We start from the raw sequence: 112061 nt of genomic DNA, 5'->3' as shown, positions 1-112061 counted from the left end.
ACGCGGAGCGCTCGGACGCGCTGCGTGCCCGCTACGGCCTGCGGCACGCGGTCGTCGTGGAGTCACCGACCTCCACCGACGAGATCGACGACTCTCCCGACCCCGAGAACCTCGGTGAGGTCGCGGCCGATCTGCTCGGCGAGCTGGTCACCGAGGGCGATGTCCTCGGCCTCGCGTGGGGTCGCTCGACCATTCACATGGCGGCCGCCCTCGACCAGCTGCCGCCGTGCACGGTGGTGCAGCTGACGGGTGTGTACGACGCCGGGACCGCCGAACGCGGCTCCGTCGAGGCCGTGCGGCGTGCCGCGCAGGTCTCCGGCGGCGAGGCCCACCCCATCTACGCGCCGATGCTCCTGCCGGACCCGGCCACGGCCGCCGCGCTGCGGAACCAGACCGGGATCGCGCGGGCGTTTGAGTACTTCGACAAGGTCACCGTCGCCGCGGTGTCCATCGGCTCCTGGGAGCCCGGCATCTCCACCGTCCACGACATGCTCAGCGACGAGGAGCGGGCACATTACGCCTCGCTGGGCGTCGCCGCCGAGATGTCCGCGCACCTCTTCGACGCCGAGGGGCGCAGGGTCGGGCGGGACCTGGGGGAGCGGTGCATCACTGTCGAAGCCGACCGGCTTCGACGGATTCCTGAGGTGGTCGCGATCGCGGGCGGGCAGCGGAAGGCCGCGGCGATCGACGCGGTGCTGCGTTCGGGCCTTGTGACCAGCCTCGTCACGGACACGGCTGCCGCCGATCAGCTGATGGTCATGGGGCATACTCCGCACCCTGCGCTGGATCGGGCGGACCCGGACGGTAGCTGAGTTCCTGCGGGCCGTGGGGGCTGAGCGCGCAGTTCCCCGCGCCCCTTTGGGGCGCTGCAAGTCGAGGGTGGCTATGGGAGCATCTGCCCCATGGTGCTCCGGTTTGTGCCTCGCGTATGGGGTGTGTTGCTGGTCTGCCTCGCTGCTCTCGTCACCGGGTGTTCCTCAGGCAGCGGTGGGGCGGGGGAGTCCTCCGCTTTCAGTCCCGCATGGGCGCCGCGCGGCATGCCCGCCGTCCAGGCCGACCGGCTGCCCGCCGAGGCGAGGCGGACGTTGCGGCTCATCGATGACGGGGGGCCGTTCCCGTACGAGAAGGACGGTTCCGTCTTCGGCAACTTCGAGGGCGAGCTGCCGAAGCAGCGGCGCGGCCACTACCGCGAGTACACCGTCCCCACCCCCGGCGAACGCGACCGGGGCGCACGGCGGATCGTCACCGGGAGCGGCGACGAGACCTACTACACGGACGATCACTACGCGTCCTTCAAGGCGGTACTGAGATGACGCCCGAACCGCTGGCCCGCGAACCCCTGACAGCAGTCCTGGAGGCCGTCCGGGCCGCCGGTCTGAGCGCCGTCTCGCTCGACCTGAGCGGGGTGCGCGACAAGTCGGCCTTCATGGACCGCTGCGCCCGCGTGCTCGACCTGCCCGACTGGTTCGGCCGGAACTGGGATGCCCTCGCCGACTGTCTCACCGACCAGGGGCGTGCACCCGGACGGCTGCTCGTCGTCACCGGCTGGCAGGAGTACGCCGAAGCCGTCCCCCAGGAGTGGATCGTCGCCCAAGAGGTGTTCGCGGATGCCGTGGAGTACGCCCGGGAGCGCGAGGCAGGCCTGGAGATCGTTCTCGCGCTCGGCGCGCGACCCTGAGCGGAGGGTGACCGTCCGCGGCTGCGCTTGGAGGATCCGACCAGGGGTTCCGGGGCCCGACTGGGTGATCATCCCAGGCGGCGCATCGCCCCGGGCATGGGACACTGAAGTACGTGCTTTTCCCTCGGCCTAACTGTCCGGGGGCCACCTCTGATCGACTGGGATGAGCAGCACGTGCGTTTCCTCAATGACATCCAGCCTGCGTACGACCTGACGTACGACGACGTCTTCATGGTGCCGCGGCGTTCCGCCGTCGGATCGCGCCAGGGCGTGGACCTCTCGTCGCCGGACGGCACCGGCACCACGATCCCGCTGGTCGTCGCGAACATGACCGCGATCGCCGGCCGCCGGATGGCCGAGACCGTCGCCCGCCGCGGCGGCCTCGTCGTGATCCCGCAGGACATTCCGATCGAGGTCGTCACCGAGGTCATCTCCTGGGTCAAGACGCGCCACCACGTCCTTGACACCCCGATCGTCCTGGCCCCCACGCAGACCGTCGCCGACGCGCTCGCGCTCCTGTCCAAGCGCGCGCACAACGCGGGCGTCGTCGTGGACGCCGACCAGAAGCCGGTCGGCGTCGTCACCGACACGGACCTGAACGGCGTCGACCGCTTCACCCAGATCTCCGAGGTCATGTCCAAGGACCTCGTGCTGCTCGACGCGGACATCGACCCGCGCGACGCCTTCAACAAGCTGGATCACGCGAACCGCCGCTACGCCCCCGCGGTGGGCAAGGACGGCCGCCTCGCCGGCATCCTCACCCGCACGGGCGCCCTGCGCGCGACGCTCTACTCGCCCGCGCTCGACGCCAATGGCAAGCTGCGCATCGCCGCCGCCGTCGGCATCAACGGCGACGTGGCGGCCAAGGCCAAGCAGCTCCTCGACGCGGGCGCGGACACCCTCGTCGTGGACACCGCGCACGGCCACCAGGAGTCGATGATCGCCGCGGTCAAGGCCGTGCGTGCGCTCGACCCGCAGGTCCCGATCGTCGCGGGCAACATCGTCGCCGCCGAGGGCGTACGTGACCTGATCGAGGCGGGTGCCGACATCATCAAGGTCGGCGTGGGCCCCGGCGCCATGTGCACCACGCGCATGATGACCGGCGTCGGCCGGCCGCAGTTCTCCGCGGTACTCGAATGCGCCGCCGAGGCCGCGAAGTTCGGCAAGCACGTATGGGCCGACGGTGGCGTCCGGCACCCCCGTGACGTCGCCATGGCGCTGGCCGCCGGTGCGTCGAACGTCATGATCGGTTCGTGGTTCGCCGGGACGTACGAGTCCCCGGGCGACCTGCAGCAGGACGCCAACGGCCGTCTCTACAAGGAGTCGTTCGGCATGGCGTCGGCCCGCGCGGTCAAGAACCGCACGAGCGAGGAGTCGGCCTACGACCGCGCCCGCAAGGCACTGTTCGAGGAGGGCATCTCGACCTCGCGGATGTTCCTGGACCCGGAGCGTCCCGGCGTCGAGGACCTGATCGACTCGATCATCGCGGGCGTCCGCTCCTCCTGCACGTACGCCGGTGCGGGCTCCCTGGAGGAGTTCGCGGAGCGGGCCACCGTGGGTGTGCAGAGTGCCGCGGGCTACGCGGAGGGTAAGCCTCTGCACGCCAGCTGGAGCTAGGCGCTGCGCGAAGGGGTGCGGGATTCGACTGCCGGTCCGTCGGGGCTTGTCGCGCAGTTCCCCGCGCCCCTGACGGGGCGCCCCGGCTCAGCCCTGTACCGCTGTCTTGTACGCCTCGATGGCCGGGCGGGGCTCCCTGCCCAGCAAGGCTCGGAGCGTCCCCTGGCCCTCGACTCCTGTGCCGTCCAGGAAGCCGCCCGCTATCGCCGCGTACGTGCTCAGGAGCATCGGTACCTGGAAGGGCAGGGCCTGGTCGGCCGTGGTGATCGCCTCGCGGGTGGCGGCGAGGGTGGCCGGCTCGTACGTCGCGTCCAGTGCCGCTGCCAAGTCGGCCCCGCTCAGGGCTTGTTCGCCTACCAGCTCGTAGGTGAGGCCCGAGTGCGGGGCCGGGTCCGTCGCCACCCGTACCGCGACATCGGCCAGGTCCGCACGTGCCACGGCGGCGAGGCCGCCCGCCCCCAGTGGCGCGGCGATGGTCCCGTCGGGCCCCGGCGCGGCGATGGCCGCGAGGAACTCCGCGTACAGGCCGTTGCGCAGGACCGTCCAGTTCAACGAGGAGTCGCGCAGCCTGCGTTCGGTCCAGCGGTGGGCGAGCGCGTACGTCAGGTGGTCGCCGTCGCCGCTGAGACTGGTGTAGACGAGGTGGCCCACGCCCGCCTTCTCGGCCGCGGAGATCGCCGCCTCGTGGCGGGCGACGACCACGTCGTCCTCGGCGGCGCCCGCGGAGATGACCAGCAGGGTGTCCACGCCGGTGAAATCCAGGGACGACGGATCGTCGAAGTCGACGCGGCGGCCGCCGGGGGCGGGGTTGCGGCTGCCGATGACGACGTCGTCGCGGTCCGCGAGGCGGGCGGTGACGAGCGTGCCGAGGGCGCCCGTGGCGCCGGTGATCATGAGCATGGGAAGGTTCCCCCGTGGTGAGTGGTTGTGCCCGCTGTCCGGGCGGGGCCGGGTGACCGGGCCTGTGACCATGGTGGTTCGCGCGACGCGGGCGCATAAGGAGGCACTTTCATGTCAGCAGGGCACACGGCGGTAACCACCCCGTCAGGCGCACCGGCCCCCGGTGAGCCGGTGATCAGCTGCGAGACCCCGCAGGACGAGTGCGGGGTGCGGGACGTCCTGGACCGGCTCGGCGACAAGTGGTCCGTGTACGTGGTGGTGGAACTCGCCTCGGGTGTCCTGCGGTTCAAGGAGCTGCAGCGCAGGATCCGGGGCGGCATCTCGCAGCGGATGCTCACGCTCACCGTGCGCCGCCTGGAGCGCGACGGTCTGGTCAAGCGCACCGTCTACCCGACGATTCCGCCGCAGGTCGAGTACGAGCTGACCGAGATGGGTCACAGCCTCACCCACCTGGTCAAGGCTCTCGCCGACTGGTCCATCGGCCACCGGCCGGCGATCGCCGCCGCGCGCGAGGCGTATGACGAAGCGGCTCAGGTCCAGGTCCAGGGCGAGGCTCAGGCGTGACCCTGCGGCAGTCCCTTCCGCAGCGCTGACGCCACCGCCTCCGCGAGGATCGCGTGGCCCGTGTCGCCCGGATGTACGCCGTCCACCAGGTGCCCGGAGTCCAGCAGTCCGCCGCCCGGCAGCAGGTCGGCCCCCGCGTCCAGCGCCGCGCGCTCCACGGCGGTCCGCAGGTCCCGCAGGGTGGCGCCGAGCACGTTCGGCACCGCCTCGGCGTCGGGGCGGACCACGGGGGAGACGACCAGGAGGGGAACGTCCGGGTGGCCCCGGCGTACCAGATCCAGGAACGCCCGCGCTGTCTCGTACAGCAGCCTCGCCGAGTGCGGCACCCGCGACCAGCAGTTCGTGCCGAAGGCGAGCGTAATCAAGTCGGCGTCCAGCGAAGCGAGTTGCTCGGCGGAAGCCAGCTCCCCGCGTGATGCTCCGGCGTACCCGAGGTTCACCGTCTCCACGCCGAGGGCGCGTCCCGCTCGCGCGGGCCACGCGAGATGTGGGCGGCTCGTCGACCACCCCTCGACGATCGAGTCGCCGTACACAAGCCAGCGCGGCTGCCTCCGCCGGGGTCGCAGCGTGCCACCTCCGACGGGCCGCAGGCCGGTGAGGGCGGGGCGCAGTCTCTCGGGCAGGTGAAGGGTGAAGTCACCGTCGGGGCGGGGCAGTTCAATGCGAACCGTGCGGGTGCCGGGCGACGCGGGGGTGTCGCGGGCGGGCCCCGGCGCCCTTGCCGGTGCGGCGGCTCGTGCGGGTAAGCCGACGGCCGCCGCATCACCACTGCGCGCCGCGAAAGCACCGCTGCTGCCCGCCGGTCTGCTCGCCGTCGTGCCGATCTCGGCGTTCTCCGCCGGGCCTCCCGCCCTCCTGCGGGCTTCGGCGCCCTCCGTGGGGCTGCTCGCTTCCGCCTGCGTGCCGCTGCCCCCGGTGGCCGAGTCCATGAGCAGCGTGAAGACCGGTGGTGCCGTGCTGTACGCGTCCGTTGGTGAGGGGTGCGATGCGGTGTAGGTAATCTCCACGGCGGTCACCCCGCGTGCCGTGAACTCGAGGCGGACGCCCGCCGGTAGGCCTGCCCGTTCCCAGGTGTCCCGGGGGAGGCGGTCGCGGTCGGACGGGTCGGCGCGTGTCACGCGGCCGTCCTCGGTCCACCAAGGCGCGCCCCGCACGAACTCCCTCATCGTGCGCCCCCGATGGTCGGGTAGGGGAACTTCACGCTGACCCCGCCGTCCACGACGAGCGTCTGCCCGGTGACGTACGAGGAGAGCGGCGAGGCGAAGAAGAGCAGGGCCGACGCGATGTCCGAGGTTTCGGCCACCCGGTCGAGCGGGGCGTTGGCGGCGTTGCGTGCGCGGCCATCCTCGCCGATCAGGCCCGCCACGCGCGGCGTCCACACGACGCCGGGCGCCACCGCGTTCACCCGTACCCCGCGCGGGCCGTACTCCACCGCCGCCGAGCGGACCAGGGAGATCAGGCCCGCCTTGGCCGCCCCGTACGCGGCGTGCAAGGGCGCCGCCGTCAGGCCCGACACCGACGCGACGAAGACGAGCGGGCCGCCGCCCGCGTCGGCGAGCGCCTCGCCGCCGTACTGGACCGTCAGCCAGGCGTGCCGCAGGACGAGGGAGAAGTGCCAGTCCCAGGAGGCGTCGTCCAACTCGTCCAGAGGTGTGTAGCGGGCCATGCCGACGATGTCGACGACACCGCCGAGCGGGCCCAACTCCCGCCGCGCGTAGGCGAAGAGCTCCCGCATCTCCTCGCGCCGGCTCACGTCCGCGACATACGGGACACCGTCTGTCTCGGCGGCGACCGCCTCCGCGCGGCCCTTGTCGACGTCCACGCACAGAATCCGCGCGCCCGCCGCCGTGAGCGCGTGCGCGGTCTGGCGTCCGATGCCGTTGCCCGCGCCGAGGACGACGTAGGCGCGGTCGTCCAGGCGGTGCAGGGTGGCGTAGTCGGGGACGGGGGAGATGTCGAGCGGCTCGCTCACGGTGCCGCCCGCCGGGGCCGGTAGGAGGCCAGTTCCGGGATGACCTCCTTGCCCAGGATCTCGATGGTGCGCAGGATCTCCTGGTGCTCCAGATAGCCCCACTGGACGTAGCAGATGAGCTGGTCGATGCCGAGGTCGGCGTAGCGCTTGGCCTTGCGGACGATCGTCTCCGCGTCGCCGATGAGGATCATGTCGCCGTCGTTGAACTCCTCGACGGGGGCGCTCCCTTCGATGATCGGGGTGAGGAAGGGGAAGGTCCGCTCGCGCTCGTCGGGGGTCAGGTGCGGCAGCTCCCAGTCGAGCGTGAACTGGGCCAGGTTGCGGTACCACCAGGCCACCGAGTCCCAGACCCGCCGCGAGGGGCGGTCCGCCACATGCACCAGCGTGTACGCGCTGACGCGGTCCGTGGTGACGTCCGTGATCGGGGACGGGGCGCGTGCCGCCGCACGGTAGGCGGCGACCTGACGGGCCATCGCCTCCAGCGGCTGCATGATCGAGAAGGAGAGCAGACCGAGGCCCGCCGAGCCCGCCACCTCCGCCGAGCCGGGGGACGTCGCCGCCATCCAGCAGGGTGGGTGCGGGTCCTGGACCGGCTTCGGGGTGACCATCCGCCGGGGGAAGGTGAAGCGCTCCGACTCGTAGGCGAAGTACTCCTCGCGCCACATGCCCGTCACGATCTCGATCGCCTCGCGCCAGTCGGACCGCGACTGCTCCCGGTCGACGCCGAATGCCGTCTGTTCCATGGGAGTTGAGCGGCCCGTGCCCCACTCCACGCGGCCGTCCGACAGTACGTCCACGGCCGCCACCTTCTCCGCGATCCGCTGCGGGGGAGTGAAGCCGAAGGGCGCGAGCGTGACGCCGAAGCCGAGGCGTATCCGCTCGGTGAGCGCCGCGAGATGCCCGAGGAGCACCTCGGGGGCCGGGCAGTGCGAGCGTCCCTCGCGAAAGTGGTGCTCCACCGCCCACACCGTGCGGAAGCCGACCCGGTCCGCGAGCCGGATCTGTTCCACGGCCTCGCGGTAGGCACGCTGCTCGGCGGTGCGCTGGCCGTGCGGATGGGGTCCGTCCCAGGGCTTCGGCACGTCGATCTCGTACAGCACATCGAGGTCCATCGCCTGCTGCCTCCCTCTCGACCGGGGTGCACGATGGGGGAGATCTGACGAAGTGTCAATGACTTCCCCGGCACCCCGGCACGCAACGGACGAAACGGACCGCGCAACGAAGACCCGCGGGACGGGGAAGTACGCAACGATCATGCGGGTCTGCGCAAGGTTGCTGCATTACGTACGTGAAGCTCGCCTCATAGAGTCGTCCGCTGTACGTGGTGTGGCGGGGACCGCCTGCTCGGCGGTCCCCATCCATGCATGGGAGCTGCCGCCGGTCCCGCCCGCCCTGACCGCCTGACCGGCAGCGATGAAGGAGCCATGCGTGCTCGACCAAGGCGCACCCCCGAAGAACCGACCGAGTCCCCAGGGGGTCGCCGGGTTCGGCAGCCGCCTGATGCGGCGCAAGCCGGTGGAACTCCTGGTCGCGGAGGGCGGCCAGGGTGAGGGCGGCTCACTGCGGCGCTCACTCGGCATGTGGCAGCTGACCATGATCAGCATCGGCGCCACCCTCGGCACCGGCATTTTCGTCGTCCTCGGCGAGAGCGTCCCCAAGGCCGGGCCCGCCGTCACCATCTCCTTCGTGATCGCCGGACTCACCGCCCTCTTCTCCGCGCTCTCGTACGCCGAGCTGGCCGGCTCCATACCGGTCGCGGGCTCTTCCTACTCGTACGCGTACGCAACCATGGGCGAACTCGTGGCCTGGGTCTGCGGCTGGTGCCTGGTCCTGGAGTACGGCGTGTCCGTGGCCGCCGTGGCCGTCGGCTGGGGCGAGTACCTCAACGAACTGCTCGACGGCACCATCGGCGTCACCATCCCGGACGCCCTCTCGGCGGCGCCCGGTGAGGTCGACGGGGCCATCATCAACCTGCCCGGCCTCATCGTCGTGCTGCTCGCCATGGTGTTTCTGCTCGGCGGCGCCAAGGAGTCGGCGCGAGCCAACACGATCATGGTCATCGTGAAGATCGCCGCGCTCGTGCTCTTCTGCACCATCGGTTTCATGGGCTTCAAGTCCGGCAACTACTCGGACTTCATGCCGCTCGGCACGGCCGGCGTCAGCGCGGCCGCAGCGAGCCTCTTCTTCTCGTACATCGGCTTCGACGCCGCCTCCACCGCCGGTGAGGAAGCCAAGAACCCGCAGCGCGACCTGCCCCGCGCGATCATGCTGTCGCTGATCATCGTCACGGCCCTCTACGTCCTGGTCGCCGCCGTCGCCGTCGGCGCCTGGAACTGGAAGGACTTCGAGGGCTCCGAGGCCGCGCTCGCCGCGATCATGAACGACGTCAGCGGCCAGAGCTTCTGGGGCACGCTGCTCGCGGCCGGCGCCGTCATCTCCATCGCGTCCGTCGTCCTGACCGTCCTCTACGGCCAGACCCGCGTCCTGTTCGCCATGTCCCGCGACGGCCTGGTCCCGAAGGCCTTCGGCAAGGTCAGCAAGAAGACCGGCACGCCCCGCGTGAACACCGTCATCGTGTCGCTGTTCTGCGCCGCGCTCGCTTCGGTCATCCCGCTCGGCAAGCTCGTCGACGCCACCAGCATCGGCACGCTCTTCGCCTTCGGCCTGGTCAACATCGCCGTCATCGTCCTGCGCCGGACCCGCCCGGACATGCCGCGCACCTTCCGCGTGCCGCTGGGCTGGCTCTTCCCGGTCCTCGGCTTCGGCTTCTGCGCGTACAACATGTTCAGCCTCGACTCCATCACCTGGGTCGTGTTCGGTGTCTGGATGGCCGTCGGCCTCGTGTTCTACTTCCTGTACGGCATGAGCCGCTCCCGATTGGCCTCCGCAGAGAAGTGATCCACCCCCAGTGCGACTGAACGATCTCGACGAACGCATCGTGCACGCCCTCGCCGAGGACGCCCGCCGCTCCTACGCCGACATCGGCCAGCTGGTCGGGCTCTCCGCGCCCGCCGTGAAACGGCGCGTCGACCGGCTGCGCGAGACCGGGGCCATCACGGGATTCACCGTGCGGGTCGACCCGGCGGCGCTCGGCTGGGAGACCGAGGGGTTCATCGAGATCTACTGCCGTCGCAACACCTCGCCGGAGGCGATCCGGCGAGGTCTGGAGAGGTATCCGGAGATCGCGTCCGCGTCCACCGTCACCGGTGACGCGGACGCGGTCGTCCAGGTCTTCGCCGCCGACATGCGGCACTTCGAGCGGGTCCTCGAACGGATCGCGGGGGAGCCGTTCGTGGAGCGGACGAAGTCCGTGCTCGTACTGTCGCCGCTGATGCGGCGGTTCTCTTCCGGGGCGCCTGCGTAGCGCCTTTCCTGCGGGGTGCTACTTCACCGGCCGTGGGCGTCGAAGGTGAGGGTGGCGTTGTCGCCGTGGGGTCGGTGCAGCTCGGCGGTTCCGGTCAGGGCGGCGGTCTCGCGCCCGGGACGCGGGGGTTCCGACGCCGTCGCGGAGCCGGCTACTCCGGCGAGCGCGAGGAGTACGGCTCCTACGGCGACGACGCGGATGAAGGTGGAGCGGCGGTGCATGGGAAGCCCCCGTCTGGCAGTGGTCCGCCCGGTCCGTCCGGGCGTGCTCCACATTCCCGTCGGGCCGACGCCCGGTACATCGTGCGCGAGGGCGTGACCGCCTCCGCCGCGCGGCGGGGTGCGGCCGCTTCCCCAGGGGGAGGCACCGGGCCCGCCCGACCCCCGTACGGGCGGGCCCGGCGCGGTCAGTCGGTCGGGTACGTGGGGTGCCAGGGCTTGACGTCGAAGTCGCCGGTGCCCTTCTTGACCTTCTCGAAGGGAGCCGCGCTCGTGCACTTGGTCAGGTTCTTGGTCCCGTCGGGGCCGCCCACGGCGGCCCAGCTGTAGCCCACGCGGTCGTGCTTGCCCTGGTCGTGGACCGTGAAGCCGACGCGGCCGCCCTTGATGTCCTTCAGGTTGGTGTCCGTGATGATGCCGGTAGCCGTGGCGACCTTGCCGCCCGTGATCAGGCAGTCGATGCGGCCTTTCGCCCAGCCGCCATCGCCGCCCGGCTTGTCCAGGTGCACGAACTCGAAGGTGCCGGTCGCCTTGTCCGGGCGCATGGTGTCGCGCTCGGCCAGGTGCGCGTCGAAGGTGAACGTCACGTCCTCGGTGGTCTCGCGGTACAGCTTCGCGCTGCCGGTGAGCGCGGCGGCCTCGCGGGCAGAGGCGTCCGTGGTGGCCTTGGGTGCCCCACCGTCCGACGCGACGGCGGCTCCCACCACCCCCATGGACAGCAGCAGGGCGGCCCCGACGGCGATCACGCGGCTACGGGTGCCGGTCGGGCGGCTGTCGGTCATCCGGGTGCTTGCGTTGCGGCTCACGGGGAGCCTCCGTCCGAAGTGCCGTTCACCCGGTCCTTCCGGGCGAGATCACGGTCTCGCGGCAGGGGGTGCCGGCACGTCGGGCCACAGTCGGCAATCCGCCTCCGCCGCGCGGCGGGGAACACCCCCGCCCGCCCTGCGCCCGGCGGTGGACACGGCTACGGCTCCGGTCCCACACCGGCACGCAACGAATCGCCGCCGAGAGGTCCGCACGCGCAACAGATCAAGCATCTGCCCGCAACGCTCGCGCCTTGTCCGGACAGGGCCGCCGACCGTACCGTCTAACGGACCCCACCTGCCCCTTCGTACGCCCCGAGGATCCGCCATGCCTGCGCTGCGCACCGCCCTGCTCCAGAGTTCCGGGCAGCTCGGCTCCGTCGCCGAGAACCTCAAGGCGCTCGACGACGCCGCGGGCCGTGCCGCGGCGGCGGGGGCGGGACTCCTTGTCGCGCCCGAGCTGTACCTCACCGGGTACGCGATCGGCGACGACGTGCCGCGCCTCGCGGAGGCCGCCGACGGGGCGTCCGCCGCCGCGATCGCCGAGACCGCCGTACGCCACGGCGTCGCGATCGCCTACGGCTACCCGGAGCGGGACGGGGAGCAGGTCTTCAACTCCGTCCAGCTGATCGGCCCCGACGGCGCCCGCCTGGCGAACTACCGCAAGACCCACCTCTTCGGCTGCTTCGAGCGGGATCACTTCACCCCCGGTGAACAGGACGTCGTACAGGCGGAGTTGGGTGGTCTGCGGATCGGCCTGATGATCTGCTACGACGTGGAGTTCCCGGAGAACGTCCGCGCGCACGCCCTCGCGGGCACCGACCTGCTGCTCGTGCCCACGGCCCAGATGCACCCCTTTCAGTTCGTCGCCGAGTCGGTCGTGCCGGTGCGGGCCTTCGAGAACCAGATGTACGTCGCGTACGTCAACCGGGTCGGCAAGGAAGGGGAGTTCGAGTTCGTCGGGCTCTCCACGCTGGCTGGACCCGATGGTGTAGCCCGCACCCGCGCCGGACGGGAAGAGCAGCTGGTGTTCGCCGACGCCGACCCGGCCTTCCTCGCCGCGTCTCGCGAGGCCAACCCTTACCTGCGCGACCGCCGCCCGGGTCTGTACGCCTCCCTGGTCTGACCTCTGGTCCGGTCCCAGGTCCGGCCCGCCCCGAGCTTCCCTTCTTCTGTTCTGCCGTTCCCGCAAGGAGTCCGTACCTCATGACGTCCACGGTGCCCACCGCCGTCCAGCACACCGACGCCCAGCCGCCGATCACCATGTTCGGTCCGGACTTCCCTTACGCGTACGACGATTTCCTCGCCCACCCGGCGGGCCTCGGCCAGATACCCGCGACCGAGCACGGCACGGAGGTCGCGGTCATCGGCGGCGGCCTGTCCGGCATCGTGGCGGCGTACGAACTGATGAAGATGGGCCTCAAGCCCGTCGTCTACGAGGCCGACCAGATCGGCGGCCGTCTGCGCACCGTCGGCTTCGAGGGCTGTGACGGCGACCTGACCGCCGAGATGGGCGCGATGCGGTTCCCGCCGTCCTCGACGGCGCTCCAGCACTACATCGACCTGGTGGGCCTCAAGACCCAGCCGTTCCCCAACCCGCTCGCCGAGTCGACGCCGTCCACGGTCGTCGACCTCAAGGGTGAGTCGCACTACGCCGAGACCGTCGCCGACCTGCCGCAGGTCTACCGCGACGTGGCGAAGGCGTGGAACGACTGCCTGGAGGAGGGCGCCGACTTCTCCGACATGAACCGCGCCCTGCGCGAGCGCGACGTGCCGAAGATCCGCGAGATCTGGTCCAAGCTCGTCGAGAAGCTCGACAACCAGACCTTCTACGGCTTCCTCTGCGAGTCGGAGGCCTTCAAGTCCTTCCGGCACCGCGAGATCTTCGGTCAGGTCGGCTTCGGCACGGGCGGCTGGGACACCGACTTCCCCAACTCCATCCTGGAGATCCTGCGCGTCGTCTACACCGAGGCCGACGACCACCACCGCGGCATCGTCGGCGGCAGCCAGCAGCTGCCCCTGCGCATGTGGGACCGCGAGCCGCAGAAGATCGTGCACTGGGCGCCCGGCACGTCCCTGAGCTCGCTGCACGAGGGCGGTGTGCCGAAGCCCGCCGTGACCCGGCTCGACCGCACCGCGGGCAACCGCGTCACCGTCACCGACTCCTCGGGCGACATCCGCACCTACCAGGCGGCGATCTTCACCGCCCAGTCCTGGATGCTCCTCAGCAAGATCGCGTGCGACGACACGCTCTTCCCCATCGACCACTGGACGGCGATGGAGCGGACCCACTACATGGAGTCCTCCAAGCTCTTCATCCCCGTCGACCGGCCGTTCTGGCTGGACAAGGACGAGGAGACGGGCCGTGACGTCATGTCGATGACGCTCACCGACCGCATGACGCGCGGGACTTACCTGCTCGACGACGGTCCGGACAAGCCCGCCACCATCTGCCTCTCCTACACCTGGTGCGACGACAGCCTCAAGTGGCTGCCGCTCTCGGCGAACGAGCGCATGGAGGTCATGCTCAAGTCGCTCGGCGAGATCTATCCCAAGGTCGACATCCGCAAGCACATCATCGGCAACCCGGTGACGGTGTCGTGGGAGAACGAGCCGTACTTCATGGGCGCCTTCAAGGCGAACCTGCCGGGTCACTACCGCTACCAGCGGCGCCTGTTCACGCACTTCATGCAGGAGTCTCTGCCCGAGGACAAGCGGGGCATCTTCCTCGCCGGTGACGACATCTCCTGGACGGCCGGGTGGGCCGAGGGCGCGGTGACGACCGCCCTGAACGCCGTGTGGGGCGTCATGCACCACCTGGGCGGTGGCACGGACGCGACGAACCCCGGGCCCGGGGATGTGTACGACGAGCTCGCGCCTGTCGAGCTGCCTGAGGACTGACGGCGCCGTTCCTGAGACAGGCGCCCCTGTGGGGGCGCCTGTCCTATACCCCCGCTGCCCTCGCCGCCTCGTGCACCTCCGCCGCCACGTCCTTCAGTTCCTCCGCGTCCCGTGTGCTGCCCGCGAGTTCGATGAGGATCTCCTCCACCGCGCCCGTGGAGGCGTGTGCCTCGAGGTCCTCGACGATCTGCGCGACGTTCCCCCGGAAGGGGGCGCGTTTCTCGCCCTCGTACGCGGTCGGCGTGTACCGCGCGTTGGCCCGCAGGACGCTCTGGACCGGTTCCGTGCGCCCCCGCTCGGCGGCCAGTTCCTTCAGTGCCTGCGCCTGCTCGGCCAGCTTCTCGGCGCCCACGCCCACCGGCATCCAGCCGTCGGCACGGTCGACGAGCCTGCGCAGGGCGCGCGGGCTGCCCGCGGGCAGCAGGATGGGGATGGGGCGCGCGGGCTTGGGGCCGACCACCGAGGGGGTGATCGTGGTCAGCTCGCCCTCGTACGACACCGGGTCCGGACCCCACACCGCGTGGCAGACGTCGATCAGCTCGTCCAGGACCTTGCCGCGCTTCTCGAAGGGGGCCACCCCCGAAGCCGCGTACTCGTCGTGGGACCAGCCCGTGCCGAGCCCCGCGACGACGCGGCCGCCGCTCGCCGCGTCCAACGTGGCCAGCGAGCGCGCCAGTTGGAACGGCACGTGCAGCGGGGCGACCAGGACGCTGGTGCCCAGGCGGGCCCGCTCGGTGGCGGCGGCGGCCAGGGTCAGCGTGATCAGCGGATCGGGCACCGAGCGGTAGGTGTCGGGCCAGGGCAGTCCCTCGATGCCGTACAGACCCTGGGTCGCGGGCTCGGGGAACAGGACGCGTTCATAGACCCAGAGGCTCTCGTACCCGATCTCCTCGGCGGCGCGGGCGACAGCCGGTACATCCCGTCCGATGCTGTACTGCCGGCCCTGCGGGAGGCTGAGACCGAGTCGTGTGGCCATGCTGGTGCTCCTTCGCATCCGGGGTCACTGCATTCAACGTACAGCTACTGTCGGGGAGTTCCTCGGCGGCGGGCGCACGGCGGCCGGATCAGGCCGGGGCAAGCCGGAGAAGGCCGGATCAGTCCGGCAGGGGAGTGAGCAGCATCCGGCCCACCAGGCCGACCGCTCCGTCCAGCCGCTCCCGGAACTCCTCGGCGACGCCGGGCAGTTCGTGAAGGGCCCGCATCGTCAGTGCCGTCGCCCAGGCGCTGTCCCTGGCCCGCTCCAGGCTCCAGGAACCAAGCAGGTGGGTGAGCGGGTCGGCGATCTGGAAGAGGTCGGGGCCCGGCATCAGATCTTCGCGGATGCTCTCCTCCAGTGAGACGAGGATGTCGCCCACGCGGTCGAATTCGTCCTCCAGGTCCGCCGGTTCGCAGCCGAGCGTACGACAGGTGTCCATGACGGCCAGCGGAAGATCGTGGCCGATGTGCGCGTTGATGCCCGCGAGCGCGAACTGCAGCGGACGTACGCCGGGATGGCGCCGGAACTGGAACAGCGGGCGCCAGCAGGCGGGCGGCCTGCGGTCGGCGGCCACCGCGTCGACCGCCCGCAGATAGCGCTCGGCGAAGAGCACGTCCAGCGTGACCGCGGCCCCGGTGTCCGGAAAACGCCCGGTGCCGAGGTGGCGTCCCACCTCTTCGGTGACCGACAGATAGACCCGGTTGAAGACCCCGACCCCGTCGCCCGAGGGGAAGTCGGCGCCCAGCGCGCGCATCCGCGTCACCACGCCGTCAACCCCGTGTGCTGAGCCTGTGAACTCCGCGAACCGCTCCGACTGCGCCATGGTGGCAGGGTCGCAGCCCTAGGCTGGCCCGAGTGCCACCGCACCGGCGGCTTCCCCAGAACGAGGGAACGGCGGCTGTGTGTGCCCCTGGGGAGGGGAGCCGGCACGCCGCGTCAGGGGGACGCGGGAGAGGGGAGGGACAGCAACACCGTGACAGGTAAACGCGCACGACATCGAGCCGAGCGGACGACCGAACAACGGGTCGAGCGGAGGGCCGGGCGGAGAGGCGCCGCCCGCCGTGGCGTCATGGTCGCCGCGGCCTCGGTCGTGGCCGCCGTCGGCACCGTCACCGGCCTGGTGTCCGCCCTGGACGAAGGCGGCGGCAAGGATCAGGCGCGTCCGAAGGTGACGAAGTCGCCGACGCTGGAACCACTGCCCGCGGTGCCGACGCCGTCCGCCTCGAAGACCTCGGCGAAGCCGTCGCCCGCGAAGTCCTCCGCAGCCCCGAAGCCGAAACCGAACCCCTCGACGCAGCGCCCGAAGAAACCGACCCGCGCCGCGGACCCGGCCGATTCCCTCTACCGCCATGGCGATTCGCAGGTCCTGGACTGGGTCAAGGCCAATCGGAGCGACCCGCGCAGGCCGCTCATCGAGTCGCGGATCGCCGCCCATCCCGCCGCCGTGTGGTTCGCGGAGTACGCGCCGGGGACCATCACCTCACGGGTGCGCGCGGTGACGTCGAACGCCGGGGGCCGGGTGCCCGTCGTCGTGCCGTACGCGATACCGGACCGCGACTGCGGGGGCGCGTCGCAGGGCGGCGCGCCGGACCTCGCGGCGTACGACGCGTGGATCGGGAAGTTCGCCGCGGGCCTCGGCTCCGGCGAGGTCATCGTCATCCTCGAACCGGACGCGATCGCGCTCTCCGAGTGCCTCTCCGCGCAGGAGCGCACCGCCCGCTATGCCTCACTGTCCCGCGCGGGCCGCACCCTGAAGGCCGCCAACCCCAGGGCCAGGGTCTATTACGACGCCGGGCACTCCGGCTGGAACGCCGCGGCCAAGCAGGCCGGACGGCTGCGCGCGGCGGGCGCGGCGTCCCCCGCTTCGTCCGACGGCGTCTTCACCAACGTCTCGAACTTCCACCGCACCGATGCCGAGGCCGCGTACGCACGCAAGGTCCTGTCCGGGCTCGGCGGTCCGGCGGGCCTCGGCGCCGTCATCGACACGAGCCGCAACGGAAACGGCGCCCCGGCGGACGGCGAGTGGTGCGACCCGGACGGGCGCGGGCTCGGGCCGAGCCCGACCCTGCGTACCGGCCAGGCCCGCATCGACGCCTATCTGTGGGTCAAACTGCCGGGCGAGTCCGACGGCTGCAAGGGCGCGCCCGGGACGTTCACGCCCGGCTACGCCTACGACTTGGCGCGCGGCTGAGAGCCCGCTTCCGGGCCTTCCTCGCCCTCGTCGTACGTCGAAGTGCCCGAATCAAGGAGCGGTTCCTGCGTCTTGAGGTGCGGCGGGGCGAAGGCGCGAAGGACGTGGTAGCCGGTGATCACGACGATGGTGCCGAGCGCGATGCCGCTCAGCTCGAAGTTGTCGGTGATCTTCAACGAGACGCCACCGACGCCGATGATGATGCCCGCGGCGGCCGGGACGAGATTCAGCGGATTGCGCAGGTCCACCCCGGCGTTGATCCAGATCTGGGCGCCGAGCAGGCCGATCATGCCGTACAGGATGACGGTGATGCCGCCGAGCACACCGCCCGGGATGGCCGCCACGACCGCGCCGAACTTGGGGCAGAGGCCGAAGAGCAGGGCGAAGCACGCGGCGGCCCAGTACGCGGCCGTGGAGTAGACGCGGGTCGCGGCCATCACGCCGATGTTCTCGGAGTACGTCGTGTTGGGCGGGCCGCCGACCGCCGTGGAGAGCATGGAGGCGGCGCCGTCGGCGGAGATCGCCGTGCCGAGCTTGTCGTCCAGGTTGTCGCCGGTCATCTCGCCGACCGCCTTGACGTGCCCGGCGTTCTCGGCGACCAGCGCGATGACCACGGGCAGCGCGACGAGGATCGCCGACCACTCGAAGCTCGGCGCGTGGAACGTCGGCAGGCCGATCCAGTCGGCGTTGCCGACGGCGGAGAGGTCCAGGCGCCAGTGGTCGACGACCTTGCCCGAGCCGTCCGCCGAGTGGATCTTGCCGAAGACCAGGTCGAGGACCCAGGACAGGACGTACCCGAAGATCAGCCCCAGGAAGATCGCGACGCGTGACCAGAAACCGCGCAGGCACACCACGGCCAAACCGGTGAACAGCATCACCAGGAGCGCCGTCCACTGGTCCTGCGGCCAGTACGTGGACGCCGTGACCGGCGCCAGGTTGAAGCCGATCAGCATGACGACGGCGCCGGTGACGATCGGCGGCATCGCGGCGTGGATGATCCGCGCCCCGAACTTCTGGACGGCGAGGCCCACCAGGAACAGCGCCGCGCCGACCACGAAGACCGCCCCCGTGACGGTCGCGGAGGAGCCGCCCTGCGCGCGGATGACGGCGGCCACGCCCACGAAGGAGAGCGAACAGCCCAGGTAGCTGGGCACCCGGCCGCGCGTGGCGAGCAGGAAGATGACCGTCGCGACGCCCGACATCATGATCGCGAGGTTCGGGTCGAGGCCCATCAGGACGGGCGCCACGAAGGACGCGCCGAACATGGCGACCACGTGCTGGGCGCCGAGCCCGAAGGTGCGCGGCCAAGAGAGCCGCTCGTCGGGACGGACGACTGCTCCGGGCGCGGGGGTGCGCCCGTCGCCGTGCAGTCTCCAGCGCACGCCGAGATCCATGGTTCTGTTCCGCCTTCTGTGCGCCCGACTTGGTCAGGACTCGTCGGCAAGACTGTTGTCAAGACCTGAATGAGTCAGCGCAATGTTAATCCGGCGTAAGGTTCACGGTTTCCCCGCGGGCGCGTCCGCCGGTGCGACCGGAGTGGCCTCGCGGCCGTCCGTGCGGAGCACTCCCGCGAACAAGGCGAGCCCGCAGGCGAGCACGGTCACCAGGCCGAAGGAGACCACCAGGCTCGTCGCGTCGGCGAGCGTGCCGATCGCGGACGGGGCGATCAGGCCCGATGTGTACGTGATGGTGGCGACGCCCGCGATGGCCTGGCTCGGAGCCGGACCGCTGCGTCCGGCCGCGGCGAAGGCGAGCGGCACCACGACGGCGATGCCGAGCCCGAGCAGCGCGAACCCGCCCATGGCGACCGCCGGATGCGGCGCCACCACCACGAGCAGACCGCCGAGCGCCGCGACCACGCCGCCGACGCGCACCGTGCGGACCGCCCCGAACCGGTCCACCACCGCGTCGCCCGCGAGTCGCGCGATCGCCATGGTGAGCGTGAAGCCGGTGGTGGACGCGGCGGCGACACCGGCCGACGAGTCCAGGACGTCCCGGAGGTAGACCGCGGACCAGTCCAGGCTCGCGCCCTCCGCGAAGACCGCGCAGAAGCCGACGGCGCCGATCAGGAGCGCCGACTTGGGCGGCAGCGAGAAGCGCGGCGGTGCCTCGTCCTCGGGCTCCGCCTGCAGGTCGAGCACGCCCTGGCAGGCGACGAGACCGATCGCGGTGAGCGCCGCGGCGGCGAGCGCGTGGTGCAGGCGGGCGTCCGAGCCCAGGTGGGCGGCGACCGTGCCGGCCGCGGAGCCGATCAGGGCGCCGACGCTCCACATGCCGTGCAGGCCCGACATGATCGACTTCTTCATTCGGGTCTCGACCTCGACACCGAGGGCGTTCATCGCCACGTCCGACATGCCCGCCGTCGCGCCGTACACGAACAGGGCGAAGCAGAGCGTCAGGAGGTTCGGCGCGAGCGAGGGCAGGATCAGCGACATCGTCCACAGGGCGAGCAGGCCGCGCAGAGCCGTCCGGGCGCCGAAGCGGTGGCTGACCCAGCCCGCGAGCGGCATCGCCACGGAGGCGCCGATCGCGGGGAAGGCGAGGGCGAGGCCGAGGAGTCCGGCGCTGAGGTCGGCGTGCTCCTGGATCCAGGGCACGCGGGTCGCGAAGGAGCCGGTGACGGCGCCGTGCACACAGAAGACGGCGGCCACGGCGTACCGTGCCCGCTTCAACTGACGTACGTCGTAGGTCACTTCACTCATCGATGCTCTGCCCCTCCCGAGGTGCCACCCCACTACGGCGACGTAAACTATCAGGAACCCTGCCTGATAAATAGCAGCTTTATGGAAGGATCCCCGGCATGCCCGCATCACCGAGCACCGCCCGGGCCATCAACGACCGGCTCGCCCTGGGGCTCCTGCAGCGCGAAGGGCCGCTGACGGCCAACCAGTTGAAGCAGCTGACCGGCCTCTCCCGGCCCTCGGTCGCCGACCTGGTCGAGCGCCTCCAGGGCTCCGGCCTGATCGCGGTCGTGGGGGAGGCGGGTGCCCAGCGCCGGGGGCCCAATGCCCGGCTGTACGGGATCGTCGCCGACCGGGCGCATCTCGCCGCCCTCGATGTACGCACCGACGGCTTGTCCGTCGTGGTCACCGATCTGCTCGGTGCGGTGCTCGCCGAGGCCTCCGCGCCCATCGGCGGCGACACCGGGACCGAGCCCGCCGTGGAGCGGGCCGTCGCCCTCGTGGAACGCACCGCGCGGGACGGCGGGGTCCATCGCCTGCACACCGTGGCGATCGGCGCCCCCGGCCTCATCGATCCCGCCACCGGCGAACTGCGCGACACCACCTCGCTGCCCGCCTGGCATCGCCGCCTCGCCGGAGCCCTCCAGGAGCGGCTCCCGGCCCGCGTGCTCGTGGAGAACGAGACCAACCTCGCCGCCCGCGCCGAACAGCGCGACGGCGCCGCCCACGACCGCGAGACGTTCGTCCTCCTGTGGCTCGGTGAAGGCGTCGGCGCCGCCGTCGTGCTCGACGGGAGCCTGCGCCGCGGGGCGTCCGGCGGCACCGGGGAGATCGGCTTCCTGCCGGTTCCCGGCACGCACGTCCTGCCATCCGCCACCGCCTGCGAGGGCGGCTTTCACTCGCTGGTCTGCGCCGCTGCCCTCCGCGAGCTCGGCGAGGAGCACGGCATGGCGGCCGGGGGCGAGACCGCGGACATGGTGCGCCGCGCCGTGGAATCCGGCCCCGCGGCCTTCCTCGACGCCGCCGCCGACCGTGTCGCCGTGGGCGCCGCCGCCATGGCCGCGATCCTCGATCCCGGCTGCGTCGTGCTCGGCGGCGAGGTCGGCCGCGCGGGCGGCGACGCGCTCGCCGCCCGGGTGGCGGAGCGCCTCGCCGCCATGTCACCCCTGCACACCGAGGTGCGCGCGAGCGCGCTCGGCGGCGCGGCGGTCCTGCGGGGCGCGCTGCTCGCCGCCAGGGACGCCGCGCAGGACGACCTTTTCGGACCCGGGCTCGGCGGCTGAGACCCGACGGAGGGGCCGTCACCGCCGGTCAGAGTCCTGTCACACGCTGCTGTGAGCCAGGCCACAGGGGTTCGCCCGTATGAGCTTCGATCAGGCGTGGCACACTGGCCTCGTACCAAAAGCAGCGCACTCCGGGGTCGGTGTAATTCCGAACCGGCGGTTATAGTCCGCGACCCGGCCGCCTCCAGCGGTCGGTTGACCAGGTGAAATTCCTGGACCGACGGTGAAAGTCCGGATGGGAGGCAGTGCGCGGCGGGCGGGCATTCGTGCACGTCGCCGAGTGGCTTGTTCTTGGGATACCCGTCTCTTCGGGTTTTCCGGGGGAGAAGTCTCGTTTCCGGCGTCGCTCCCGGTGCCGCGGTCCGTACATTCTGTCGTCATCGACAGGCCCCGGAGTCCGTGCCTTATGAGGCAGGAGGACCCGGTGGCCACCGCACCCGCAACAGCAGCGGACGAGCACGAGCTCGCCGCCATGCGCCGTGCCATCTCGCTCGCCGCCCTCGGGCTCGGCTCCACAAGCCCCAATCCGGTCGTCGGATGCGTGATCGTCGACGCCTCCGGAGAGATCGTCGGCGAGGGCCACCACGAGCGCGCCGGCGGGCCGCACGCCGAGGTCCACGCCCTGCGCGCGGCCGGCGAGAAGGCCCGCGGTGCCACCGCCCTGGTCACCCTCGAACCCTGCAACCACACCGGACGCACCGGACCCTGCGCCCAGGCGCTCATCGACGCAGGGATCACCCGCGTCGTCTACGCGGTCGGCGACCCGAACCCCACGGCGACCGGGGGCGCGCAGCGACTGCGTACCGCCGGGGTCGACGTGCGGGCGGGCCTCCTGGAGGACGAGGCCGCCGCGGGCAACGCCGCCTGGCTCACCTCCGTACGCCTAGGCCGCCCCCACGTCACCTGGAAGTACGCGGCGACGCTCGACGGCCGCATCGCCGCCGCCGACGGCAGCAGCCGCTGGATCACCTCCGCCGAGGCCCGCGCCGACGTCCACCGGCTGCGCGCCGAGTGCGACGCGGTGGTCGTCGGCTCCGGCACCCAGCGCGCCGACGACCCGCACCTCGCCGTGCGGGGCATCGAAGGTGCCGTTCAGCCGCTGCGCGTCGTCGTCGACACGAACGGCACCGCGGTGACGCCCGGCGCCCGCGTCCTGGACGACGCGGCGCCCACGCTCGTCGCGGTCGCCGAGAACGTCACCCCGGAAGGCGATGCGGAGACGGTCCGACTGCCGCGCGCGGACGGCGGGTTGGACGTCCCCGCCCTCCTCGACGCGCTGCACGCGCGCGGGGTGCGTTCCGTCCTCCTCGAAGGCGGGCCGACGCTCGCCGGAGCCTTCGTCGCCGCGGGCGCCGTCGACCGCGTCATCGCCTACCTCGCCCCCGTCCTGCTCGGCGCGGGCCCCGCCGCCCTCACCGGCGGCGGAATCACGACCATCACCGACGCGTTGCGGCTCGACGTGAGCGAGACCGTCCGTATCGGCCCCGATCTGCGCGTCACCGCGACCCTCGCAGCGCACGCGACCCCCGTAGCGAAGGAGCACTGAAGTGTTCACCGGAATCGTCGAAGAGCTGGGCGAGATCACCGCCGTCGAGAACCTGGACGACGCGTCCCGCTTCCGCGTCCGTGGCCCCGTCGTCACCGAGGGCGCCAAGCACGGCGACTCCATCGCGGTCAACGGCGTCTGTCTGACGGTCGTGGAGCACGAGGGCGACGAATTCACCGCCGACGTGATGGCCGAGACCCTGAACCGCTCCAGCCTCGGAGCCCTCGCGGCGGGATCGCGGGTCAACCTGGAGCGGCCCACCGCAGTGGGCGACCGCCTCGGCGGCCACATCGTGCAGGGCCACGTCGACGGCACAGGCGAGATCGTCGAGCGCAAGCCCTCCGAGAACTGGGAGATCGTCAAGGTCTCGCTCCCCGCGGACCTCTCCCGGTACGTCGTCGAGAAGGGCTCCATCACCGTCGACGGCGTCAGCCTGACGGTGGTCGACGCCGGGATCGACTACTTCACCATCAGCCTCATCCCCACCACCCTCGCCCTGACCACGCTCGGCATCAAGCAGCCCGGCGATCCGGTCAACCTCGAGGTGGACGTCATCGCCAAGTACGTCGAGCGGATGCTCGGCGACCGCATCGGTGCCGGAACTGCCGCCGACCCCGCTCCCGCTCAGGAGGCCACGAAGTGAACTGGCTCAACTCCGAAGCCTTCACGGCCTTCGGGCAGCACGTGATCTGGTCCGACATGGTGGGCAACACCATCGGCCTGATCGCCCTCGCCCTCGGCTGGCGGCGCTCCATATGGACCTGGCCCGCCCAGTTCCTCTCCGGCGTCGTCCTCGTCGGCGCCTACGCCTCCGCGCAGCTCTCCGGCGGTGTCGGCAAGCAGCTGCTCGTCATCGGCGTGGCCCTGTGGGGCTGGCGGCTGTGGACCAACGGAAAGCAGCAGGCTCAGGACGGCTCCATCGCCGTCCGGTTCGCCACCTGGAAGGAGCGCGGGGTGCTGCTCGGCGGCACCGCCGTCGGCACCCTGGCGGTCGGCGCCCTGTTCTCCGCCGTACCCGACCTGTCCTGGAACCCCTGGCCCGACGCTTACATCTTCGTCGGCACCCTCGCGGCGATGGTCGCCCAGGCCCGCGGCCTGGTCGAGTTCTGGTTCGCCTGGCTCCTGGTCGACGTGGTGGGGGTCCCCCTCGCGTTCAGCAGTGGCCTGGCCTTCTCCGGCCTCGTGTACGTCATCTATCTCGCGCTCGTCCTGTGGGGCATGCGCGACTGGTGGCTGCGGTCGCGCACTGTGTCCTCGCAGGCCTCGCAGCCCAACATGGAAGGAGCCCCGGCATGAGCGCGGCACCTGTTTGGTACAGCACGGGTCACGAAGAAGACGCCTCCGACCTGGCCCTCGATCCCGTCGAGGCGGCCATCCGCGACATCGCCGCCGGGCGGCCCGTCGTGGTCGTCGACGACGAGGACCGGGAGAACGAGGGCGACCTCGTCATCGCGGCCGAGAAGGCCACGCCCGAGATCATCGCCTTCATGATGAGCGAGTGCCGCGGCCTGATCTGCGCGCCCATGGAGGGCGAGGAGCTGGACCGCCTCCAGCTCCCGCAGATGGTCGAGAACAACACCGAGTCGATGCGGACGGCCTTCACCGTCTCCGTCGACGCGAGCGGCGCGCACGGTGTCACCACCGGCATCTCGGCCGCCGACCGCGCCACCACGCTCCAGATGCTCGCCGCGGGCACGTTCGAGCCGGCCGACTTCGTGCGGCCAGGACACATCTTCCCGCTGCGCGCCAAGACCGGCGGCGTCCTGGTCCGCAACGGCCACACCGAGGCCGCGGTCGACCTGGCGCGCCTCGCGGGCCTGCGCCCGGCCGGGGCGATCGTCGAGATCGCGGGCGAGGACGGCACGATGCTCCGCCTGCCGGAGCTGATCCCCTTCGCCCGCAAGCACGGCCTGACGATCATCTCCATCGAGGACCTGATCGCCTACCGCGGCAGCTCCGAGCCGACGGTCCGCCGTGAGGCCGAGGTCCACCTGCCCACCGCCTTCGGCGAGTTCACGGCGTACGGCTACCGCTCCACCGTCGACGGCGTCGAGCACGTCGCCCTCGTCCACGGCGAGGTCGGCGAGGGCGACGACGTCCTGGTCCGCCTGCACTCCGAGTGCCTGACCGGCGACGTCTTCCACTCCCTTCGCTGCGACTGCGGGCCGCAGCTGGAGGCGTCGATGCGGCGCATCACGGAGGAGGGACGCGGCATCGTGGTCTACCTCCGTGGCCACGAGGGGCGCGGCATCGGTCTGCTCTCCAAGCTGCGCGCCTACGAGCTCCAGGAGCGCGGCAGCGACACCCTGGACGCCAACCTGGAACTCGGCCTGCCCGCCGACGCCCGGGACTACGGAGCGGGGGCGCGCATCCTGGACGACCTCGGCGTCCGCAGCGTGCGCCTGATGACGAACAACCCCGACAAGACCGACGCGGTGATCCGGCACGGCCTGAAGGTCACCGGACGCGAGCCCATGGCGGTCACGGCGGGCGAGCACAACCTCCGGTACCTGCGTACCAAGCGGGACCGCATGGGCCACGACCTGCCCTGGCTGGACACCCCTGAGGTGTCCGCCTGCGGCAACCAGTAAGCAACGGCATACGAGAAGCACGGCAAACGAGAACCAGGAGAAGCGCGTGAGCGGCAAGGGTGCACCCGAACTGAGCGTGAAGAACTGCGGAGACCTGCGGGTCGCGGTGATCGCCGCCCAGTGGCACGAGAAGGTCATGGACGGCCTCGTCGACGGCGCCCTGCGCGCCCTGCACGAGCTCGGCATCAGCGAGCCGACCGTCCTGCGCGTACCCGGCAGCTTCGAGCTGCCGGTCGTCGCCAAGGTCCTCGCCGGACGTGGCTACGACGCGATCGTGGCGCTCGGCGTCGTCATCCGCGGCGGAACCCCGCACTTCGAGTACGTGTGCCAGGGCGTCACCCAGGGCCTGACCCAGGTCACCGTGGACACCGGCGTGCCCATCGGCTTCGGCGTCCTGACCACCGACACCGAGGAGCAGGCCCTGGACAGGGCGGGCATCGAGGGCTCCAGCGAGGACAAGGGGCACGAAGCGGTCACCGCCGCCGTCGCCACCGCGACCACGCTGCGTACGATCTCCGAACCCTGGCGGTGAGCAGGGCCGGGGAGCCGCGTAAAGTAAGCGACATCATGTCCAAGAAGACTTTCGAGGAGCTCTTCACCGAGCTCCAGCACAAGGCCGCCACCGGCGACCCCGCCACGTCGCGCACCGCCGAGCTGGTCGACAAGGGCGTCCATGCCATCGGCAAGAAGGTCGTCGAGGAGGCCGCCGAAGTCTGGATGGCCGCCGAGCACGAGGGCAAGGAGGCCGCGGCCGAGGAGATCTCCCAGCTCCTCTACCACGTGCAGGTGATGATGGTCGCCCGCGGCATCTCCCTCGACGACGTGTACGCCCACCTCTGAGCCGTACACACCACTCCGCCCAACTCTCCCGTCACGCAAAGGAATCCGACCTCATGCTGCGCATCGCCGTCCCCAACAAGGGTTCACTGTCCGGACCTGCGTCGGCGATGCTCCATGAGGCCGGATACCAGCAGCGCAAGGAGTCCAAGGAGCTCGTCCTCGTCGACCCCGAGAACGAGGTCGAGTTCTTCTACCTCCGGCCCAAGGACATCGCGATCTATGTCTCGGCCGGCAAGCTCGACATCGGCATCACCGGTCAGGACCTCCTCGTCGACTCCGGCGCGAACGCCGAGACGATCCTGCCCCTCGGCTTCGCACGCTCCACCTTCCGCTTCGCCGCCAAGCCGGGCACCGCGAACACCATCGCGGACCTCGCGGGCAAGACGGTCGCGACCTCGTACGAGGGCATCGTCGCCAAGCACCTCGCGGACAGCGGCATCGACGCCTCCGTCGTCCACCTCGACGGCGCCGTCGAGACCGCCATCGAGCTGGGCGTCGCCCAGGTCATCGCGGACGTCGTCGAGACCGGCACCTCGCTGCGCAACGCGGGCCTGGAGGTGTTCGGCGAGCCGATCATGAAGTCCGAGGCGGTCGTCATCCGGCGCACGGGCGCGGGCACCGACGAGCCCAAGGTGCAGCAGTTCCTGCGCCGCCTCCAGGGCGTCCTGGTCGCCCGGTCGTACGTGATGATGGACTACGACTGCCGTGCCGAGCACCTGGAGCAGGCCGTCGCCCTCACCCCGGGCCTCGAGTCGCCGACCATCTCGCCCCTGCACAACGAGGGCTGGGTCGCCGTCCGCTCCATGGTCCCGGCCAAGGAGGCGCAGCGGATCATGGACGACCTGTACTCCATCGGGGCGCGGGCCATCCTGACCACGGCCATCCACGCCTGCCGCCTCTGAACGGCCAGGAGAACCCGCCTCATGTCCGAGCTTCCCGCGCTCCCCGCCCTGCCCGTGACCTTCCGGCCCGGCCGGACCCGCGCCGTCCTGCTCACCGCGGGCGTCGCCATCCTGGTGGTGCTCACGGTGATCTCCCTGCTCATCCCGGGTCTCAGCCCGGGGGAGCGGCTCAGCTTCATCTTCACCGGTGTGCTGCTCCTCGGTGTCCTGACGCTCCTGAGCAGGCCCAAGGTCGTCGCCGACGAGTCCGGTGTGACCGTCGTCAACATCGCCACCAGCAGGCGCCTCGCCTGGGCCGAGATCGTCCAGGTCAACCTGCGTCCCGGCGACCCGTGGGTGTTCCTCAACCTCAGCGACGGCACCAGCCTCCCCGCCCTGGGCATCCAGCCGGGCATCGCCAAGCAGCGGGCCATCGACGACGCCCGCGCGCTGCGTGCCCTCGCCGACGCCCACAGCCCGCAGGGCTGACGCTTCGGGCCGGGTCTTGATTAATCTGGTGGCGGGGCACGCATGGTGTGCCGCCCCGCCCCTGTCGGGCCCGCCCGGTCCACAGGGGCTCCTGCTACCCGAGGAGTGACTCCCTCCGGCGATGGACGGTTCGTCCTGTAGTACATGCGCCGCCCCCTCCCGTCATACCGGGACTGGACACACCAGGGAGGCGGCGGCATGACAATCTCCCTGCTGCTTCTCGGGGCGGCATTCCTGCTGATTCTCGCCAACGGCTTCTTCGTGGCCGCCGAGTTCGGGCTCGTCACCGTGGAGCGCCCGGACGCCGAGAAGGCCGCAGCCGAAGGTGACCGACGGGCCCGTACGGTCGTCGACGCACTCAAGGAGCTGTCCTTTCAGCTCTCCGGCACCCAGCTCGGCATCACCATCACCTCGCTGGTGGTCGGCATGCTCGCCGAACCGGCGCTCGCGCATCTGCTCGCGGGCCCCTTCACGGCGACCGGCCTCCCGGAAGGCGCCGTACCGGGCGTCTCCGTGGTCGTCGGCATGCTCCTCGCTTCAGCCGTGCAGATGGTGATCGGCGAGCTCGTCCCGAAGAACTGGGCGGTGTCCAAGCCGCTCCAGGTCGCACGATTCGTCGCGGGCCCCCAGCACGTGTTCGCACGTGCCTTCCGGCCCGTGATCTCCCTCCTGAACGCCACGGCCAACCGTCTCGTACGACTCTTCGGCGTCGAGCCGGCCGAGGAGCTCGCCTCGGCCCGCACCCCCGGTGAGCTGGTCTCGCTCGCCCGCCACTCGGCGCAGGCCGGCACCCTCGAACAGGACACGGCGGACCTGTTCGTGCGCACGCTCTCCCTGGGCGAGCTGACCGCGCAGCACGTCATGACCCCGCGCGTGAAGGTCAGCGCGCTGCAGACGTCGGCCACCGCCGAGGACGTGGTGAACCTGACCCGTGCCACCGGGCTCTCGCGCTTTCCCGTGTACCGCGAGCGGATCGACGAGATCGTGGGCATGGTGCACCTCAAGGACGCCCTCGCGGTCCCGGCCCACGAGCGCCTGCGGGCACCCGTCGGCCGCATCGCGCAGTCGCCTCTCCTGGTCCCGGAGACGCTGCCCGTGCAGCAGCTCCTGGAGCGGCTGCGCAGCCAGCAGCCGATCGCCGTCGTCGTCGACGAGTACGGCGGCACGGCGGGCGTGGTCACCCTGGAGGACATCGTCGAGGAGCTCGTCGGCGAGGTCCGCGACGAGCACGACCTGCTCGACCTGCCCGAGATCGCCGCGGTACCCGCCGAGGACGGCCGCCCCGCCTGGGAGGCCGACGGCAGCTGCCGCGTAGACACGCTCCAGCGGATAGGACTCGACGTCCCCGAGGGGCCGTACGAGACCGTGGCGGGGCTCGTCGCCGATCTGCTCGGCCGCATCCCCGCCCCCGGCGACCGGGCCGAACTCCCGGGCTGGCGGCTCGCGGTGCGCCAGGTCGACCACTACCGCGCCGCGCGTGTGCGTCTCGTACGGACCGTGCAGGCCCCGGAAGTCCTGAGCGTGGCGGAGGCCGCCCGATGAGCGTGCTCCAACTTCTGTTCGCCCTCCTCCTCGTCCTCGCCAACGGCTTCTTCGTCGGGGCCGAGTTCGCGCTCGTCTCCGTGCGCCGCAGCCAGATCGAGCCCCTTGGCACGAAGCGGGCGCGCCAGGTCCTCCACGGCCTGGAGAATCTGCCGCAGATGATGGCGGCCGCCCAATTCGGTATCACCGTCTGCTCGTTGACGCTCGGCGCGGTCGCCGAGCCGACCGTGGCGCACCTCCTGGAGCCCGTCTTCGAGGCGGCGCACATCCCCGAAGGGGCGATCCATCCGCTCGGGTACGCCATCGCGCTCGCCGTGGTGGTCTTCCTGCACCTCGTCGTCGGCGAGATGGTCCCGAAGAACCTCGCGATGGCCGCCCCGGAGAAGACGGCGCTCTGGTTCAGCCCCGGTCTGGCCGCCTTCGCCCGCCTGTGCCGTCCGGTCACGGTGGCGCTCGGGGCATGCGCGCGGGTCGTCCTCAAGCTCTTCGGGGTCGAGCCCAAGGACGAGGTCGAGGCCGTCTTCACCAGCGAGCAGCTCAACCGCCTCGTCGGTGACTCGGGCCAGGCGGGACTGCTCGAACCCGAGGAGCAGGAGCGCCTGGAGGACGCCCTGGAGCTGGGCTCGCGCCCGGTGACGGACGTCCTGCTCGACCGGGCGTCGCTGGTGACCGTGGGCGCCGGGGTCACCCCGGCGCAGGTCATCGAACTGACCGGGCGCACCGGCTACTCCCGCTTCCCGGTCTGCGCGGAGAACGGCGCCTTCATGGGCTACCTCCACGTCAAGGACGTACTCGACCTCACGGACGGCGCCGAGACGGACCGCGCCGTGCCGCAGCAGGTCTGGCGCCCGATGACGACGCTGCGGGCCGAGCTCCCCCTGGACGACGCCCTGACGGTGATGCGCCGGGCCGCGACGCACCTGGCGCAGGTCGCCGACGCGTCGGGCAAGGTGCTCGGCCTGGTCGCCCTGGAGGACGTGCTGGAACTCCTGGTCGGCGAGGTCCGCGACCCGGCGCACCGGGTCGCCGTGCCGCGCAAGCCCCGGGAGACCTCTCAGGAGTCGCGGGACGGCGCCCTGGTGTGAGCGTGCGGGGCGGGGGCCTCGGACCGCGGGGGCCTCAGGTCCTCGGCGGGTCCTGCGGCCCCCGTCCCGAAAGCACCTCGCCGTACGCCTGCATCAGGTCGGGCAGCCGCAGGGTCGAGAGATCGTCGCGGCTCGGCTCGCCGGGATAGCCGGAGAGCCGCAGGTCGCGGTAGGCGCAGCTCTTCTCGTAGAGCGTGCGCAGGAAGCGGCCGTTGCCCAGTTCGTCGATCCACGCCTGGTCGACGACGTGCCCGCTGATGGAGCGCAGCTCGTCCAGCGCCTCCTCGTCCCAGACGTCGCCGTTGTCGGCGGCCAGGACCTCACCGATGGAGGTGAGCTCCAGGGGGCGGTACGAGGGAAAGTCCACGCGGGTCGTGAAGCGGGACGAGAGGCCTGGGTTGGCGGCCAGGAGGCGGTCCATGCCCTCGGGATAGCCCGCGAGGATGACGACGAGGTGGTCGCGGTTGTCCTCGGCGCGCTTGAGCAGCACCTGGAGCGCCTCGTCGCCGTACGCGTCGCCCTTGCCGTAGCCCGAGTTGGACAGGGAGTACGCCTCGTCCACGAAGAGGACGCCGCCGATCGCCGAGTCGATCAGTTCGTTGGCCTTCACGGCGGTCTGGCCCAGATACTCGCCGACCAGGTCCGCGCGCTGCGCCTCCACCAGATGGTCGCCGCCGAGCAGGCCGAGCGCGTAGAACGCACGCCCGAGGATGCGGGCCACGGTGGTCTTGCCGGTGCCCGAGGGGCCGGAGAAGACGAAGTGTCGTTTCGGCGGCTGCACGGGAAGGCCCTGCGCGGCCCGCAGGCGCGCCATGTTCAGCTGCGCCGAGAGCGCCTTGACCTGCCGCTTGACCGGTTCGAGGCCGACCATCCCCTCCAGCTCGGCGAGCGCGGCCTCCAGGAGGGCGGGATCGGTGGGGCCGGGCGGCAGTTGCGGCAGCCCCGGCTGGATGGGGATCACGGCCTTCTCGCGCACCGAGTCGGTCTCGGAGGGGCCGCCGGTGGACGGCAGTTCGGGCTCGGTGACCTTCAGATCGCGGCCCTCCGTACCGAAGAGCGGATCGATCCCGTCGGGGCCGTCCATCACGTCCTGCCCGAAGCCGGTCAGGGCGATCGCTGCCAGGTCGGTGACCTCGTCGTATCCGTCGCCCTCGGAGATCGCCGCGAGGCGCGCGGAGGTGTCCATGAAGGAGGGGTCCACCCGGTGCACCGCGCGGTAGAGCGGCAGGGCCGCCGCCGAGCGGCCCGTGCCCTCGTGCGCGCGGGCCAGCCAGTACCGCAGCTCCTTGCGCTGCGGCTGCTCGCTGCGGCACCGCATCAGGGCCGCGGAGAGCAGCGGCTCGGCCTGGCCGTACATCTCAAGGCGTACGCGGGCCATGCCTCCGAAGAGGCCGGCCTCGATGCCCAGCATCGCGTCGTCGATCAGCGAGTCCGTGTGCCGGACCAACTGCTCCCAGTCCTTGACCAGATAGGAGCGGCAGGCGTGCAGGAAACGCACCTGCGGATCCGCGTCCACCGGCGGCAGACCCGCCAACGCCCGGTCGAGCTCCGGGACATGACGCCCGTCCAGCCAGTGCGAGGCGTGCGCGAGCAGCAGGTCACGCGTGCTCTCCAGGACGGGCTGCACCCACCAGCCGAGCCAGTACCAGGAGTTGAGCGTGCGCCCGTGCCGGGTGCGCTGTTCCCCGAACCTGTCCCTGTGCTGGAACATCCTCAGCAGTGCCGTCGTCGTGTCGATGCGCAGCGCGTGCAGTCCGAGCCAGCCGTCGGCCATCCCCGGATCCATCCGCACCGCGGCGCGGAACTCCTCCTCCGCCTGCGGATAGGCGCCCATCGTGTAGGCGTCGACGCCCCTCAGCCAGGCGAGGTCGGCCGGGGCGGGTGATCCCACCGCGTCGAAGTCCATCACGTCCCCCACAAACCGTGCCCCCGTTTGTGTACCGCCGGACCGGTGCCCGTCGGCAAACTTCGCTGAACCGCCGTGCTGCGGACGGACGTTGTACCGGTGCGCAGAGCAGCCGTCCGTAAGTCGCACCGAAAGGCATCGTACCTGCGGAGGAGCACTCGGCCGTAGGGTGCCGCAGCGCGGGATCAGGCAGGCGTAGGTAGGCCTCTTCGTCACCGAGGGTGAGCGAAAGGCGGCTCGCAGCGTCCGGAATGCGAGGATGGAGGGCAGAACGAAGCCCCCGATCACGGGGGAACAACCGGGGGCTTCGCGTCTGCGGGCGACCCCGAAAGGCCGCACATTCAGAACGTAAGTCCTGTAAGGGCCCCCGGTCAAGCCGAGTTGAGGCACTCATGGAAACTGGCGCGAAGTTCTGGGAGCGCTCTTAGCGGGGGTCAGCTGACCGCCTCTGGTCCCTCACCCTGTGTGACGGTTTGGTTGTGCGCAGGCGTCTGATTCGGCCCCTCCGACACCTCATATCCCTCGCGCCACTGTCGCACCAAAGACTGAGCGAAGGGGCGCGAAGGGTCTTCCGCGAAGTGCCGGCGTTCCGCGGGCTCCCACCCGTCCCAGAACTCGCCCTGCACCGACCCGTCCCGGCGTCGCCCCCTGCCCCAGGCCTCATCACGCGGCAGCTCCATCCACAGCAGCCGCGCCAGGAACGGCCGCAGCGCGCGGCGCCCCGCGCCGACCCCCTCGACGAGGACCACGGGCGCGGGCGCGAGGGTGCGGATCTCGGGACCGAAGCGGCGCGCGTGCCAGTCATACGTCTCGTAGCGCGCCGTCTCGCCTCGCGAGAGCGGCAGGAGCACCTGCCGCCGAAGCCGCTCCGTCCAGTCGAACAGCGCGTCGTGGCTCGCGATGTCGTCGAGGCGCAGGACGGGCGCACCGCCCAGGGCGTCGGCGAGGCGGTCGGCGAAGGTGGACTTGCCGGAGCCCGCGTGCCCGTCGACGGCGACGAGACGGACGGGGCCGCAGGAGGGCGGCAGTCGCAGCAGCTCCGCGGCGACGCGTGACAGGGGAGTGGGAGTGGCGTGTGCGGTGGCGTGTGCGGTCATCGTGGGCAAGCGTACGGGTGCGGAATTCGCCGCTCCGCGCGCCGTCGCAGCTCACGCCAGTGGTCGAGGCCAATATTGACGGACGCGGTGGTGGTCGAAGCGCTGGCAGAAGTCGGCTTGAAGCAGCCATAGTTGGCCTACCGCCGTGCATCTGACCTGCCCCTTCCGGACCCGTCCGGAACCCACGTCGACTGGGGGTCCCCGCCATGGACCGAGCTGATGACATGTCCCGCAGAACCGTCCTCACCGCGGCCGCGGCCGTGGCGGCACTGGCCGCCACCGCGAGCCCGGCACTCGCATCGGGCGGCCCGCGCTCCGCGCCGCGCGCGAAGCGGCCCGTGAGCAACCGCTTCTGGGCCTCGCACGCCGACTGGAGCGCCGGCACCGCCGAAGGCACCCGGGCCGTCGCCGGGGCCCGCCCCGGCGTGGAGATCGCCGAGGCCGCCGGCCGCACCGACTACGCCGATCCGCACACCGGCAAGACCGCCACCTGGGAGTACGCCAGGTGGACCTCACCCGTGCACCGGCCCACCGTCCCCGCGACGGAGGTCGTCGCCTCCTGGAACGCCCGCACACCCACCGGGACGTGGCTCCAGGTGGAGCTGCAGGGAACGTACTCGGACAAGGCGAAGACTCCTTGGTACGTCCTCGGCCGCTGGGCCTCGGGCGACGACAAGGAGAAGGACATCCGCCGTACGTCGGTCGACGACCAGAGCGACGGGAAGTCCAGCATCTGGACGGACACCTTCGCCATCGACGACACGACGACCAGCCTGCGCCTCGCCTCGTACAAGCTGCGCCTGACGCTGTACCGCAAGCCGGGCGCCACCGAGACGCCCACCGTGTGGCGGCTCGGCGCCATGGCGTCCGCCGTCCCCGACCGCTTCACGGTCCCGGCGTCGAAGCCGGGGGTCACCAAGGAGCTGAAGGTCCCGCGCTACTCGCAGGAGACCCACGTCGGCCAGTACCCGGAGTACGACAACGGCGGCGAGGCCTGGTGCAGCCCGACCTCCTCGCAGATGATCATAGAGTTCTGGGGCCGCAAGCCGACCGCCGCCGACCTCGCCTGGGTCGACCCGTCCTACGCCGACCCGCAGGTGTGCCACGCGGCCCGCTACACCTTCGACTACCAGTACGCGGGCTGCGGCAACTGGCCCTTCAACGCGGCCTACGCGTCGACGTACAAGGACATGCAGGGCGTCGTCACCCGCCTCGCCTCCCTCACCGAGCTGGAGTCGCTGATCGCGGCCGGCATCCCGGTCATAACGTCACAGTCGTTCCTCAAGGAGGAGCTGACGGGCGCGGGTTACGGCACGGCGGGCCACCTGATGACGGTGATCGGCTTCACGTCGAAGGGCGACGTGATCGCCAACGACCCGGCATCGCCGAGCAATGAGGCGGTACGCCGGGTCTACAAGCGGCGCGAGTGGGAGAACATCTGGCTCCGCACGAAGCGCTACAACGCCACCGGGAAGGTCGTCTCCGGCACGGGGGGCGTCTGCTACGTGTACTTCCCGGTGAAGCTCTCGGCGAAGCAGAGGGCGGCGCTGGCTGAGGTGGGCATTCACTGAGGTACGCACCGAGGCACTGGGGCCCCCTCTCCGCTCGGCGGGGAGGGGGCCTTCGTGTTCCTTCGTGTTCCTTCGTGTTCCTTCGTGTTACTGAGCTGACCCGGGAAGCCGCAGCGTCCGTGCGAAGGTGTCCAGGGGCTCCATGACCGCGGCGATCACTTCCGGATCGTCGTGGTGCCCGCGCAGACAGACGTCGGGGAGGCCGGGCGGGGTGTGCCAGTGGTACGTCACCGAGGTCATCATGATGGTGCTGTCCGCGGGGTAGGAACGAGTGACCCGCACCCCGTCCTCGCCCAGATACGGCGAGGCGAAGGCGACGCTGCCGGACCGCTGCTGCCACTCGGGGATGTCCGGATGCGGCACGGCGGGCGCGGTGAGCCCTTCGCAGGATGCCGCGTCGGGGGCGTCACAGTGGATGCGGGTGGCGTGCATCACCAGCGGCATGGAGGTCAGCGGCACGGGGTGATAGATGAACGCCTCGTCGGCTTGGAGCTTGTCCCGGAGGGTCACGACGGTCTGCTCGTAGAAGCTCTTGTGGAAGCGGCGGAGTTTGCGGGTGAGTTCGGTGCCGTGGACGATGGCCAGACCGGTCAAGTGCGGGTCCAGCCACTCCTTGAACGTCTTCCTGTCCATCTGCAGCCAGAGGTAGCCCCAGAGATCGGGGTTGGCATCCGTGTCGATGTGGAGCTGAGCCCCGAGATCGGTGCTCCAGAGAGTGCCTTCGGACATTGGGCGGTCTCTTTCGTCGGGGGCGCGGGCAGAGGGAGGCCTTTAGGCATAGCTCCAGCGGAAAGTGCCCATGACGGCGTCGAACAGCTCCACGAGGGTGTCGTAGAAAGCGGAGTCCGAGCCGGGCGCGATCAGTGCGCTGAAGGAGAACGTGAGGTACTGGTCGGGGGCGCTGTCCGGGACCGGCACGAAGTATTCGACCCGACGGTGAGCGACGTCGACGCCCTGGGCGGGATCGGCGGGGACGTCTCGCTCCGAGCGCAGCGCCGCGGTCTCGTCGAGCTCCCGTACCTCGGCTCCGGGAGTCTCGGAGGCGAGCGCCAGCAGGACTGCCTCCGGGCCGCTCTCGGGCCTGACCCTCGGGATCTCGATCGGTTCCGAGGCGACGATCGAGACGGGCAGCGCGACGCCGTGGAGCCGTTCGGTGGGGAGGTAGAGGGTCATGCCGCCCTTGGCGCTTGCCCGGCGTACGACCTTCTTCATCTCCTGGGTGAGCTTCAGCCGGGCCTTCGGGACGTCGTCCTTGGGGAAGCCGACGGGCAGCTGCGAGATCGCCTTGCGGACGATGCGGTCCATCGCTTCCTCAGTACCCGAGTGCAGCGGAATCACATCCCAGCCGGGCGGCGGCACCACATTGAAGCCGGTCGGGGCTCGGCGGTGCTCAGCGGTGGCCACGGTGCTCCCGGATCCCTTCCACGACATAGGTGACGCCGACGAAGAGTGCCCACGCCGGGGCGGCGATCATGCCGGGCCAGAAGCCGAGCATCAACGAGGGCAGGAAGAAGCCGCCGCCCATGGCGAGATCCCGGGTGAGGTAGGGCGGACGCTCCGCGTAGCGCGGGTACTTCACGAAGACCCAGACATAGTGCAGGAGGCAACCGAAGATTCCGGCCTCGTAGACGTAAAGGGCGTCGTCCCTCAAGAACTTCGGCAACAGGATCATGATGCCGATCAACGGAAACACCATCGGCATTCCGATGATCAGGGTCAGCCGGAGTCGTCGGTTGGGGCCGGTGCCGAGGCCGGTGCGGGCGGCTTCGGTCTCGGCGATGCGTTGCGCCGAGTACAGGTCCATGGAGGTTCCTCAGGGGTGGGGTGGGTACGAGCCTGCGGGATACGTCGCTCCAGGAATTCGTATCGCTACCAGTGAGTGTCGGGTGCGGGCTTCAGGGTGTTGTCTTTGAAGTCGGAGTAACCCTCGTTGAACGGCTTCTCGCCGGTCCCGAGATTTTCGTGCGTCCAGCTTGTCAGGTCGCTCTTGCCCAGCGCCTTGTCCGTGACGTCCATCACCATGCCGCCCCAGGCAATGCCAAGGCCCGCCTGGTAGGACCTGTATGCCTTGTCCGCGGCCGCCCCCGCTGCGGCCGGGAAGGTTGCCTTGTTCGCCTGCAACATCTTCGCCATGCCTGCCATCTCCTTGTCGCCGAGATGCAGCAGAGTCGAGAGCGGGCTGACCCTCAGCGGTCCCTTGGCCACCAGACCGACGTTCTGGGAGATGGACTTGCGGATGGCATTGCGCGACGTACCGATGGCTTGTCGCCCCAGCCCGTCCGGCAGTTTGTTCATCACCCGCCCCATGTCGTCCAAGACGCCCTTCACGCCGCTGAGCCCTCGGCTCAGGCCTGCGGTCCGGGCGGCCTGAGCAGCGCCCACGGTGGCCTTGGCGCCGCTGGCGAGCTTCGCGGCGGCCCCGAGGCCGCCCACCACGAGCAGCCCACCCACGACGTCGAAGATGACATCCATCCAGGAGGCATCCCCGGATGCCACCAGAAGGAGTCTGAGTGCGATCGTGAGCAACGCGATGCCCGCAACGAGCAAGTTCAGACCGGGAATGGCGAGCGCCAAGAAGCCCGCGAAGGTCGCCACCCAGCCGAGAACATCGATGAATGCCTTGATCTCGTCCGCATAGTCATGAACCCAGCCCTTGACGTTGTCCCACCACGAGTCCTCGATGACATCGTCGATCTCATCGTTGATCTTGCCGGCATAGTCGCCGGCGTCGCTGTCGCGATTACCGGTGACGGTGCCCAGGCGAGTTCGGTATGTCTGCAGCGGGTCGTGATCAGTGCCGCTCACCGACGGGTTCGGCGTCTTGTCCTTGTCCTTGTCCGCCTTCTCGGCGTCCTTGGCCTTCTCCCGCTCGGCCTCCGCGTGCGCCTCCTTGGCCTCGCGCAGGATCCGGTCGGCGTCGCCCTGGTGGTCCTCCAGCTTGTTCGCCCACTTGGTGAGGTGCCCGTGCACCCGCTCGTACCGGGACGCCACCTCTCGCATGTGCTTCTCCAGCGTGCCGGAGTCCTCGCGCAGGCGTTGGACGTACTTTCCCTTGAGCCTCTCCTCGTCCGAGATGGCCTTGAGGTTCTTCGCCTGCGTGCGCAGCTTCTCGGCGACCGAGACCATGTGCCGGACCTCTGCCCGGATCTCCTCCGGGTCGCCGGGAACCGGGTCGCTCTCGCACAGCGGGTCCCAGTCGACGGGGCGGCGCTTCGATGCCGCAGTGGTCACTGGCCCTTCCCCTCGCCTTTGCCCCCGCCTTTGCCCTTGGTCTGCTTGGCGAGTTCGTCGTCCAGGGCCTCGAACGACTTCTTCGTCTCCGCCACGAGCTTGCCCGTCGCTTCCAGGCCTTCGATGAGTCTGGTGCGGTAGTCGTCCCAGTTGTCGACGAAGTCGCCCATGGCGTCGGCGATGCTCCCGGCGCCCCAGTGCTTCTCCATGTCGTCACGACGGTTCTCGATGTCCTTGAACGTCGTGCGCAAATTGCCGAGTTGGCGTTCGCAACTGCTCAAGAACTCGTAGTCGACCGTCAAGTCCTTGTCGGACACGGCTCTCCCTCCCGTGGCCTGGCTGTTGTACGCGGCAGGCCGCAGAGCACGTTCAGTTCATGACCTTGGGATCGTAGCCGACATGGCTGAGCTGATTATCGGCCATGGAGACGGCCCCTCCCATTCGTCCGGGAGGGGCCGTCGTGTGTCCATAGGTTTGCTGTCGGGCTACTTTGCCTCGGATGTGCCCCTGCGCATACGTGCCGCCTTCTCGTCGACCTCGTTCTGGGGTGTGCCTGCCTGGACGACGATCACCGCCTGGGTACCGTCCGGCAGCGTCGCCTCGCGCATCTCCGTGCCCAGCAGCGGCGGACGTTTCCGCTCTCGCGCGTCGTCCGCGGCGTCCGCGTCGTTCGACATGAGACCTCCCAGTTCGGCTGGAACCCCAACGTAGACCCGCTCACTCGTGGATTCCGTCGTACGGGCGGCCGGCGGCGTTCTTCACACGAACGCCGCCGCCAGACGACGGACCCGGCGCCTCAGTCCTGCACCGGATCCACCACCCAGTCCGGATGCCCCGGCATGGGTGGCGTCTTCGAGCCGTACAGCCATGGCCGCAGGAAGCCGGTCAGGTCCTCGCCCGCGGTCTTCGACGCCAGGTCGATGAACTGCTGGGTACTTGCCGTCTTTCCGCGGAAGCCGGTCACCCACGCTCGCTCGATCTTCTCGAACTTCGCGGTGCCGACCTGCTCGCGCAGGGCGTACAGGACCAGGGCCGAGCCGTCGTACCGCATGCGCTTGAAGAGGTTCGGCTCGGTCGGTTCCGCGGGGGCGCCGAAGTCGTGACGCCACTGGTCGTGAGCGGCGTAGGCCGTCTTCATGGCGGCCTCGAAGCTGTCGCCGCCGTGCTCCTCGGAGTACATGCGCTCGTAGAAGCGGGCGTGCCCCTCGCTGACCCACAGGTCGGACCAGCTCTGCAGGGCGACGCTGTCGCCGAACCACTGGTGGGTCAGCTCGTGCACCATGTTCCGCTCGGCGTCGACCTTGGTACCCAGCAGGTCCGTCTTCGGGATGAGCGAGAGCGTCTGGGTCTCCAGGGCGACGGCCAGGTCCGTGTCGCCGACCAGGAGGCCGTAGCGGTTGAAGGGGTAGGGGCCGAGCTTCTCCTGGAGCCAGACGAGGTGGTCGGGCGTGAGTTTGCGGTACCCCGCCGTCGGCTCGACCAGGGCGTCCGGGACCACGTCTCGGAGGGGCAGGCCACCGGGGCCCCTGCCGTCGATCAGGTTGAACTTGCCGACCGCCATCTGCACCAGCTGCGTGGACAGCGGCTGTTCGGAGTCGTACGTCCAGCGCACCCGGTCACCGGGGCGTTCCGTGCGGTTCACCAGCTTGCCGTTGGCGACCGCCGTCAGATCCTTCGGCGTCGTGATGCGGAAGGTGATCGGCGCCCGCTGGCTCGGGTGGTCGTTCGCCGGGAAGATCAACCGGGCCCCGTTCGGCTGCGGATAGACCACCGTGCCGTCGGCGGTGGGTATCCAGCCGTAGTCCTCGATGGCGTCGTCGCGGTGGCGCGTCTGCGTCGGGTCGGCGGTGTACGTGACCTTGGCGGTGAACGAACGGCCCTTGGAGATCGGGGACTTGGGCGTGACCGTCAGTTCGTCACCGACGCGGGACGTACGCGCGGTCGAGCCGTCGATCTGCACGCCGTGCAGGGTGTTGCCCCCGAAGTCCAGGTTGAAGCGGGACAGCGACTGCGTGGCGGTGGCCTTGATCGTCGCCGTCGCCTCGAACGGTGTCCTCGGCGCCTGCCAGTCGAAGTCCAGGGTGTAGCGGTCGACCCGGTATCCGCCGTTCCCGTCCAGCGGGAACATCGGGTCGCCCAGGCCGGGCGCGCCGGGTGAGGGCGTCCCGGGTGCGGACGGCGCGGCCTGGGACGCCGTGCCGGTGAGGGCCGCCGTCACGGTGACGGCGGCCGCGAGGGCGAGCCGCGCTCTGCGGCGGGCCGTCCCGTACGGCCGGTGCGTCCGGTGCGTGCTCATCGGGAACCTCTCGGTCGGAAGGTCGGAAGGTTGCGCGAACGAGCGGTGGGGGGTGCGCCTGGGGGTGTGCCCCACCACGTGTAGTGAGACGCACGTCCGGCCGCCCGAGTTGTGCGGGATACGACGTATGAGTGACCAAGCTCTCGCCCAAGAAGGCCGGATCCGATGGCAAGGTGGACGGGTCAGTGGGGGGAGTCCGCTGCCGGACGTCGCGTCGAGAGGCGTGACGCATACGTATCGAGTGATGCCATGACCGCTGCCACAGCCACAGCCACCGCACAGCCCCGCGCGACCACGCGCACCGGCGGCCCCAAAGAAGATGGCCCGAAGGTGCTCGAGCACGTCCTCGGCTGGACGCTCGTCGTCGTCCTCGCGATGCTCGTCACCCAGATCGGTCTGTTGTGACCCCAGTCACCCCGGTAACCCCAGTAACCCTGGTCGCCCGGCCGTCGTAGGCCTGCCCCGCGTCGAGATCCGCCAGATCCGCCCGCCAGTGCCGGTGCGGCACGCCCACGAGTCCGTGGAGCAGGCGCACGGGTGAGCGCCGTGACAGCAGCGTGAGCCCCGCGATCACCGCGAACAGCGGCAGGCCGAGCCACCCGCCCAGGAGCCGCACGAGGACGCTCGCGACGAGCGCGCCGACGAACGGCAGGCCGTAGACCCCGGCCGCCGCGACGGCGATCGCCAGATACCGGTGCACTTTGCGGTCCTCGTCCGCGCCGGGCAGCGACCAGCCCTCCATCAGCCAGCCGATCTCCGTCAGCAGCATCGTGCCGATCACGGCCGCGCCGAACACCAGCAGCGCGAGGAACGTCCCGGACGTGAGGAAGTCCAGTACGTGATTGACCACGCTGTCCTGCCGCCAGTCGGCGAAGTCCCGGGCCTCGGGGGAGAAGAACCGCTCGTACCCCCTGCCGTCCCAGCCGTGGACCAGCGTCCCGAAGAGCAGGAAGTACCCGCCCGCACACTGGAGATACGCCCAGTAGCCCGCCCCCACGAGGACAAACCCCTGCGCCACCAGGAACCCGAGGATCGCCGCGACCGGGATGCCTGCCGCGTAGAAGAGCACGAACCCGGCCCACACGCCATCGTGCCCGTCCGCGACATGCATCGTCGCCCATGCGGGGTTCTGCCAGAGCAGGAAAAGCCCCGTCGGCACCATCAGGACCGCCGCGAACAGCGCGGTGAGCGCCAGATACGGATTGGCGGCACGGCTGCGCGTCCGCGGCCCCTCACCCGCGTTGATCCGCTCCCACACCTGGAGCTGCCGACCCGCGGAGAGCGCGAACGTCGCGCCGATCGCGTACGCCCAGAAGAGAGCCGCCTGGATCTGGATCATGCCGACGCCTTCAGGCTGAGGCCGCCCGCGACGATCAAGTCCGAGGTGACGAGGGCCTGTTCGGCCTGTACGTCCGTCATGAAGACGAAGGGCGGCACCACCGGCGGCACCGGAAGTTTGTCGGGCGTGAAAGTCAGACAGAGCAGCCCCTCCAGGCAGCCCTTGAACTTCGTCAGATAGAGCGTGACGGAGCCGCTGAGGTTCAACGTGTCTGCTCCCAGGGTGAGTTCCTTGCTCCCGTCGCGCGTCTTCAGCCGGTAGTCGGTGAGCGAGGCGGCCTTCATCCTCAGCACCATGACCTTCAACGGACCGTCGGCCGTGGGGATCTCGCGTACGCCGGCCAGGAGGAAGCCCTGCGGCGAGAAGAGCGTGGTGGTGACGGTCGGCGGAGTCCTCGCCGCCACGGTCTCCTGACCGGACGCCGCCACGATCTCCTGGCCGGTAGCCACCCCGATCGCGTCGCCGGGAGCAGCCTTCGCCGGGCTCCCGCCCCACAGCGTCGCCCCCACGATGACCACCGGAAGCAGCACACCGAGCGTCCGCGTGCCCTGCCCGTCCCGCACCCTCGGCCGCTCGGTGTCCTCTTCGGCACCCTCGGGCACCGGCGTCCAGCCGAAGCCCATCGCGCTGCCGACGATGCCGAGCGCCATGCCCACCAGGAACCCGCCGAGGTTCGTGGCCGCGAACGAAAGCACCGACAGGATCAGGGCGTTGACGCTCACATAGTGATGGGCGTGCGGCAGCAGCCACAGGAAGATCCCGGCGGCGATCAGGGCGAGCCCGATGCCGATCGCCGCGAGACCGCCGAGCCCCAGGCTGACCAGGACGGTCAGGGGTGACAGCGGTACGAGGAGCAGCTCGGCGCCACCGAGTATCAGCAGCAGGCCGCCCCAGAAGGGGCGGGTGCGCCGCCACCGGCGCAGCACCCGGCGTGCGTCGGGCAGCGGCAGGCGCTTGTCGAGCCAGCCGCCGCCGTCTCTGACCCGCGCCGTGACCCCGGCTCTCCGGCCGCCGGTCAGAAGCACTTCTTGCCACCGACGCTGACGTCGAGCTTCATGCCCTTGAGCCGGAAGTTCCCGCCGGTCGCCGACCAGGCGTGGGACTTCACCCCGGAGACGGTGACGTCCCCGGCCTGCAGCCCGAACTTCCCCCTCTTGCCCTTGACTCCGGGCACCTCGTCGAGGGTCGACGCGTCCCGGCCGATCTCCGCCGTGCCGAACCGTGCGTCGCCCTCCAGGTCCTCGCCGTCGATGATGAGATTGCTCGCGGTGACGTCGCCGGCGGGGCCGCCCGCGGTCAGCTTGAACACCACGGTGCCCACCGGGGTCTTGACCTCGGCGGCCTGGCAGATGTCGGACAGGGTCGCGTCACCGATCCCGAGGAGCGCCACCGGGTGCCCCTTGCCGTCGATGTCCCGGTCGGTCTGTACGTAGGAGGACAGGCCCTCGCTGGTGAGCTTGCCGGATGACACCTGGAAGCTGGTGCCGGAGACGGCGAAGGAGGCGGCGAGCGCCCCCTCGGCCATCACGGAGGCCATCGCGCCGACGGCCAGGACGGCCGGCAGAGCGACGACGGCCGTCTTCTTCCAGGAGGTTCTGCCCTCACGTGCAGAGGTTCTGCCCTCGCGCAAAGGGGTACGCGCTGCGCTCATGAGTCTTCCTCCCGTACGGCGGTCCATGTGCGTAGGGGGAGTGCGTGAGAGAGCGCCGTCGGACGCAGAACCGGCAGGTGGCGTTGGTTCTGCCATACTGCGGATTCCCGAGGCAGTTGGAGACTAGGGCCGAAATTGAATAATAGTCAACAGCGCGGCACCGACCGTCCCGCGGACGCTCGCCCGCAGGCGCGCGGCACCGACCGTTCCGTGGCGCGCCGCGCCGAACTCATCACCATCGGGCGGAAGTTGTTCGCCGACACGTCGTACGACGCGCTCTCGATGGACGACATCGCCAGGCAGGCGTCCGTCGCCAAGGGGTTGATCTACTACTACTTCAGGTCCAAACGCGGCTACTACCTCGCGATCATCGAGGACTCGGTCGCGGAGCTGGTCGCGCGCGCCGGGCGCCACGACGATCTGCCGCCCGCGGAACGGGTGCACAGCACGATCGACGGCTATCTGCGCTACGCCGAGCACCACCAGGCCGCGTACCGCACCATCATCAGCGGCGGCGTCGGCTTCGACGCCGAGGTGCACGCCATACGCGACGGTGTGCGCGAGGCCCTGATCGGCGCGATCGCCGATGGGGCGTACGGCCGCCGCGACATCCCGGAGCTGGCGCGCACGGCACTGCTCGGCTGGCTGTGCAGCGTCGAGGGCGTCGCGCTCGACTGGATCGGCAGCCGGGGCCTGACGCGCGAGACGGTGTGTGACCTGCTGGTGCGGACCCTCGGCGACACCCTGCGCGTCATCGAGGAGTTCGAGCCGTCCTTCCCGGCTCCGCCGAGGTCGTGAGGGCCCGTCGGCAGCCATGAGGAAGGGGCGGGAGCCGACCGGCCCCGCCCCAACCTCTTTGTACGTACCGTCAGTTGATGGCCTTGATCAGTTCACCGTCCGCCGTGTCGCCGCTGAGCTCCCAGAAGAAGGTGCCGCCGAGACCGGCCTGGTTCTTGTAGTCCATCTTCCCCGCGATGGTCGCCGGCGTGTCATAGCTCCACCAGTTGGTCCCGCAGTGCGCGTACGCGGTCCCGCCGACCGTGCCGTTGGCCGGGCACTTGGTCCTCAGTTCCTTGTAGTCGTCGATGCCCGCCTCGTACTTGCCCGCGGCGGCCCCGGTGGCGGTGCCGCCGGGCTCCTTCTGCGTGACGCCCGTCCAGCCGCGGCCGTAGAAGCCGATGCCGAGGAGCAGCTTGTCGGAGGGGATGCCGAGGCCCTGGAGCTTCTTGATGGTGGCGTCGGTGTTCCAGTTCGCCTTGGGCGCGCCCTCGTACGTCTTCAGGGGCGAGTGCGGGGCGGTCGGACCCTTCGCCTCCCAGGCGCCGAAGTAGTCGTACGTCATCGGGTTGTACCAGTCGACGTACTGGGCGGCGCCCGCGTAGTCGGCGGCGTCGATCTTGCCGCCCTCCTCGGCGTCGGCCGGGATGGCCGCGGTGACGAGGTTGTCGCCGCCGAACTTCGCCCGCACCGCGGACATCAGGTCCTTGTACGCGGCGCGCCCGCTGGTGTCACACGTCAGACCGCAGGCGTTGGGGTACTCCCAGTCGATGTCGATGCCGTCGAAGACGTCGGCCCACTTCGAGTTCTCGACCAGGTCGTAGCAGGACTGGGCGAACGCGGCCGGGTTCTTGGCCGCCTCGGTGAAGCCGCCGGACCAGGTCCAGCCGCCGAAGGACCACAGGACCTTCAGGTCCGGGTGCTTGGCCTTGAGCTTGCGCAGCTGATTGAAGTTGCCGCGCAGCTCCTGGTCCCAGGTGTCGGCCTTGCCGTCGACGGACTGGTCGGCGGTGTACGCCTTGTCGGTCGCCGCGTAGGCGTCGCCCATCGTGCACTTGCCGCCCTGGACGTTGCCGAAGGCGTAGTTGATGTGCGTGAGCTTGTCGGCAGAACCGGACGTCTCGACGTTCTTGACGTGGTAATTCCGGTCATAGGTACCCCACTCGGTGAAGTAGCCGACGACCTTGGAGCCCGCCGCGGCCTTGGAGCTCGCGGATTCGCCGGAACTGACGCCGGTGTCGGGGCCGGCGGCGGCGGTGCCCGCGCCGGCGAGCAGACCTCCGCCGAGCACGGCACAGCATGCCGTGGCTATGAGCGCCTTGAAGGGGGCGCGGGAGAGGTGCGGTCTGAGCATCGTTTCTCCTCGTGGGGGGAGAGGGCGCATGGGGGGACATGGTGCTGTTGACCTGCGGGTGCCGTCCGAACGTCGGTGAACGTTGAATTGGCATGAACGCGGAAAAGCGCTCGGCTGGACTCTAGGAGGACTAGACCAGTGAGGTCAATGGTTCGGACCAATTCCGCGCCCCTCTTGCGGGCGTCGGCTATCTTTTGAGTAAGCGGTCGTTAACTAGTGACTGGCCGCCGCCGATCGGGCATACTCAACGCGCCAGAGCCGCTGGTCACAGCACCTTCCGCGACCCGGAAGGGCGCCATAGGCCCGGCGTGAGACACGGTGGCGCCGCACTACCCCGCGGGTCCGCCGCAGTGCCGAAAGGGAGGATGCGATCGTGCCTGAGCGAAGCTCGCAGCAACCGGTGGACCGTCAGCTGCCCACGGACGAGGCGCGGGACCTGTTCTCGCTCGTCCGTGACCTCGTCCAGCGGGAGATCACCCCCCGCGCGGCCGAGGAGGAGGACGCCGGGCGCTTCCCGCGCGAGGTCTTCGCCGTCCTCTCCGAATCCGGCCTGCTCGGGCTTCCGTACGCCTCCGAATTCGGCGGTGGCGACCAGTCGTACGAGGTCTATCTCCAGGTCCTCGAAGAGCTCGCCGCGGCACGGCTCACCGTCGGTCTCGGCGTCAGCGTCCACTCCCTCTCCTGCCACGCGCTCGCGGGTTACGGCACCAAGGAGCAGCAGGCCGAGCACCTGCCCGCGATGCTCGGCGGCGGAGTGCTCGGGGCCTACTGCCTCTCCGAGCCGGCCTCGGGATCGGACGCCGCGTCACTGCGGACGAAGGCTGTGCGTGATGGCGACAACTGGGTGATCACCGGCACGAAGGCGTGGATCACGCACGGCGGGGTCGCCGACTTCTATACCGTGCTCGCCCGCACCGGCGGCGAAGGCGCCCGCGGCATCTCCGCGTTCCTGGTGCCGGGCGACGCCGAAGGGCTGCACGCGGCGGTGCCGGAGAAGAAGATGGGGATGAAGGGCTCGCCCACCGCCCAGATCAACTTCGACGGGGTGCGGGTGTCCGACGCCCGCCGCATCGGCGAGGAGGGCCAGGGCTTCGCGATCGCGCTCTCCGCGCTCGACTCGGGGCGGCTCGGTATCGCGGCCTGTGCGATCGGAGTGGCGCAGGCGGCGCTCGACGAGGCGCTTTCGTATGCCACCGAGCGGCGGCAGTTCGGAAAGCCGATCGCGGACTTCCAGGGCCTTCGGTTCATGCTCGCGGACATGGCGACGCAGATCGAGGCGGGCCGGGCGCTCTACCTCTCCGCGGCGCGGCTGCGCGACGCGGGCAGGCCGTTCTCCAAGCAGGCGGCCATGGCGAAGCTGCTGTGCACGGACGCCGCGATGAAGGTGACGACGGACGCCGTGCAGGTCCTCGGCGGCTATGGCTACACCGCGGACTTCCCGGTGGAGCGCTTCATGCGCGAGGCGAAGGTGCTGCAGATCGTCGAGGGGACCAATCAGATCCAGCGGATGGTCATCGCCCGTCACCTCGCGGGTCCCGAGACGCGCTGAACTGACCGAGCCTGACCGGAGGTGCCGCGAGCCGCACCCACTCCGGGTCGTGCCGCCCCGGCAGGGTCTTGCCCCGCTCGGCCCAGCTCCGGATGAGGGCGCGGTAGATGGGCGGATCCTGCAGATGCGGCGGCTGGGGCTGGGGCGGCGGTTGCTGCTGGTGGTGCGGGTGGGGGCGTTGCGGCTGCTGAGGGCGCTGGGGAACCGATTCTGCGTCGGGCGGGGGAGCCGCCAGGAGGGTGCGCCTGCGGCGGCCGGTCGGCTGGTGCGCCATGGGCATCGGCGTGGGGGTGGTCATACGCGGCCAACGCGCCCCGCGGGGGACAAGTCACCGCCCGCGGGATTCGCCCCTCAGTTCGTGGCATGCCCGTGTCGAGGATCGGCGTGGACCCGCTTTCCCGCGCCCCGGCCGAAGGTGCGGCGCCGGAGTCACGGCTCCCGAACGGGCAGGCGCGGCTCCCCGAACGCGGGCTGACACGTGTCTGGCTCCGGCACGCGGTCTGACGTACCGTCAACTCCGCGCCGGGGGCCCGGCATCGGCCGCGCGCCCGTCAAACACCGCGCGCCCAGGGAGGTTTGCCGTGGCAGACGACCGCCCCGTCCCGCTCGACGAGTACCCGATCCATCAGGTCCCGCTGTCCATGAAGCAGGTCGCGACGGGCGACCGCAACGCCTACGACCGCTGCATCTTCCACCTCTTCGATCACCAGGGTCACGCGCTCCTCATCCTCGGGCTCGGTGTCTACCCGAACGTGGGTGTGATCGACGCGTACGCCACCTTGCGCAGCGGGGATACGCTCCACGCCGTACGCGCGTCAGACGCGCTCGGCGACGACCGGATGAACCTCTCCGTCGGTCCCTTGACCATCACCGTCGAGGAGCCGCTGCGGCGGCTGCGCCTGACATGCGCCGCCGATCCCGCCGACCCCGAATCCCTCTCGTACGACATCACGTGGACCGCCGGCTTCCCCGCCCTCTGGGAGCCGCACCACATCCAGCGGCGCGGCGACCGGCTCTCCCTCGAAGGGCGCCGCTTCGTCCAGGCCGGCACCTGCGCGGGGGTGATCCGCGTCGGTGGCGAGGACATCGCGGTGGCGGCGGGGGAGTGGACCGCCACCCGCGACCGCAGCTGGGGAGTGCGGCCCATACCCGGCGAGGAACGCGGGCGCCTGGAGGAGGAGTTCGGCACCGAGGGCTTCCACTGGATCTGGAGCCCGGTGCGCTTCGACGACCGCTTCCTGATGGTCATCACCCAGGAGGACGCGGACGGCCACCGCTCCCTGAACGAGGCCACGGTCGTACGGCCCGGGGAGCGCGACCGCCAACTCGGCTGGCCCCAGGCCGACATCACCTACCGCTCCGGCACCCGGCACCCCGAGCGCGCCGTCATCCACCTCACCGACCCGCACGACCGCAAGCCCCTTGAGCTCGGCGTCGAGATCCTCGCCTCCCTGCCCCTCGCCGTGGGCGCCGGTTACCCGCCCGCGGACGACTGGCAGCACGGCACCTGGCAGGGACGGGGCTGGACCGACCGCCGCACGTACGACCTGTCGGATCCGGCGGCGCACCCGATGGCCGTGTATGGAGTCATCGACCACGCCGCACGCTTCACCCTCAACGGCCAGACCGGGTACGGCATTTTCGAGCACGGCAGCTTCGGCCGCCACGACCCTAGCGGCTTCACCGGCTTCGCATCGGTCGCGCCCTGAGAGGAATCCGCGATGGCGACAGAACCCAGCAGGCCCCGCCTGCGCACCACCACTCGCGACCCCGAGGAACTCGCCCGCAGGCTCACGGCCTGGCTCGGCGCGCGGCTGCCCGGTGCCAAGGCCACCGGAGTGCGGGTGCCCGAGTCCAACGGGATGTCGAGCGAGACCCTCCTCTTCGACATCGAGCACCCTCAACCGTTTCTGCGAGCCTGTGCGTTGCGCGTGGCGGCGGACCCGGCCGCGTACACGATCTTCCCGGTCTACGACCTGCCGCGCCAGCACCGCACGATGCGGCTCGTCGCCGACCACACCGATCTGCCGGTGCCGCGCGTCCTGTGGCTGGAGGAGGACCCGGGGCCGCTCGGCGCGCCCTTCTTCGTCATGGAGCGCGTCGAGGGACGCGTGCCGCCCGACGTCATGCCCTATACGTACGAGGGGAATTGGCTCCATGCGGCGAGCGACGCCGAGCGCGCGCACCTGGAGGACGCGTCGATCCGCCTGATCGCCCACCTCCACGACCAAGTGCCCGTCGCCGAGGCCGAGTTCCTCGCCCTGCCCGGCGCAGGCAGTGCGCTGCGCCGACACGTCGACGCCCAACGCGCCTACTACGGCTGGGTGATCGACGGCCTGCCCCGCTCACCTCTCATCGAGCGCGCCTTCGAGCAGCTCGAGGAGCAGTGGCCGGACGACGAGGGCGAGCCCGTCCTCAACTGGGGTGACGCGCGCATCGGCAACGTCATCTACGACGGCTTCGACCCCGTGGCCGTGCTGGACTGGGAGATGGCGGCACTCGCACCCCGCGAGGTCGACCTCGGCTGGACGGTCTATCTGCACCGCTTCTTCCAGGACCTGACGGTGAGCTTCGGGCAGGAGGGCCTGCCCGGCTTCCTGCGCCGCGACTCCATCGAGGACCGCTATGCCCAGCTCACCGGCCACACGCCCCGGTCCATGGACTTCTACACGCTGTACGCGGCGCTGCGGCACGCCATCGTCATGCTGCGCGTCGCCTACCGCCAGGTGCACTTCGGCGAGGCCGCGGTCCCCGAGGACCCGGACACGCTGATCCTGCACCACGCCAGCCTGACGGCCATGGTGCAGGGCAGCTACTGGTAGTCCTCAGGCCGCGGAGCGGCGGTCCGGCTGGGGCACGACGCGCAGCGGTCGCGAGCCCTGGCCGCCGACGTGCGAGAACGGTTGTGTCCGCCAGTCAAGTCCCTGAGGGAGCGTCAGGAGCAGGGCGGTGTCCTGCTCCTGAGCCTCCATCGACTCGTCGGCGGGCTCGGCGTCGGCCGCGGCACGCCCCGTGCCCGCACACACCGTGAGTCCGAACGGGTTCCACGGCTGGGCGCACAGCGCGTGCTCGGGCAGCACGTCCTCGTCGGCCAGGAGCGCGATGGGCTGTGCGCAGTCCGGGCACGTCACCCGGTACATCTCGAAGGTGTCGTACGCGTCGAACTCGGATTCACCCGATTCGACGCCCTCCGATACGAGTGCGGACGCGGATTCGTCGGAGCGCTGCTGCTTGCTGCGGGCAGTGCGACCGGGGCGCTTCAGATTCTGCATGGGACTCTCCCCCTTGGGTGGGCCGAGAAGGCGCTGCGGCCTCGGCCACAGCAAGCACTTCCCGTCCCGTCGTAGACGTAATCGTGACATCCCTTTGGACACGGTCGCAGGTATGTGGCGTTCGTCACATGCCCCGAGAAGATGCCGCCGTCGCGCCTACCGGTATCCGGAGGGATCAAGAGCCCTGTAGGTTCGGCGCATGGAGGAGCTGGACCGACAGATCGTGCAGCTGCTCGTCAAGGACGGGCGGATGAGCTACACCGACCTGGGCAAGGCCACGGGCCTGTCCACATCGGCCGTGCACCAGCGGGTGCGCCGCCTGGAGCAGCGCGGCGTCATCCGCGGCTATGCCGCGGTCGTGGACGCCGAGGCCGTCGGCCTGCCGCTCACCGCGTTCATCTCGGTGAAGCCGTTCGACCCCAGCGCACCCGACGACATCGCCGAACGCCTCGCGGGCGTCCCGGAGATCGAGGCGTGCCACAGCGTGGCGGGCGACGAGAACTACATCCTCAAGGTGCGGGTGGCGACTCCACTGGAACTGGAGCATCTCTTGAGCCGTCTGCGAGCGCTTGCCGGCGTCTCCACGCGGACGACGGTCGTCCTCTCCACGCCGTACGAGGCCAGGCCTCCGCAGGTCTGAGCCGCCCGTGGGTGACCCCTGCGCGGGGCCCGCACGGGCAGGGGCCAGACTGGTCCCATGAGCGAGAGCACCACCCCCCAGAACGGCCCTCAGGGCCACCGCACCGTGCTGCTGCGCGGTGGCGACGTCCACAGCCCCGCCGATCCGTTCGCCACGGCCATGGTCGTCGAACGCGGGCACGTCGCCTGGGTGGGATCCGAGGGCGCGGCCGACGCCTTCGCCGACGGTGTGGATGAGGTCGTCGACCTCGAAGGAGCGCTCGTCACCCCCGCGTTCACCGATGCGCATGTGCACACCACGTCGACCGGCCTCGCCTTGACGGGCCTGGATCTGACGGGTGCCCGCTCCCTCGGTGAAACGCTCGCTCTCGTACGTGAACACGCCGCCGCCCGGCCGCACGACCGGGTTCTGCTCGGCCACGGCTGGGACTCGGCCCGCTGGGCGGACGGCCGTCCGCCAGCGCGCGCGGAACTCGACGAGGCTGCCGGTGGCCGTCCCCTCTACCTCACCCGCATCGACGTCCACTCGGCAGTCGTCACCACAGCACTGCTCGACCTCGTCCCCGGCATCACCGCGCGCACCGGATTCCGCCCGGACGCGCCGCTGACCGGCGACGCCCATCACGCGGTGCGCGCCGCGGCCCTCGGCGCGCTCTCCCCGCAGCAGCGCACAGAGGCCCAGCGGGCGGCGCTGCGACGTGCCGCGTCCCTCGGCATCGGTTCCGTGCACGAGTGCGCGGGCCCCGAGATCTCCAGCGAGGACGACCTCACCGGGCTGCTGCGCCTCGCCGCCGAAGAGGCCGGGCCGCGCGTCGTCGGCTACTGGGCGCAGCAGGGCGAGGAAGGCGTCGCCCGTGCAAAGGAACTGGGGGCCATCGGCGCCGCGGGTGACCTCTTCGTCGACGGGGCCCTCGGTTCGCACACCGCCTGCCTGCACGAGCCCTACGCCGACTCCGGCCACACCGGCACCGCCTACCTGGACGCGGCCGCCGTCGCCGCGCACGTCGTCGCCTGCACCGACGCAGGGGTCCAGGCGGGTTTCCACGCCATCGGTGACGCCGCGGTGACCGCCGTCGTCGAGGGCATCCGCGCCGCGTCCGAGAAGGTCGGCCTGGCCCGCGTCCGCGCCGCCAGGCACCGTGTCGAGCACGCCGAGATGCTCACCCCCGAGACGATCGCCGCCTTCGCGGAGCTCGGCCTCACCGCCTCCGTGCAGCCCGCCTTCGACGCCCTGTGGGGCGGCGACGACGGCATGTACGTCCAGCGCCTGGGCGCCGAACGCGCCCGCACCCTCAACCCGTACGCGGCCCTCCTGCGCACCGGCGTCCCGCTCGCCTTCGGCTCCGACAGCCCCGTCACCCCCCTCGACCCCTGGGGCACCGTCCGCGCCGCCGCGTTCCACCAGACCCTCGACCACCGCGTGTCGGTGCGCGCCGCCTTCACGGCCCATACCCGCGGCGGCTGGCGGGCCATCGGCCGGGACGACGCGGGTGTCCTGGTGCCGGGTGCGCCCGCCGACTACGCCGTCTGGCGCACCGCCGAGCTCGTCGTCCAGGCGCCGGACGACCGGGTCGCCCGCTGGTCGACCGATCCGCGCTCCGGGACGCCCGGACTGCCGGACCTCTCGCCGGGCGCCGAACTCCCCGTCTGTCTGCGCACGGTGGTCTTCGGACAGCCGGTCTTCGTACGGCCGGACGAGTGATGTCCCGGCGGTGCGTACCGCCGATCGCGGCCCGTTGTCGCGTCGCACGACCTGCGTATCCTCGGCACTGACCTGGCTGTCTTTGGAATCGGCCCAGGTCACATGGCTATTGACAGAACGCGGCCGTCGGCCGGTAGGTTCGGCCGGGTCCACCAAAGGACGTCCGACCGGAGAAATTCCACGCAGCCGTCGAACGCCGCTGGGCCATGGGCGGTGTGCCGCACCGGCGCACCACCACTGGGAGCCAGGTCCAGCGCCCGCGCCGCGGAAGCGAGGGAACGTTCCACCGGGCCGGCAGGTGTGACCCGGGTGGGGCCCGGACGCTCAGTAGACAACGGCTCTCGGTCGACCCGCAGCCAGCGGGCCCCAGGTCGGCCCGAAGGGTGCCGGGCCCCGATCCGCAGTACTCCCCTCCACCGCCCGTGCCGCCGTGGCCGTGCGGGGAGCGGCCACTATGGTGGTCCTCTGCGTACGAACGAAGGGGCAGTAGTGAACGACGGCGGTGCGGTCTCCGAAACCGGTGACCAGGGGAGGCAGTTCGGCCCGCTCGGCCTGGCCTTGGTGATCATTCCGACCTACAACGAGGCGGAGAACCTCCAGGCCATCGTCGGTCGTGTCCGCGTCGCCGTGCCCGAGGCGCACATCCTCGTCGCCGACGACAACAGCCCCGACGGCACCGGCAAGATCGCCGACGAGCTCGCGGCCGACGACGAGAACGTGCACGTACTGCACCGCAAGGGCAAGGAAGGCCTCGGCGCGGCCTACCTCGCGGGCTTCCAGTGGGGCCTGGACAACGGCTACGGCGTGGTCGTCGAGATGGATGCCGACGGCTCCCACCAGCCCGAGGAACTGCCCCGGCTGCTCACCGCGCTCAAGGGCGCCGACCTCGTGCTCGGCTCGCGCTGGGTGCCGGGCGGACGGATCGTCAACTGGCCCAAGTACCGCGAGATCATCTCCCGCGGCGGCAGCACGTACTCCCGCCTGATGCTCGACGTGCCGATCCGCGACGTCACCGGTGGCTACCGCGCCTTCCGCCGCGAGACCCTCGAAGGCATCGGCCTCGGCGAGGTCGCCTCGCAGGGGTACTGCTTCCAGGTCGACCTGGCGCGCCGCGCGATCAAGGCGGGCTATCACGTCGTCGAGGTGCCCATCACCTTCGTCGAGCGGGAGCACGGCGACAGCAAGATGAGCCAGGACATCGTGGCCGAGGCGCTGTGGCGGGTCACCGCGTGGGGCGTGGGCGAGCGGGTGGGCCGTGTGGGCCGTGCCCTGGGCCGCAAGGACGCCGAAGGGGCGCAGGAGCCCTACAAGGACGGCAAGAAGCCCTGATCGTCGCTCCGGCGGACGAAGCTTGTTGATCATTCCCTTATGCCGGTCTGAGCCGTGTCCAGGCACACTGGAGCCATGACGACTGGCGTACCGCCCACCCGACCTGCCCGGCCCCGGCGTTCCCGCGTCCTCAGGTTCCTGCCGCTCGGCATCGCCGCGTGGCTGGTCCTGGAGATCTGGCTGCTCACCGTCGTGGCGGGCGCCGCCGGCGGGCTCACGGTGTTCTTGCTGCTCGTGGCCGGTGTGGTGCTCGGCGGCATGGTCATCAAGCACGCCGGGCGCCGCGCCTTCCGCGAGCTGAGCGAGGCGGTGCAACAGCAGCAGAGCGGCCTGGCGCCGCATCCCTCCGAGCGGGGCGGCGGCAATGCCCTGACGATGCTGGGCGGCCTGCTGATCATCCTGCCGGGGCTGATCTCCGATGCCCTCGGCCTGCTTCTGCTGGTGCCACCCGTCCAAAAGGCCGTCAGCCGAAAGGCGGAGAAGACCTTCGAGCGCAAGGTCCGTGAGGCGGCCACCCAGGGCGGTCTCGGCGACGCCTTCCAGCAGGCGCGCATGCGCCGTCCGGACGGCAAGGTCGTCCAGGGCGAGGTCATCAGGGACGACGAGCGGCCGCCCCGCGGCCCGCACCCGGACGACCCGCAGCTGCCTCCGCGCTGAGCGGTCCGGAGCAGCACGAAGGACGCAGCACGAAGGCCGGGGCCACTGCTCAGCAGTGGCCCCGGCCTTCGTGTGCGGTGTTGTTCAGTCCGCCGTCAGGCGGACTTGCGGCTGTCCCGCGGATGCACCGCGATGTTCATGGCTCCTGACCGGAGAACCGCGAGGCGCTCCTCCAGGACCTCCTCGAGTTCCTCTCGAGTACGGCGCTCCATGAGCATGTCCCAGTGCGTACGCGCAGGCTTCCCCTTCTTCTCTTCAGGTCCGTCGCCGTCTACGAGGAGTGCCTGGGCCCCGCAGACCTTGCACTCCCACTCCGGCGGGATCTCCGCCTCGACCGAGAACGGCATCTCGAAACGATGTCCGTTCTGGCATGCGTACTCCACGGCCTGGCGCGGAGCCAGGTCGATGCCGCGGTCGGTCTCGTAGCTTGTCACCACGAGACGCGTGCCGCGAAGAGCTCGCTCACTCATGAATCGTGCCTCCCGGGCTTGTCGCCCACAGGACAGGTGTCGCTGTCGTCGTCATCCGGTCAACGTCCGGTCGGCGGTAAAGATTCCCGTTTAAGGGTCATGCGTCGCCGTCGTATGCCGCCCCTTGTTGTACCCACCAGCGCCCGGTATGTCACATCTGACAGAGGATGTCACCCTGCGTTTCTGAATCTTAAGCGCGCAGTAACGGTCCGCCTGGTAAGCCAAACGCGTACACTACCGCCCTTTGGCTTCAGTTGCTAAATCCTGTCGGGTACGGGATTTCCCGCGTCGCGGATCGCGCGCCCTACGGGTACCCGCGCGAGCAGGACGAAACCGATCACGAAGAAGGCCACGAGCGAGACGATCGCGTCCCGGTAGCTCCCGGTGAGCTGATAGGTCAGGCCGAAGATCAGCGGCCCAAGCCAGGCCATCCCGCGATCACTGATCTCGTACGCGGAGAAGTACTCGGCCTCCTTGCCCGCGGGCACCAGGTGCGAGAACAGGGACCGCGAGAGCGCCTGCGAACCCCCGAGCACCAGACCGATCCCCGCCGCGAGCACGAAGAACCACACCGGCGCGCCCGCGGGCAGGAAGAATCCCGCCCCGATCGTCACCGTCCACGCGACGAGTGAACCGAGGATGGTCCGTTTGGCGCCGTACGTCCGTGCGAGGCGACCCATGGCGAGCGCCCCGGCCACCGCGAGCACCTGGACGAGGAGTACCGCCACGATCAGCGTGGACTGGCCGAGACCGAGCTCTTCGGAGCCGTAGACGGACGCCTGGGAGATCACCGTCTGCACGCCGTCGTTGTAGACGAGGTAGGCGAGCAGGAAGGACAGGGTGTGCGGATGGCGGCGCATGTCGCGCACGGTCGACGCGAGCTGCCGCCAGCCGCGTGCCGACGCCGCGGAAGGCGGCACCTTGCGGTCACGCAGCCGCCTCAGCGGTATGAGCGTGAAGGCGCCCCACCACACGCCGGCGGAGGCCAGACAGATGCGCACGGCCGTCGACTCCGAGACGCCGAAGGTTTCGTGGGCCAGGAACAGGACCAGATTCGCCACGAGGACGAGCGCCCCCGCCGCGTAACCGAACGCCCAGCCGCGCGAGGAGACCGTGTCACGCTCCTGTGGGGGCGCGATCTGCGGCAGGTAGGAGTTGTAGAGCACCATCGAGACGGCGAGCGAGGCGTTGGCGACGATCAGCAGGAAGCCGCCGAGCAGATAGCGGTCGCCGTCCAGGAAGAACATGCCCGCCGTCGCCGCGGCCCCCAGGTAGGCGGCCACCGCGAGGAGCGGCTTCTTGCGGCCCGTACGGTCGGCGGCGGCGCCCGCCATCGGCATGACCACGACGGACAGGATCACCGACGCCGACACCGCGTACGCGAAGAAGGACCCGGCGCTGACCGGGATGCCCAGCGGGTGGACGTATCCGTCGCCGTCCGCGGCCGACTTGGCGATCTCCGTCAGGTACGGGCCGAGGAACACCGTCAGGACGCTGGTCGAGTAGACGGAGCACGCCCAGTCGTAGAAGTACCAGCCGCGCTGCTCCCGCCGTCGTTCGGCGGCGCTCTCGTCGGCAGGTGGCGTTGCCCGCACGGTGTCGGTGCCCACCCGTGCCCCCTCGCTGGTCCCCTTGGCCGCTGCCGCCCCGGAGGCGGTCAGGCCCAGGCTCCCCGGTCCTTCAGCACTTCGCGCAGCGTCTCGATGTGATCAGAGATGATGCCATCTACACCGAGATCGAGGAGAGCGGCCATGCGTCCGGCGTCGTTCACCGTCCAGACGTGCACCTGCAGCCCGCGCGCGTGGGCCGCGCGGACGAAGCGGTGGTCCACCACACGTATCCCGCCGTGTGTCTCGGGCACCTGTGCGCAGACCGCGGAGCGGCGCACGCCGGCCGGGACGCCGAACGAGCTCAGCCGCAGGGCCGCCACCCCCCGCGTGCCGTACGAGGTGGCCAGGCGCGGGCCCGCCAGCCGCTGGGCGCGGGTCACGCGGGCCTCGGAGAAGGAGCCGACGCACACGCGGTCCCAGGCGTTGGTGCGGCGCAGCAGTTCGAGGAGCGGGAGCAGGGCGGGTCCGGCCTTGACGTCCACGTTCCAGCGGACGTCGGGGAAGGACTCCAGGAGCTCTTCGAAGAGGGGCACCGGCTCGCTGCCCGCCACGCGCGCGTGGCGCACGGCGCTCCAGGGGAGGTCGGCTATCTGCCCGGCCGTGTCCGTGACCCGGTCGAGCGTCGCGTCGTGGAAGGCCACGAGGCGGCCGTCCGACGTGGCGTGCACATCCGTCTCGATGTAGCGGTAGCCCAGGCCGACCGCGCGCCGGAACGCCGCGGCGGTGTTCTCCAGGCCGTCCGCCGCCCCGCCGCGGTGGGCGAAGGCGAGCGGGCCGGGATGGTCGAGATAGGGATGGCGTACGGGCTTGGTCACCGCTGCAGTATCGCGCGCTCCGGTTGCCCGCCGGCAGCCACCACGCCTCCCCCGGATGGAGCAGGGGCGGCGAAGACGCGCAAGAAGAACTGGGCCAATGGACCGATCGCCAGCGCGTAGAGCACCGTGCCGATGCCCACCGTGCCCCCGAAGGCGAAGCCGGTGGCGACCACGGCCACCTCGACCAGCGTCCGCATCAGCCGGATCGAGCGGCCCGTGCGCTGATGCAGGCCCGTCATCAGGCCGTCCCGGGGGCCCGGCCCGAACTGCGCGGCGATGTAGAGCCCGGTCGCCACGCCGTTCAGGACGATCCCCGCCACGAGCAGCGCGATGCGGGCGCCGAGCGCGTGCGCGTCCGGCATCAGCGCGAGGGTGCCGTCCATCGCGAGGCCGACGACGAAGACGTTGGAGACCGTGCCGAGTCCGGGTCGCTGGCGCAACGGGATCCACAGGAGCAGCACCGCCGCGCCGATGAAGATCGAGACCACGCCGATGGACATCCCCGTCAGCTCGGCGAGGCCCTGATGCAGCACGTTCCACGGTTCGAGGCCGAGTCCGGCCACCACCAACAGCCCCGAGCTCGCGCCGTAGAGCGCCAGGCCGACGTACAACTGGATCAGCCGTCGTGCGAGATGTGGCTTGGTCGTGGACAAGAGATGCCCCCCTGCTGGTGGTGGTGGCCTGACGCATGACACTCTGTGGCTCGTAAAGGGATACCAACCATGGCCAATTCCAGGAAGGTGGACTGGGAATCATGGCTCAGTGGACTTCGGCGGTGGGCGCCGCACAGCTCGCCCGGCTGCTCACCTCTCAGCAGACGCGCCCCGCGGGCCCCGGCTCGCGCCGCCCGCCCGCCTACCGCGCCCTGGCCGACGGCGTCCGCATGCTCGTCCTCGAAGGACGTGTGCCGGTCGCCGCGCGGCTGCCCGCCGAGCGTGAGCTCGCCGTGTCCCTCGCCGTCAGCCGGACCACGGTCGCGGCCGCGTACGAGGCGCTGCGCACCGAAGGCTTCCTGGAATCCCGCAGGGGAGCGGGCAGTTGGACCGCGGTCCCGGCCGGCAACCCCTTGCCCGCGCGCGGCCTCGAACCCCTCCCGCCCGAGGCGCTCGGCTCCATGATCGACCTCGGCTGCGCCGCGCTGCCCGCGCCGGAACCCTGGCTCACCCGCGCCGTGCAGGGCGCCCTGGAGGAACTCCCTCCGTACGCGCACACGCACGGCGACTTCCCGGCAGGTCTGCCCGCGCTGCGCCAGATGCTCGCCGAGCGCTACACCGCGCGCGGCATCCCGACGATGCCCGAACAGATCATGGTGACGACCGGCGCGATGGGCGCGATCGACGCGATCTGTCATCTGTTCGCGCCGCGCGGCGAACGCATCGCCGTCGAGTCCCCGTCGTACGCCAACATTCTTCAGCTGATGCGCGAGACGGGCGCTCGTCTCGTCCCCGTCGCCATGTCCGAGGGGCTCGAGGGCTGGGACATGGACCGCTGGCGCCAGGTGCTGCGCGACGCGGCACCCCGGCTCGCCTACGTGGTCGCGGACTTCCACAACCCCACGGGAGCCCTCGCCTCCGAGGACCAGCGACGCAAGCTCGTCGACGCCGCGCGCTCGGCGGGCACGGTCCTCGTCGTCGACGAGACCATGATCGAGCTGCAGCTCGACGACGACCTGACGATGCCGCGCCCCGTCTGCGGCTTCGACCCGGCGGGCTCGACCGTCATCACCGTCGGCTCGGCCAGCAAGGCCTTCTGGGCGGGCATGCGCATCGGCTGGGTGCGGGCGGCGCCCGACGTCATCCGCAGCCTCGTCTCGGCACGCGCGTACGCCGACATGGGGACCCCGGTCCTGGAACAGCTGGCGGTGAACTGGCTCCTGAGCACCGGCGGCTGGGAATCGGCCGTGCAGGTCCGCAGGGCGCAGGCCCGCGAGAACCGCGACGCCCTGGTTGCCGCCGTCCGCCGCGAACTGCCCGAATGGGAGTTCGCGGTACCGGCGGGCGGCCTCACCCTGTGGGCGCGCTCCGGCGGCCTTTCCGGCTCCCGCATCGCCGAAGTGGGCGAACGGGTCGGGGTCAGGGTCCCGTCAGGGCCGCGCTTCGGGGTGGACGGAGCCTTCGAGGGGTATGTGCGGCTGCCGTTCACCGTGGGAGGCGCGGTGGCCGAGGAGGCGGCGGTGCGCCTCGCCGCTGCCGCGCGGCTTGTGGAGACAGGGGCGGGCGGGGGCGTGGAGGCGTCCCGGTCCTTCGTGGCCTGAGCCCCGGGCCGCGGTGAGGCGTCAGCCTTCGGCGGGCACGGGCTCCGGCTGCGCGCCCGGCTTCACCGCCGCCGTGTCGGGATCGGCGACGACCTCGGTGCCCGGCTCTTCTGTGGCCGTCCCTGCGTCGGCGGGGGCGCTGCGTGGGGGCAGCAGCTCCGTCACCGCCTGGCGGTGGGCCTCGCTCGTCGCGTCGTCGTACGGGTCGGGCGTCGCGGGCACCTGGAGCCGGTGCACCTGACCCGTGCCGAGCCGGGCGTACCCGCGGCCGGGCGGGACGTCGCAGGTGGGCGTCGTGCGCGGCGGCACCCCGAGGATGTCCTCCACCTGGTCGGGCGTCGTGGGGCCGAGCACCACGCGCGCGCGTGTGTGCTGGCGCACCGGGTCGCTCAGGGCGTCGAGGCTGTCGAACTGGTCGGCCACGACGACCGTGACGTTGGCCGCCCTGCCGTGCCGCAGGGGCACCTGGAGCAGGGACTGCGGGTCCTTGCGTCCGTCGGCGGCCGCGAGGTGACCGAGCACGCTGGGGCGGTCCATGAGGATCCACAGGGGGCGCTTGGTGTCCTCGGGGGCGGGATGGCCCGCCTGGCGGGCCCGGTTGGCGGAGATGAGGCGACGCTCCGTCTCGTGCGCCGCCCACTCCAGGCTGGCCAGGGCTCCGGCGAGCCCGCACTCGATGGCGAGGACGCCGTCACGCCCGGTCAGGCAGGCGTAGTCGCCGATGCCGCTGCCTTCGACGATCAGGACGTCGCCGTGCTGCAGGGCCTGCAGGGCGACGGAACGGAGCAGGGTGGTGGTGCCGCTGCCGGGCTCGCCGACCACCAGGAGGTGCGGCTCGGTGGAGCGGGGGCCGGTGCGCCAGACGACGGGGGGCACGTCGCGCTGTGTGTCGCCGTCCGCCACGGGGAGGGTGCGCTGGACCCCGGTGGGATCGGTGAAGCCGAGCACGGTCTCGCCGGGGGCCGTGACGAACCGCTGGGCGGCGATGTCGGTGGGAAGCGGGGCCAGCACGTTCACCGTGAGCTGGTTGCCCTCCTCGTCCCACTCGAAGTGGTACTCGCGGCCACGGCCCGCCTTGGCGTGCAGCAGCTGCTCGATGCGGGTGCGGGACTCGGCCTCGCCGTCCGTGAAGTACGCGGGGTAGCGCACCACCAGATGGGAGACACGTCCGTCGTCGTCGAACTCGTACGACGTGAGGGCCTTGTCCCACTCCCCGCCGTGCGCGAAGAGCGGCGCCGGGTCCTCGGGGACCGAGAAGTACGGCACGAGCGCTTCGTAGAGGGACTGCAGCCGCTGGGTCTGCGCCTCGTCGGGGCCGGTGGGGGCCGGCTCCGTGCGTTCCCGGCCGGTCCACGCGGCGGCCGCCATCAGGCAGATGGCGGCGAGCAGCGGACCGTACGGCATGAGGGTCACGACCAGGATCACGGAGGCCGCGAGGAACAGCAGCGGTCCGCGCCGGTCCTTGGGGGTGTCGGCCCACTTGCGCCGCCCGGCACCCGCAAGGCGGCGCAGTCCACGAGTGATCGTGATCAGCGGGTGGAGGACATCGGTGGCGCTGTCGGCGGCCGACCGTGCGAACTCCCGGCTGCGGGCGATCGAGGCGGTGCCGTTGCTCAGGATGCGGGGGAGGGGGCGCCGGGCCACGTCAGTCTCCAGATGGTGCGAACGAAGTGCTGCGGGGGGCAGGAGGCGTCAGAACTTGATCCCGCCCAGGAGGCTCGCCAGGCTCGCGCTGCCGGCCTTGATGCTCGGGGCGATGGCGGTGCCCGCCATGAAGAAGCCGAAGAGCGCGCAGACCACGGCGTGGGACGCCTTGAGCCCGTCCTTGCGGAAGAACAGGAAGACGATGATGCCGAGCAGCACGACGCCCGAGATGGAAAGGATCATGACGGTTCTCCTGGTTGGTGGGGACAGTCACCATGAGTTGTTCCAGGTTCACAGCATGTATCCATACGATAAAAGGTGCAAATGGGGGAATTTTCGCGGATTTCCCTCGAATGGCGGAGGTCTGATGGGCCTCCTGAGCGCGACTTCGGGAGGCGTCCGGGTGCCTTCGTGATCTTTGCCGCGGGCGCGCCCCGTCATGTGCCCGGACGGGCAGTACCCTGTCGATTCACTCGTACGGCTGCATCGGGCGCCGTACCTATCCCCGAAGTCACCCCGCAGTCGAAAGGCGGTCTGGTCATGAGCGAAGCCCCCGACCCGGAAGTCGTGGAGCTGGCGACCAAGATCTTCGATCTGGCGCGCCAGGGCGACACCGCGGCCCTCGCCGCGTACGTGGACGCAGGCGTTCCGGCGAATCTCACCAACGACAGCGGCGACTCGCTCGTGATGCTCGCCGCCTACCACGGCCACGCGGACGCGGTCCGGGCGCTCCTGGAGCGGGGCGGTGACGCCAACCGTGCCAACGACCGGGGGCAGACGCCGCTCGCCGGCGCCGTCTTCAAGGGCGAGGACGCGGTGATCCGGGCGCTGCTCGACGGAGGAGCGGATCCGGCCGCGGGCACGCCGTCGGCGGTGGACACCGCCCGCATGTTCGCCAAGACGGAGCTGCTCGAGCTGTTCGGGGCGGCCTGAGCGGGGTACCTGACCAGCAACAACGGGGGCGCTGGAAATGTGGTCGCGGCGGTGTGAACCGCTGGGTCATCATGACGACGTGATTCACGGACGCGACGGCGGGGCAGGAGTTGCCGCACCGCGTGGACCGTGAGCGGCCCGCCCCCGGACCTCCCGTCCGGGATCCCTACGGGCCACCGACGAGAGGCAGAGGAAGATGGTCTACAGCAAGCAAGAGACGGCGGGCGGCCCGACGTGTTGGCGCACGGCCAGGTAATTCACGATTCCCGGTTGCGTCGACGCTTGATGTGAGGCTGTTTCCCATGTTCGATCCGGTCATAGCGCCCAGCGGTACGCTGCTCGGCCTGCTGCAGCGGGGCCGCGGCGACGGCACCCTGCACGCACTCACCGCACCCCGGTCCGAGGCGCTCGCCGCCCTGGAGACCTGCGTGCTCCACGACCCACGCCACGACTGGCAGGTCGAGAACCGCTCCCTCTACTACGCCAGGCTCTACCTCGATCTCCGTGGCGGGATCGAGGAGATCGAGCGGCATCTGTTCGACCCCGAGGACGTCCTGAACACGGACGACTCACGCACCGGCCTGGCACTCGCCGTCCTGGGGCACCTCGCCTCGTACGGCAGGCATGACGCCCTCGAACTGCTGCGTCGCTACGCGGCCTTCGGCACCAACTGGGCCTGGGCCCTGGACGAACTGGCGTTGCGGGACGACGACGCGGGCCTGCGCGCCCTCGCCGTGCCCGTGCTCGCCAGATTCCCCTCGGACGCCGAGGGCGAGGCCGAACTGGCCGCCGTCGTGCGCGACGCCTACGAACCCCGGCCCTGGCGGCTGTGGGAGGAGGACCCCCGGGAGGCTGTCGGCGCCCGCGTGCGCGCCGCACGGGAACAGGGCTCCTTCGACCGCTGGCAGCGACAGATGCGCCCCTCCGGGCCGCGCCCCGGCTGGAGCGTCCAGGCCGTCTTCGACTGGGCACAGGAAGGGCTCGAACGCGGAGCCGTCCTGCATGTGCCCGCCGCCCGCTGCCTGAGCGCGGTCGCCGGGCCCGAAGATCGCGCCGAGATCCTCGAAGCCGCCCGCAACGGCTCCGACGGGGCGCGCGGCACGGCCCTGCGCTACCTCGCCGACGCCCAGGACCCCGACGTGTTCGACCTGATCGAGTTCGCGGTGGAGAGCCCGTCACGGGCTGTCGTGGACGCCGCGGCCGAGGCCTTCGAACGGATGCGCAGTGTCGCCGCCGTCGAACGGGCCCGCCGCTGGGCCCAGCGGCCCGACGAGCTCGGCGCCGCCGCGGGACGGGTGCTCGCCTGCAGGGGCGGCGCCCAGGACAGCAAGCTCGTGCTCGCCGCGCTCCGCGAGGCCGTCCGCGGCGAAGGCCCGGACGCACCTACTCTCTGGACACTCGTCGACGGCGCGGGACGGCTTGGCATCGCCTGCGCGGCCCCCGTCCTGCGACACGTCTACCGCGAGACCGCCTCCTCCCATCTCCGTGGCCGCGCGGCCCGCGCGCTCGCCGCCACCGACCCCTCCTTCGCCGCCGGATTCGCCGTCGAGTGCCTGTGGGACTGCGAGGAGTCCACCCGCGAGGTCGCCGCACGGCACGCCGAGACCGGCGACGCCCGCGTGGTCACCCAGCTCAGAAGGCTCGCCGCGGACCCCGCCGAGGAGGACGAGGTGCAGACCGCGGTACGCAGCAGGATCGACCCCGACGCGGCCGAGGTGTAGCTCCCTGCGCGGCGGCGGCAGTGCCGGACGCGCCCCGGGGCGGGGCGCACGCGGAGGGCAACGCTCATGGGACGTTCCTCGCCAGGAAAGATCCACGTTGACGTGACCACGCCCCGCGGGACGACAACACGGGTATGCGTGTCGTCATCGTCACCGAATCCTTCCCTCCCGACGTCAACGGGGTGGCGCACTGCGCCCTGCAGACCGCCCGGCAGCTCGCCGCGCGCGGTCACGACCCCCTGGTCATCGCCCCGGCCACCCCGGCCGGGGCGGACGCCGCAGCCGACGCAAGCGCGCCCTGCCCCGTCATCCGTGTCCCCTCCCTGCCCCTTCCCGGATACCCCCAGGTCAGGGTGGCCCTGCCCAGCCGACGCCTGTCGGCGGCACTGAGCGCGCACCGGGCCCAACTCGTCCACCTGGCCAGCCCGTTCGTCCTCGGCGCGCGCGGCATGGCGTCCGCCGCGCGCCTGGGCATACCCGCCGTCGCCGTCTACCAGACGGATCTGGGCGGCTACGCCCGTACGTACATGGGGATGGGCGAGTCCACCGCCTGGCGCCGCATCCGTGCCGTCCACGCCGCGGCCGACCGCACCCTCGCCCCGTCGTCCGCGGCTCTGCGTGATCTCGTGGCGCACGGGGTGCCACGGGTGCGGCTCTGGCCTCGGGGCGTGGACACGGCCCGGTTCGGACCCACCCTGCGGGACGAGGCCGTACGCCGTGAACTCGCGCCGAACGGCGAGCTGATCGTCGGCTACGTAGGCCGTCTCGCCCCCGAGAAGCAGGTCGAGCTCCTTGCCGGGGTGTGCTCCCTGGAGGGCGTGCGCCTGGTCGTCGTCGGTGACGGGCCCAGCGAGGGTTCCGTCCGGGCGGCGCTGCCCGGCGCGGTCATGCTGGGGCGCCGCACCGGCGGCGAACTCGCGCGGATCTTCGCCTCATTGGACCTGTTCGTGCACACCGGGCCCTACGAGACGTTCTGCCAGACCGTGCAGGAAGCCATGGCCAGCGGGGTGCCGGTGATCGCGCCCGCCGCGGGCGGACCGCTCGACCTCGTCGTCCCGGGGCGCACCGGAGTCCTGGTGCCGCCGCGCGACGCCCTCGCGGTGCGGGACGCGGTCTGGGCGCTCGCGGCCGATCCGGGGCTGCGAGCGGCGTACGGGAGGGCCGGGCGGGTGGCCGTCGAGGGGCGGACCTGGGACGCGGTGGGCGAGCAACTCGTCGACCACTACTCCCAGGTGCTCGCCGCGCGGACGGCGGTGGCGGCATGAGGGCGGCCCTGTACCGGGAAGCGGCCTACCGTGCGGCGGCGGCTCGGGGCGGCGCGCGTCCCGCCGACTCGCTGCGCATCGTGCGGCTCGCGAACTTCGTGGCCCCCTCGTCGGGCGGACTGCGTACCGCGCTGCGGGAACTGGGGCGCGGCTACCGCGCGGCCGGGCACGAGCCCGTGCTGATCGTCCCCGGCGAGCGGGCCGGTGTCCGCGAGACCGACCATGGCCGTGTCGTGACCCTGCCGGGCCCGCTGCTGCCCGGCACCGGCGGCTACCGCGTCCTCACGGACCGGCGAAGGGTGGCCCGGGTCCTCGAACGCCTCGCCCCCGACCGCATCGAGGTCTCCGACCGTACGACCCTGCGCTGGACCGGCGCCTGGGCCAGGCACCGCAGGATCCCGGCCGTGATGGTCTCCCACGAGACGGCCCATGGTGTCCTCAGCACCTGGGGCATGCCCGGGGAGGCCGCCCTGCGGGCCGCCGACGCCCTCAACTCCCGTACGGCGCACGCCTATGCGCGGGTCGTGTGCACCACGGAGTGGGCGGAGCGCGAGTTCGTCCGCATCGGGGCGCGCAACGTCGTCCGCGCGCCACTCGGTGTCGACCTGGTGGGCAGCCATCCGGCGATGCGTGATCCACGCGTGCGTGCCCGCCATGCGCGCGGGGGCGAGGCCCTCCTTGTCCTGTGCTCACGACTGTCCGTGGAGAAGCGGCCGGGCATGGCCCTTGACGCCCTGGAGGCGCTCCGTGGCCGGGGAGTTCCGGCGGTCCTCGTGGTGGCGGGGGACGGGCCGCTGCGCGCCCGCCTCGAACTGCGGGCGCGTCAGCGGCGGTTGCCGGTGACGTTCCTGGGGCACGTCGCGGACCGCGCGGCCTTGGCGGCACTGCAGGCCACGGCCGACGTCTGCCTCGCGCCGGGCCCCTGCGAGACGTTCGGGCTCGCGGCACTTGAGGCGCTGGCCTGCGGTACGCCCGTGGTGGCCAGCGCGTCGTCGGCGCTTCCGGAGATCGTGGGCGGCGCGGGTGCGGTGGCGAAGGACAACGGCGAAGCGTTCGCGTCCGCCGTCCACGCTCTCCTCGCGCGCCCCGAGGAATCCCGGAGGGAGACGGCACGCGCGCGTGCCGAGTGCTTCGGATGGGAGAAGGCGGTCGCCGCGTTCCTGGGGGCGCATGAGGCGGGGTCGGGAGTCGGAGGTGACGCCGGGGCCGGGGGCGGGGCTGCCGGTGGCGGGTTTGGGTCGCGTGAGGGATGGGCGTCGTGAAGCCGCTGTGTTTTGTCGCCCTGGGGGATTCCCTCAGCGAGGGGGTCGGTGATCCGGTGGGGCAGGGTCTGCGGGGGTGGGCGGCGCTGTTGGCCGAGGGGCTTGTGGCGGGTGAGAGGGAGGCGCGGTTCCACAACCTCGCCGTCAGTGGGGCCCAGACCTCGGACGTGCTGCGGCGCCAGCTCCCCGCGGCGCTGGAGCTGCGGCCCGACCTGGCGTCCGTGATCGTCGGCGTCAACGACACCCTCCGCTGCACGTTCGACATCCATGGCGTGGCCTCGCGGCTCGACGAGATCTACGGGGCCTGCGCTCGGCAAGGCATCCCGCTGCTCACCGCCTGCCTCCCCGACCCGGGGGCCATGCTCGGGCTGCCCGGCGCGCTGGCCCGCCCGCTGGCCCGGCGGCAACGCACGGTAAACGCCGTCGTGCACGCACTGTCCGAGCGGTACGGCGCCGTGCACCTGCACCTCGCGGACGACGCGTGGGTCGCCGACCGCACCCTGTGGAGCGCGGACCGGCTGCACCCCGGCGAGCGAGGCCACCGCCTGGTCGCCGCCCGCTTCCACGCCCTGCTCGCCGCCCGGGGCCTCGCGGCGGGCAGCCCGCCCTCGCGCGAGCCCCAACTGCCGTCGCCCACCCGGTCGGCGAGCCTGCTGTGGCTGGCCACCGCGGGCACCGGCTGGGTGGCGCGCAGATGTACAGATCTGCTGCCCCAGTTGCTCGCGCTTGCCGCGGCCGAGGTACGTCACCAGGTGCGGGGCAGCAGCGCTCGGCTCGACCTGGGTGCCGCCGACGCGGTGTCGGCGGCCCTTGCCGCGCTGACCGTGGCCGAGCAGCCGGAGGCGGCGTAGAGGGGGTGCGGAGGGGATGCCTCAGCGTCGTGCCGCCGGGACGAATCGGACCGGCGTCCCCGGCACCGGCTGGGTGGCGCGCAGATGTACCGATCTGCTGCCCCAGTTGCTCACCCTGGCAGTCGACGAGGTACGTCACCAGGTGCGGGGCAGCAGCGTCCGGCTCGACCTGGGCGCCGCCGACGCGGTGTCGGCGGCCCTGGCCGCGCTGACCGTGGCCGAGCAGCCGGAGGCGGCGTAGAGGGGGTGCGGAGGGGATGCCTCAGCGTCGTGCCGCCGGGACGAAACGAAGCGGCGTGCCTGGCACCGCCTGCGCCGCACCGGCCAGATCGGCCTCCCTGACCACCGCGATCACCGGATAGCCCCCGGTCGTCGGATGGTCGGCGAGGAACACCACGGGCCGGCCGTCCGGCGGCACCTGGACGGCACCGAGGACCATGCCCTCGCTGGGGAGCTCACCGGTGAACGCCCGCTCCAGGGAGGGGCCTTCGGTGCGCAGGCCGATGCGGTTGCTCGCCGAGGACACCCAGTACGCGCGCGTGGTCAGCGTGCGCAGGGCCGCGGGAGTGAACCAGTCGGCGCGCGGACCCGGCGTCACCCGCAGGATCAGCTCGCGGGGCGGCGCGGGGTGCGGGACGGTGTCCACGCGCGCGTGGGGCCCCGCGGCCACCCCCAGCGGGATGACGACTCCGTCCGCGAGCGGGGGAGGGCCGAGCCCCGAAAGCAGGTCGGTGGAGCGGCTGGCGAGGACCGGGTCGGCGGCCACTCCGCCGCTGAACGCGACATAGCAACGTACTCCGGAGACGGCCGCCGAGACGTCGAGCAGCGCACCGGCCGGTACCCGCACGGGCGCGCCCCAGGCCACCGGGCGGCCGTCGACCGTCACCGGACAGGGTGCCCCCACGACCGCCACCGTCACCGCGCAACGCGGCCGCACCGAGCACCCGTTGAGCGTGGTCTCCAGGACGGCGGCGTCGGACGGGTTGCCGAGGAGGCGGTTGGCGAGGCGGGCCGCGGCCGGATCGAGGGCCCCGGAACGCGGCACCCCGAGGTGCGCGTGCCCGGGGCGGCCCTGATCCTGCACTGTGGTCAGCGCCCCGGCCCGGACCACGGCGAAGGCACGGTCGGTCATCGTGCCTCCGAGCCCGGTTCGAGGGGGCTGGGCACGAAGCGCACCCGGACCCCGGGGGTGAGCAGCGCGGCGGGCACGCGCGCGTGGTCCCACAGCACGGCGTCGGTCGTGCCGATCAACTGCCAGCCGCCCGGCGAGGACCGCGGATACATCCCCGTGTACGGTCCCGCGAGGGCGACGCTGCCGGCCGGGACGCTCGTGCGCGGTGTGGCCCGGCGAGGCACGTCATAACGCTCCGGAAGCCCGGTGAGATAACCGAAGCCGGGCGCGAACCCGCAGAACGCGACCCGGAATTCGGTGGCCGCGTGGATCCGTGCCACCTCCGCCACCGGCACCCCCCAGTGCGCCGCCACATCGGCCAGATCGGGCCCGTCGTAGCGGACCGGGATCTCCCGTACGTCCTCCGCGCGCGCGGACAGCGCCGGTACCTCCAGGGCGGCGAGCTCCGCGCCGACGCGGCCGGGGTCGTCAAGGCCGTCCAGAAGCACCGTGCGGGCCGCGGGCACGATCTCCCGCACGCGGATCAGGCCCGCGGCCCTGCGGCGCAGCAGCTCGGCGTGGAGCGCCTGCGCCTCGTCGCCGTCGGCGAGTTCCACGAGCAGCGCCAGATCGCCGACCGGAAGCACCCTCACGCGAAGGCCTCCACCCGCACGCCCGCCGCTTCGAGGCGCGCCCGGACCTGCCGGGCGAGGGCCACCGCCCCCGGGGTGTCGCCGTGCAGGCACAGCGAGCGCGCGCGGACGCCGATCCGCTGGCCGTCCAGAGCGGCGACGGACCCGGACCGGGCCATGTCCACGGAACGTTCGACGACGAGGTCCGCCTCCGTGATGACGGCACCCTCGCTGCCGCGCGGCACGAGCGTCCCCTCCGGGGTGTACGCGCGGTCCGCGAACGCCTCGGTGACGAACGGCAGTCCGGCCTTGTCGGCCACCTCAAGGAAGCGCGACCCCGGCAGCCCGAGGACGGGCAGCGTGTCATCCGCGAGGAGGACCCCGTCGACGACGGCGTGGGCCTGGTCCTCGTCGTGGACGATGCGGTTGTAGAGCGCGCCGTGCGGCTTCACGTATGACACGCGCGTGCCCGCCGCCCGCGCGAAGACCTCCAGGGCGCCGATTTGGTACGCCACTTCGGCCGCCAGTTCGCCGGCGGGTACGTCCATGGAGCGGCGCCCGAAGCCCGCCAGGTCACGGTAGGAGACCTGGGCGCCGATCCGTACGCCGCGCGCGGCGGCCTGTTCGCACACGCGGCGCATGGTGACCGCGTCCCCGGCGTGGAAGCCGCAGGCAACATTGGCGCTGGTGACGACGGAGAGCAGCTCTTCGTCGTCGGTCAGGCGCCAGCGGCCGAAGCCCTCACCGAGGTCGGCGTTGAGATCGATCACGGCGTCGATCGAGGGTTCCGTCATCTCCGTAGATCTCCTGTTTCCGTTCGGCGGCAGCTCAGGCCACCCGGTACTGCTCGTCGCGGGCATCGGTGACGAACATCTGGCCCGGCGCGTGCGTGATCGCGAACGGCGGGCGCGAGGCCATCACCGCCGCCTGGGGTGTCACCCCGCATGCCCAGAACACCGGGATGTCACCGGGCTCGGCGGCCACCGGATCGCCGAAGTCGGGCCGGGTCAGGTCGTCGATGCCGAGCCCCGATGGCTCCCCGCAGTGCACCGGACCGCCGTGCACCGCGGGCAGCAGCGAGGTCTCCCTGATCGCCGCCGAGAGGTGCTCGGGCGGGACGTGGCGCATCGACACCACCATGGGCCCGTGCAGGCGGCCCGCCGGGCGGCAGGGGCGCGCGGTCACGTACATGGAGACGTTGCGGCCCTGCTCGACATGGCGCATCGGCACGCCGGACTCCGTCAGCGCCCACTCGAAGGTGAAGCTGCAGCCGATGAGGAACGACACCAGGTCGTCCCGCCAGTGCTCGACCACGTCCGTGGGCTCGTCGGCCAACTCGCCGTCCCGCCACACCCGGTAGCGCGGCAGATCCGTCCGCAGATCGGCGCCGGGCGCAAGCGGCGTGGTCCACGAGCCCGCGTCCGTGACGTCGAGCACCGGGCAGGGCTTCGGGTTGCGCTGGCAGAACAGGAGCATGTCGTACGCCCAGTCGGCGGGCACGGCGATCAGATTGGCCTGGGTGTGGCCGGCCGCCCAGCCCGCCGTCGGCCCGCTCGTGCCCGCGCGAAAGAGCGCGCGGGCCTCCGCGGGGCTGTGCGACGCGGTGACCGAGAGGCTCATGTCAGCTCCTTCCCGCGCGTCTCGGGCAGTCCGAACAGGGCGAGCACGGCGATGGCGTAGCCCAGCGCGCCGAAGATCAGCGCACCGCCCACGCCCCAGCTGTCGGCCAGGAAACCGACCATGGTGGGGAACACGGCACCCACGGCGCGTCCGGTGTTGTACGTGAAGCCCTGCCCCGTGCCGCGCACGGCTGCCGGGTAGAGCTCGCTGAGGAACGAACCGAAGCCGCTGAAAATGGCCGACATGCAGAAGCCGAGCGGGAAACCGAGCACAAGGAGAAGGCCGTTGGCCCCGTCCGGGATGTTCGTGTAGGCCAGGATGCTGGCCGCGGAGAGGAACGCGAAGAGCGTGATGTTGCGTTTGCGGCCGAGCAGGTCGGTGAGATAGCCGCCGGCCAGATAGCCGATGAAGGCACCGGAGATCAGGAATGCGAGATATCCGCCCGTGCCGACCACCGTGAGTCCGCGTTCGGTCTTCAGGTAGGTGGGCACCCAGGTGGCGAGCGTGTAGTAGCCGCCCTGTACGCCGGTGGAGAGCAGGACCGCGAACAGCGTGACGCGCAGGAGACCGGGCTTGAAGATCGCGGTGAACGACCCCTTGTGCGCGCTCTTCTTGCGCTCCTCGGCCGCCTCCGGGGCGTCGTGCACGTTGCGGCGCACGTAGACGACGAGGAGGGCGGGCAGCGCGCCGGTCCAGAACATCACCCGCCAGGCGATGTCCTCGTCGAGGAACTGGAACACCAGGGTGTAGACGATGACCGCGAGCGCCCAGCCGACCGCCCAGGAGCTCTGGATCGCGCCGAGCGTGCGGCCGCGGTTCTTGGCGGTGGCGTACTCGGCGACCAGGATCGCGCCGACTGCCCACTCGCCGCCGAAACCGAGGCCCTGGAGGGCGCGGAAGACGAGCAGCGTCTCGTAGTTGGGCGCGAAGCCGCAGGCGACGGTGAAGACGGCGTACGTGATGACCGTGATCATCAGCGCCTTGACGCGGCCGATCCGGTCCGCGACCACCCCGGCGATCGCGCCGCCGATGGCGGAGACGACCAGGGTGACCGTGGTGAGCAGGCCCGTCTGCCCGCTGTCCAGGCCGTAGTACGCGGCGATCGCGACCATGCTCAGCGGCAGCGTGAAGTAGTCGTAGGAGTCGAGGGCGTAGCCGCCGAAGGCGCCCGCGAAGGCGCGGCGGCCGCGCGGTCCGAGGGCGCGCAGCCAGCCGAACGCGCCACTGTCGTCAGTGTCGTTGGCGGGGCCGCCGTTCGTGGGGCGGGTGTCGGTCGGCAGGGTCTGGGGCGGCGGGGGTGTGCTCATGGGCACCTCGCAGGAGGGGGGACTGTGCCGTGTCCGCCAAGGTAGGGGATCGTTGAACGATCCCTCAATACCCATGTTGTCTCGTTCTTGTATCTACGATTGAATCCGGGCATGGCTGAGGGAATGGCTGACCCGAGCGGACTGGCCGACGACCGTGCGCTCCTGGGGCGTACGAGTACCGCTGAGCGGGTGTCGGACATCCTCCGGAGCCGCATCGCCGAGGGCTATTTCCCGCCGGGAGTGCGCCTGTCGGAGGACAGCATCGGCGGCGCGCTCGGCGTCTCGCGCAACACGCTGCGCGAGGCCTTCCGTCTCCTCACGCACGAACGACTGCTGGTCCACCAGCTCAACCGCGGGGTATTTGTCCGAGTTCTCACGATTGAGGACGTCGAGGACATCTACCGCACCCGGCGTCTCGTGGAATGCGCGGTCGTCCGCGGTCTCGGCGATCCGCCCTTCGTCCTCGACGGTCTCGCCAGCGCCGTCGCGGACGGCACGAAGGCGGCCCGCGAGCGCAAGTGGAAGGGCGTCTCCACCGCCAACATCCACTTCCACCGGGAGCTGGTCGCGCTCGCCGGAAGCGCCCGCACCGACGAGGTGATGCGCAGCGTGTTCGCCGAACTCCGCCTGGCCTTCCACGTGGTGGACGACCCGCGCCGCCTGCACGAGCCCTACCTCGCGCGCAACCGGCAGATACTGCAGACCCTGCAGGAGGGCGACGCCACGGAAGCCGAGCGGCTGCTCGCGGTCTACCTGGACGACTCGCTGCGCGGCCTCGTCGAGGTCTACGGCAGCCGCGTGGCGCAGGGTGAGCGGGCGGGCGGCTGACCCCCGGGCGGACCGGCGAAGGGCGTTGCCAGATCTGCGCCGTTTCGACCGTTGTCAGACCGAGGATCTAGTCTGTGCAGCGTGACTTCGCCTGCCGTTACGGACACCGCTCCGCCCCAGCTCAGCGCGGGGCCGAGGCCCGCTCTGGGCCCGGCCGCCGACGAGGGCCTGGCGCGGCGGCTCCGCGCGCTCGCCTGCACGGCGCCGCTGCACGACCTGGACGTGCGCAAGGCCAACCTCGCGGGCGAGTACTCGGTGTACGCGATGGCGGAGGTGGCCCTCTCCGCCATCGACCTCGTCACCCTGAACATGGACTTCGACACCGGAGCCGACCACGAGCAGATCGTGACCAGGCTGCTGCCGCGCGTCGGGGCCCAGGCTCCCCGCCGCCCCGCAGCCGAGCACGAGCGCGTGGCCCGCTGGGTCCTGGAGAACCTGATCAACGTCGGCAGCGTCGACCGCGGCTTCCGCGCCGTGTACGGCACCTTCGCGCCCGACGGCACCTATGTGCGCAGGGACTACGACTTCAAGCTGATCGAAGAGGTGCCCGGTTACGGGGGCGGTGTCTATCTCCGCACGACGGACGAGGCGGTCAACGTCCTCGTGGGCGCCCTCGACACCGACGTCACCAGCGCCCAGATCGCCGCCGAGGTGAAGCTCGAGGTGCTCATCAGCCGCGGCCGTCTCGCCGACGCCCAGCTCGCCGCCGAGCAGGCGCGCTATCGGACCGTGCAGTACTCGGAGACGCTCCGCAGGGCCCTGGACGCCACCCGGCGCAACGTCCGCGCGGTCGACTGGCTCCAAGCCGTCCCCGACATGATCGCGGAGGCGCTCGACCACGTCGCCGACCGCTACCGCCACGAGAACGCGATCCTGACGAACATCCGCAAGGCACGCGACGAGTCCGAGGACCCCGAGCAGAAGCGCCGCGCCGCCGAGCTCGTCGACATCGTCAAGGACTGCATCCGCCGCCACACACAGCTCCAGTCCCGTCTCCTCGAAGCGGGCCCGCTGTTCCGCGCCGAGCAGGACCGCCAGGCCTTCGCGGCCCCCACCAGCCGGACCGGCCTCGATCTGTACGGCCAGCTCGTCGCCCCCCTCCTGCCCCTCCCGGTCGAGCAGGCGAGCCGCGTGACGGGCGCGTTCTTCGCGCGCGGGACGGGGCTGCGCACCCCCGTGTCCGTCCGCGTCGGCGACCTCGTGGACATACTGCTCACGCCGCCGCAGGAGCGGGAGCACCTGGGCATGGAGATGCCCGAGCCCGACCTCATCGCCACCCCCGACGACAGCCGCTTCAGCGAGGAACAGCTCGCCGACGCCATGGAACTGCTCGACCTGCCCGCCGACGCCCCGAGGCGCCTGTCCGGGCTGCTCGCCGACGCGCGCCGACGCGACACCGAACTGCCCTATCTGGTCGCCCTGCTCGCCGTCCACGCGGCAAGCCCGCCGGTCGGCACCGCCTACCGCCAAGGCGAGGAGAAGCTCCTGTTCGCCGTGGACGACGGCGCCCAGCTCGACGACCCGGAGTTCGGCGGCGCCGACCTCATCGTGGGCACGGCGCTGCTCGACGCCGCCGGCATGGCGGCCGGCCGGACGGAGGGCGCGTGAACACTCCCGAGACGCTCGTGAGCACCCCCGAATCGCTCATGAGCACCCCCGACCCCCGCCACCCTCTTCCGTACAACCGCCGCAAGGAGCACAAGCCGTGACCGAGCACCCCGCAGAGCACGCCGCGTGGGGCGAGCCGGACGCGACGGCGGCGCCCGCGGCGACCGCCCCCATCACCCCGGCCGACGCCGCCGACGCCGCACGCCTCGTCGCCTTCGGACTCCAGCCCAAGCTCCAGCCCGCCCGCGACCAGGAGTACGCTGAACTGCTGCGCAGGTACCGCGAGGACCCGCCCTTCGCGCGGCTCGCCGACGCCGTCGCCGCCGGGCTCGGTCTCGTCGTCCTGGAGGTGTCCCCGCGCGCGGGGATGGCCGTGACCGCCGCCGAGGACTCCGTGTTCGCCGTCCGCATGGGCGACTACGCACGCCGTACGGCCGCCGACTCCACCGATCGTTTCCTGCACGGCCTGGCCCATCTCGCCGTCGCCGCCCTGGCGTTCCCGCGCCCCGAGGACCTCGCCGACGACGGCTACATCGGACGCGTCACGGTCAACGGGGTGGACGCCTTCGTACGACAGGCCTGCCACCGTCTGGAGGAGCGCGCCGAGGAGCAGGGCGAGAACTCCGACCCGGCCACCGACACCCCCGGTCTGGAGGCGGCCTGGCGGATCTGGGCACGGCGCAGCTCGACCGGCGCCACCAAGGACGCCCGACGCCTCGCCGGGTCGACCACCGGAATCATCGGCAAGGCCGTCGCGTTCCTCACCGACTCCGGGTTCCTGCAGCGGACGGGCGACGACTCCGGGGGCACGTACCGCACCACGGCCCGCTATCAGCTGCAGGTGCGCGACATGGCGGGCGGCGCCGCCATGGCCGAACTCCTGGAACTGGGCATCGTGCCCGTCACGGACGGGTCCGCGACCCTGCTGCCTCCCGAAGAGACCGACGACCTGGAGCTGGCCGCCGACGCGGGGCTGCCGTTCCACTCCTGACGTCTCTCGCCCCGCCCCCCACATTCCCGCTGTTTCCCCACGACTTACGACGAGAGTCCGCCGCCATGTACGAGCTGTCCCGGGTCCGCCTCTACTCCATCGGCCCAGCCGGTGCGCGCTACGCCGACACCGTGCTTGACCTGCGCGGCGTCGGCGCGGAGGTGCCCGACCCCGCGCCCGCCCAGGCGGAGTTCTTCGAGGACGAGCCGGTCGGACCCCCGCGCCGCCCCGCGCCCGCGGGCGTGCTCTTCCTGGAGAACGGCGGCGGCAAGTCCGTCCTGCTCAAGCTGATCTTCTCGGTGATGCTGCCGGGCCACCGCAACACCCTCGGCGGCGCGAGCTCCGGGGTGCTGCGCAAGTTCCTGCTCGCCGACGACTGCGGGCACGTCGCCCTGGAGTGGCAGCACACCCTGACCGGCGAGTGCGTCGTCGTCGGCAAGGTCAGCGAGTGGCGCGGGCGGCAGGTCTCCAACGACCCGCGGAAGTTCGCCGAGGCGTGGTACTCCTTCCGGCCGGGCCCCGGCATGAGCCTGGACTCGCTGCCCGTCGCCGAGTCCACCGCTGTACGCCCCTCCGTGGAAGGCGCCTCGGGCGCCCAGGGGCGGCGGCGCACCATGAAGGGCTTCCGTGACGCGCTGACCGAGGCGGGCAAGGCGTACCCCCACCTCGAAGTGCACTGGGAGGAGATCCACGACCGCTGGAACGAACACCTCGGCGACCTGGGCCTCGACCCCGAACTCTTCCGCTACCAACGCGAGATGAACGCCGACGAGGGCGAGGCCGCGGGCCTCTTCGCCGTCAAGAAGGACTCCGACTTCACCGACCTGCTGCTGCGCGCCGTCACGGACACCCGCGACACGGACGGCCTCGCCGACCTCGTGCACGGCTTCGGCAACAAGCTGGGCCGCCGCTCCGAACTCATCGCCGAGCGGGACTTCACCGCGGGCTCCGTCGACCTGCTCGGCCGCATCGTCGACGCCGCCGACACACGCTCACGCGCGCGTGACGTGCACGCGGGAGCCGAGCGGCGCACCCGCACGCTCGCCCGCCGCCTCTCCGCGCGCGCCGTCGGCGAGCGGAACAAGGCGGGGGAGCTCGCCGAGCGGGTCACCGCCGCCGCGCAGACCGTCACCACGGCGGAGGAAGCACGCGGCAGGTCCGCCCTGATCTCCGCCGAACTCGCCTTCCGGCACGCCTCCTTGGCGCTCACCGTCGCGGAGAAGGCCGCCGCCGCCCAGCGCCGCGAGCTGGCCGACGCGCGCCAGCTGCACTCCGCCTGGCAGGCGGCCGAGGCCGTTCTGCGCCACCGTGCGGCGGCCGACCGCTCCGCGCGCGTGGCCTCCGCGATCCTGGAGGCCGAGCGGGACGCGGCGCCCGCCCTCGCCGCCCGCTCCAAGGCGGCGGCCGATCTCGTCCGGGTGCTGCACACCGCGGCCGAGGGCGCCGAATCGCTCGCGAACGAGGAGGAGGAGCGCTCGGCGGCGCTCCAGGAGACCGGCGAGGCCGCCCACCGCGACGCGACCGTCGCCGCGACCGAGGCCCAGCGCGCCCGCAGCGAGGCCGGACACCTGCGTCAGCGCCTCTCCGAAGTCGAGCAGGAGACCGCGGAGGCCGTCCGCGCGGGCTGGCTCGACGACACCGCGCCGGACGCCGACCCGGCGCGCGCCGCGCTGGCCGCGAGCGACGCCGAGAAGAGCGCGGCGGCCGCCTGGGACACCGCCCGCGAGACCTCCTTGCGCGCCGCCGAGCACGCCAAGGAAGCCGCCGCGGCAGAGGCCCGCGCCGAACTCACCGCGGCCCGCGCGTCGGACGCCGCGGACGCGGCCGAGCACGCGTACGACGCGGAACGCAGGGCGGCGGAGTCGATCGCCGGCGACGAGCGCCTCGCCGAACTGCTCGGCCTGCCCGGGGCGAGCTCCCAGGGCGGGGTGCCACAGCCTCGCCAGGGGGCCGCGGAGACGGGCAGCAGCGGCGCCCGGGAGGACGAGGCCGCCAATCTCACCACCCGCACCCTGATCGATGGCCTCTCCCTCACCGAGCTGGACCGCAGCGCCGACGACCTCCGCACCCTCCTGGAGGACGGGGTCGCCTCCGCCGAGCGGCAGCTCTTCGAGCTGCGGACCGCCGCCGCCGACGACTCCCGCATCCTGGGCGCCCTCGGCGACGGCGGGCTGCTTCCGCCGGGACCCGACGTCCTGGCCACCGTCGAGTTCCTCGGCGAGCACGGCATCCCCGCCCTGCCCGGCTGGCGCTACCTCGCGCAGGCCGTCGACCCCACCGACCACGCGCGCGTGCTCGCCGCCAGGCCCGAACTGGTCGACGGCGTCGTCATCACCGACCCCGCAACCCACGCGCGGGCCCGCGAGGCGCTCGCCGGCGCCGCCCTGCTGCCCCGCTCCGCCGTGGCCGTCGGCACCGCGGCCGCCCTCCTCGCGCCGACCCCCGGTGAGGACGCACAAGGCGGGGACGTCTTCCTCGTGCCGCCGAACCCCGCCATGCACGACGAGCACGCCGCCGACGAGGAGCGGCAAGCGCTCCGCACGCGTGCGACGCGGCGCGACGAGGAGATCCGGACGCTCGCCGCGCGCCTGGCCAAGGACCGCGAGCTCGCCGCGCGGCTCGCCTCCTGGCGCGGCGGCTGCCCCACCGGACGCATCGAAGAGCTCGCCGCCGCCGCCCGCAGCGCCCGCGCCTTCGCCGAAGAGGCCGAGGCCGAACTCGCCGAGGCCCGCACGGTCCGGGCCGAGGCCGACGAGGAGGCGGCCGAAGCGGCACGCGCGCGTGACGAGCGGCAGGAGGCCGCCCAGCGCGCGCGGCGCGTCGCCGACGCACTCGCCGGCCTCGCGTTCCGCCTGCGCGAGCGCGCGGGCTGGCAGACCAAGCTGCGCGAACTGGCCGATGACGCCGTGGAGTCGGAGGCCCGCGCCCAGACCTGCCTGGACCGCGCCCGCGCCGCCGACGAGGACCGGCGCGCCGCCCAGCGCGCCGCCGACGACGCCCGCCGCACCGCCCGCGCCCTGCGCGCCGAACGCGCCGAGATCGCGGGCGCCCCGGAGGACCTGCCGGAGGCCCCCAAGGACGCAGCCGCCCCCAAGTCGTCGCTGCCCGCCCTCCGCGAGGCCTACCGCGCCGCCTCCCAGCTCTACGAGAAGGTCGGCGTCGGCGCCGACCTGCGCGCCGAACAGGCCCGCGCCGAGAGCGACGAGAGCGGCGCCCTCGCCGAGCTCGACCGGCTCAGCAACAAGGTCCGCACCCGCGCCGCCCTGCTCCTGGAAGGCACGGACGGCTCCGACGGCCCCTCCCGGCAGGCCGCGTCCGCGCGCGCCGAGGCCCAGGTCCAGCTCATCGAGACCCGCGCCTCCGCCGCGAGCGAGCAGCTCGGCAGGCTGCGCGGCGAGGCCGAGCGCCTCGCCCCCCAGGACGAAGCCGAAGCGCACACCGAGCTCCCCGAAGACCTGGTCCCCGCCGACGCCGAGCACGCACAGGCCCTCCTGCGCACCGCCACCGGCGAACTGGCCGCCCACACCGAGGCGTTGAGCCAGGCCAAGGACGCGCACGCCACCCTCCTGCACGCCCACCGCGCCACGGAGGACGCGGCCGGTGGCTTCGACGAGACCGCGGCCCTCCTGCGGGACCTCCTGCGCGAGCAGCACCAGGAGGAGGAGAACGCCGAAGAGCCCGAGCCCTACCCCGGCTCCCTCGAAGAGGCCCGGCAGTCCGCTTCGGAGGCCCGGCGTTCCCTGCGCGGCTGCGCCGCCGACCTCTCCACCGCCGAGGCCGCCGTCCGCGAGGCCAGCGACATCCTCGTACGGCACGCGAACTCCACCCGCTACGAGCAGGTGCGCACCCCCGCCCGCCAGCAGATCCGCGAACTGCCCGCCTCCGCGCTGCCGGAGCACGCCAAGAAGTGGGCCGACGCCTTCGCGCCCCGGCTGCGGGTGCTCACCGACGAGCTGGAGCAGTTGGAGCGCAACCGCGACAGCATCGTCGACCGACTGCGCGGCCTCGTGGAGTCCTCGCTCGCCACGCTCCGCTCCGCGCAGCGCCTCTCCCAACTGCCCGAGGGTCTGGGGGAGTGGTCGGGCCAGGAGTTCCTGCGCGTCCGCTTCGAGGAGCCCGACCAGGCGACGCTGACCGAGCGCCTCGGCGAGGTCATCGACGAGGCCACGCGGGCCGCGGTCAAGAAGAACTCCGACATGCGGCGGGACGGAATGTCCCTGCTCCTGCGCGGAGTTCAGGCCGCCCTCGAACCGCGTGGCATCGCCGTCGAGATCCTCAAGCCGGACGCCGTGCTGCGCGCCGAGCGGGTGCCGGTCGGCCAGATGGGCGACGTCTTCTCCGGCGGACAGCTGCTCACCGCTGCCATCGCCCTGTACTGCACGATGGCCGCCCTGCGCAGTAACGACCGGGGCCGCGACAAGCACCGGCACGCCGGCACGCTCTTCCTCGACAACCCCATCGGCCGCGCCAACGCCACGTACCTCCTGGAGCTCCAGCGGGCCGTTTCGGACGCGCTCGGCGTGCAGCTGCTCTACACCACCGGCCTGTTCGACACGACGGCGCTCGCGGAGTTCCCGCTGGTCATCCGGTTGCGGAACGACGCGGACCTGCGCGCGGGCCTGAAGTACATCAGCGTCGAGGAGCACCTGCGGCCGGGTCTGCCGCAGCAGGACCCGGCCGAGGAGACGGTGCACGGGGAGATCACGGCGACGCGCATGTACAAGCGTCCCGCCCCTACGGCCTAGCCCAGCAGGCCCGCCAGCCACTCGTGGAAGAGGCCGATGTGATGCTCGGTCGGCACGAGCACCCCGCCCGCGCGGTAGGCGCGTGACGCCATCGCGGGCTGGGTGCGCTCGCAGGCCTCGAAGTCCTGTTCGTTGACCCGGTGGAAGAGCTCCACCGACCTGGTGAGGTCGACGCCGGACGCGACGACCTCGGGTGCGTACAGCCAGTCGCACTCGACGACCGTGCGGTCCTCGGCCAGCGGGAACATCCGGTGCAGGATCACATGGTCGGGGACGAGGTTGACGAAGACGGTCGGCTTGATCGTGATCGCGTAGTAGCGGCGGTCCTGGTCCTCGGCGACCTCGGGGAGCCGCTCGAAGCCCTCGCTGCCGTCGACGGTGAACCCGCTGACCTCCTCGCCGAACGAGGCGCCGTGCCCGACGTAGTACTGGGCGGCGAACCCGTCCGCGAACTCCGGCAGGACATCGGTCAGTTCGGGGTGGATGGTCGCGCAGTGATAGCACTCCATGAAGTTCTCGACGATCAGCTTCCAGTTGGCCCGTACGTCGTACGTGACGCGCTTGCCAAGGGCCAGCGACTCCGTCCCGTAGCGCTCTATGGACGCCGCGTCCCCCAGGCGTTCGACGGCCGCACCGATGACGGTCTCCTCGAAGGACGGCGGTTCGTCGGCCAGGCACACCCAGGCGTAGCCGAGCCACTCCCGCAGCGCGACCTTGACCAGGCCGTACGCGGTGCGGTCGACGTCCGGCATCTTCACCAGGTTCGGCGCGGCGATCAGCTTGCCGTCGAGGTCGTACGTCCATGCGTGGTAGGGGCATTGGAGCGCGCGGCGCACCTCGCCCGCCTCCTGGGTGCAGAGCCGGGCGCCGCGGTGCCGGCAGATGTTGAGGAAGGCGCGCAGCTCCCCGGAGCGGGAGCGGGTGATCAGCACGCTCTCGCGGCCGACCTGGACGGTGCGGAAGGCGCCGGGTTTGTCGAGGTCGGCGGCGCGCACCGCGCAGAACCAGAGCGACTCGAAGACGCGTTCCTGCTCCTGCCGGAAGATCTCGGGATCGGTGTAGAAGTGGCCCGGCAGCGTGGTCATCAGGCTGGCGGCGGACGGGGCCTCGGGGGTCGTCGTCACGGTGGCGTTCTCCTAAGGCGGGCGCGGCACTCCTCAAGCGGGCGCGGCGGCCAGGCGGCTGGGGTCGAAGAGCTCGATGGGGTGATCGGTGGTGCCCCGCAGCGCCAGGTCGGCGACGATCTCGCCGACGACCGGCACGAACTTGAAGCCGTGCCCGGAGAACCCGGCGGCCACGGTGACCGATTCCGGGTGGGCCGGGTGGCGGGCGATGACGAAGTGCTCGTCGGGCGAGTTGGAGTACATGCAGGTCGCGGCCTTGAGGAACTGCCCGGGCAGGGAGGGGATGTGGCCCGTCATGTGCTGCGCCATCGCGGCGACCTCGTCCTCGTGGACCGTGCGCTCGATGTTCTCGGGTGTGCAGGGCGTGCCCTTGCGGAAGAAGGCGACCTTCGCGCCGAGGTCAGGTCCGTCGATGGCCGGGAAGCCGTAGACCTGCACGTCGTACGCGTCCTCCCAGATGTAGATCGGGTGGTTCTGCGGCAGGAAGGGCCGCACACCGCCGGTCGGCTGGAACCAGTACATGACCTGCCGCTCGATGGTGAACGGCACCCCGATGTCGGTCAGGAGCTGCGGCGCCCAGGCCCCCGGGCAGATGACCAACTGCCCCGCGGTGTAGGTGTCGTCGGGGGTGTGCACGCGGACACCGCCCCGATATGGCTCCCAGCGCGTCATCGGCTCCTCGAAGTGCAGGTCGGCGCCCTGCTGTGTGGCGAGCTGCAGATGGGCGGCGACGGTGTTCTCGGGGCGGACGAGGCCGGCCCGCGACTCGTACAGCGCGACCTCGTCGTCACGTGGAGCGAGCGTCGCGAAGCGGCGGCGTATCTCGGGGGCGTCGAGCATCTCGTGGGGCAGGTCCCACTGCCGCGCGGAGAGCAGCGAACCGGAGACGGTGCGGCTCTCGGGGCGCCCGATCATCACGCCGCCGCACAGGGTGGCGATCTCGCGGCCGGTGTCGCGCTCCAGGCGCGCGTACAGCTCGTACGAGCGAAGGAGGAGCGGTACGTACGCGGGGTCCTCGAAGTAGGACTGCCGGGTGATGCGTGAACCGCCGTGGCTGGAGCCGCGGTTGTGGACGGGGCCGAACTTCTCCAGGCCGAGGACGCGGGCTCCGCGTGCGGACAGGTGGTGGGCGGCGGCGCTGCCCATGCCGCCGAGGCCGATCACGATCACGTCATAGGTGGGGGACACGGAGCTTCCTCCATAACAGCGGCCGCTTGGCCTCTAGCAGCGGATGCGGGTCATCTTCGGATCGAACAGAGGCTCTTCGGCGACCGTCGCGGGCACCTTCTCGCCGAAGTACTCGACGTGCACGCCGGTGCCCGCCTCCAGCGGCGGCAGCCACGCGTAGGCGACGCACCGGCCCAGCGTGTAGCCGTACGCGGCGCTGGTGACGTACCCGGCCGGTGTCCCGTCGACGTGGACCGGCTCCTTGCCGAGGACGACGGCGGCCGGATCGTCGAGCAGGAGAGCGGTCAGCTTGCGCGCGGGGGCTCCGAGTTGTTCGAGTGCGGTCCGGCCCACGAAGTCGCCCCAGTCCATACGAACGGCGAAGCCGACACCCACCTCGTACGGATGGTGTTCGGTGGTCATGTCATGGCCCCACGCGCGATAGCCCTTCTCCAGGCGCAGGCTGTTGAACGCCGACCGTCCGGCCGCGATCACACCGTGCTCCTGCCCCGCCTCCCAGAGGGTGTCCCAGAGGCGGAGACCCGTGTCGGCGCTCGTGTAGAGCTCCCAGCCCAGCTCACCGACGTACGACAGACGCATCGCCGTCACCGGGACATGCCCGATGTACGTCTCCTTGGCGCGGAAATAGCCGAACCCCTCGTGCGAGAAGTCGTCCCGGGTGAGGGGCTGGACGAGGTCACGCGCGAGGGGGCCCCAGACTCCGATGCAGCAGGTGCCCGATGTGATGTCCCGCAGGTGGACGTCGTCGGGGGCATGGCGCAGGAGCCAGTCGAGGTCGGCCGGGCTGTTGGCACCGACCTGGAAGCGGTCCGGGGCGAGCCGGGCCACCGTGAGGTCGGAGCGGATGCCGCCCGCCTCGTCCAGGAGCAGGGTGTACGTCACCGCGCCGGGCTTCTTGGCCAGGTTGTTCGAGGTCATGCGCTGCAGGAAGGCGAGGGCGCCGCGGCCCGAGACCTCCAGGCGGCGCAGGGGAGTCATGTCGTAGAGGGCGACCTTCTCGCGGGTCGCCTTCGCCTCGGCGGCCGCGATCGGCGACCAGTGGCGGGCCGACCAGGCATCGCGTTCGGGGACCTGGACGTCCGCGAGAAGCGGCGCGTTCGCCTCGTACCAGTGCGGGCGCTCCCAGCCGCCACCCTCCAGGAAGACGGCGCCCAGCTCCTGCTGCCGGGCGTAGAAGGGGCTCACCCGCAGCGGCCGTGGCCGGTCCATGGGCTGCAACGGGTGCAGGACGTCGTAGACCTCGACGAACTGCTGGGCGCCGCGGTCGGTGACGTACGCGGGGGAACGCTGGGCGTCCTCGAAGCGGGTGAGGTCGCAGTCGTGCACGTCGACGGAGGGCCGCCCGTCGATCATCCACTCGGCGAGCGCCTTGGCCACGCCCGCGGAGTGCGTCACCCACACCGCCTCGGCCAGCCAGAATCCGCGCAGCGCACGGGACTCACCGAGGACCGGCATCCCGTCCGGGGTGAAGGAGAAGACGCCGTTGAAGCCCTCCGCCACCTCGGTGCCGCGCAGGGAGGGCAGCAGCCAGCCGCAGTCCTCCCAACTCGGCGCGAAATCCTCCTCGGTGAAGGGGTACGAGGATGGCATGTCCGCCGCCTCGTCGTACGCCGGGACGGTGAAGGCGTCCACGGGCAGGGGCCGGTGGGCGTAGGAACCGATGCCGATGCGGTCGGTGTGCTCACGGAAGTACAGATCGCGGTCCTGGAAGCGGAGGATCGGCTTCGACGCCTCCGTCCGCGGATTGTTGACGCCCGCGAGCTCGGGGAGCGGCGCGGTCTTCGCGTACTGATGGGCGAGCGGCAGAAGGGGTATGTCGACGCCGGCCATGCGCCCGATCATCGGGCCCCAGAAACCCGCGGCCGACACGACGTGATCGGCGGGGAAAGTCCCCTGGTCGGTCACGACGGCGGTGACGCGTCCTTCCTCCTGCTCCACGCCGGTCACGGTGTGCCGGTCGAGGAAACGCGCGCCACGCGCGCGTGCCCGCTCGATCTGCGCGCGGCAGGCGAGCACGGCACGGGCGAGCCCGTCGTCGGGGGTGTGCAGCCCGCCGAGGACCTTGCTCTCGTCGATGAGCGGCCACATCTCCTTGCACCGGGCCGGGCCGACCAGTTGGGCGCGGACGCCCCAGGAAGCGGCGTATCCGGCCTTGCGGTGCAGGTCGGCCCAGCGCTCGGGCGTGGTGGCGAGTTCCAGGCCGCCGACCGGGTTGAAGCAGGGCAGACCGTCCACCTCGAGGGCCCCGAACTTCTCGACCGTGTACGTCGCGAAGGCGGTCAGGGTCTTGGACGGACCCGTCTGGAAGACGAGACCGGGGGCGTGCGAGGTCGAGCCGCCGGGAGCGGGCAGCGGGCCCTGTTCGAGGACCGTGACGTCGGTCCAGCCGCGGGCGGTCAGCTCGTCGGCGAGCGAGCACCCGACGATGCCGGCGCCGATGACGACGACGCGGGGCGCCGGGGCGTGTGGCTCAGGTGCGGGAGCACGGTAACTCACAGGACTCGGGCCGCTCACAGGACCACCACCGAACGCAGCACCTCGCCGCGCTGCATCCTGCCGAACGCCTCCTCGACCTGGTCGAGCGTGATGGTCTCCGAGACGAAGCCGCCGAGGTCGAGGCGGCGGTTGAGGTACTGGTCGACGAGGATCGGGAAGTCTCGGGTCGGCAGGCAGTCGCCGTACCAGGAGGACTTGAGGGCGCCGCCGCGTGAGAACAGGTCGATCAGCGGAAGATCGATCCGCATCTCCGGGTCGGGCACCCCCACCTGCACGAGGACACCCGCGTGATCGCGCATGTAGAAGGCCTGCTTGTACGTCGACGGGGTGCCGACCGCGTCGATCGCGACGTCGACCCCGAAGCCGCCGGTGAGTTCGCGGACGGCGTCGACCGGGTCCGTGCCACGGGAGTTGACGGTGTGCGTGGCGCCGAACCGAGTCGCCCCGTCGAGCTTGGCCTCGTCGATGTCGACGGCGATGACGCGGCGCGCCCCCGCCAGTGAGGCACCGGCGATGGCGGCGTTGCCGACGCCGCCGCAGCCGATGACGGCCACGGTGTCTCCGCGGCCCACCTGACCGGTGTTCACGGCGGCCCCGTAACCCGCCATCACCCCGCACCCGATGAGCCCGGCGGCCTCGGGCCGGGCCGCCGGGTCGACCTTCACCGCCTGCCCGGCGGCGACCAGGGTCTTCTCGGCGAAGGCGCCGATGCCCAGGGCGGGGCTGAGGGGAGTGCCGTCCAGGAGGGTCATGGGGTGGGCGGCGTTGCGTGAGTCGAAGCAGTACCAGGGGCGGCCGCGCAGGCAGGAGCGGCAGGCTCCGCAGGGTGCACGCCAGGCGAGGACCACATAGTCGCCGGGCGCCAGATCGGTGACATCGGCACCGATCGCCTCGATGGTGCCTGCTGCCTCATGGCCGAGCAGGAACGGGAAGTCGTCGTTGATCGCGCCTTCCCGGTAGTGCAGATCCGTGTGGCAGACCCCGCAGGCCTGCACGGAGACAAGTACCTCTCCCGGTCCGGGATCTGGCACGACGATCGTCTGCACCTCGACGGGTGCGCCCTTCTTCATGGCGACGACGGCACGGACCTCGTGTGGCACGACCAGACTCCTCTGCTGTTGCGCACTGCACGACGGGTTGCGCTATGAGAGACATAGTGGGAACGCCATCAAGAGGCCGTCAAGGGGTGGGAGTTAACCCTTGGCAAATCAGCTGCGCACAGCGAAACGCCGCCGACACAAGGCGAGGGCGGAACCGGATATACCGGTTCCGCCCTCGTTTCCCGCCCACGTCGGTAGGTGTGGGGTGAACGTCGCTCAGAAGCCGTAACCCATCCGCCGCGACAGCTCCACGGCCGCGGCGACCGTGCGCTTGGCGAGCTCGGTCAGGCGGTCCTCGGTCAGGCGGTACACGGGCCCGGACGCGCTGAGCGCCCCGATCACCTTGCCGTCGTGCGCGCGCACCGGCGCGGCGACGGCGGCCAGGCCCACCTCGAGCTCCTCCACGGCTATGGCGTACCCCTGATCGACGACGGCCTCCAACTCGCCGCGCAGCGCCACTGTCCCGGTCACCGTGTGCTCGGTCAGGCGTGGCAGCGTCCGCGCGATCAGCCCCTCGCGCAGCGTCGTCGGCAGATGGGCGAGGAGGATCTTGCCGCTGGAGGTGGCGTGCAGCGGCGTGCGCCTGCCCAGCCAGTTCTGCGCGGTCACGGACGCGGGGCCGCGGGCCTGCATGATGTTGACCGCGGCGTCGTCGTCCAGGATCGCGATGTTGACCGTCTCGCCCAGCTCGTCGGCGAGGTCGCGGCAGACCGGGCCACCCTCCTGGGAGATGTCCAGACGTACTGCCGCCGCCCCCGCGAGGCGGAGTACGCCGGCCCCCAGGAAGTACTTCCCGCGGTCCTTGGCCTGGCCCACGAGGCCACGGTTCTCCAGGACGCCGAGCAGCCGGAACGCCGTCGACTTGTGCACCCCCAACTCGTCGGCGATCTCCGTGACACCGGCCTCGCCGAGCCGGGCGAGTATCTCCAGGACGCTGACCGCGCGGTCCACGGACTGCACGGACGCGGGCGCGGCCTTCGGCTGCTTCTCGCGGGATCCGGGCCGCTCCTCGGGACGGTCCTCGTGCGGCTCCTCGTTCTGATCAGGCTGTTTCCGCGTGCCGGTCATATCTCAACTCTCACCACCTCGCGGCCCGTTGAAGCCGCATCTGCGGGAAGCCCTTGACGCGGTGGGCTTCCCGGCCGGAGTCTGTTGCGTATAGCGCTTTCTCGTGCGCCATGCGAAACGTCATGTTACCGAAGGGTCCTGGGCCGAGAAGGTGTCAGGACCGGCCGAGAGAGATCAACAGGGGCGCCCATGATTCCCGTCTGCCGCCTAGAAGACCTCCCCGCGGGCGAATCCGTCCGTGTCGACACCACCCCTCCCGTCGCGGTGTTCAACGCCGACGGCGAGATCTACGCCATCGACGACACCTGCAGCCACCAGGACGCCTCTCTTTCCGAGGGATGGCTCGAGGGCTGCCTGGTCGAATGCCCGCTCCATGCCGCCTCGTTCGATCTCCGCACCGGCCGGCCCACCTGTCTGCCGGCCCGCCGCGCCGTGCGCACCCATCGGGTGAGCGTCGACGACGGCACGATCCATGTCCACCTCGTGGCCGAGGAGGGTTCCGCCGCATGAGAACCATCACCGTGGTGGGCGCCTCGCTCGCCGGGCTCTACGCGGCGCGCGAACTGCGCGCCCAGGGATACGACGGACGGCTCGTGATCATCGGCGACGAGCCGCATCCACCGTACGACAGGCCGCCGCTCTCCAAGGACTTCCTCGTCGGCCGGACCGATGAGGCCCAACTCGCCCTGTCCGACGCCGAGGAGGCCGGCGAACTCGCCGCCGAATGGCTGCTCGGGGTGCGCGCCCGGGGCCTCGACCCACGCGGCCGCACCGTGCTCCTGGAGGACGGCAGGACCATCGCGAGCGACGGCGTGGTCATCGCGACCGGCGCCTCCGCGCGCCGACTGCCGGGGCCCTCCCTGTCGGGGGTGCACACGCTGCGCACCCTGGACGACGCCGGCGCGCTGCGTACGCAGCTGACCGCGGGCCCGCGGCGGGTCGTCGTGATCGGCGGCGGTTTCATCGGCGCGGAGACCGCGTCCTCGTGCGTGGCGCTCGGGCACGAGGTGACGGTCGTCGAGGCGGCCCCGCTGCCGCTTCTGCCGCAACTGGGCGCGGACATGGCGGCGTTCTGTGCAGGGCTGCACGCGCGCGGGGGAGCGGAGCTCGTGACGGGCACCGGTGTCGCCGCCCTGCACGGCGAGCGGTCGGTGCGCGCGGTGGAGCTGGCCGACGGCCGTCTGCTGCCCGCTGATGTGGTCGTCGTGGGCATCGGGGCCGTCCCCAACACCGGCTGGCTCGCGGGTTCGACCGTCGCCGTGGGCGACGGAGTGCTCTGCGACGACGGCTGCGTCACCGGGCTGCCGCACGTGGTCGCGGTGGGCGACGTCGCCCGCGTGGGCGGCACACGGGCCGAGCACTGGACGAGCGCCACGGAGCAACCCCGGGTCGCCGTACGCAATTTGCTGGCCGGACACACGGCCGAGACCGTACGTCCGCTGCCGTACTTCTGGTCCGATCAGTACGGATCCCGCATCCAGTTCGCCGGGCGGCGACGCGCCGACGACACCGTGCGGCTCCTCGAAGGGGCGCCGGAGGAGGGCAGCTTCCTCGCCGCGTACGAGCGGGAGGGGCACACCACCGCGGTCCTCGCGGTGAACCGGCCACGCCCGTTCACGCGCATGCGACGCGGCCTTCTCGCGGAGCTGCCCGTCGCGGCCTAGGAAGCCGGGCGCGCGGTCCGGGAACCCGGGCGCGCGGTCTAGGAGTGCGACAACTGCCCTGCTGTCGCACCGCGCCTGCGTATGCGGTCGTCGCTGCGCGCCGCCGTCCGGGCCTGTCGGCGGGCCCGGCGCCGCTCGCGCCGCAGCTGACGTGCCGTGCTGCTGGGCACCGACACGACGCCGTTGCGCTGGTTCCACACCTGGCGGGTCACCCACACGTCCAGGACGCCCCAGGTGGCGACGACGGTGCTGGCCACGCTGCTGAGCACCATCGGGAAGGACAGCCAGGATCCGGCCATCGTGCACAGGAACGCCGTCATCGCCTGCATGAGGGTCAGCGCCACTATGATCACGGCCCGCACCGCGGCCGTACGCACGGGATCGGGCAGGCGCCGTCTGCGCGCCGGTTCCTCGACCCACAACTCCCTGCGGTCCTCACCGGACTGCGCCCCGGGTGCCTCGTGTTGATCCGCGCGCCCGGATGCCTCGTGCTCGTCCCCGGTCGTCCTCTGGCGCTCTGCCGTGGCCATCAAACTCGTCACTCCCCCGATGCTCTCGGGCCGTTCGCTGAGATGTCGGCGGACCCGACTCTCCACTGGCTGCCCGGTATACGCAGCTTTACGCCGCCTGATGGCGGCGTGCGCTCCCCTGGCGCCGCTGTCCCCGTCTCCCTCACTTCAAGGACGAACGAGAAGTCCGGAAGATTCCCGCCCGGTTCGAAAAAGCGAAGAGTTCCGGCCAACTGGGGTGATCGGCAGGGGTGACTGTGCCGAGTGGCATGTGCCACACGCGGGATGCAATCTCCCGAATTGGAGGGACAACTGGGGACGTCCCTTTTGCGTCACGGCTGAAATCCGTCCGGACGTGCCTTCGAGTTACTCCTGCGTCAGTAGTAGGCTCACGCCGTTTGTTGACGCACATGTGTGCCCCTGGCCATAGCGCGGCCGCAGGGGGTCGATCTGGGGGAGGCCATGCGCTTTCGCGGGAAGTCCATCCGCCGGAAGATCGTGGCATTGCTGCTGGTGCCGCTCATTTCCTTGACCGCGATGTGGGGATTCGCCACGTACCTCACCGGTCAGTCGGCAAAGGACCTCATCGACGTCTCCAATGTCGTCGACAGGATCGGCTACCCGATCGAGGACACCGCCCGGGTCGTCCAGCAGGAACGTCGCCAGACCCTCGTCTATCTCGCCGATCCCCGCGCCTCGGACGCGCTCGCCGCGTTGCGCCGCAGCCAGACGGCCACCGACGAGATGATCACCAAGGTCGTGGACAACGCCGAACACCCGGACGTGCGGGACGAGGTCACCGGGCAGTCGGCCGACCGGCTCGCGTCGCTCCTCGACTCCTTCGAGGGCATCGATTCGCTGCGCCGCACGGTCGAGGAAGGCACGATCACCCGGGCCGGCGCGCTGAAGATGTACACGAAGCTGATCGACCCCTGCTACGGCTTCCTGATGACCCTGCACGGGCTCGACGACGTGAAGATGGACCAGCAGGGCCGGGCCCTGGTCGGGGTGGCACGCGCGCGTGAACTGCTGTCCCGCGAGGACGCGCTGCTCGGTTCGGCCCTGGTCGCCCGCAGGCTGACCAAGGCCGAGATCCGCGAGATCTCCGACCTCAGGGCCCAGCGCTCGCTGCTGTACGAGGTCAACCTCGCCCAGCTCCCCGAGGACGAACGCGCCGGCTACGAGCGGTACTGGAACGGCGCCGAGACGACCCAGCTCAGATCGGCCGAGAAGGCCGTCATCGAATCCTCGCCCGGCACCCCTCGTGCCGTCACCTCCGCGCGCTGGGACGCCGCTTCGGGCAAGGCGCTGAAGGACCTCGCCGAGCGCGACAAGGCGGCGGGCGACCGCTTCCAGGAGCGCGTCGAGCCGGTGGCGGTCGGCGTGATCGTGCGGGTCGTCGTCGCGGGGGTGTTCGGTCTCCTTGCCCTCCTGTTCTCGGTCTTCATGTCCGTGCGCATCGGCAGCAGCCTCATCCGTGACCTGCGCCGACTGCGCCTGGAGGCCCATGAGGCCTCCGGCGTGCGGCTGCCCGGCGTGCTGCGCCGCCTGGCGGCGGGCGAACAGGTCGACGTGGAGACCGAGGCACCACGCCTGACGTACGAGAAGGACGAGGTCGGCCAGGTCGGCCAGGCCCTCAACACCCTGCAGCGCGCGGCGGTCGAGGCCACCGTCAAACAGGCCGACCTGCGCCGCGGCGTCTCCGAGGTCTTCGTCAACCTCGCCCGCCGCAGCCAGGTGCTCCTGCACAAGCAGCTCACCCTGCTCGACACCATGGAGCGCAGGACCGAGGACACCGACGAACTCGCCGACCTCTTCCGCCTCGACCACCTCACCACGCGCATGCGACGGCACGCCGAGGGCCTCGTGATCCTCTCCGGCGCCGCCCCGTCCCGGCAGTGGCGCAAGCCCGTCCAGCTCATGGACGTCGTGCGCGCGGCCGTCGCCGAGGTCGAGGACTACGAACGCATCGAGGTGCGCCGTCTGCCGCGGATCGCCGTCACCGGGCCCGCCGTCGCCGACCTCACCCACCTGATGGCCGAACTCCTGGAGAACGCCACGGTGTTCTCGCCCCCGCACACCGCGGTGCAGGTCCTCGGGGAGCACGTCGCGAACGGCTTCACCCTGGAGATCCACGACCGGGGTCTCGGCATGGCGGCCGACGCCCTCCTGGACGCCAATCTGCGCCTCGCGGAGACACCGGAGTTCGAGCTCTCCGACACCGACCGGCTCGGCCTCTTCGTGGTCAGCCGCCTCGCCCAGCGCCAGCGCGTACGCGTCTCCTTGCAGCCCTCTCCGTACGGCGGGACCACTGCCGTCGTGTTCATCCCGGAGACGCTGCTCACCGACGACGTACCGGACACGAACGGCATCGGGTTCCGACTCGACCGGCCGCAGCCCAAGGATGCCCTGGGCCGCGACGCCGCGGGCGACAAGCAGGCGGCGCTCGGCCAGGTGCCCGTACAGCTGCCGGGGCTGCCCGCGTCCGTTCTCGACGGCCCCGTCGAGCTGGAGGCGCCGGTCGGCATGGCGGGCCTCGACCCCTTCCCGGGCGCGCTCGGCGACCTCGACGACGCCGACAGCGAGCGCGGCGGCCTCTTCCGCCCGCGCCGCCGTGCGGCCGGGGTCCAGGGCGACGAGCAGCACCAACAGGCGCGCGACGAGCGGGAGACGGGCGAGCGCGCGCCCACCCGCCCCGACGACCTGCCCGCCCGCGGCAACGGAAACGGCAGCGGCAACGGCTTCGGCGCCCCCGACGACACCACGGACCCGGTGCCTGGAGACCCCGTACAGATGCCCCGCCGCAGGACCCCCAAGCTGGTCTCCTCCCACGGCCGCCCCGTGACGCACAACAGGCCCCGTGGCGCGACGGAGGGCGACGACGCGGCACCGGAGCGCCCCGAGCGCCCCGAACGCACCCAGACCCCCGTGGGACGCCCCCAGGGCGGTGCGGTGGACGCGGACCGCGGCAGCCGCCCCGCGGCCGAGCCCATCGACCTGCCGCGCCGCCCCGAGCCGCAGTCCGCCTGGCCCGACCTCTCCCCGCCGCACCGCGACGTCACCGCGGCCGACGCCCCGCCGGACCTCCCGAGGCGCAGCCGCCGCAAGGAGTCCCCGCGTACGGAAACCCCGCGCACGGAGGCCGAGCCCCGCGTCGGTCAGGCACCGGCACCCACACCCACCACCGCACCCGGCGGACTGCCCCGGCGTGTGCGCCAGGCCAATCTCGCCCCACAATTGAAGGACGGACCGGACCACCGCACGGAACGCGACCCGGCCCCGGTCACGACCAGGCCGGAGGAGCGCGACGCCGACGAGGTACGCAGCCGGATGGCCTCGCTCCAGCGCGGCTGGCAGCGTGGCCGTGAAGAGAACGCCGCGGGCGAAGACGCCTTGGACGGCACAGCACCAGGAACGACATCTGAGGGGGACGGTCGATGACCGCACCGAAGGCCGACGCACGCATCGCCAATCCCGGGGCGGCGAGGGAGCTGAACTGGCTCCTCGACGACCTGGTGCAGCGGGTCGCCAGCATCCGCAAGGCGCTCGTGCTCTCCGGCGACGGCCTGCCCACCGGCGTATCGCAGGACTTGACCAGGGAGGACAGCGAGCACCTCGCCGCTGTCGCCTCCGGCTTCCACAGCCTCGCCAAGGGCGTCGGACGCCACTTCGAGGCGGGCCGGGTCCGCCAGACGGTGGTCGAGCTCGACGACGCGTTCCTCTTCGTCACGGCCGCGGGCGATGGCAGCTGCCTCGCCGTCCTCGCGGACGCGGACTCCGACGTAGGTCTGGTGGCGTACGAGATGACGCTGCTGGTCAAGAGGGTGGGTGTGCATCTGGGTACGGCGCCGCGCACCGACCTGCCCACGGGAGGGTAGCGGGAGGGTATGAGCGAAGACGGCACAGGGACACAGGGGACGCCTCGCTGGTTCGACGACGACGCCGGGCCCGTGGTGCGGCCGTACGCCATGACGCGCGGCCGGACCACGAGCCCGGCCCAGCATCGCCTCGATCTGATCGCGGTCGTCATCGCGGAGGCCCGTGCCGGTGACCCGGAGGCGGACAGGAGGCTGTCCCCGGAGCATGTGGACATCGTCGGGCTCTGCCGTGACAGCCCCCAGTCGGTCGCCGAACTGGCGGCCGAACTGGACCTTCCCATCGGCGTGATCCGCGTCCTCATCGGCGATCTCGTCGACGACGAACTGGTGCACGTGACACGTCCCGTACCCCCGGCGGAACTGCCGGACGAGAGTATTCTGCGCGACGTGATCAACGGCCTCCGGGCGCTCTGAACAGCGCGGAAGCGGGAGTGGGACGTGACTGGCTGGCAGTTCTGGGTCGACAGGGGCGGCACCTTCACGGACATCGTCGCGCGGCGCCCCGACGGGCGGCTGCTCACGCACAAACTCCTGTCGGACAACCCGTCCCGCTATGCCGACGCGGCCGTCGCCGGCATCCGTGAATTACTGGACTCCGTTCCTGACACCTCTGACGCGTCTGAGGCCTCCGATGCGTCCGACGGCATGGCGGACGTCCGCATCGACGCCGTCCGTATGGGCACCACCGTCGCCACCAACGCCCTCCTGGAGCGCAAGGGTGAGCCCACCGCCCTGGTGATCACACGCGGCTTCGGCGACGCCCTGCGCATCGCCTACCAGAACCGCCCCCACATCTTCGCCCGCGAGATCGTCCTCCCGGAGCTGGTGTACGACCGGGTCATCGAGGCCGACGAGCGGGTCACCGCCGAGGGAGAGGTCCTGCGGGCACCCGACCTCGATCAGCTCGCCGGGCCACTGCGCCAGGCCCACGAGGACGGCATCCGGGCCGTCGCCGTGGTCTGCATGCACAGCCACCTGTACCCCGCCCACGAGCGGGCCATCGCCGAACTGGCCGTCCGCACGGGCTTCGCGCAGGTCTCACTCTCCAGCGAGGTCAGCCCGCTGATGAAGCTGGTCCCGCGCGGTGACACGGCGGTCGTCGACGCCTATCTGTCGCCCGTCCTGGACCGCTACATCCAGCACGTGGCCGATGAACTCGACGGCGTACGGCTGATGTTCATGCAGTCGAACGGCGGCCTCACCGAAGCGGGCCAGTTCCGTGGCAAGGACGCGATCCTGTCCGGGCCCGCGGGCGGCATCGTCGGCATGGCCCGCATGTCGCAGCGCGCGGGCTTCGACCGCGTCATCGGCTTCGACATGGGCGGCACGTCCACGGACGTGTCGCACTACGCGGGCGAGTACGAGCGGGTCTTCACCACGCAGATCGCGGGCGTACGACTGCGCGCACCGATGCTCGACATCCACACCGTCGCGGCGGGCGGCGGCTCCGTGCTGCACTTCGACGGCAGCCGCTACCGCGTGGGCCCCGACTCGGCGGGCGCGGCCCCGGGCCCGGCGAGCTACCGGAACGGCGGTCCGCTCACCGTCACCGACGCCAACGTCGCCCTCGGGCGCATCCAGCCCGCGCACTTCCCGAAGGTGTTCGGCCCTGACGGCGACCAGCCGCTCGACGAGACACTCGTGCGTGACCGCTTCACCGCGCTGGCCCGCGACATCAGGGAACACACCGGCGACGACCGCACCCCGGAGCAGGTCGCCGAGGGATATCTGCAGGTCGCCGTCGCCAACATCGCGGCCGCCGTCAAGCGCATCTCGGTCCAGAAGGGCCACGACATCACCCGTTACGCCCTCACGACGTTCGGCGGCGCGGGCGGCCAGCACGCCTGCATGGTCGCCGACTCGCTCGGCATCCGCACCGTCCTCGTACCGCCCATGGCGGGAGTGCTCTCCGCGCTCGGCATCGGACTCGCCGACACCACCGCGATGCGCGAGCAGTCCGTGGAGGCCCGCCTCGAACCGTCGGCGATGCCGCGCGTCCTGAAGACCGCCGACGACCTGGAGGAAGCGGCCCGCGCCGAACTCCTCGCCGAGGACGTGCCCGAGGACCGCATCCGCGTCACCCGACGCGCCCAGCTGCGCTACGACGGCACCGACACCACCCTCACCGTGGACCTCACCGAGCCGGACAGCATGATCCGTGTCTTCGAGGAACGCCACCGCACCACCTACTCCTTCACCTTGGCCCGCCCTGTCGTCGTCGAGGCGCTCTCCGTGGAGGCCACTGGCCTGACCGAGCAGCCCGACCTCTCCGTGCTCGCCGGTGACGCGCGCCGAGGCGCCGCGCGGACCGTCAGCCTGCACACGGGCGGCACCTGGCGCGACGTGCCCCTGCACCGGCGCACGGAACTGCCGCCCGGCGAGACCGTCGACGGGCCCGTGATCATCACCGAGGCCAGCTCCACGACGGTCGTGGACGACGGCTGGCAGGCGGCCATGTCACGCGAGGGACACCTGGTCATGGAACGTGTGGCGGTGGCCGAGGGTTCCGCCGCGAGCACCGAGGCCGACCCCGTACTCCTCGAAGTCTTCAACAACCTCTTCATGTCGATCGCCGAACAGATGGGTGCCCGTCTGGAGTCCACGGCACAGTCGGTCAACATCAAGGAGCGGCTCGACTTCTCCTGCGCGCTCTTCGACCCTGACGGCAACCTGGTCGCCAACGCCCCGCACATCCCGGTCCACCTGGGCTCGATGGGCACCAGCGTGAAGGAAGTGATCCAGCGCCGGGGCAGCAGCATGCGCCCTGGGGACACCTACGCGGTCAACGACCCCTACCACGGCGGAACCCACCTCCCGGACGTCACCGTCATCACGCCCGTCTTCGACATGCCGGGGGAGCGGGAGACCCCGCAGGAGCAGGAGACCTCAGGGGAGCGGGTCCTCTTCTACGTGGCTTCGCGCGGGCACCACGCGGAGATCGGCGGCATCGCCCCCGGTTCCATGCCGGCCAACAGCCGCACCATCGAGGAGGAGGGCGTCCTCTTCGACAACTGGCTCCTCGTGGAGGGCGGTCGACTCCGCGAGGCCGAGACCTTGAGTCTGCTCACCGACGCCCCCTACCCGTCCCGCAACCCGGCCACCAACCTCGCCGACCTGCGCGCCCAGATCGCCGCCAACCAGAAGGGCGTCGACGAAGTCGGCCGCATGATCGAGAACTTCGGGCTCGACGTCGTCCAGGCGTACATGCGGCACGTACAGGACAACGCCGAAGAAGCGGTACGCCGAGTCGTCGACGCGCTGGAAGAGGGCGAGTTCGCCTACCCCACCGACTCGGGGGCCGTCATCCGGGTCCGCGTCTCCGTGGACCGCGAAGCCCGCTCGGCGACCATCGACTTCACCGGTACGTCGGGTCAGCTCGCGACGAACTTCAACGCGCCCTTCGCGGTGGTCAACGCCGCGGTCCTGTACGTCTTCCGCACTCTGGTGGCCGAGGACATCCCGCTCAACGACGGATGCCTGCGCCCCCTTCGCATCGTCGTGCCGCCGGGGTCCTTGCTGGCGCCCGAGCCGCCGGCGGCCGTCGTCGCCGGGAACGTCGAGACGTCGCAGGCGATCACCGGGGCCCTCTATGGAGCCCTGGGCGTCCAGGCCGAGGGCTCCGGGACGATGAACAACGTCACCTTCGGCAACGACCGCCACCAGTACTACGAGACGGTGGCCTCGGGTTCGGGGGCGGGCGACGGCTTCGACGGGGCGTCCGTCGTCCAGACCCACATGACCAACTCCCGGCTCACCGACCCCGAGGTCCTCGAGTGGCGCCTGCCCGTGCTCCTGGAGGAGTTCGCCGTACGCCGGGGGAGCGGCGGCACGGGGACGTGGCGCGGCGGGGACGGGGCCGTGCGCCGCATCCGCTTCCGCGAGCCCATGACGGTCTCCACGCTCGCGCAGCACCGCAGGGTGGCGCCGTACGGCATGGCGGGCGGCAGCCCCGGAGCGCTCGGTGCGGGCCGCGTGGAACGTGCCGACGGTGGAGTCCAGGAGCTGGACGGCAGCGACTTCGCGGACGCCGGCCCCGGCGACGTACTCGTGATCGAAACCCCAGGCGGCGGCGGATACGGTCCTGCCCCGCGCGACAGCGGTGCGACAAGCGCACCCCCCGAAGCAACTGATACTGATCCAGGAGAAGCGAGAGATGATCTTCAAGCGTGCTGAGCGCGGCAAGGCCCCCGTCGAGCCGGTGACGCTGAAGATCCTGGTGGCGGGCGGTTTCGGCGTCGGCAAGACGACCCTCGTCGGCGCCGTCAGCGAGATCAAACCGCTGCGCACCGAGGAGCTGCTCAGCGAGGCGGGCCGCCCGGTCGACGACACCAGCGGCGTCTCGGACAAGCACACCACCACCGTCGCCATGGACTTCGGGCGCATCACGCTCCGCGAGGACCTGGTGCTCTACGTCTTCGGCACCCCGGGCCAGGACCGCTTCTGGTTCCTCTGGGACGAGCTGGCCACCGGGGCCCTTGGTGCCGTGGTCCTCGCGGACACCCGCCGCCTGGAGGACTGCTTCGCGGCCGTCGACTACTTCGAGCGCCGCTCCATACCCTTCGTCGTGGGCGTCAACTGCTTCGAGGGCGCGTCGCGTTACCCCGCCGAGTCCGTGCGGCAGGCGCTCGACCTCGACCCCGGTGTGCCGGTGCTGATGTGCGACGCGCGCGAGCGGCAGTCCGTCAAGGAAGTCCTCATCGGAGTGGTCCAGCACGCGATGGCGGTCGCCGCCGCGGCCAGGGAGCCCGCGACCACCTGAGCAGATGAGTGCGTGCCCAGCCGCGGCCCGTACCCCCACCGAACGGGGTACGGGCCGCGGCCATCCTCGGCTCAGCTCGCGCCGTCCTCGTGCCAGCCGAAGCTCCGCTCCACCGCCTTGTGCCAGTTGTTGTACTCGCGCTCGCGGGCCTCCGTGTCCATCACCGGCGTCCACTCCACGTCCTGCTGCCAGTGCGCCTTCAGCTCGTCGAGGTCGTTCCACACACCGGTCGCGAGACCGGCGGCGTACGCGGCGCCCAGACACGTCGTCTCGGAGACCTTCGGCCGGATCACCGGCACCCCGAGGACATCCGCCTGGTGCTGCATCAGCAGATTGTTCTTGGTCATGCCGCCGTCCACCTTCAGGGTCCGCAGCTGCACCCCGGAGTCCTGGTACATCGCGTCGACGACCTCACGGGTCTGCCAGCTGGTCGCCTCCAGGACGGCGCGCGCCAGATGCGCCTTGGTCACGTACCGGGTGAGCCCGGTGACGACACCGCGCGCGTCGGAGCGCCAGTAGGGCGCGAAGAGACCGGAGAAGGCGGGCACGATGTACGCGCCGCCGTTGTCCTCCACGCTCGCGGCCAGCGTCTCGATCTCGTCCGCGCTGCGGATGATGCCGAGCTGGTCGCGGAACCATTGCACCAGGGCGCCGGTGATCGCGATCGCCCCTTCGAGGCAGTAGACGGGCGCCTCGGAGCCGATCTTGTAGCCCATCGTGGTGAGCAGCCCGTTCTTCGAGGGGACGGGCCGGTTACCGGTGTTGAGCAGCAGGAAGCTTCCGGTTCCGTACGTGTTCTTCGCCGTCCCCGTGTCGTAGCACGCCTGCCCGAAGATGGCCGCCTGCTGGTCGCCGAGCGCGGAGGCGACCGGCACACCGGAGAGCTGCCCGACCGCCGTGCCGTAGACCTCCGCCGATGACCTGATCTCCGGGAGGACCGCCTCGGGGACGTTCATCGCGGCCAGGATCGACTGGTCCCACTGCAGGGTGGCCAGGTTCATCAGCATGGTGCGCCCGGCGTTGGTGACGTCCGTGACGTGTACGCCGCCGTCCGTGCCGCCGGTGAGATTCCAGATCAGCCAGGAATCGATGGTGCCGAACGCTATCTCGCCGCGCTCGGCGCGGGCCCGGAGTCCGGGCACGTTGTCGAGCAGCCAGGCGGCCTTGGGCCCGGAGAAGTAGCTGGCAAGGGGCAGTCCGGTCTGCTCCCGGAACCTGTCCTGGCCGTCCGCGCCGCCCAGTTCGTTGCAGAGCGCCGATGTCCGAGTGTCCTGCCAGACGATCGCGTTGTGCACGGGCTTGCCCGTGGCGCGGTCCCACAGGACCGTCGTCTCGCGCTGGTTGGTGATGCCGAGGGCGCTGATCTGGTCGGTACGGAGCCCGGCCTTGGCGATCGCTCCCGCGACCACGGCCTGCACCTTGGACCAGATCTCGGTGGCGTCGTGCTCGACCCACCCCGGCTTCGGGAAGATCTGGCGGTGTTCACGCTGGTCGACGGCAACGATCTCGCCCGCGTGGTTGAAGATGATGCAGCGGCTGGAGGTGGTGCCCTGGTCGATGGCGGCGACGAACTTCTCGGAGTTGTCCGGCATGGCTACCCCTAGCGTCAGAAGGCTACGTTGTAGATGAGACCTGCGAGCGCTCCGCCGATCAGCGGCCCGGCCACGGGGACCCAGGCGTAACTCCAGTCGGACGTGCCCTTGTTCGGGATCGGCAGGAACGTGTGCACGATGCGCGGCCCCAGGTCACGGGCCGGGTTGATGGCGTAGCCGGTGGGCCCGCCCAGCGAGAGGCCGATGCCGACGACAAGGAACGCCACGATCAGCGTCTGCGTGCCGGATTCGCCGAGCCCCTTGGTGAGCCCGAAGGAGAGGATGGGCAGCACCAGGGCGATGGTCGCGATGATCTCGGTGACGAGGTTGGCGACCGGGTTACGGATCTCCGGGATGGTCGAGAAGATGCCGAGGGTCGGCGTCGGCTCGTGCGCGCTCGTCACCTTGTCCTTGAGGTTCCCGGAGACGTTGGCGTTGAACTGCGCGTAGTACACGAGATACGCGAGGACGGCGCCGAGCATCGCGCCGACCATCTGCCCGAGCAGATAGACCCAGACCTTGCCCCACTCCTCGGTGTCGATCGCGATGCCGAGCGTGACAGCGGGGTTGAGATGACCACCGGAGAGGGGCCCCGCGGTGTACGCGCCCGCGAGCACGCCGAAGCCCCATCCGAAGGCGATGACGACCCATCCGGAGGCTTTCGCCTTCGAGTGGCTCAAGGTGACGGCGGCACATACGCCGGCGCCCAAAAGAATCAGGATCGCGGTGCCGATGATCTCACCGACGAAGATGTCCCCATTCGAGTACATGGCGGCTCCTAGGCCCTCGCCCGGGGCGGTGGCCCCGGTACTCCGTGCTGGGTGCGTTCCACGACTACTGCCTGGCTTTGCCCGGTGACTTCAGCCGAAGGCAGGGGTGTCCCGCGCCCCGCCCGGCTTCCATGGCGAGCGTGCCGTCGCAGTCGAATCGCCCAGAGGGGGATGACCCGCTGAACAGGCCCTTCGTGCAGACCCTTCGCGCGTACAGGGGCCCTGAATGGCGCGGAGCCGTAGTGCGGCGATGCCGACTGACACCGGAAGTGTTCACCGGTGGTGATGGAGCGTCAAGGTCGCGGACGACAACGGTTAACCGGCGTACGCCCTTCCTCCGGGAGGCGCCCGTGGTTCTCCCCGCAGCGAGCGTGGGAGGGCCGGTGAGGGCGGTCAATGCACCGCGACCACCGCGGAGCCGTGCCCGAACAGCCCTTGGTTCGCGGTGATCCCCGCGCGCGCCCCCGTGACCTGCCGTGCCCCCGCCGTCCCCCTCAACTGCCATGTCAGCTCGCACACTTGGGCGATGGCCTGTGCCGGAACGGCCTCTCCGAAGGAGGCGAGTCCGCCACTGGGGTTGACCGGTATGCGCCCGCCCGGAGCGGTCGCCCCCTCCCGGAGCAGCTTGGCCCCCTCTCCCTCGCCGCAGAGCCCCAGATCCTCATACCACTGCAGTTCGAGCGCGGTGGAGAGGTCATAGACCTCCGCCAAGGAGAGCTCGTCGGGCCCGATGCCCGCCTCCTCGTACGCGGCGTGCGCGATGGAGGCGCGGAAGGTCCCGTCGGCCGGCGCCACGACGGCCGCGGAGTCCGTCGCGATGTCCGGCAGGTCCAGGACGGTGGTCGGGTACGTCGGCGTCACCGTGGACACCGCCCGGATGCGCACCGGGTCCGCCGCGCCGTGCCGCCGGGCGAACTCCATGCTGGAGAGCACGAGCGCCGCCGCTCCGTCGGAGGTCGCGCAGATGTCGAGCAGCCGCAGGGGGTCGGCGACGACAGCCGATGCGGCCACCTCGTCGGCGGTGACCGGCTTGCGGTAGCGCGCGTTCGGATTGAGCGCCCCCGCCGCCGCGTTCTTCACCTTGACCTGGGCGAAGTCCTCCAGGGTTTCGCCGTGCAGCGCCATCCTCCGGCGTGCGTAGAGACCGAAGTACGTGGGGTTGGTGGCACCGAGGAGGCGGAACCGCAGCCAGTCCGGGTCGTCGTGCCGGTCCCCTCCGGCGGGCCGGAAGAACCCTTTGGGCGCGGCGTCCGCCCCGACCACGAGGACGACATCGGCGAGGCCCGCGAGGATCTGCGTACGCGCCGTGTTGATCGCCTGGGCCCCGGACGCGCAGGCCGCATAGACGCTGGCGACCCGCGCGCCCTGCCAGCCGAGCGCCTTCGCGAACGTCGCTCCCGCCACGTACCCGGGATAGCCGCCGCGGACCGTGTCCGCCCCCACGACGGACCCCACTTCACGCCAGTCCACTCCCGCGTCGGCGAGCGCCGCACGGGCCGCCGCCGTGCCGTACTCGACGAAGCTCCTGCCCCACTTGCCCCATGGGTGCATGCCCGCGCCGAGAACCGCCACCTCGCTGGTCATGCGCCCACCCCCGCCGGCCGCCAGTACCACGTCGTCGCTTCGTCTTCGTCCCCGCCGCCCTCGTCGCCCCGACCGAGCACACCGGGGACGACCTCCACCTCCATGCCGATCTCCAGATCGGCGACGGTGACCCCGGGAGTCGCCTGCCCGAGCACCACCATCCGCTCCGCTTCCAGCTCTACTGCGATCAACGTGTAGGGCTGCCAGGGAAGTTCCGGATCGGAGACATAGGGCGCGGGCGGGCGATAACGGCTGTCCGTGTAGGACCAGACGCGCCCGCGCCGGGAGAGCGGCACCTCTTCGAGGTCGCCGCCGGAGCATCCGGGGTTACGGCAGAAGCCGTCCTCGCGGGGGAAGAAGACACAGGCGCAGGCCGAGCAGCGCGTGCCCAGAAGACGGAAGTTGTCCCCCTCCCCGGCGAACCAGCCGGTCACCACGGGAGTACGCGTACGCGACAAGGCTCCTCCACGACACTGGATCTGACGGAACGTCAGAAGTGTGCCACGGGCAACCGGATCCCGTCAGTAGCGCGGCACCCGCTACTTCCCCTGCAGCGAACGACGCGCCACGGGGAAGTCGAAGTAGGTGTCAGGGAAGAGTTCGGGCTTGTACGTGAAGTGCCACCACTCCTCCGGCAGGTTGACGAAACCGGCCTTGGTCAGAGCTCCTCGCAGCAGATCGCGGTTGGCGCGCTGCTTGCCGGTGATCCGGGGGTCGTCCGTGTGGGAGAGGGTGTCGAAGCAGTCGAAGCCCGTACCCATGTCCAGCGAGTTGTCGGGGAACCGCTCGTCCTTGGGCCCGAAGCAGGGCGTGAGCGGCTCTCCGGGGACATACGGCCGCGTGGGCAGTGCGGGCAGCTTCACGACCGTCAGATCGAGCGTCGAGCCACGGCTGTGCCCGGACTTCGCCGCGATGTACCCGTCCTCGAACAATCGCGACTTGTCGACATGGGGATAGAACTCCGCCTTCATGCGTACGTCGCCGAGATCCTCGGCCCAGCGCACGAACTGGTCGACCGCCCGCTGCGGTCGGTAACAGTCGTACACCTTCAGCGAGTAGCCCTTGCGCAGCAGCGTGCGCTGGGCCTTGTGCAGCGCCTTCGCCGCGGGCTCGGTGAGGATGCACACCGGCTTCTTGTAGCCGTCGATGGGCTCACCCACGAAATTGTGCGGCGTGAGGTAACGCATCTCCTGGATGATCGTCGGATCGACGTCCCGCAAGGCCACGAACTCATCGGGCGCCTTGGGTTCGGGCTTGGCGTGGGCGGGCGCGGAGACGGCGGCCACGGCGACGAGAGCGGTGGCGGTGACGGCGAGTTTCCGCAGCGCGGGGGCAATTCCTGTCATGAACCCTGCATCTATCAGGATCCGGTCCCGGAGCGAAAGACCGTCACCGGAGTATCGGACAGAGATCGGATACAGTCCGCGGCGTGTCCGCATCCCAGCACCACGCCATACCCGCCCGGGACTCCCACTGTTCGAGCTGCGGGGCCCCTTACGCGGAGGACCGTTCCGGCTGGCCCCGCACCTGCGCCGCCTGCGGCACGGTGGCCTACCGCAACCCGCTGCCCGTAGCGGTGGCCCTGCAGCCGGTGTACGACACCAAAGGCACCGCCCTCGTCGTCGTGACCCGCACCATCGCCCCCGCGCGCGGGGGAGTGGCCCTGCCCGGAGGGTTCATCGACCACGGGGAGGACTGGCGGGAGGCCGTCGTCCGCGAACTCCGGGAAGAGACCGGCATCAGCGCGCAGAGCCGTGACATCCGCCTCGCGGACGCGCTCAGTGCACCCGACGGCTACCTGCTGCTCTTCGGCCTCCTGCCCGAGCGCCCGGCGGCCGAGCTGCCGGATCCCGCACCGACGGACGAGACCGAAGGCTGGCACCTGCTGCACCGCCCGGCCGAACTCGCCTTCCCCCTGCACACACTGGCGGTGCGTGCCTGGTTCGAAGGACGCTACATCTGACGCGGTGAGCTTCCCCGCACCGTCACCGGCAGCCCCACGTCGCCCGCTTCCGCGCCGTCCCGCTCGACCACCACCTGCTCTCCGGCCCACCGCGTGGTGAACCGCTCGATCTCCGGCTCCTCCCATCCGTCACCCGCGTCCCTGACCACAAGGCCGCCTCCCGTACGCCCCCGCGCCGGAGCCCACACCTCCAGCTCGAGCCCACCGGCGGCGCCCCGCACCGGCAGCACCGCGCCCGCCCGCGCGAGCACGGGGACGCGGGACAGCGGAGCCTCCAGGAGCACCCGGGCCGGGCCCTCGTACGCCTGGCCGGTCGCCGTGTCGTACCAACGGCCCGGCGGCAGCCGCACCGTGCGGCGGACGGCCCCTGGATCGAACACCGGCGCCACCAACAGGCAGTCCCCGAGCAGAAACGCGTCCTCGCAGTCCCGCAGCCCCCGGTCCTCCGGACTGCCCCACCACAGGGGCCGCACATACGGCGTTCCCGTACGCCGTGCCAGATGCGCGAGCGTCACGAAGTACGGCAGCAGCCGCCGGCGTTCGCCGAGTGCCACGCGCGCGTGCTCGAGGACTTCGGGACCGAACTCCCAGGGCTCCCTGCGCCCGGCCCGCAACGCGGCGTGCGTACGGAACAACGGCAGATACGAGCCGAGCTGGAACCACCGCAGATACAGCTCGGGTGACGGACTGCCGTCGAACCCGCCCACATCAGGGCCCGAGTACGGCACGCCGCACAGCCCCAGACCGAGCACCAGCGACAAAGACGCCCGAAGGCCGGGCCACCCCGTGGCCACATCCCCGGACCACGTCCCTCCGTAGCGCTGCATCCCCGCCCACCCGGAGCGCGAGAACAAGAACGGCCGCTCCTGGGGGTGCAGTTCGCGCAATCCCTCGTACCCGGCGCGCGCCATGCCGAGGCCGTACACGTTGTGCGCCTCACGGTGGTCGCCGCCACGGCCCTCCAGGGCGTGCCGGGCCGAACGGGGCAGCGTCGGCTCCCCGAAGGCGGCGAAGGACACCGGCTCGTTCATGTCGTGCCAGAAACCCGCGAACCCCTGGGCGAGCCGCTCCTTGTAGAGACCGCCCCACCACGCCCGCACCCGCGCGTCCGTGAAATCGGGATACACCGACTGCCCCGGCCAGACGACCCCGTGCACCGTCCGCCCCGCGGCATCCCGCACAAAGGCGTCCGTCGCGCTGCCGCTGTCGTAGACCTCGTTGCCCGGCTCGGCCTTCACCGCCGGATCGACGATCGACACCAGACGCACGCCGTCCTTGAGCAAGTCGTCGGCCAACTGCGGCAAATGGGGATAGGTCTCCTTGTCGACGGTGAACACCTGATGCGCTTCGTAGTGATCGATGTCCAGATGAACGGCATCCAGCGGCAGCCCCCGATCCCGGTAACCGGCCACGATCCGCCGCACCTCGCGCTCACTGCCGAAGCCCCACCGCGCGTGATGGTGCCCGAGCGCCCACGTGGGAGGCAGCGCCGGCGGCCCGGTGAGCGAGGCCCAGGCGTGCATCACGCGCGCGGGGGTGCCCACCATGACCCAGCACCGCAGCGGCCCGCCGTCCATGCGCACCTCGCACGAACCCGCCCTGTCATGGCCCGACCCCCCGCCCTCCTCACCCTCGCGCACCGACACGGTGCCGTCCCACGTGTTGTCGTGGAACACCAGATGACAGCCGGCGTCGGCCACGACTAACTGCACGGGCATGGTGATGTACAAAGGGCCGTCGCCAGGCCCGAACGAACCCCCGGGATCGGTGTTCCACAGCCGGTACGACCCGTCCCGCAGCCGGGGCCCTTGCGCGCGACCCCCCAGACCGAAGAACCGCGCGTCCGCCGCCACCTGCGAGCGCTGCAGCCAACGCGTGGTACCACCGGCCGACTCCCACCAGCGGGGCGGCAGATCACGTCGCAGCATCAGACCCCCGGGCGTCCGCAGCTCCACGGCGCCCAGCCGCGAGATGATCACGGTCGCCCGCTCCGACACCACCCGCCAGCCGCCCTCCTTGTCCGGCTCGAGGACGGCCCGCGGGTCCGCCTCAGGGCTCCCGCTGACAAGTGCGTACGAGGGATCGGGCTCCGCACCGTCCCAGCCCCAGAAGATCGCCCCGCCCGTCGTGACCCGCACCCGCAGCTCCGAACGGGCGAATCGCACCACCCCGCCCCCGGGCCCCGGCTCCACCCCCGTCACCGGGCCGGGCACCCGCGCGCGCTCGACACCCCGGGGGGCGAGCGCGGCGGCGTCCGCCCGCTGCCTGCGCCAAGAGGACCGCACCGCACGCAACCCCTGTGCCGTACCGACCAAGCTGACCGCCTTCATCGAACGCACCAGGTCACGACCGTTCATGCTGCTCACCCTGCCACCGAAGAAGCCGCCCGTGTGGATCGTTCAACTGCCGTTCACCTGGGGTGACGGCACATAGTCGCCTCGCCGACTGTGTGAGGCACACCCTGGTGTCGAAATCGATCACGTGGCATCGTCCCTGTCAGCCGTGTCGCGCGCACAACCAGCACGCGCGCACCACACACGCATACGACGCGTAGAGCCCGGGAGCCGACCCATGTCCTCAGCGAACCCCTCACCGCTCTGGCAGCCCGACCAGGAACGGATCGCCGCCGCGCAGATCACGCGATTCCAGGCATGGGCCGCCGAACGCCACGGAGCACCCGCCGACGGCGGCTACGCGGCCCTGCACCGCTGGTCCGTGGACGAACTGGACACGTTCTGGAAAGCGGTCACCGACTGGTTCGACGTGCGGTTCTCGACGCCCTACGCGCGCGTACTCGGCGACCGCTCGATGCCGGGTGCCGAGTGGTTCCCCGGAGCTACGCTCAACTACGCCGAACACGCACTGCGCGCCGCAGAGGACCCCGCGCGCGCGGGCGCCCCGGCTCTCCTCCATGTGGACGAGACACACGAACCGACCACCACCACCTGGGGCGAGCTACGCCGCCAGGTCGGCTCCCTGGCGGCAGAGCTGCGCACACTCGGCGTACGCCCCGGAGACCGCGTCAGCGGATACGTCCCGAACATCCCGCAGGCCGTCGTCGCCCTCCTGGCCACCGCGGCCGTCGGCGCCGTCTGGACCTCCTGCGCCCCCGACTTCGGCGCACGCAGCGTCCTCGACCGCTTCCAGCAGGTCGAACCGGTCGTCCTGTTCACCGTCGACGGTTACCGCTACGGCGGCAAGGAGCACGACCGCCGCGACGCCGTCGCCGAACTGCGCCGCGAACTGCCCACCCTGCGCGCCGTCGTCCACATCCCGCTGCTCGGCACCGAGGCCCCCGAAGGCGCCCTGGAATGGGCCGCCCTCACCGCCTCGGACACGGGCCCGGTCTTCGAACCGGTCCCGTTCGACCACCCCCTGTGGGTGCTCTACTCCTCCGGCACCACCGGCCTGCCCAAGGCCATCGTCCAGTCCCAGGGCGGCATCCTCGTCGAACACCTCAAGCAGCTCGGCCTGCACTGCGACCTCGGCCCCGACGACCGCTTCTTCTGGTACACGTCCACCGGCTGGATGATGTGGAACTTCCTCGTCTCCGGCCTCCTCACCGGCACCACGATCGTCCTCTACGACGGCAGCCCCGGCTATCCCGACACCGGCGCCCAGTGGCGCATCGCCGAACGCACGAAGGCCACCCTCTTCGGCACATCGGCGGCGTACGTCATGGCCTGCCGCAAGGCGGGCGTGCACCCGGCCCGCGACTTCGACCTCTCCACCGTCAAGTGCGTCGCCACCACCGGCTCCCCGCTCCCGCCCGACGGATTCCGCTGGCTGCACGACGAGTTCGAGGACACCCCCGGCGGCCTGTGGATGGCCTCGGTCAGCGGCGGCACGGACGTCTGCTCCTGCTTCGCCGGAGCCGTCCCCACCCTGCCCGTCCACATCGGCGAGCTCCAGGCCCCCGGCCTCGGCACGGACCTGCAGGCCTGGGACCCCCAGGGCAAGCCCCTCGTCGACGAGGTCGGCGAACTCGTGGTCACCAACCCGATGCCGTCCATGCCGATCCACTTCTGGAACGACCCGGACGGCAGCCGCTACCGCGACAGCTACTTCGACACCTACCCCGGCGTCTGGCGCCACGGCGACTGGATCACCGTGACCTCGCACGGCTCGGTCGTCATCCACGGCCGCTCCGACTCCACGCTCAACCGCCAGGGCGTACGCATGGGATCGGCCGACATCTACGAAGTCGTCGAACGCCTTCCGGAGATCCGGGAATCCCTCGTCATCGGCGCCGAACAGCCGGACGGCGGCTACTGGATGCCTCTCTTCGTCCACCTGGCCCCCGGCGCCGTCCTCGACGACGGCCTGCGCGACCGCATCAAGCAAGCGATCCGCGCACAGCTCTCCCCGCGCCACGTCCCCGACGAGGTCATCGAGGTCCCCGGCATCCCGCACACCCTCACCGGCAAGCGCATCGAGGTCCCGGTCAAGCGACTGCTCCAGGGCACCGCACTGGACAAGGCGGTCAACCCCGGCTCGGTGGACAACCTCGACCTGCTCCGCTTCTACGAGGAACTGGCCCGCAAGCGCTCCTGAACTCCCCGCCCGGCCGCCGTTGTCAGTGCCCCCAATTACTCTGAGTGAGCATTGATCGACGTAACGCCAGGGGGAATCATGACGCGCACCCAGCACACCACGATGCGGCGGGCGCTACGCCGCGAAGTCGCCGGGACCATCGGCCTGTTGGCCGACGAGGACGACTTCGCGGCCATGCGCCGCTACCGCACCTTCACCTTCGACGACCACACGACCTACCTCCGGCAGGCCGAAGGGCTCCTCAGGTCACTCGCCTCCGACGGCGGACACACAGCCATCGCCCTCTTCGACCCCGAGGAGTACGCGGAGTACTGCACCGAGGCCGGCCTCGATCCCGACGCCCCGGCCAGCCGCACCCGCTTCACCGCCGAACTCGCCGCCACAGGCCCCACCGTGCCGTACGACGGCCGACCCCTCGCCGATCTCCTCCCCGACCTCGTCGACGAAGCGGTCCGCAAGGCCACTTGGGAGTACGCGACAACGCTCCTGGCCCGCCTCGGCTCCTGCGCGGTCTGCGGCGAGGACATCGGCCGCGAAGCGTTCAACCGGGCGTCGGACCTCATCGTCCAACTGCTCGAAAGCTCAGGCCCCGGCTCGCGCCACCTCGTCTGCAGCGTGCCCGCAGCCTCGGAAACACTCCTCGCCGCCCTGCACACGACCGAGGACACCGACGGCAACACGCGACTGGACGAGTCCGAGGCCCTGGAGTTCACCACGGTCCTCGCGGTCGGCATCGCCACCCACAGTGCCGCGGGCCTGGTGATGCGCACCCTCGCCGACGGCCGTCGCGACCGCGTCCAGGGCTGGCGCCTGCACGGCGAACGACTCATGCCCCTCAGCGCGGCCGAGGTCTTCGACGCCTACTGCACCGACGCGGTGTCAGGAGACCTCGTCGCCCCGGAATCCGGCGTCGACTACTGCGCCGCACCGATCATCGGCGACGCCGAGCCCGACGGAGGACACCGCCACTGAACGCCGAGGGGCGCCCCACCCATGACGGATGGAGCGCCCCTCACACACCTGCTACCGGCTACTCGCCGGACAGAACGGCCTGCACGGCCTTCCGGGCTTCCTCGGCGCTGTCCGCGGCACGCGCGGCAGCCGCCGCACGCTCGCACTGCGCCAGCGTGTACTTCGCCAGCGTCGCCCGCACGTAAGGAATCGACGCCGCACCCATCGACAGGGAGGTGACACCGAGACCGGTCAGCACACACGCGAGCAGCGGGTCGGAAGCCGCCTCGCCACACACGCCACAGCTCTTGCCCTCGGCCCTGGCCGCCTCGGCGGACAGCGCGACCAGGTCGAGCAGCGCGGGCTGCCACGGGTCCTGGAGCCGGGACACGGCACCCACCTGACGGTCGGCGGCAAAGGCGTACTGCGCGAGGTCGTTGGTGCCCAGGGAGAGGAACTCGACCTCCTGGAGAATCGAGCGCGCCCGCAGAGCGGCCGACGGAATCTCCACCATGGCACCGAACTTGGCCTGCAGCCCCGCCTCACGGCACGCGTCGGCGAACGCCTTGGCGTCGATACGGTCGGCGACCATCGGCGCCATGACCTCGAGGTAGACCGGCAGCCCCTCGACGGCCTTGGCCAGCGCGGTCAGCTGCGTACGCAGCACGTCCGGGTGCTCGAGCAGCGACCGCAGCCCGCGCACGCCCAGCGCCGGGTTCGGCTCGTCGGCGGGCGTCAGGAAGTCGAGCGGCTTGTCGGCCCCGGCATCGAGCACACGCACGACGACACGACCCTCGGGGAAGGCCTCGAGCACCTTGCGGTACGCCTCGACCTGCTTCTCCTCCGACGGCGCCTTGGTGCTGTCGTCGAGGAACAGGAACTCGGTACGGAAGAGACCGACACCCTCGGCCCCCGCCTCCACCGCCGCCGGCACATCCGCGGGACCGCCGACGTTGGCAAGCAACGGAACCTTGTGCCCGTCGGACGTTGCACCGGGACCGGTCGACGCGGCAAGAGCGGCCTTGCGCTCGGCGGCCGAAGCCTCGAGCTGACCCCTCTTCTCCGCACTCGGCTCGACGAAGATCTCACCGGTGCTGCCGTCCACGGCGACGACCGTGCCCTCGGCCAACTCACCGGCGCCCGGCAGCGCGACGATCGCGGGCACACCGAGCGCACGCGCCAGGATCGCGCTGTGGCTGGTCGGCCCGCCCTCCTCGGTCACGAAACCGAGCACCAGCGTGGGGTCGAGCAACGCCGTGTCCGCCGGCGCGAGGTCACGCGCGATCAGGATGTAGGGCTCGTCGCTGTCCGGAACACCGGGCATCGGAACGCCCAGCAGACGGGCGACGATACGATTCCGCACGTCATCGAGGTCGGCGACGCGACCGGCCATGTACTCACCGGCGCCCGCGAGCAGCTCGCGGTAGTGCGAGAACGCGTCGTAGATGGCGCGCTCGGCGGAGCTGCCGACGGTCACCCGCCGGTCGACGTCCGCCATGAGCTCAGGGTCCTGAGCGATCATGGCCTGCGCCTCGAGAACTCCCTGCGCCTCACCACCGGCCAGGTTGCCGCGCGCATTCAGGTCGGCCGCCACAGCTTCCACCGCCTGGCGAGCGCGCCCCTGTTCGCGCTCGGCTTCCTCCGCGGGAATCTGCTTGGCAGGCGGCTCAAGGACCGCCGTCCCCATGTGCCGAACCTCGCCGATCGCCACACCGTGGCTCACGCCGACGCCTCGCAGCGTTGTCTCCATTTCACCGTCTCCGATAGAGCGACGGGCCCAGCCGCCGCGGTGTATGTCGTGCCCGCCGTCGGGGACGGCGATGACGTCACTTCCAGCTGAAGAGAACGTCCCCAGCCTTTACGTCGCCATCCTCCATGAGACCGGAGAGGGACTCGGCAGTGGCCTCGAGCGCCACGATCGGGCAGATCGGAGACTTGCCGGCCGCCTCGACGCCGGCCGGGTCCCAACGCACGATGGACTGACCGCGCTGCACGGTGTCACCCTTGTTGACGAGCAGCTCGAAGCCCTCGCCGTTGAGCTGCACGGTGTCGATGCCCAGGTGCGTCAGCACACCGTGACCCTGGTCGTCCACGACGACGAAGGCATGGGGGTGGAGCGAGACCACGATGCCGTCGACGGGCGCGACAGCCTCCGAGGGCTCACGCGCGGGATCGATGGCCGTGCCGGGCCCGACCATCGCGCCGGAGAAGACGGGGTCCGGTACTGCAGAGAGCCCGATGGCGCGTCCGGCAAGCGGGGACGTCACGCTGGTCATGGCAAGCCTCCCAGGGGGTGGAGATACGGAGCCGCCGTCACTATCTGTCCGGGACGACGCACTGTTCAGAAGAGTAAGTCATAAAAAGTCCCGGTTCCGCGCGAGAGGTCCCGGATGACTGACTAGGGGTACTGCACAAACGATTTGCGCCCGCCCCAACGGCCGATGTACAGTCGGAGACCTGCCTGAGGCGAGCGACGCGGTCAAGCGTCCGGACTCGGCGGCATCTATCAAGTCAGATCCTAATCCCTGGGTCAGCTTCTGCGTGCTCGCAGATGAGTGGTCAGGGAGTCGAGAAAGTCCTGATAGTGTTTGGACTCGCCGGAAAGGGAACGCGAAAGCCGAAAGGCCGGAGCGGGAACCGGAAAGGCACCGAGGAAATCGGACACGAAAGAGTCTGATAGAGTCGGAAACGCAAGACAGCAA

General features: G+C 71.2%; 101 protein-coding genes, 1 pseudogene and 1 riboswitch (1 of these 103 running past the window's edge). Of the genes and pseudogenes, 52 read left to right on the top strand and 50 right to left on the bottom strand.

Annotated elements, in window-relative coordinates:
* The 4 genes from ACZ5U5_RS24240 to ACZ5U5_RS24225 all read left to right on the top strand — a co-directional run.
* Positions 1-812 carry the 3' portion of a sugar-binding transcriptional regulator gene (locus tag ACZ5U5_RS24240; RefSeq protein WP_469026100.1) on the top strand. Its footprint begins 187 nt before the window's first position, so only the last 812 of its 999 coding nucleotides appear in the window; its start codon lies beyond the left edge, outside the window; the stop codon is at positions 810-812.
* Between the two features lie 90 nt (positions 813-902).
* The gene (locus ACZ5U5_RS24235) at positions 903-1313 is read left to right on the top strand and encodes a guanyl-specific ribonuclease (protein WP_469025241.1); all 411 of its coding nucleotides are present in this window, start codon (positions 903-905) and stop codon (positions 1311-1313) included.
* Positions 1310-1678: a barstar family protein gene (locus ACZ5U5_RS24230; RefSeq protein WP_469025238.1), complete on the top strand. Its 369-nt coding sequence runs from the start codon at positions 1310-1312 to the stop codon at positions 1676-1678. The genes ACZ5U5_RS24235 and ACZ5U5_RS24230 overlap by 4 nt, the downstream gene beginning before the upstream one ends.
* 174 nt (positions 1679-1852) lie before the next feature.
* On the top strand, positions 1853-3295 hold the full coding sequence (locus ACZ5U5_RS24225; protein ID WP_469025236.1) for a GuaB1 family IMP dehydrogenase-related protein: 1443 nt from the start codon (positions 1853-1855) through the stop codon (positions 3293-3295).
* 87 nt (positions 3296-3382) lie between these two features.
* Here the strand turns inward: ACZ5U5_RS24225 and ACZ5U5_RS24220 are convergent, their stop codons facing one another.
* Complete coding sequence (locus ACZ5U5_RS24220) at positions 3383-4195, bottom strand: NAD(P)H-binding protein (RefSeq protein ID WP_469025233.1); 813 nt, start codon at positions 4193-4195, stop codon at positions 3383-3385.
* Positions 4196-4306: 111 nt separating this feature from the next.
* Between ACZ5U5_RS24220 and ACZ5U5_RS24215 the strand changes: the two genes are divergently transcribed.
* Positions 4307-4759 carry a winged helix-turn-helix transcriptional regulator gene (locus ACZ5U5_RS24215; protein WP_469025231.1) on the top strand — a complete coding sequence of 151 codons (453 nt, stop codon included), beginning with the start codon at positions 4307-4309 and terminating at the stop codon, positions 4757-4759.
* Here the strand turns inward: ACZ5U5_RS24215 and ACZ5U5_RS24210 are convergent.
* The 3 genes from ACZ5U5_RS24210 to ACZ5U5_RS24200 are packed head-to-tail and all read right to left on the bottom strand — an operon-like array spanning position 4750 to position 7843.
* Positions 4750-5877 (bottom strand): GDSL-type esterase/lipase family protein, encoded by a 1128-nt coding sequence (locus ACZ5U5_RS24210; RefSeq protein ID WP_469025229.1) that lies wholly within the window; start codon positions 5875-5877, stop codon positions 4750-4752. The genes ACZ5U5_RS24215 and ACZ5U5_RS24210 overlap by 10 nt on opposite strands.
* 44 nt (positions 5878-5921) lie before the next feature.
* Positions 5922-6731, bottom strand: a complete 810-nt coding sequence (locus ACZ5U5_RS24205; RefSeq protein WP_469025225.1) for an SDR family NAD(P)-dependent oxidoreductase — start codon at positions 6729-6731, stop codon at positions 5922-5924.
* Positions 6728-7843, bottom strand: coding sequence for an LLM class flavin-dependent oxidoreductase (locus ACZ5U5_RS24200; RefSeq protein ID WP_469025223.1), 1116 nt, complete (start codon positions 7841-7843; stop codon positions 6728-6730). The genes ACZ5U5_RS24205 and ACZ5U5_RS24200 overlap by 4 nt, the downstream gene beginning before the upstream one ends.
* 316 nt (positions 7844-8159) lie before the next feature.
* On the opposite strand from ACZ5U5_RS24200, the gene ACZ5U5_RS24195 reads away from it, so the two are divergent.
* A complete protein-coding gene (locus tag ACZ5U5_RS24195) occupies positions 8160-9629 on the top strand; it encodes an amino acid permease (RefSeq protein ID WP_469025221.1) in 1470 nt (489 codons plus the stop codon).
* A gap of 10 nt (positions 9630-9639) precedes the next feature.
* A complete protein-coding gene (locus tag ACZ5U5_RS24190) occupies positions 9640-10095 on the top strand; it encodes an Lrp/AsnC family transcriptional regulator (RefSeq protein WP_363211043.1) in 456 nt (151 codons plus the stop codon).
* Positions 10096-10118: 23 nt separating this feature from the next.
* Here ACZ5U5_RS24190 and ACZ5U5_RS24185 read toward each other — a convergent pair whose 3' ends face one another.
* Both ACZ5U5_RS24185 and ACZ5U5_RS24180 read right to left on the bottom strand, forming a co-directional pair.
* Positions 10119-10316, bottom strand: a complete 198-nt coding sequence (locus tag ACZ5U5_RS24185) for a hypothetical protein (RefSeq protein ID WP_469025218.1) — start codon at positions 10314-10316, stop codon at positions 10119-10121.
* Between the two features lie 185 nt (positions 10317-10501).
* On the bottom strand, positions 10502-11095 hold the full coding sequence (locus tag ACZ5U5_RS24180) for a Repetin (protein WP_469026098.1): 594 nt from the start codon (positions 11093-11095) through the stop codon (positions 10502-10504).
* Between the two features lie 358 nt (positions 11096-11453).
* On the opposite strand from ACZ5U5_RS24180, the gene ACZ5U5_RS24175 reads away from it, so the two are divergent.
* A complete protein-coding gene (locus ACZ5U5_RS24175) occupies positions 11454-12242 on the top strand; it encodes a carbon-nitrogen hydrolase family protein (protein WP_469026096.1) in 789 nt (262 codons plus the stop codon).
* 80 nt (positions 12243-12322) lie between these two features.
* Positions 12323-14017, top strand: coding sequence for a flavin monoamine oxidase family protein (locus tag ACZ5U5_RS24170; protein ID WP_469025216.1), 1695 nt, complete (start codon positions 12323-12325; stop codon positions 14015-14017).
* Between the two features lie 43 nt (positions 14018-14060).
* Here the strand turns inward: ACZ5U5_RS24170 and ACZ5U5_RS24165 are convergent, their stop codons facing one another.
* Together ACZ5U5_RS24165 and ACZ5U5_RS24160 are read right to left on the bottom strand one after the other, a co-directional pair.
* The gene (locus ACZ5U5_RS24165) at positions 14061-14993 is read right to left on the bottom strand and encodes an LLM class F420-dependent oxidoreductase (protein WP_469025213.1); all 933 of its coding nucleotides are present in this window, start codon (positions 14991-14993) and stop codon (positions 14061-14063) included.
* Positions 14994-15111: 118 nt separating this feature from the next.
* Entirely contained in the window at positions 15112-15816 is a 705-nt protein-coding gene (locus tag ACZ5U5_RS24160; RefSeq protein ID WP_469025211.1) for a DUF5995 family protein, read from the bottom strand.
* Positions 15817-16062: 246 nt separating this feature from the next.
* Here ACZ5U5_RS24160 and ACZ5U5_RS24155 point away from each other — a divergent pair, with 246 nt between their 5' ends.
* Positions 16063-17184, top strand: a complete 1122-nt coding sequence (locus tag ACZ5U5_RS24155) for a glycoside hydrolase family 6 protein (protein ID WP_469026093.1) — start codon at positions 16063-16065, stop codon at positions 17182-17184.
* Here ACZ5U5_RS24155 and ACZ5U5_RS24150 read toward each other — a convergent pair.
* Together ACZ5U5_RS24150 and ACZ5U5_RS24145 are read right to left on the bottom strand one after the other, a co-directional pair.
* The gene (locus tag ACZ5U5_RS24150) at positions 17163-18578 is read right to left on the bottom strand and encodes a uracil-xanthine permease family protein (RefSeq protein WP_469025208.1); all 1416 of its coding nucleotides are present in this window, start codon (positions 18576-18578) and stop codon (positions 17163-17165) included. The genes ACZ5U5_RS24155 and ACZ5U5_RS24150 overlap by 22 nt on opposite strands.
* Before the next feature lie 102 nt (positions 18579-18680).
* On the bottom strand, positions 18681-19886 hold the full coding sequence (locus ACZ5U5_RS24145) for an MFS transporter (RefSeq protein WP_469025206.1): 1206 nt from the start codon (positions 19884-19886) through the stop codon (positions 18681-18683).
* Between the two features lie 98 nt (positions 19887-19984).
* On the opposite strand from ACZ5U5_RS24145, the gene ACZ5U5_RS24140 reads away from it, so the two are divergent.
* The 11 genes from ACZ5U5_RS24140 (at position 19985) to ACZ5U5_RS24090 (ending at position 30122) form a co-directional block, all read left to right on the top strand.
* Positions 19985-21148, top strand: coding sequence for an ROK family transcriptional regulator (locus ACZ5U5_RS24140; protein ID WP_469025204.1), 1164 nt, complete (start codon positions 19985-19987; stop codon positions 21146-21148).
* 122 nt (positions 21149-21270) lie between these two features.
* Positions 21271-21401: riboswitch (FMN riboswitch) on the top strand.
* A gap of 219 nt (positions 21402-21620) precedes the next feature.
* Positions 21621-22694: a bifunctional diaminohydroxyphosphoribosylaminopyrimidine deaminase/5-amino-6-(5-phosphoribosylamino)uracil reductase RibD gene (ribD, locus tag ACZ5U5_RS24135; protein ID WP_469026091.1), complete on the top strand. Its 1074-nt coding sequence runs from the start codon at positions 21621-21623 to the stop codon at positions 22692-22694.
* A 1-nt stretch (position 22695) separates the two neighbouring features.
* The gene (locus ACZ5U5_RS24130; protein WP_469025201.1) at positions 22696-23337 is read left to right on the top strand and encodes a riboflavin synthase; all 642 of its coding nucleotides are present in this window, start codon (positions 22696-22698) and stop codon (positions 23335-23337) included.
* 56 nt (positions 23338-23393) lie between these two features.
* Positions 23394-23990: a nicotinamide mononucleotide transporter family protein gene (locus tag ACZ5U5_RS24125; protein ID WP_469026089.1), complete on the top strand. Its 597-nt coding sequence runs from the start codon at positions 23394-23396 to the stop codon at positions 23988-23990.
* Positions 23987-25285: a bifunctional 3,4-dihydroxy-2-butanone-4-phosphate synthase/GTP cyclohydrolase II gene (locus ACZ5U5_RS24120; RefSeq protein ID WP_469025199.1), complete on the top strand. Its 1299-nt coding sequence runs from the start codon at positions 23987-23989 to the stop codon at positions 25283-25285. The genes ACZ5U5_RS24125 and ACZ5U5_RS24120 overlap by 4 nt, the downstream gene beginning before the upstream one ends.
* A gap of 46 nt (positions 25286-25331) precedes the next feature.
* Complete coding sequence (gene ribH / locus ACZ5U5_RS24115; protein WP_469025196.1) at positions 25332-25817, top strand: 6,7-dimethyl-8-ribityllumazine synthase; 486 nt, start codon at positions 25332-25334, stop codon at positions 25815-25817.
* 35 nt (positions 25818-25852) lie between these two features.
* On the top strand, positions 25853-26125 hold the full coding sequence (locus tag ACZ5U5_RS24110; protein WP_469025194.1) for a phosphoribosyl-ATP diphosphatase: 273 nt from the start codon (positions 25853-25855) through the stop codon (positions 26123-26125).
* 53 nt (positions 26126-26178) lie between these two features.
* On the top strand, positions 26179-27027 hold the full coding sequence (gene hisG / locus ACZ5U5_RS24105; protein ID WP_469025192.1) for an ATP phosphoribosyltransferase: 849 nt from the start codon (positions 26179-26181) through the stop codon (positions 27025-27027).
* A 21-nt stretch (positions 27028-27048) separates the two neighbouring features.
* Entirely contained in the window at positions 27049-27495 is a 447-nt protein-coding gene (locus tag ACZ5U5_RS24100; protein WP_469025189.1) for a PH domain-containing protein, read from the top strand.
* Between the two features lie 198 nt (positions 27496-27693).
* Complete coding sequence (locus tag ACZ5U5_RS24095) at positions 27694-29037, top strand: hemolysin family protein (protein WP_469025187.1); 1344 nt, start codon at positions 27694-27696, stop codon at positions 29035-29037.
* Positions 29034-30122, top strand: coding sequence for a hemolysin family protein (locus ACZ5U5_RS24090; RefSeq protein WP_469025184.1), 1089 nt, complete (start codon positions 29034-29036; stop codon positions 30120-30122). Before ACZ5U5_RS24095 ends, ACZ5U5_RS24090 begins: the two co-directional genes overlap by 4 nt.
* A gap of 34 nt (positions 30123-30156) precedes the next feature.
* On the opposite strand, the gene ACZ5U5_RS24085 is transcribed toward ACZ5U5_RS24090, so the two are convergent.
* Positions 30157-32028, bottom strand: a complete 1872-nt coding sequence (locus ACZ5U5_RS24085) for an AAA family ATPase (RefSeq protein WP_469025182.1) — start codon at positions 32026-32028, stop codon at positions 30157-30159.
* 434 nt (positions 32029-32462) lie between these two features.
* Entirely contained in the window at positions 32463-33125 is a 663-nt protein-coding gene (locus ACZ5U5_RS24080; RefSeq protein WP_469025180.1) for a uridine kinase family protein, read from the bottom strand.
* 206 nt (positions 33126-33331) lie between these two features.
* Between ACZ5U5_RS24080 and ACZ5U5_RS24075 the strand changes: the two genes are divergently transcribed.
* A complete protein-coding gene (locus ACZ5U5_RS24075; protein ID WP_469025178.1) occupies positions 33332-34696 on the top strand; it encodes a peptidase C39 family protein in 1365 nt (454 codons plus the stop codon).
* Between the two features lie 87 nt (positions 34697-34783).
* Here the strand turns inward: ACZ5U5_RS24075 and ACZ5U5_RS24070 are convergent, their stop codons facing one another.
* The 7 genes from ACZ5U5_RS24070 to ACZ5U5_RS24040 form a co-directional block, all read right to left on the bottom strand.
* Entirely contained in the window at positions 34784-35425 is a 642-nt protein-coding gene (locus ACZ5U5_RS24070; protein WP_469025176.1) for a hypothetical protein, read from the bottom strand.
* A 42-nt stretch (positions 35426-35467) separates the two neighbouring features.
* Complete coding sequence (locus ACZ5U5_RS24065; protein WP_469025173.1) at positions 35468-36100, bottom strand: hypothetical protein; 633 nt, start codon at positions 36098-36100, stop codon at positions 35468-35470.
* Positions 36087-36500: a hypothetical protein gene (locus tag ACZ5U5_RS24060; protein ID WP_469025171.1), complete on the bottom strand. Its 414-nt coding sequence runs from the start codon at positions 36498-36500 to the stop codon at positions 36087-36089. The genes ACZ5U5_RS24065 and ACZ5U5_RS24060 overlap by 14 nt, the downstream gene beginning before the upstream one ends.
* Positions 36501-36565: 65 nt before the next feature.
* Entirely contained in the window at positions 36566-37927 is a 1362-nt protein-coding gene (locus ACZ5U5_RS24055) for a hypothetical protein (RefSeq protein WP_469025168.1), read from the bottom strand.
* Complete coding sequence (locus ACZ5U5_RS24050; protein ID WP_469025166.1) at positions 37924-38244, bottom strand: hypothetical protein; 321 nt, start codon at positions 38242-38244, stop codon at positions 37924-37926. The genes ACZ5U5_RS24055 and ACZ5U5_RS24050 overlap by 4 nt, the downstream gene beginning before the upstream one ends.
* 168 nt (positions 38245-38412) lie before the next feature.
* Positions 38413-38604, bottom strand: coding sequence for a hypothetical protein (locus tag ACZ5U5_RS24045; RefSeq protein ID WP_469025163.1), 192 nt, complete (start codon positions 38602-38604; stop codon positions 38413-38415).
* Positions 38605-38723: 119 nt separating this feature from the next.
* The gene (locus ACZ5U5_RS24040; RefSeq protein ID WP_469025161.1) at positions 38724-40223 is read right to left on the bottom strand and encodes a M1 family metallopeptidase; all 1500 of its coding nucleotides are present in this window, start codon (positions 40221-40223) and stop codon (positions 38724-38726) included.
* A gap of 249 nt (positions 40224-40472) precedes the next feature.
* On the opposite strand from ACZ5U5_RS24040, the gene ACZ5U5_RS24035 reads away from it, so the two are divergent.
* Entirely contained in the window at positions 40473-40628 is a 156-nt protein-coding gene (locus tag ACZ5U5_RS24035) for an SCO1431 family membrane protein (RefSeq protein WP_363211071.1), read from the top strand.
* On the opposite strand, the gene ACZ5U5_RS24030 is transcribed toward ACZ5U5_RS24035, so the two are convergent.
* From ACZ5U5_RS24030 to ACZ5U5_RS24020, 3 genes are read right to left on the bottom strand one after another with little or no spacing between them, the layout of a single operon-like run.
* Positions 40606-41562 carry a hypothetical protein gene (locus tag ACZ5U5_RS24030; protein ID WP_469025157.1) on the bottom strand — a complete coding sequence of 319 codons (957 nt, stop codon included), beginning with the start codon at positions 41560-41562 and terminating at the stop codon, positions 40606-40608. The genes ACZ5U5_RS24035 and ACZ5U5_RS24030 overlap by 23 nt on opposite strands.
* Positions 41559-42587: a DUF6114 domain-containing protein gene (locus ACZ5U5_RS24025; RefSeq protein WP_469025155.1), complete on the bottom strand. Its 1029-nt coding sequence runs from the start codon at positions 42585-42587 to the stop codon at positions 41559-41561. Before ACZ5U5_RS24025 ends, ACZ5U5_RS24030 begins: the two co-directional genes overlap by 4 nt.
* A complete protein-coding gene (locus tag ACZ5U5_RS24020; protein ID WP_469025152.1) occupies positions 42578-43213 on the bottom strand; it encodes a DUF6230 family protein in 636 nt (211 codons plus the stop codon). Before ACZ5U5_RS24020 ends, ACZ5U5_RS24025 begins: the two co-directional genes overlap by 10 nt.
* A gap of 135 nt (positions 43214-43348) precedes the next feature.
* On the opposite strand from ACZ5U5_RS24020, the gene ACZ5U5_RS24015 reads away from it, so the two are divergent.
* Positions 43349-44011, top strand: coding sequence for a TetR/AcrR family transcriptional regulator (locus ACZ5U5_RS24015; RefSeq protein WP_469025150.1), 663 nt, complete (start codon positions 43349-43351; stop codon positions 44009-44011).
* Between the two features lie 70 nt (positions 44012-44081).
* Here the strand turns inward: ACZ5U5_RS24015 and ACZ5U5_RS24010 are convergent, their stop codons facing one another.
* On the bottom strand, positions 44082-45344 hold the full coding sequence (locus ACZ5U5_RS24010; RefSeq protein WP_469025147.1) for a glycoside hydrolase family 18 protein: 1263 nt from the start codon (positions 45342-45344) through the stop codon (positions 44082-44084).
* A 373-nt stretch (positions 45345-45717) separates the two neighbouring features.
* On the opposite strand from ACZ5U5_RS24010, the gene ACZ5U5_RS24005 reads away from it, so the two are divergent.
* On the top strand, positions 45718-46893 hold the full coding sequence (locus ACZ5U5_RS24005) for an acyl-CoA dehydrogenase (protein WP_469025145.1): 1176 nt from the start codon (positions 45718-45720) through the stop codon (positions 46891-46893).
* Here ACZ5U5_RS24005 and ACZ5U5_RS24000 read toward each other — a convergent pair.
* On the bottom strand, positions 46856-47191 hold the full coding sequence (locus tag ACZ5U5_RS24000) for a hypothetical protein (RefSeq protein ID WP_469025143.1): 336 nt from the start codon (positions 47189-47191) through the stop codon (positions 46856-46858). The two genes, ACZ5U5_RS24005 and ACZ5U5_RS24000, sit on opposite strands and share 38 nt — an antisense overlap.
* A gap of 283 nt (positions 47192-47474) precedes the next feature.
* On the opposite strand from ACZ5U5_RS24000, the gene ACZ5U5_RS23995 reads away from it, so the two are divergent.
* Both ACZ5U5_RS23995 and ACZ5U5_RS23990 read left to right on the top strand, forming a co-directional pair.
* Positions 47475-48602: an Rv3169 family protein gene (locus tag ACZ5U5_RS23995; protein ID WP_469025140.1), complete on the top strand. Its 1128-nt coding sequence runs from the start codon at positions 47475-47477 to the stop codon at positions 48600-48602.
* A 12-nt stretch (positions 48603-48614) separates the two neighbouring features.
* Positions 48615-49715, top strand: a complete 1101-nt coding sequence (locus ACZ5U5_RS23990) for a phosphotransferase family protein (RefSeq protein WP_469025137.1) — start codon at positions 48615-48617, stop codon at positions 49713-49715.
* A 3-nt stretch (positions 49716-49718) separates the two neighbouring features.
* Here the strand turns inward: ACZ5U5_RS23990 and ACZ5U5_RS23985 are convergent, their stop codons facing one another.
* Positions 49719-50165 (bottom strand): hypothetical protein, encoded by a 447-nt coding sequence (locus ACZ5U5_RS23985; RefSeq protein ID WP_469025134.1) that lies wholly within the window; start codon positions 50163-50165, stop codon positions 49719-49721.
* 199 nt (positions 50166-50364) lie between these two features.
* Between ACZ5U5_RS23985 and ACZ5U5_RS23980 the strand changes: the two genes are divergently transcribed.
* From ACZ5U5_RS23980 to fxsA, 4 genes are all read left to right on the top strand, one after another.
* Positions 50365-50805 carry an Lrp/AsnC family transcriptional regulator gene (locus tag ACZ5U5_RS23980; protein WP_160503714.1) on the top strand — a complete coding sequence of 147 codons (441 nt, stop codon included), beginning with the start codon at positions 50365-50367 and terminating at the stop codon, positions 50803-50805.
* Positions 50806-50862: 57 nt separating this feature from the next.
* Positions 50863-52506 (top strand): amidohydrolase, encoded by a 1644-nt coding sequence (locus tag ACZ5U5_RS23975; protein ID WP_469025131.1) that lies wholly within the window; start codon positions 50863-50865, stop codon positions 52504-52506.
* A 489-nt stretch (positions 52507-52995) separates the two neighbouring features.
* Complete coding sequence (locus ACZ5U5_RS23970) at positions 52996-53835, top strand: polyprenol monophosphomannose synthase (RefSeq protein ID WP_469025129.1); 840 nt, start codon at positions 52996-52998, stop codon at positions 53833-53835.
* Between the two features lie 75 nt (positions 53836-53910).
* Positions 53911-54492, top strand: a complete 582-nt coding sequence (gene fxsA / locus ACZ5U5_RS23965) for an FxsA family membrane protein (RefSeq protein ID WP_469025126.1) — start codon at positions 53911-53913, stop codon at positions 54490-54492.
* A 95-nt stretch (positions 54493-54587) separates the two neighbouring features.
* On the opposite strand, the gene ACZ5U5_RS23960 is transcribed toward fxsA, so the two are convergent.
* From ACZ5U5_RS23960 to yczE, 4 genes are all read right to left on the bottom strand, one after another.
* Positions 54588-54962 carry an RNA polymerase-binding protein RbpA gene (locus tag ACZ5U5_RS23960; RefSeq protein ID WP_030360404.1) on the bottom strand — a complete coding sequence of 125 codons (375 nt, stop codon included), beginning with the start codon at positions 54960-54962 and terminating at the stop codon, positions 54588-54590.
* A 257-nt stretch (positions 54963-55219) separates the two neighbouring features.
* Positions 55220-56572 carry an MFS transporter gene (locus tag ACZ5U5_RS23955; RefSeq protein ID WP_469025124.1) on the bottom strand — a complete coding sequence of 451 codons (1353 nt, stop codon included), beginning with the start codon at positions 56570-56572 and terminating at the stop codon, positions 55220-55222.
* Between the two features lie 47 nt (positions 56573-56619).
* Entirely contained in the window at positions 56620-57387 is a 768-nt protein-coding gene (locus ACZ5U5_RS23950; RefSeq protein WP_469025121.1) for a glycerophosphodiester phosphodiesterase, read from the bottom strand.
* Positions 57384-58040, bottom strand: a complete 657-nt coding sequence (gene yczE, locus ACZ5U5_RS23945; RefSeq protein ID WP_469025119.1) for a membrane protein YczE — start codon at positions 58038-58040, stop codon at positions 57384-57386. Before yczE ends, ACZ5U5_RS23950 begins: the two co-directional genes overlap by 4 nt.
* A 101-nt stretch (positions 58041-58141) precedes the next feature.
* Here yczE and ACZ5U5_RS23940 point away from each other — a divergent pair, with 101 nt between their 5' ends.
* Positions 58142-59641, top strand: coding sequence for an SCO1417 family PLP biosynthesis transcription factor (locus tag ACZ5U5_RS23940; RefSeq protein ID WP_469025116.1), 1500 nt, complete (start codon positions 58142-58144; stop codon positions 59639-59641).
* Positions 59642-59662: 21 nt separating this feature from the next.
* Here the strand turns inward: ACZ5U5_RS23940 and ACZ5U5_RS23935 are convergent, their stop codons facing one another.
* Together ACZ5U5_RS23935 and ACZ5U5_RS23930 are read right to left on the bottom strand one after the other, a co-directional pair.
* On the bottom strand, positions 59663-61285 hold the full coding sequence (locus ACZ5U5_RS23935; RefSeq protein ID WP_469025114.1) for an ATP-binding protein: 1623 nt from the start codon (positions 61283-61285) through the stop codon (positions 59663-59665).
* 48 nt (positions 61286-61333) lie between these two features.
* Positions 61334-61528, bottom strand: a complete 195-nt coding sequence (locus ACZ5U5_RS23930; RefSeq protein WP_160503705.1) for a hypothetical protein — start codon at positions 61526-61528, stop codon at positions 61334-61336.
* Between the two features lie 297 nt (positions 61529-61825).
* On the opposite strand from ACZ5U5_RS23930, the gene ACZ5U5_RS23925 reads away from it, so the two are divergent.
* From ACZ5U5_RS23925 to ACZ5U5_RS23900, 6 genes and pseudogenes are all read left to right on the top strand, one after another.
* Entirely contained in the window at positions 61826-62218 is a 393-nt protein-coding gene (locus ACZ5U5_RS23925; protein ID WP_160503704.1) for an ankyrin repeat domain-containing protein, read from the top strand.
* Between the two features lie 302 nt (positions 62219-62520).
* A complete protein-coding gene (locus ACZ5U5_RS23920; RefSeq protein ID WP_469025110.1) occupies positions 62521-63939 on the top strand; it encodes a HEAT repeat domain-containing protein in 1419 nt (472 codons plus the stop codon).
* Between the two features lie 134 nt (positions 63940-64073).
* A complete protein-coding gene (locus ACZ5U5_RS23915; protein WP_469025107.1) occupies positions 64074-65204 on the top strand; it encodes a glycosyltransferase family 4 protein in 1131 nt (376 codons plus the stop codon).
* Positions 65201-66466, top strand: a complete 1266-nt coding sequence (locus ACZ5U5_RS23910) for a glycosyltransferase (RefSeq protein WP_469025104.1) — start codon at positions 65201-65203, stop codon at positions 66464-66466. Before ACZ5U5_RS23915 ends, ACZ5U5_RS23910 begins: the two co-directional genes overlap by 4 nt.
* Positions 66463-67317 carry an SGNH/GDSL hydrolase family protein gene (locus ACZ5U5_RS23905; RefSeq protein WP_469025102.1) on the top strand — a complete coding sequence of 285 codons (855 nt, stop codon included), beginning with the start codon at positions 66463-66465 and terminating at the stop codon, positions 67315-67317. The genes ACZ5U5_RS23910 and ACZ5U5_RS23905 overlap by 4 nt, the downstream gene beginning before the upstream one ends.
* Positions 67318-67378: 61 nt before the next feature.
* Positions 67379-67558: pseudogene (locus ACZ5U5_RS23900) on the top strand (SGNH/GDSL hydrolase family protein); the annotation flags it as partial.
* Between the two features lie 21 nt (positions 67559-67579).
* Here ACZ5U5_RS23900 and ACZ5U5_RS23895 read toward each other — a convergent pair.
* From ACZ5U5_RS23895 to ACZ5U5_RS23875, 5 genes are read right to left on the bottom strand one after another with little or no spacing between them, the layout of a single operon-like run.
* Complete coding sequence (locus ACZ5U5_RS23895; protein ID WP_469025099.1) at positions 67580-68449, bottom strand: 5-oxoprolinase subunit C family protein; 870 nt, start codon at positions 68447-68449, stop codon at positions 67580-67582.
* The gene (locus ACZ5U5_RS23890; protein ID WP_469025096.1) at positions 68446-69081 is read right to left on the bottom strand and encodes a 5-oxoprolinase subunit B family protein; all 636 of its coding nucleotides are present in this window, start codon (positions 69079-69081) and stop codon (positions 68446-68448) included. The genes ACZ5U5_RS23895 and ACZ5U5_RS23890 overlap by 4 nt, the downstream gene beginning before the upstream one ends.
* Positions 69078-69854: a LamB/YcsF family protein gene (locus ACZ5U5_RS23885; protein WP_469025094.1), complete on the bottom strand. Its 777-nt coding sequence runs from the start codon at positions 69852-69854 to the stop codon at positions 69078-69080. The genes ACZ5U5_RS23890 and ACZ5U5_RS23885 overlap by 4 nt, the downstream gene beginning before the upstream one ends.
* Before the next feature lie 34 nt (positions 69855-69888).
* Positions 69889-70680, bottom strand: coding sequence for a putative hydro-lyase (locus ACZ5U5_RS23880; RefSeq protein ID WP_469025091.1), 792 nt, complete (start codon positions 70678-70680; stop codon positions 69889-69891).
* Complete coding sequence (locus tag ACZ5U5_RS23875; protein ID WP_469025088.1) at positions 70677-71987, bottom strand: MFS transporter; 1311 nt, start codon at positions 71985-71987, stop codon at positions 70677-70679. Before ACZ5U5_RS23875 ends, ACZ5U5_RS23880 begins: the two co-directional genes overlap by 4 nt.
* Before the next feature lie 123 nt (positions 71988-72110).
* Between ACZ5U5_RS23875 and ACZ5U5_RS23870 the strand changes: the two genes are divergently transcribed.
* The 4 genes from ACZ5U5_RS23870 to ACZ5U5_RS23855 all read left to right on the top strand — a co-directional run bounded on the left by ACZ5U5_RS23870 (position 72111) and on the right by ACZ5U5_RS23855 (position 80159).
* Positions 72111-72815 (top strand): GntR family transcriptional regulator, encoded by a 705-nt coding sequence (locus ACZ5U5_RS23870; RefSeq protein WP_469026086.1) that lies wholly within the window; start codon positions 72111-72113, stop codon positions 72813-72815.
* A gap of 81 nt (positions 72816-72896) precedes the next feature.
* Positions 72897-74423: a hypothetical protein gene (locus ACZ5U5_RS23865; protein WP_469025085.1), complete on the top strand. Its 1527-nt coding sequence runs from the start codon at positions 72897-72899 to the stop codon at positions 74421-74423.
* Positions 74424-74520: 97 nt separating this feature from the next.
* Positions 74521-75414, top strand: coding sequence for a hypothetical protein (locus ACZ5U5_RS23860; protein ID WP_453451327.1), 894 nt, complete (start codon positions 74521-74523; stop codon positions 75412-75414).
* Positions 75415-75479: 65 nt separating this feature from the next.
* Positions 75480-80159, top strand: a complete 4680-nt coding sequence (locus ACZ5U5_RS23855; protein WP_469025082.1) for a coiled-coil domain-containing protein — start codon at positions 75480-75482, stop codon at positions 80157-80159.
* Here ACZ5U5_RS23855 and ACZ5U5_RS23850 read toward each other — a convergent pair.
* From ACZ5U5_RS23850 to ACZ5U5_RS23830, 5 genes are all read right to left on the bottom strand, one after another.
* Entirely contained in the window at positions 80156-81283 is a 1128-nt protein-coding gene (locus ACZ5U5_RS23850) for an aromatic ring-hydroxylating oxygenase subunit alpha (RefSeq protein ID WP_469025080.1), read from the bottom strand. The genes ACZ5U5_RS23855 and ACZ5U5_RS23850 overlap by 4 nt on opposite strands.
* A gap of 33 nt (positions 81284-81316) precedes the next feature.
* Positions 81317-82471: an N-methyl-L-tryptophan oxidase gene (gene solA / locus ACZ5U5_RS23845; protein WP_469025078.1), complete on the bottom strand. Its 1155-nt coding sequence runs from the start codon at positions 82469-82471 to the stop codon at positions 81317-81319.
* Between the two features lie 33 nt (positions 82472-82504).
* Positions 82505-84967: a GcvT family protein gene (locus ACZ5U5_RS23840; protein ID WP_469025076.1), complete on the bottom strand. Its 2463-nt coding sequence runs from the start codon at positions 84965-84967 to the stop codon at positions 82505-82507.
* A gap of 14 nt (positions 84968-84981) precedes the next feature.
* Positions 84982-86067 carry an S-(hydroxymethyl)mycothiol dehydrogenase gene (locus ACZ5U5_RS23835; protein WP_469025074.1) on the bottom strand — a complete coding sequence of 362 codons (1086 nt, stop codon included), beginning with the start codon at positions 86065-86067 and terminating at the stop codon, positions 84982-84984.
* 216 nt (positions 86068-86283) lie between these two features.
* Positions 86284-87027 carry an IclR family transcriptional regulator gene (locus ACZ5U5_RS23830; protein WP_469026084.1) on the bottom strand — a complete coding sequence of 248 codons (744 nt, stop codon included), beginning with the start codon at positions 87025-87027 and terminating at the stop codon, positions 86284-86286.
* A 297-nt stretch (positions 87028-87324) separates the two neighbouring features.
* Here ACZ5U5_RS23830 and ACZ5U5_RS23825 point away from each other — a divergent pair, with 297 nt between their 5' ends.
* Entirely contained in the window at positions 87325-87645 is a 321-nt protein-coding gene (locus ACZ5U5_RS23825) for a bifunctional 3-phenylpropionate/cinnamic acid dioxygenase ferredoxin subunit (RefSeq protein WP_363211107.1), read from the top strand.
* A complete protein-coding gene (locus ACZ5U5_RS23820) occupies positions 87642-88799 on the top strand; it encodes an NAD(P)/FAD-dependent oxidoreductase (RefSeq protein WP_469025072.1) in 1158 nt (385 codons plus the stop codon). The genes ACZ5U5_RS23825 and ACZ5U5_RS23820 overlap by 4 nt, the downstream gene beginning before the upstream one ends.
* A 38-nt stretch (positions 88800-88837) precedes the next feature.
* Here ACZ5U5_RS23820 and ACZ5U5_RS23815 read toward each other — a convergent pair whose 3' ends face one another.
* The gene (locus ACZ5U5_RS23815) at positions 88838-89329 is read right to left on the bottom strand and encodes a hypothetical protein (protein WP_469025070.1); all 492 of its coding nucleotides are present in this window, start codon (positions 89327-89329) and stop codon (positions 88838-88840) included.
* Positions 89330-89770: 441 nt separating this feature from the next.
* Between ACZ5U5_RS23815 and ACZ5U5_RS23810 the strand changes: the two genes are divergently transcribed.
* The 5 genes from ACZ5U5_RS23810 to ACZ5U5_RS23790 are packed head-to-tail and all read left to right on the top strand — an operon-like array spanning position 89771 to position 97945.
* Positions 89771-92749, top strand: a complete 2979-nt coding sequence (locus ACZ5U5_RS23810) for a sensor histidine kinase (RefSeq protein WP_469025068.1) — start codon at positions 89771-89773, stop codon at positions 92747-92749.
* The gene (locus ACZ5U5_RS23805) at positions 92746-93186 is read left to right on the top strand and encodes a roadblock/LC7 domain-containing protein (RefSeq protein WP_363211111.1); all 441 of its coding nucleotides are present in this window, start codon (positions 92746-92748) and stop codon (positions 93184-93186) included. The genes ACZ5U5_RS23810 and ACZ5U5_RS23805 overlap by 4 nt, the downstream gene beginning before the upstream one ends.
* Before the next feature lie 9 nt (positions 93187-93195).
* The gene (locus ACZ5U5_RS23800; RefSeq protein ID WP_363211112.1) at positions 93196-93600 is read left to right on the top strand and encodes a DUF742 domain-containing protein; all 405 of its coding nucleotides are present in this window, start codon (positions 93196-93198) and stop codon (positions 93598-93600) included.
* Between the two features lie 24 nt (positions 93601-93624).
* Positions 93625-97359 (top strand): hydantoinase B/oxoprolinase family protein, encoded by a 3735-nt coding sequence (locus tag ACZ5U5_RS23795; RefSeq protein WP_469025065.1) that lies wholly within the window; start codon positions 93625-93627, stop codon positions 97357-97359.
* Positions 97340-97945 carry a GTP-binding protein gene (locus tag ACZ5U5_RS23790; RefSeq protein WP_469025063.1) on the top strand — a complete coding sequence of 202 codons (606 nt, stop codon included), beginning with the start codon at positions 97340-97342 and terminating at the stop codon, positions 97943-97945. The genes ACZ5U5_RS23795 and ACZ5U5_RS23790 overlap by 20 nt, the downstream gene beginning before the upstream one ends.
* A gap of 71 nt (positions 97946-98016) precedes the next feature.
* Here the strand turns inward: ACZ5U5_RS23790 and glpK are convergent, their stop codons facing one another.
* The 5 genes from glpK to ACZ5U5_RS23765 form a co-directional block, all read right to left on the bottom strand.
* A complete protein-coding gene (glpK, locus tag ACZ5U5_RS23785) occupies positions 98017-99537 on the bottom strand; it encodes a glycerol kinase GlpK (RefSeq protein WP_469025060.1) in 1521 nt (506 codons plus the stop codon).
* Positions 99538-99551: 14 nt separating this feature from the next.
* Positions 99552-100307 (bottom strand): MIP/aquaporin family protein, encoded by a 756-nt coding sequence (locus tag ACZ5U5_RS23780; RefSeq protein WP_469025058.1) that lies wholly within the window; start codon positions 100305-100307, stop codon positions 99552-99554.
* Positions 100308-100700: 393 nt separating this feature from the next.
* Positions 100701-101891: a lipid-transfer protein gene (locus ACZ5U5_RS23775; protein WP_469025055.1), complete on the bottom strand. Its 1191-nt coding sequence runs from the start codon at positions 101889-101891 to the stop codon at positions 100701-100703.
* Complete coding sequence (locus ACZ5U5_RS23770) at positions 101888-102328, bottom strand: Zn-ribbon domain-containing OB-fold protein (RefSeq protein WP_469026082.1); 441 nt, start codon at positions 102326-102328, stop codon at positions 101888-101890. The genes ACZ5U5_RS23775 and ACZ5U5_RS23770 overlap by 4 nt, the downstream gene beginning before the upstream one ends.
* Before the next feature lie 102 nt (positions 102329-102430).
* A complete protein-coding gene (locus ACZ5U5_RS23765; protein ID WP_469025053.1) occupies positions 102431-103237 on the bottom strand; it encodes a M15 family metallopeptidase in 807 nt (268 codons plus the stop codon).
* 83 nt (positions 103238-103320) lie between these two features.
* Here ACZ5U5_RS23765 and ACZ5U5_RS23760 point away from each other — a divergent pair, with 83 nt between their 5' ends.
* The gene (locus ACZ5U5_RS23760; protein WP_469025051.1) at positions 103321-103854 is read left to right on the top strand and encodes an NUDIX domain-containing protein; all 534 of its coding nucleotides are present in this window, start codon (positions 103321-103323) and stop codon (positions 103852-103854) included.
* Here ACZ5U5_RS23760 and ACZ5U5_RS23755 read toward each other — a convergent pair.
* On the bottom strand, positions 103845-106211 hold the full coding sequence (locus ACZ5U5_RS23755) for a glycoside hydrolase family 31 protein (protein WP_469025048.1): 2367 nt from the start codon (positions 106209-106211) through the stop codon (positions 103845-103847). The genes ACZ5U5_RS23760 and ACZ5U5_RS23755 overlap by 10 nt on opposite strands.
* A gap of 214 nt (positions 106212-106425) precedes the next feature.
* Between ACZ5U5_RS23755 and ACZ5U5_RS23750 the strand changes: the two genes are divergently transcribed.
* Together ACZ5U5_RS23750 and ACZ5U5_RS23745 are read left to right on the top strand one after the other, a co-directional pair.
* The gene (locus ACZ5U5_RS23750; RefSeq protein WP_469025045.1) at positions 106426-108408 is read left to right on the top strand and encodes an acetoacetate--CoA ligase; all 1983 of its coding nucleotides are present in this window, start codon (positions 106426-106428) and stop codon (positions 108406-108408) included.
* A 78-nt stretch (positions 108409-108486) separates the two neighbouring features.
* Positions 108487-109380 (top strand): hypothetical protein, encoded by an 894-nt coding sequence (locus ACZ5U5_RS23745; protein WP_469025042.1) that lies wholly within the window; start codon positions 108487-108489, stop codon positions 109378-109380.
* A 58-nt stretch (positions 109381-109438) separates the two neighbouring features.
* On the opposite strand, the gene ptsP is transcribed toward ACZ5U5_RS23745, so the two are convergent.
* Complete coding sequence (ptsP, locus tag ACZ5U5_RS23740) at positions 109439-111109, bottom strand: phosphoenolpyruvate--protein phosphotransferase (RefSeq protein WP_469025039.1); 1671 nt, start codon at positions 111107-111109, stop codon at positions 109439-109441.
* 76 nt (positions 111110-111185) lie between these two features.
* The gene (locus tag ACZ5U5_RS23735) at positions 111186-111635 is read right to left on the bottom strand and encodes a PTS sugar transporter subunit IIA (protein ID WP_367039731.1); all 450 of its coding nucleotides are present in this window, start codon (positions 111633-111635) and stop codon (positions 111186-111188) included.
* Positions 111636-112061: the final 426 nt, after the last annotated feature.

The sequence above is a fragment of the Streptomyces sp. NPDC033177 genome (assembly GCF_055577715.1).
This window is presented reverse-complemented; position numbering and strand designations above follow the sequence as displayed.

What these genes read in the sequence shown, in the direction of transcription:
- ACZ5U5_RS24235 (WP_469025241.1), top strand. Translation starts at nt 903, where the DNA reads ATGGTGCTCCGGTTTGTGCCTCGCGTATGGGGTGTGTTGCTGGTCTGC.
- ACZ5U5_RS24230 (WP_469025238.1), top strand. Translation starts at nt 1,310, where the DNA reads ATGACGCCCGAACCGCTGGCCCGCGAACCCCTGACAGCAGTCCTGGAG.
- ACZ5U5_RS24220 (WP_469025233.1), bottom strand. Translation starts at nt 4,195, where the DNA reads ATGCTCATGATCACCGGCGCCACGGGCGCCCTCGGCACGCTCGTCACC.
- ACZ5U5_RS24215 (WP_469025231.1), top strand. Translation starts at nt 4,307, where the DNA reads ATGTCAGCAGGGCACACGGCGGTAACCACCCCGTCAGGCGCACCGGCC.
- ACZ5U5_RS24200 (WP_469025223.1), bottom strand. Translation starts at nt 7,843, where the DNA reads ATGGACCTCGATGTGCTGTACGAGATCGACGTGCCGAAGCCCTGGGAC.
- ACZ5U5_RS24185 (WP_469025218.1), bottom strand. Translation starts at nt 10,316, where the DNA reads ATGCACCGCCGCTCCACCTTCATCCGCGTCGTCGCCGTAGGAGCCGTA.
- ACZ5U5_RS24180 (WP_469026098.1), bottom strand. Translation starts at nt 11,095, where the DNA reads ATGACCGACAGCCGCCCGACCGGCACCCGTAGCCGCGTGATCGCCGTC.
- ACZ5U5_RS24170 (WP_469025216.1), top strand. Translation starts at nt 12,323, where the DNA reads ATGACGTCCACGGTGCCCACCGCCGTCCAGCACACCGACGCCCAGCCG.
- ACZ5U5_RS24165 (WP_469025213.1), bottom strand. Translation starts at nt 14,993, where the DNA reads ATGGCCACACGACTCGGTCTCAGCCTCCCGCAGGGCCGGCAGTACAGC.
- ACZ5U5_RS24160 (WP_469025211.1), bottom strand. Translation starts at nt 15,816, where the DNA reads ATGGCGCAGTCGGAGCGGTTCGCGGAGTTCACAGGCTCAGCACACGGG.
- ACZ5U5_RS24155 (WP_469026093.1), top strand. Translation starts at nt 16,063, where the DNA reads ATGGTCGCCGCGGCCTCGGTCGTGGCCGCCGTCGGCACCGTCACCGGC.
- ACZ5U5_RS24150 (WP_469025208.1), bottom strand. Translation starts at nt 18,578, where the DNA reads ATGGATCTCGGCGTGCGCTGGAGACTGCACGGCGACGGGCGCACCCCC.
- ACZ5U5_RS24145 (WP_469025206.1), bottom strand. Translation starts at nt 19,886, where the DNA reads ATGAGTGAAGTGACCTACGACGTACGTCAGTTGAAGCGGGCACGGTAC.
- ACZ5U5_RS24140 (WP_469025204.1), top strand. Translation starts at nt 19,985, where the DNA reads ATGCCCGCATCACCGAGCACCGCCCGGGCCATCAACGACCGGCTCGCC.
- ribD (WP_469026091.1), top strand. Translation starts at nt 21,621, where the DNA reads ATGCGCCGTGCCATCTCGCTCGCCGCCCTCGGGCTCGGCTCCACAAGC.
- ACZ5U5_RS24125 (WP_469026089.1), top strand. Translation starts at nt 23,394, where the DNA reads ATGGTGGGCAACACCATCGGCCTGATCGCCCTCGCCCTCGGCTGGCGG.
- ACZ5U5_RS24120 (WP_469025199.1), top strand. Translation starts at nt 23,987, where the DNA reads ATGAGCGCGGCACCTGTTTGGTACAGCACGGGTCACGAAGAAGACGCC.
- ACZ5U5_RS24110 (WP_469025194.1), top strand. Translation starts at nt 25,853, where the DNA reads ATGTCCAAGAAGACTTTCGAGGAGCTCTTCACCGAGCTCCAGCACAAG.
- hisG (WP_469025192.1), top strand. Translation starts at nt 26,179, where the DNA reads ATGCTGCGCATCGCCGTCCCCAACAAGGGTTCACTGTCCGGACCTGCG.
- ACZ5U5_RS24100 (WP_469025189.1), top strand. Translation starts at nt 27,049, where the DNA reads ATGTCCGAGCTTCCCGCGCTCCCCGCCCTGCCCGTGACCTTCCGGCCC.
- ACZ5U5_RS24095 (WP_469025187.1), top strand. Translation starts at nt 27,694, where the DNA reads ATGACAATCTCCCTGCTGCTTCTCGGGGCGGCATTCCTGCTGATTCTC.
- ACZ5U5_RS24090 (WP_469025184.1), top strand. Translation starts at nt 29,034, where the DNA reads ATGAGCGTGCTCCAACTTCTGTTCGCCCTCCTCCTCGTCCTCGCCAAC.
- ACZ5U5_RS24085 (WP_469025182.1), bottom strand. Translation starts at nt 32,028, where the DNA reads ATGGACTTCGACGCGGTGGGATCACCCGCCCCGGCCGACCTCGCCTGG.
- ACZ5U5_RS24080 (WP_469025180.1), bottom strand. Translation starts at nt 33,125, where the DNA reads ATGACCGCACACGCCACCGCACACGCCACTCCCACTCCCCTGTCACGC.
- ACZ5U5_RS24075 (WP_469025178.1), top strand. Translation starts at nt 33,332, where the DNA reads ATGGACCGAGCTGATGACATGTCCCGCAGAACCGTCCTCACCGCGGCC.
- ACZ5U5_RS24070 (WP_469025176.1), bottom strand. Translation starts at nt 35,425, where the DNA reads ATGTCCGAAGGCACTCTCTGGAGCACCGATCTCGGGGCTCAGCTCCAC.
- ACZ5U5_RS24060 (WP_469025171.1), bottom strand. Translation starts at nt 36,500, where the DNA reads ATGGACCTGTACTCGGCGCAACGCATCGCCGAGACCGAAGCCGCCCGC.
- ACZ5U5_RS24045 (WP_469025163.1), bottom strand. Translation starts at nt 38,604, where the DNA reads ATGTCGAACGACGCGGACGCCGCGGACGACGCGCGAGAGCGGAAACGT.
- ACZ5U5_RS24040 (WP_469025161.1), bottom strand. Translation starts at nt 40,223, where the DNA reads ATGAGCACGCACCGGACGCACCGGCCGTACGGGACGGCCCGCCGCAGA.
- ACZ5U5_RS24035 (WP_363211071.1), top strand. Translation starts at nt 40,473, where the DNA reads ATGACCGCTGCCACAGCCACAGCCACCGCACAGCCCCGCGCGACCACG.
- ACZ5U5_RS24030 (WP_469025157.1), bottom strand. Translation starts at nt 41,562, where the DNA reads ATGATCCAGATCCAGGCGGCTCTCTTCTGGGCGTACGCGATCGGCGCG.
- ACZ5U5_RS24020 (WP_469025152.1), bottom strand. Translation starts at nt 43,213, where the DNA reads ATGAGCGCAGCGCGTACCCCTTTGCGCGAGGGCAGAACCTCTGCACGT.
- ACZ5U5_RS24010 (WP_469025147.1), bottom strand. Translation starts at nt 45,344, where the DNA reads ATGCTCAGACCGCACCTCTCCCGCGCCCCCTTCAAGGCGCTCATAGCC.
- ACZ5U5_RS24000 (WP_469025143.1), bottom strand. Translation starts at nt 47,191, where the DNA reads ATGACCACCCCCACGCCGATGCCCATGGCGCACCAGCCGACCGGCCGC.
- ACZ5U5_RS23990 (WP_469025137.1), top strand. Translation starts at nt 48,615, where the DNA reads ATGGCGACAGAACCCAGCAGGCCCCGCCTGCGCACCACCACTCGCGAC.
- ACZ5U5_RS23985 (WP_469025134.1), bottom strand. Translation starts at nt 50,165, where the DNA reads ATGCAGAATCTGAAGCGCCCCGGTCGCACTGCCCGCAGCAAGCAGCAG.
- ACZ5U5_RS23980 (WP_160503714.1), top strand. Translation starts at nt 50,365, where the DNA reads ATGGAGGAGCTGGACCGACAGATCGTGCAGCTGCTCGTCAAGGACGGG.
- ACZ5U5_RS23975 (WP_469025131.1), top strand. Translation starts at nt 50,863, where the DNA reads ATGAGCGAGAGCACCACCCCCCAGAACGGCCCTCAGGGCCACCGCACC.
- fxsA (WP_469025126.1), top strand. Translation starts at nt 53,911, where the DNA reads ATGACGACTGGCGTACCGCCCACCCGACCTGCCCGGCCCCGGCGTTCC.
- ACZ5U5_RS23960 (WP_030360404.1), bottom strand. Translation starts at nt 54,962, where the DNA reads ATGAGTGAGCGAGCTCTTCGCGGCACGCGTCTCGTGGTGACAAGCTAC.
- ACZ5U5_RS23940 (WP_469025116.1), top strand. Translation starts at nt 58,142, where the DNA reads ATGGCTCAGTGGACTTCGGCGGTGGGCGCCGCACAGCTCGCCCGGCTG.
- ACZ5U5_RS23930 (WP_160503705.1), bottom strand. Translation starts at nt 61,528, where the DNA reads ATGATCCTTTCCATCTCGGGCGTCGTGCTGCTCGGCATCATCGTCTTC.
- ACZ5U5_RS23925 (WP_160503704.1), top strand. Translation starts at nt 61,826, where the DNA reads ATGAGCGAAGCCCCCGACCCGGAAGTCGTGGAGCTGGCGACCAAGATC.
- ACZ5U5_RS23920 (WP_469025110.1), top strand. Translation starts at nt 62,521, where the DNA reads ATGTTCGATCCGGTCATAGCGCCCAGCGGTACGCTGCTCGGCCTGCTG.
- ACZ5U5_RS23915 (WP_469025107.1), top strand. Translation starts at nt 64,074, where the DNA reads ATGCGTGTCGTCATCGTCACCGAATCCTTCCCTCCCGACGTCAACGGG.
- ACZ5U5_RS23910 (WP_469025104.1), top strand. Translation starts at nt 65,201, where the DNA reads ATGAGGGCGGCCCTGTACCGGGAAGCGGCCTACCGTGCGGCGGCGGCT.
- ACZ5U5_RS23895 (WP_469025099.1), bottom strand. Translation starts at nt 68,449, where the DNA reads ATGACCGACCGTGCCTTCGCCGTGGTCCGGGCCGGGGCGCTGACCACA.
- ACZ5U5_RS23885 (WP_469025094.1), bottom strand. Translation starts at nt 69,854, where the DNA reads ATGACGGAACCCTCGATCGACGCCGTGATCGATCTCAACGCCGACCTC.
- ACZ5U5_RS23880 (WP_469025091.1), bottom strand. Translation starts at nt 70,680, where the DNA reads ATGAGCCTCTCGGTCACCGCGTCGCACAGCCCCGCGGAGGCCCGCGCG.
- ACZ5U5_RS23875 (WP_469025088.1), bottom strand. Translation starts at nt 71,987, where the DNA reads ATGAGCACACCCCCGCCGCCCCAGACCCTGCCGACCGACACCCGCCCC.
- ACZ5U5_RS23870 (WP_469026086.1), top strand. Translation starts at nt 72,111, where the DNA reads ATGGCTGACCCGAGCGGACTGGCCGACGACCGTGCGCTCCTGGGGCGT.
- ACZ5U5_RS23855 (WP_469025082.1), top strand. Translation starts at nt 75,480, where the DNA reads ATGTACGAGCTGTCCCGGGTCCGCCTCTACTCCATCGGCCCAGCCGGT.
- ACZ5U5_RS23825 (WP_363211107.1), top strand. Translation starts at nt 87,325, where the DNA reads ATGATTCCCGTCTGCCGCCTAGAAGACCTCCCCGCGGGCGAATCCGTC.
- ACZ5U5_RS23820 (WP_469025072.1), top strand. Translation starts at nt 87,642, where the DNA reads ATGAGAACCATCACCGTGGTGGGCGCCTCGCTCGCCGGGCTCTACGCG.
- ACZ5U5_RS23815 (WP_469025070.1), bottom strand. Translation starts at nt 89,329, where the DNA reads ATGGCCACGGCAGAGCGCCAGAGGACGACCGGGGACGAGCACGAGGCA.
- ACZ5U5_RS23810 (WP_469025068.1), top strand. Translation starts at nt 89,771, where the DNA reads ATGCGCTTTCGCGGGAAGTCCATCCGCCGGAAGATCGTGGCATTGCTG.
- ACZ5U5_RS23805 (WP_363211111.1), top strand. Translation starts at nt 92,746, where the DNA reads ATGACCGCACCGAAGGCCGACGCACGCATCGCCAATCCCGGGGCGGCG.
- ACZ5U5_RS23800 (WP_363211112.1), top strand. Translation starts at nt 93,196, where the DNA reads ATGAGCGAAGACGGCACAGGGACACAGGGGACGCCTCGCTGGTTCGAC.
- ACZ5U5_RS23790 (WP_469025063.1), top strand. Translation starts at nt 97,340, where the DNA reads ATGATCTTCAAGCGTGCTGAGCGCGGCAAGGCCCCCGTCGAGCCGGTG.
- glpK (WP_469025060.1), bottom strand. Translation starts at nt 99,537, where the DNA reads ATGCCGGACAACTCCGAGAAGTTCGTCGCCGCCATCGACCAGGGCACC.
- ACZ5U5_RS23780 (WP_469025058.1), bottom strand. Translation starts at nt 100,307, where the DNA reads ATGTACTCGAATGGGGACATCTTCGTCGGTGAGATCATCGGCACCGCG.
- ACZ5U5_RS23775 (WP_469025055.1), bottom strand. Translation starts at nt 101,891, where the DNA reads ATGACCAGCGAGGTGGCGGTTCTCGGCGCGGGCATGCACCCATGGGGC.
- ACZ5U5_RS23765 (WP_469025053.1), bottom strand. Translation starts at nt 103,237, where the DNA reads ATGACAGGAATTGCCCCCGCGCTGCGGAAACTCGCCGTCACCGCCACC.
- ACZ5U5_RS23755 (WP_469025048.1), bottom strand. Translation starts at nt 106,211, where the DNA reads ATGAACGGTCGTGACCTGGTGCGTTCGATGAAGGCGGTCAGCTTGGTC.
- ACZ5U5_RS23750 (WP_469025045.1), top strand. Translation starts at nt 106,426, where the DNA reads ATGTCCTCAGCGAACCCCTCACCGCTCTGGCAGCCCGACCAGGAACGG.
- ACZ5U5_RS23745 (WP_469025042.1), top strand. Translation starts at nt 108,487, where the DNA reads ATGACGCGCACCCAGCACACCACGATGCGGCGGGCGCTACGCCGCGAA.
- ptsP (WP_469025039.1), bottom strand. Translation starts at nt 111,109, where the DNA reads ATGGAGACAACGCTGCGAGGCGTCGGCGTGAGCCACGGTGTGGCGATC.
- ACZ5U5_RS23735 (WP_367039731.1), bottom strand. Translation starts at nt 111,635, where the DNA reads ATGACCAGCGTGACGTCCCCGCTTGCCGGACGCGCCATCGGGCTCTCT.